Source organism: Priestia sp. P5, from assembly GCF_029522155.1.
GTDB classification, from domain to species: Bacteria; Bacillota; Bacilli; order Bacillales; family Bacillaceae_H; genus Priestia; species Priestia megaterium_E.
Genome location: NZ_JAKWFJ010000001.1, coordinates 2,801,333 through 2,916,675, shown reverse-complemented (window position 1 = coordinate 2,916,675; position 115,343 = coordinate 2,801,333). Strand labels below are relative to the sequence as shown.

Annotated in this window: 100 protein-coding genes and 1 pseudogene (2 of these 101 running past the window's edge); 81 read left to right on the top strand and 20 right to left on the bottom strand. The window is 37.3% G+C overall.

From position 1 onward, the window contains the following. The 9 genes from MMB69_RS15490 to MMB69_RS15450 form a co-directional block, all read left to right on the top strand. Positions 1 to 319, top strand: the 3' end of a protein-coding gene (locus MMB69_RS15490) for a hypothetical protein (RefSeq protein WP_269870945.1). 704 nt of this gene lie to the left of the window's left edge; only the last 319 of its 1,023 coding nucleotides appear in the window; the start codon falls outside the window, past its left edge; its stop codon occupies positions 317 to 319. A gap of 96 nt (positions 320 to 415) precedes the next feature. Next, positions 416 to 898, top strand: a complete 483-nt coding sequence (gene ybaK, locus MMB69_RS15485; protein WP_269871068.1) for a Cys-tRNA(Pro) deacylase — start codon at positions 416 to 418, stop codon at positions 896 to 898. A gap of 162 nt (positions 899 to 1,060) precedes the next feature. Further along, entirely contained in the window at positions 1,061 to 1,345 is a 285-nt protein-coding gene (locus MMB69_RS15480; RefSeq protein ID WP_221782593.1) for a DUF5316 family protein, read from the top strand. 88 nt (positions 1,346 to 1,433) lie between these two features. Then, positions 1,434 to 1,844: a GNAT family N-acetyltransferase gene (locus tag MMB69_RS15475; RefSeq protein ID WP_277447959.1), complete on the top strand. Its 411-nt coding sequence runs from the start codon at positions 1,434 to 1,436 to the stop codon at positions 1,842 to 1,844. Between the two features lie 379 nt (positions 1,845 to 2,223). Beyond that, a complete protein-coding gene (locus MMB69_RS15470) occupies positions 2,224 to 4,287 on the top strand; it encodes a transporter substrate-binding domain-containing protein (protein WP_269870943.1) in 2,064 nt (687 codons plus the stop codon). Beyond that, positions 4,259 to 5,671 carry a sigma-54-dependent transcriptional regulator gene (locus MMB69_RS15465; protein WP_277447958.1) on the top strand — a complete coding sequence of 471 codons (1,413 nt, stop codon included), beginning with the start codon at positions 4,259 to 4,261 and terminating at the stop codon, positions 5,669 to 5,671. Before MMB69_RS15470 ends, MMB69_RS15465 begins: the two co-directional genes overlap by 29 nt. A gap of 139 nt (positions 5,672 to 5,810) precedes the next feature. Then, positions 5,811 to 6,830, top strand: a complete 1,020-nt coding sequence (locus MMB69_RS15460) for a TAXI family TRAP transporter solute-binding subunit (RefSeq protein WP_221782601.1) — start codon at positions 5,811 to 5,813, stop codon at positions 6,828 to 6,830. A gap of 64 nt (positions 6,831 to 6,894) precedes the next feature. Beyond that, positions 6,895 to 8,241, top strand: a complete 1,347-nt coding sequence (locus MMB69_RS15455) for an MFS transporter (RefSeq protein ID WP_269870941.1) — start codon at positions 6,895 to 6,897, stop codon at positions 8,239 to 8,241. 473 nt (positions 8,242 to 8,714) lie between these two features. After that, positions 8,715 to 9,683, top strand: a complete 969-nt coding sequence (locus MMB69_RS15450; RefSeq protein ID WP_269870940.1) for an extracellular catalytic domain type 1 short-chain-length polyhydroxyalkanoate depolymerase — start codon at positions 8,715 to 8,717, stop codon at positions 9,681 to 9,683. Positions 9,684 to 9,819: 136 nt separating this feature from the next. On the opposite strand, the gene MMB69_RS15445 is transcribed toward MMB69_RS15450, so the two are convergent. After that, on the bottom strand, positions 9,820 to 9,975 hold the full coding sequence (locus MMB69_RS15445) for an aspartyl-phosphate phosphatase Spo0E family protein (protein ID WP_016763750.1): 156 nt from the start codon (positions 9,973 to 9,975) through the stop codon (positions 9,820 to 9,822). A gap of 326 nt (positions 9,976 to 10,301) precedes the next feature. Between MMB69_RS15445 and MMB69_RS15440 the strand changes: the two genes are divergently transcribed. Further along, on the top strand, positions 10,302 to 10,748 hold the full coding sequence (locus MMB69_RS15440) for a hypothetical protein (protein ID WP_014460569.1): 447 nt from the start codon (positions 10,302 to 10,304) through the stop codon (positions 10,746 to 10,748). A gap of 71 nt (positions 10,749 to 10,819) precedes the next feature. Here the strand turns inward: MMB69_RS15440 and MMB69_RS15435 are convergent, their stop codons facing one another. Further along, positions 10,820 to 10,960, bottom strand: a complete 141-nt coding sequence (locus tag MMB69_RS15435; protein ID WP_162871464.1) for a hypothetical protein — start codon at positions 10,958 to 10,960, stop codon at positions 10,820 to 10,822. 515 nt (positions 10,961 to 11,475) lie between these two features. Here MMB69_RS15435 and MMB69_RS15430 point away from each other — a divergent pair. Continuing rightward, complete coding sequence (locus MMB69_RS15430; protein ID WP_277447956.1) at positions 11,476 to 12,927, top strand: NADP-dependent glyceraldehyde-3-phosphate dehydrogenase; 1,452 nt, start codon at positions 11,476 to 11,478, stop codon at positions 12,925 to 12,927. 106 nt (positions 12,928 to 13,033) lie between these two features. Here MMB69_RS15430 and MMB69_RS15425 read toward each other — a convergent pair whose 3' ends face one another. After that, a complete protein-coding gene (locus MMB69_RS15425; RefSeq protein ID WP_269870938.1) occupies positions 13,034 to 13,330 on the bottom strand; it encodes a hypothetical protein in 297 nt (98 codons plus the stop codon). Between the two features lie 491 nt (positions 13,331 to 13,821). Here MMB69_RS15425 and MMB69_RS15420 point away from each other — a divergent pair, with 491 nt between their 5' ends. Both MMB69_RS15420 and fsa read left to right on the top strand, forming a co-directional pair. Then, a complete protein-coding gene (locus tag MMB69_RS15420) occupies positions 13,822 to 14,331 on the top strand; it encodes a hypothetical protein (protein WP_269870937.1) in 510 nt (169 codons plus the stop codon). A 60-nt stretch (positions 14,332 to 14,391) separates the two neighbouring features. Continuing rightward, positions 14,392 to 15,060, top strand: a complete 669-nt coding sequence (fsa, locus tag MMB69_RS15415) for a fructose-6-phosphate aldolase (RefSeq protein WP_013082751.1) — start codon at positions 14,392 to 14,394, stop codon at positions 15,058 to 15,060. Between the two features lie 62 nt (positions 15,061 to 15,122). Here fsa and MMB69_RS15410 read toward each other — a convergent pair whose 3' ends face one another. Next, positions 15,123 to 16,016, bottom strand: a complete 894-nt coding sequence (locus tag MMB69_RS15410; protein WP_269870936.1) for a sigma-70 RNA polymerase sigma factor region 4 domain-containing protein — start codon at positions 16,014 to 16,016, stop codon at positions 15,123 to 15,125. Positions 16,017 to 16,319: 303 nt separating this feature from the next. Here MMB69_RS15410 and MMB69_RS15405 point away from each other — a divergent pair, with 303 nt between their 5' ends. Together MMB69_RS15405 and MMB69_RS15400 are read left to right on the top strand one after the other, a co-directional pair. Further along, a complete protein-coding gene (locus tag MMB69_RS15405; RefSeq protein WP_269870935.1) occupies positions 16,320 to 16,844 on the top strand; it encodes a DinB family protein in 525 nt (174 codons plus the stop codon). Between the two features lie 189 nt (positions 16,845 to 17,033). After that, positions 17,034 to 18,089, top strand: a complete 1,056-nt coding sequence (locus tag MMB69_RS15400; RefSeq protein WP_269870934.1) for an aldose epimerase family protein — start codon at positions 17,034 to 17,036, stop codon at positions 18,087 to 18,089. Positions 18,090 to 18,152: 63 nt separating this feature from the next. Here the strand turns inward: MMB69_RS15400 and MMB69_RS15395 are convergent, their stop codons facing one another. Both MMB69_RS15395 and MMB69_RS15390 read right to left on the bottom strand, forming a co-directional pair. Continuing rightward, entirely contained in the window at positions 18,153 to 18,278 is a 126-nt protein-coding gene (locus tag MMB69_RS15395; RefSeq protein WP_013056562.1) for a hypothetical protein, read from the bottom strand. A 65-nt stretch (positions 18,279 to 18,343) separates the two neighbouring features. Beyond that, complete coding sequence (locus tag MMB69_RS15390) at positions 18,344 to 18,766, bottom strand: CBS domain-containing protein (RefSeq protein WP_098249947.1); 423 nt, start codon at positions 18,764 to 18,766, stop codon at positions 18,344 to 18,346. A 213-nt stretch (positions 18,767 to 18,979) separates the two neighbouring features. On the opposite strand from MMB69_RS15390, the gene MMB69_RS15385 reads away from it, so the two are divergent. Beyond that, the gene (locus tag MMB69_RS15385) at positions 18,980 to 19,447 is read left to right on the top strand and encodes a hypothetical protein (protein WP_277447953.1); all 468 of its coding nucleotides are present in this window, start codon (positions 18,980 to 18,982) and stop codon (positions 19,445 to 19,447) included. Between the two features lie 178 nt (positions 19,448 to 19,625). On the opposite strand, the gene MMB69_RS15380 is transcribed toward MMB69_RS15385, so the two are convergent. Together MMB69_RS15380 and MMB69_RS15375 are read right to left on the bottom strand one after the other, a co-directional pair. Then, a complete protein-coding gene (locus MMB69_RS15380) occupies positions 19,626 to 20,858 on the bottom strand; it encodes a cytochrome P450 (protein WP_269870932.1) in 1,233 nt (410 codons plus the stop codon). Positions 20,859 to 20,979: 121 nt separating this feature from the next. Continuing rightward, positions 20,980 to 22,233, bottom strand: a complete 1,254-nt coding sequence (locus MMB69_RS15375; protein WP_115653642.1) for a cytochrome P450 family protein — start codon at positions 22,231 to 22,233, stop codon at positions 20,980 to 20,982. 216 nt (positions 22,234 to 22,449) lie between these two features. On the opposite strand from MMB69_RS15375, the gene MMB69_RS15370 reads away from it, so the two are divergent. Continuing rightward, positions 22,450 to 23,346, top strand: a complete 897-nt coding sequence (locus MMB69_RS15370; RefSeq protein ID WP_221782619.1) for a TetR/AcrR family transcriptional regulator — start codon at positions 22,450 to 22,452, stop codon at positions 23,344 to 23,346. 267 nt (positions 23,347 to 23,613) lie between these two features. Here MMB69_RS15370 and xylR read toward each other — a convergent pair whose 3' ends face one another. Next, entirely contained in the window at positions 23,614 to 24,771 is a 1,158-nt protein-coding gene (gene xylR / locus MMB69_RS15365; RefSeq protein WP_264409239.1) for a transcriptional repressor XylR, read from the bottom strand. Between the two features lie 235 nt (positions 24,772 to 25,006). Here xylR and xylA point away from each other — a divergent pair, with 235 nt between their 5' ends. The 9 genes from xylA to MMB69_RS15320 all read left to right on the top strand — a co-directional run bounded on the left by xylA (position 25,007) and on the right by MMB69_RS15320 (position 36,056). Further along, complete coding sequence (gene xylA, locus MMB69_RS15360; protein ID WP_221782623.1) at positions 25,007 to 26,344, top strand: xylose isomerase; 1,338 nt, start codon at positions 25,007 to 25,009, stop codon at positions 26,342 to 26,344. Positions 26,345 to 26,401: 57 nt separating this feature from the next. Continuing rightward, the gene (xylB, locus tag MMB69_RS15355; protein ID WP_221782625.1) at positions 26,402 to 27,904 is read left to right on the top strand and encodes a xylulokinase; all 1,503 of its coding nucleotides are present in this window, start codon (positions 26,402 to 26,404) and stop codon (positions 27,902 to 27,904) included. A gap of 301 nt (positions 27,905 to 28,205) precedes the next feature. Next, positions 28,206 to 29,627: a D-xylose transporter XylE gene (xylE, locus tag MMB69_RS15350; protein WP_221782627.1), complete on the top strand. Its 1,422-nt coding sequence runs from the start codon at positions 28,206 to 28,208 to the stop codon at positions 29,625 to 29,627. Positions 29,628 to 30,355: 728 nt separating this feature from the next. Beyond that, positions 30,356 to 31,312, top strand: a complete 957-nt coding sequence (locus MMB69_RS15345) for a ubiquinol oxidase subunit II (protein ID WP_277447951.1) — start codon at positions 30,356 to 30,358, stop codon at positions 31,310 to 31,312. Between the two features lies 1 nt (position 31,313). Continuing rightward, the gene (qoxB, locus tag MMB69_RS15340; RefSeq protein WP_277447949.1) at positions 31,314 to 33,281 is read left to right on the top strand and encodes a cytochrome aa3 quinol oxidase subunit I; all 1,968 of its coding nucleotides are present in this window, start codon (positions 31,314 to 31,316) and stop codon (positions 33,279 to 33,281) included. Position 33,282: 1 nt separating this feature from the next. Then, positions 33,283 to 33,882 (top strand): cytochrome o ubiquinol oxidase subunit III, encoded by a 600-nt coding sequence (gene cyoC, locus MMB69_RS15335; RefSeq protein ID WP_221812894.1) that lies wholly within the window; start codon positions 33,283 to 33,285, stop codon positions 33,880 to 33,882. Then, positions 33,883 to 34,179, top strand: a complete 297-nt coding sequence (gene cyoD / locus MMB69_RS15330) for a cytochrome o ubiquinol oxidase subunit IV (RefSeq protein WP_269871613.1) — start codon at positions 33,883 to 33,885, stop codon at positions 34,177 to 34,179. A 148-nt stretch (positions 34,180 to 34,327) separates the two neighbouring features. Beyond that, on the top strand, positions 34,328 to 34,822 hold the full coding sequence (locus tag MMB69_RS15325) for a universal stress protein (protein ID WP_221783413.1): 495 nt from the start codon (positions 34,328 to 34,330) through the stop codon (positions 34,820 to 34,822). A 349-nt stretch (positions 34,823 to 35,171) separates the two neighbouring features. Further along, on the top strand, positions 35,172 to 36,056 hold the full coding sequence (locus MMB69_RS15320; protein WP_277447948.1) for an SDR family oxidoreductase: 885 nt from the start codon (positions 35,172 to 35,174) through the stop codon (positions 36,054 to 36,056). A gap of 56 nt (positions 36,057 to 36,112) precedes the next feature. Here the strand turns inward: MMB69_RS15320 and MMB69_RS15315 are convergent, their stop codons facing one another. Beyond that, positions 36,113 to 37,015, bottom strand: coding sequence for a COX15/CtaA family protein (locus tag MMB69_RS15315; RefSeq protein WP_221812888.1), 903 nt, complete (start codon positions 37,013 to 37,015; stop codon positions 36,113 to 36,115). Positions 37,016 to 37,405: 390 nt separating this feature from the next. On the opposite strand from MMB69_RS15315, the gene MMB69_RS15310 reads away from it, so the two are divergent. The 3 genes from MMB69_RS15310 (at position 37,406) to MMB69_RS15300 (ending at position 40,837) form a co-directional block, all read left to right on the top strand. Continuing rightward, positions 37,406 to 38,842: an NAD(P)-binding domain-containing protein gene (locus tag MMB69_RS15310; protein WP_221812886.1), complete on the top strand. Its 1,437-nt coding sequence runs from the start codon at positions 37,406 to 37,408 to the stop codon at positions 38,840 to 38,842. A gap of 36 nt (positions 38,843 to 38,878) precedes the next feature. Next, the gene (locus MMB69_RS15305; RefSeq protein ID WP_013056580.1) at positions 38,879 to 39,205 is read left to right on the top strand and encodes a Na-translocating system protein MpsC family protein; all 327 of its coding nucleotides are present in this window, start codon (positions 38,879 to 38,881) and stop codon (positions 39,203 to 39,205) included. Between the two features lie 255 nt (positions 39,206 to 39,460). After that, positions 39,461 to 40,837, top strand: a complete 1,377-nt coding sequence (locus MMB69_RS15300; protein ID WP_221812884.1) for an NCS2 family permease — start codon at positions 39,461 to 39,463, stop codon at positions 40,835 to 40,837. Between the two features lie 79 nt (positions 40,838 to 40,916). Here MMB69_RS15300 and MMB69_RS15295 read toward each other — a convergent pair whose 3' ends face one another. Continuing rightward, positions 40,917 to 42,251: an ArsB/NhaD family transporter gene (locus tag MMB69_RS15295; protein WP_221812883.1), complete on the bottom strand. Its 1,335-nt coding sequence runs from the start codon at positions 42,249 to 42,251 to the stop codon at positions 40,917 to 40,919. Positions 42,252 to 42,708: 457 nt separating this feature from the next. Between MMB69_RS15295 and MMB69_RS15290 the strand changes: the two genes are divergently transcribed. The 12 genes and pseudogenes from MMB69_RS15290 to MMB69_RS15235 all read left to right on the top strand — a co-directional run bounded on the left by MMB69_RS15290 (position 42,709) and on the right by MMB69_RS15235 (position 57,283). Beyond that, positions 42,709 to 43,701, top strand: a complete 993-nt coding sequence (locus MMB69_RS15290; RefSeq protein WP_136789441.1) for a thiamine pyrophosphate-dependent dehydrogenase E1 component subunit alpha — start codon at positions 42,709 to 42,711, stop codon at positions 43,699 to 43,701. A gap of 18 nt (positions 43,702 to 43,719) precedes the next feature. Continuing rightward, on the top strand, positions 43,720 to 44,754 hold the full coding sequence (locus MMB69_RS15285; protein WP_013082775.1) for an alpha-ketoacid dehydrogenase subunit beta: 1,035 nt from the start codon (positions 43,720 to 43,722) through the stop codon (positions 44,752 to 44,754). Between the two features lie 24 nt (positions 44,755 to 44,778). Continuing rightward, a complete protein-coding gene (locus MMB69_RS15280) occupies positions 44,779 to 46,008 on the top strand; it encodes a dihydrolipoamide acetyltransferase family protein (protein ID WP_221812881.1) in 1,230 nt (409 codons plus the stop codon). A gap of 15 nt (positions 46,009 to 46,023) precedes the next feature. Then, positions 46,024 to 47,403, top strand: a complete 1,380-nt coding sequence (gene lpdA, locus MMB69_RS15275) for a dihydrolipoyl dehydrogenase (protein WP_221812879.1) — start codon at positions 46,024 to 46,026, stop codon at positions 47,401 to 47,403. A 264-nt stretch (positions 47,404 to 47,667) separates the two neighbouring features. Continuing rightward, the gene (locus tag MMB69_RS15270) at positions 47,668 to 49,545 is read left to right on the top strand and encodes a sigma-54-dependent Fis family transcriptional regulator (protein ID WP_277447945.1); all 1,878 of its coding nucleotides are present in this window, start codon (positions 47,668 to 47,670) and stop codon (positions 49,543 to 49,545) included. Positions 49,546 to 49,622: 77 nt separating this feature from the next. Further along, positions 49,623 to 49,859 (top strand): annotated as a pseudogene (locus MMB69_RS15265) (butanediol dehydrogenase); the annotation flags it as partial. A 287-nt stretch (positions 49,860 to 50,146) separates the two neighbouring features. Next, positions 50,147 to 51,361 carry a cystathionine gamma-synthase family protein gene (locus MMB69_RS15260; protein ID WP_277447944.1) on the top strand — a complete coding sequence of 405 codons (1,215 nt, stop codon included), beginning with the start codon at positions 50,147 to 50,149 and terminating at the stop codon, positions 51,359 to 51,361. Between the two features lie 232 nt (positions 51,362 to 51,593). Beyond that, on the top strand, positions 51,594 to 52,166 hold the full coding sequence (locus tag MMB69_RS15255; protein WP_277447943.1) for an HTH-type transcriptional regulator Hpr: 573 nt from the start codon (positions 51,594 to 51,596) through the stop codon (positions 52,164 to 52,166). 184 nt (positions 52,167 to 52,350) lie between these two features. Then, positions 52,351 to 53,457 carry a GerAB/ArcD/ProY family transporter gene (locus MMB69_RS15250; protein WP_221782649.1) on the top strand — a complete coding sequence of 369 codons (1,107 nt, stop codon included), beginning with the start codon at positions 52,351 to 52,353 and terminating at the stop codon, positions 53,455 to 53,457. Next, a complete protein-coding gene (locus MMB69_RS15245) occupies positions 53,444 to 54,967 on the top strand; it encodes a spore germination protein (protein WP_277447942.1) in 1,524 nt (507 codons plus the stop codon). Before MMB69_RS15250 ends, MMB69_RS15245 begins: the two co-directional genes overlap by 14 nt. Further along, positions 54,967 to 56,127: a Ger(x)C family spore germination protein gene (locus tag MMB69_RS15240; protein WP_277447941.1), complete on the top strand. Its 1,161-nt coding sequence runs from the start codon at positions 54,967 to 54,969 to the stop codon at positions 56,125 to 56,127. The genes MMB69_RS15245 and MMB69_RS15240 overlap by 1 nt, the downstream gene beginning before the upstream one ends. A 121-nt stretch (positions 56,128 to 56,248) precedes the next feature. Then, positions 56,249 to 57,283: a DUF3231 family protein gene (locus MMB69_RS15235; protein ID WP_221782653.1), complete on the top strand. Its 1,035-nt coding sequence runs from the start codon at positions 56,249 to 56,251 to the stop codon at positions 57,281 to 57,283. A gap of 59 nt (positions 57,284 to 57,342) precedes the next feature. Here MMB69_RS15235 and garD read toward each other — a convergent pair whose 3' ends face one another. After that, a complete protein-coding gene (gene garD / locus MMB69_RS15230) occupies positions 57,343 to 58,878 on the bottom strand; it encodes a galactarate dehydratase (RefSeq protein ID WP_277447940.1) in 1,536 nt (511 codons plus the stop codon). A 214-nt stretch (positions 58,879 to 59,092) separates the two neighbouring features. Between garD and MMB69_RS15225 the strand changes: the two genes are divergently transcribed. The 6 genes from MMB69_RS15225 to MMB69_RS15200 all read left to right on the top strand — a co-directional run bounded on the left by MMB69_RS15225 (position 59,093) and on the right by MMB69_RS15200 (position 67,433). Beyond that, on the top strand, positions 59,093 to 61,012 hold the full coding sequence (locus MMB69_RS15225; protein ID WP_277447939.1) for a sigma-54-dependent Fis family transcriptional regulator: 1,920 nt from the start codon (positions 59,093 to 59,095) through the stop codon (positions 61,010 to 61,012). A 156-nt stretch (positions 61,013 to 61,168) separates the two neighbouring features. Continuing rightward, positions 61,169 to 62,101 (top strand): 5-dehydro-4-deoxyglucarate dehydratase, encoded by a 933-nt coding sequence (gene kdgD, locus MMB69_RS15220; RefSeq protein ID WP_221782659.1) that lies wholly within the window; start codon positions 61,169 to 61,171, stop codon positions 62,099 to 62,101. A gap of 39 nt (positions 62,102 to 62,140) precedes the next feature. Further along, a complete protein-coding gene (gucD, locus tag MMB69_RS15215; protein ID WP_221782661.1) occupies positions 62,141 to 63,607 on the top strand; it encodes an alpha-ketoglutaric semialdehyde dehydrogenase GucD in 1,467 nt (488 codons plus the stop codon). Between the two features lie 119 nt (positions 63,608 to 63,726). After that, complete coding sequence (locus MMB69_RS15210) at positions 63,727 to 65,100, top strand: MFS transporter (RefSeq protein WP_221783416.1); 1,374 nt, start codon at positions 63,727 to 63,729, stop codon at positions 65,098 to 65,100. A gap of 36 nt (positions 65,101 to 65,136) precedes the next feature. Then, on the top strand, positions 65,137 to 66,510 hold the full coding sequence (gudD, locus tag MMB69_RS15205; RefSeq protein WP_221782663.1) for a glucarate dehydratase: 1,374 nt from the start codon (positions 65,137 to 65,139) through the stop codon (positions 66,508 to 66,510). Between the two features lie 218 nt (positions 66,511 to 66,728). After that, a complete protein-coding gene (locus tag MMB69_RS15200) occupies positions 66,729 to 67,433 on the top strand; it encodes a FadR/GntR family transcriptional regulator (protein WP_221782665.1) in 705 nt (234 codons plus the stop codon). A gap of 600 nt (positions 67,434 to 68,033) precedes the next feature. Here the strand turns inward: MMB69_RS15200 and MMB69_RS15195 are convergent. Then, positions 68,034 to 69,173 (bottom strand): hypothetical protein, encoded by a 1,140-nt coding sequence (locus MMB69_RS15195; protein WP_060747457.1) that lies wholly within the window; start codon positions 69,171 to 69,173, stop codon positions 68,034 to 68,036. A gap of 898 nt (positions 69,174 to 70,071) precedes the next feature. Further along, entirely contained in the window at positions 70,072 to 71,502 is a 1,431-nt protein-coding gene (locus MMB69_RS15190) for a hypothetical protein (protein WP_014460532.1), read from the bottom strand. A 376-nt stretch (positions 71,503 to 71,878) separates the two neighbouring features. Here MMB69_RS15190 and MMB69_RS15185 point away from each other — a divergent pair, with 376 nt between their 5' ends. Beyond that, on the top strand, positions 71,879 to 72,229 hold the full coding sequence (locus tag MMB69_RS15185; protein ID WP_013056601.1) for a VOC family protein: 351 nt from the start codon (positions 71,879 to 71,881) through the stop codon (positions 72,227 to 72,229). Positions 72,230 to 72,290: 61 nt separating this feature from the next. On the opposite strand, the gene MMB69_RS15180 is transcribed toward MMB69_RS15185, so the two are convergent. Both MMB69_RS15180 and MMB69_RS15175 read right to left on the bottom strand, forming a co-directional pair. Then, positions 72,291 to 73,382 carry an AI-2E family transporter gene (locus MMB69_RS15180; RefSeq protein ID WP_025751972.1) on the bottom strand — a complete coding sequence of 364 codons (1,092 nt, stop codon included), beginning with the start codon at positions 73,380 to 73,382 and terminating at the stop codon, positions 72,291 to 72,293. Between the two features lie 109 nt (positions 73,383 to 73,491). After that, positions 73,492 to 73,686 carry a twin-arginine translocase TatA/TatE family subunit gene (locus tag MMB69_RS15175; protein ID WP_221782667.1) on the bottom strand — a complete coding sequence of 65 codons (195 nt, stop codon included), beginning with the start codon at positions 73,684 to 73,686 and terminating at the stop codon, positions 73,492 to 73,494. 512 nt (positions 73,687 to 74,198) lie between these two features. Here MMB69_RS15175 and uxaC point away from each other — a divergent pair. The 18 genes from uxaC (at position 74,199) to MMB69_RS15085 (ending at position 95,635) form a co-directional block, all read left to right on the top strand. After that, positions 74,199 to 75,620: a glucuronate isomerase gene (gene uxaC, locus MMB69_RS15170; RefSeq protein WP_221782669.1), complete on the top strand. Its 1,422-nt coding sequence runs from the start codon at positions 74,199 to 74,201 to the stop codon at positions 75,618 to 75,620. A 47-nt stretch (positions 75,621 to 75,667) separates the two neighbouring features. Continuing rightward, entirely contained in the window at positions 75,668 to 77,050 is a 1,383-nt protein-coding gene (locus tag MMB69_RS15165; protein ID WP_028413697.1) for a glycoside-pentoside-hexuronide (GPH):cation symporter, read from the top strand. 102 nt (positions 77,051 to 77,152) lie between these two features. Further along, complete coding sequence (locus MMB69_RS15160; RefSeq protein WP_221782674.1) at positions 77,153 to 78,166, top strand: LacI family DNA-binding transcriptional regulator; 1,014 nt, start codon at positions 77,153 to 77,155, stop codon at positions 78,164 to 78,166. 116 nt (positions 78,167 to 78,282) lie between these two features. Next, on the top strand, positions 78,283 to 79,746 hold the full coding sequence (locus MMB69_RS15155) for a tagaturonate reductase (RefSeq protein WP_221782676.1): 1,464 nt from the start codon (positions 78,283 to 78,285) through the stop codon (positions 79,744 to 79,746). Positions 79,747 to 79,758: 12 nt separating this feature from the next. After that, positions 79,759 to 81,249: a UxaA family hydrolase gene (locus tag MMB69_RS15150; protein ID WP_221782677.1), complete on the top strand. Its 1,491-nt coding sequence runs from the start codon at positions 79,759 to 79,761 to the stop codon at positions 81,247 to 81,249. A 42-nt stretch (positions 81,250 to 81,291) separates the two neighbouring features. Further along, positions 81,292 to 82,689, top strand: coding sequence for a glycoside hydrolase family 28 protein (locus MMB69_RS15145; protein ID WP_264409092.1), 1,398 nt, complete (start codon positions 81,292 to 81,294; stop codon positions 82,687 to 82,689). A 608-nt stretch (positions 82,690 to 83,297) separates the two neighbouring features. Further along, the gene (locus MMB69_RS15140) at positions 83,298 to 85,247 is read left to right on the top strand and encodes a beta-galactosidase (protein WP_221782679.1); all 1,950 of its coding nucleotides are present in this window, start codon (positions 83,298 to 83,300) and stop codon (positions 85,245 to 85,247) included. Between the two features lie 95 nt (positions 85,248 to 85,342). Continuing rightward, positions 85,343 to 86,707 (top strand): glycoside-pentoside-hexuronide (GPH):cation symporter, encoded by a 1,365-nt coding sequence (locus MMB69_RS15135; protein ID WP_221782681.1) that lies wholly within the window; start codon positions 85,343 to 85,345, stop codon positions 86,705 to 86,707. Positions 86,708 to 86,824: 117 nt separating this feature from the next. Further along, entirely contained in the window at positions 86,825 to 87,070 is a 246-nt protein-coding gene (locus tag MMB69_RS15130) for a DUF2164 domain-containing protein (RefSeq protein WP_013082790.1), read from the top strand. A 242-nt stretch (positions 87,071 to 87,312) separates the two neighbouring features. Continuing rightward, positions 87,313 to 88,809 (top strand): CoA transferase, encoded by a 1,497-nt coding sequence (locus tag MMB69_RS15125; RefSeq protein ID WP_221782683.1) that lies wholly within the window; start codon positions 87,313 to 87,315, stop codon positions 88,807 to 88,809. A gap of 143 nt (positions 88,810 to 88,952) precedes the next feature. After that, positions 88,953 to 89,105, top strand: coding sequence for a hypothetical protein (locus MMB69_RS15120; RefSeq protein WP_221782685.1), 153 nt, complete (start codon positions 88,953 to 88,955; stop codon positions 89,103 to 89,105). 79 nt (positions 89,106 to 89,184) lie between these two features. After that, on the top strand, positions 89,185 to 89,382 hold the full coding sequence (locus MMB69_RS15115) for an IDEAL domain-containing protein (protein WP_013056608.1): 198 nt from the start codon (positions 89,185 to 89,187) through the stop codon (positions 89,380 to 89,382). Positions 89,383 to 89,608: 226 nt separating this feature from the next. Continuing rightward, complete coding sequence (locus MMB69_RS15110; RefSeq protein WP_050690064.1) at positions 89,609 to 90,028, top strand: universal stress protein; 420 nt, start codon at positions 89,609 to 89,611, stop codon at positions 90,026 to 90,028. Between the two features lie 378 nt (positions 90,029 to 90,406). Further along, positions 90,407 to 91,783, top strand: a complete 1,377-nt coding sequence (locus MMB69_RS15105; protein WP_221782687.1) for a sensor histidine kinase — start codon at positions 90,407 to 90,409, stop codon at positions 91,781 to 91,783. A gap of 1 nt (position 91,784) precedes the next feature. After that, entirely contained in the window at positions 91,785 to 92,465 is a 681-nt protein-coding gene (locus tag MMB69_RS15100; protein WP_221782689.1) for a response regulator transcription factor, read from the top strand. A gap of 113 nt (positions 92,466 to 92,578) precedes the next feature. Beyond that, positions 92,579 to 92,911, top strand: coding sequence for a metal-sensitive transcriptional regulator (locus MMB69_RS15095; RefSeq protein ID WP_013056612.1), 333 nt, complete (start codon positions 92,579 to 92,581; stop codon positions 92,909 to 92,911). Positions 92,912 to 92,925: 14 nt separating this feature from the next. Beyond that, positions 92,926 to 93,132, top strand: a complete 207-nt coding sequence (gene copZ / locus MMB69_RS15090; RefSeq protein ID WP_221782691.1) for a copper chaperone CopZ — start codon at positions 92,926 to 92,928, stop codon at positions 93,130 to 93,132. Between the two features lie 85 nt (positions 93,133 to 93,217). Next, positions 93,218 to 95,635 carry a heavy metal translocating P-type ATPase gene (locus MMB69_RS15085; RefSeq protein ID WP_221782693.1) on the top strand — a complete coding sequence of 806 codons (2,418 nt, stop codon included), beginning with the start codon at positions 93,218 to 93,220 and terminating at the stop codon, positions 95,633 to 95,635. A gap of 138 nt (positions 95,636 to 95,773) precedes the next feature. Here MMB69_RS15085 and MMB69_RS15080 read toward each other — a convergent pair whose 3' ends face one another. Then, positions 95,774 to 96,202, bottom strand: a complete 429-nt coding sequence (locus tag MMB69_RS15080) for a hypothetical protein (RefSeq protein WP_221782695.1) — start codon at positions 96,200 to 96,202, stop codon at positions 95,774 to 95,776. Between the two features lie 228 nt (positions 96,203 to 96,430). Between MMB69_RS15080 and MMB69_RS15075 the strand changes: the two genes are divergently transcribed. The 4 genes from MMB69_RS15075 (at position 96,431) to MMB69_RS15060 (ending at position 99,328) form a co-directional block, all read left to right on the top strand. Further along, entirely contained in the window at positions 96,431 to 96,988 is a 558-nt protein-coding gene (locus MMB69_RS15075; protein ID WP_221782697.1) for a YdhK family protein, read from the top strand. A 194-nt stretch (positions 96,989 to 97,182) separates the two neighbouring features. Beyond that, positions 97,183 to 98,490 (top strand): MFS transporter, encoded by a 1,308-nt coding sequence (locus MMB69_RS15070; RefSeq protein ID WP_221782698.1) that lies wholly within the window; start codon positions 97,183 to 97,185, stop codon positions 98,488 to 98,490. A gap of 263 nt (positions 98,491 to 98,753) precedes the next feature. Next, entirely contained in the window at positions 98,754 to 98,933 is a 180-nt protein-coding gene (locus MMB69_RS15065) for a hypothetical protein (protein WP_014460510.1), read from the top strand. Positions 98,934 to 99,007: 74 nt separating this feature from the next. Further along, positions 99,008 to 99,328, top strand: coding sequence for a 2Fe-2S iron-sulfur cluster-binding protein (locus MMB69_RS15060; protein ID WP_221779773.1), 321 nt, complete (start codon positions 99,008 to 99,010; stop codon positions 99,326 to 99,328). Between the two features lie 226 nt (positions 99,329 to 99,554). Here MMB69_RS15060 and MMB69_RS15055 read toward each other — a convergent pair whose 3' ends face one another. Next, on the bottom strand, positions 99,555 to 100,121 hold the full coding sequence (locus MMB69_RS15055) for a peptidoglycan-binding domain-containing protein (RefSeq protein WP_221782700.1): 567 nt from the start codon (positions 100,119 to 100,121) through the stop codon (positions 99,555 to 99,557). A gap of 548 nt (positions 100,122 to 100,669) precedes the next feature. Here MMB69_RS15055 and MMB69_RS15050 point away from each other — a divergent pair. The 8 genes from MMB69_RS15050 to MMB69_RS15015 all read left to right on the top strand — a co-directional run bounded on the left by MMB69_RS15050 (position 100,670) and on the right by MMB69_RS15015 (position 109,728). Next, complete coding sequence (locus tag MMB69_RS15050; protein WP_221783418.1) at positions 100,670 to 101,662, top strand: YibE/F family protein; 993 nt, start codon at positions 100,670 to 100,672, stop codon at positions 101,660 to 101,662. Then, entirely contained in the window at positions 101,659 to 102,423 is a 765-nt protein-coding gene (locus MMB69_RS15045; RefSeq protein ID WP_221782702.1) for a YibE/F family protein, read from the top strand. Before MMB69_RS15050 ends, MMB69_RS15045 begins: the two co-directional genes overlap by 4 nt. Positions 102,424 to 103,097: 674 nt before the next feature. After that, positions 103,098 to 103,448, top strand: a complete 351-nt coding sequence (locus MMB69_RS15040) for an ArsR/SmtB family transcription factor (protein ID WP_013056623.1) — start codon at positions 103,098 to 103,100, stop codon at positions 103,446 to 103,448. A 15-nt stretch (positions 103,449 to 103,463) separates the two neighbouring features. Further along, positions 103,464 to 104,762, top strand: a complete 1,299-nt coding sequence (locus MMB69_RS15035; protein ID WP_115653665.1) for an arsenic transporter — start codon at positions 103,464 to 103,466, stop codon at positions 104,760 to 104,762. Between the two features lie 265 nt (positions 104,763 to 105,027). Beyond that, on the top strand, positions 105,028 to 107,181 hold the full coding sequence (locus tag MMB69_RS15030; RefSeq protein WP_221782704.1) for a DNA topoisomerase III: 2,154 nt from the start codon (positions 105,028 to 105,030) through the stop codon (positions 107,179 to 107,181). Between the two features lie 308 nt (positions 107,182 to 107,489). Next, the gene (locus MMB69_RS15025; RefSeq protein ID WP_221782706.1) at positions 107,490 to 107,957 is read left to right on the top strand and encodes a DUF6985 domain-containing protein; all 468 of its coding nucleotides are present in this window, start codon (positions 107,490 to 107,492) and stop codon (positions 107,955 to 107,957) included. 30 nt (positions 107,958 to 107,987) lie between these two features. Next, positions 107,988 to 109,139, top strand: a complete 1,152-nt coding sequence (locus MMB69_RS15020; RefSeq protein WP_221782708.1) for a suppressor of fused domain protein — start codon at positions 107,988 to 107,990, stop codon at positions 109,137 to 109,139. A gap of 190 nt (positions 109,140 to 109,329) precedes the next feature. Beyond that, complete coding sequence (locus MMB69_RS15015; RefSeq protein ID WP_221782710.1) at positions 109,330 to 109,728, top strand: PaaI family thioesterase; 399 nt, start codon at positions 109,330 to 109,332, stop codon at positions 109,726 to 109,728. A gap of 4 nt (positions 109,729 to 109,732) precedes the next feature. Here the strand turns inward: MMB69_RS15015 and MMB69_RS15010 are convergent, their stop codons facing one another. After that, entirely contained in the window at positions 109,733 to 110,362 is a 630-nt protein-coding gene (locus MMB69_RS15010) for an NUDIX hydrolase (RefSeq protein ID WP_221782712.1), read from the bottom strand. A 137-nt stretch (positions 110,363 to 110,499) separates the two neighbouring features. Between MMB69_RS15010 and MMB69_RS15005 the strand changes: the two genes are divergently transcribed. Then, positions 110,500 to 111,183 (top strand): DUF421 domain-containing protein, encoded by a 684-nt coding sequence (locus MMB69_RS15005; protein WP_277447925.1) that lies wholly within the window; start codon positions 110,500 to 110,502, stop codon positions 111,181 to 111,183. A 239-nt stretch (positions 111,184 to 111,422) separates the two neighbouring features. Here the strand turns inward: MMB69_RS15005 and MMB69_RS15000 are convergent, their stop codons facing one another. Then, the gene (locus MMB69_RS15000; protein ID WP_221812858.1) at positions 111,423 to 112,940 is read right to left on the bottom strand and encodes an alpha/beta hydrolase; all 1,518 of its coding nucleotides are present in this window, start codon (positions 112,938 to 112,940) and stop codon (positions 111,423 to 111,425) included. Between the two features lie 255 nt (positions 112,941 to 113,195). Here MMB69_RS15000 and MMB69_RS14995 point away from each other — a divergent pair, with 255 nt between their 5' ends. Further along, complete coding sequence (locus MMB69_RS14995) at positions 113,196 to 114,107, top strand: AEC family transporter (RefSeq protein ID WP_025752008.1); 912 nt, start codon at positions 113,196 to 113,198, stop codon at positions 114,105 to 114,107. A 125-nt stretch (positions 114,108 to 114,232) separates the two neighbouring features. Then, a protein-coding gene (zwf, locus tag MMB69_RS14990) for a glucose-6-phosphate dehydrogenase (protein ID WP_264409093.1) crosses the window boundary here: on the top strand, positions 114,233 to 115,343 show its 5' portion. The gene runs 389 nt beyond the window's last position; only the first 1,111 of its 1,500 coding nucleotides appear in the window; its start codon is at positions 114,233 to 114,235; the stop codon falls past the right edge of the window.

Here is a 115,343-nt window from a genome sequence, read left to right as displayed (position 1 = left end):
TGCCCAAGAAGAGAAACAAGACCAAGAAAAGAGCGAAGAATCAAGCACAGAAGAAATTCCATCAGGAAAATCACAAAATCTGTTGACACACGAAGAGGCAGAACAGCGTGTAAAAGAATTTCTGAGTTTATCAATGGATAATATGCATTATGTATATGATGGGGATACTCCAGAAGGGAATTATTCAATACGTGTCTATCAATATCAAGAAGCAACAGCGGATTCCACGGAACACGAAGCTTTTTATGGTTTTTATACAGTAAATCCGCAAACTGGAGAAGTAGCTGATGCATATGCCGATTTAAAAGAAAGCAACTAAAATATTTTTATAAACAAAATAACCCTTACTAACCTACCTATCCTAATATATGGTGATATGAAAACAAAACGTGTTATGATGGTATCGGTGATAATTATGGGTAAAAAAGCAGATAAAACGAATGTCATGCGAATTTTAGATCAGAAAAAAATTGAGTACAACTATTATTCTTATGACACTAAAAAGCTGAGTGGGGTACAGGTAGCTACTTCGCTCGGAGAGGATCTTGCTAAAGTCTTCAAGACACTTGTGACCGTAGGAAAATCAAAAGAACATTATGTCTTCATGGTACCGGTTGAAAAGGAGCTTGATTTAAAGAAAGCGGCAAAAGCAGCTGGTGAAAAGTCTTTGGAAATGATTCCTCAAAAAGAACTGTTGCCTCTTACAGGATATGTTCACGGCGGGTGTTCTCCTATCGGAATGAAAAAGCAGTTCACAACCTTCATTGACTCTACCGCAGAAGACTGTGAAACGATTTACTTTTCAGGCGGGCGTGTAGGTCATCAGATACAGTTACCACTAAGTGACTTATCAAAAGTAATTCGTATACGTCCGGCAGACATCACAAAAGATAGTTGAAATGTAGTTCCCTTGAGCGAAACGCACTTAGACATAAGCGTTTCGCTTTTTTAGCTGCTTTAATTACTGTTGGAATAACAAAAATAAAAGTAAAAATATAGAAAAATGATATTATATAGATAATATGTGGGGTTTTATAAAAAAACTAGGAGGAAGACAGAAATGATTAAATCAATTATTGGTGGGTTCATTTTATCTTTTATTCTTTTAGTAGCATGTACAATAGCTAACGTAAATTCAGAAACAGTACTTTTCACCGCTTTCATTATATTAGTGGGGCTAGCTCTTATCATATCTGGAGCAGCTGTAAGCGGTGATCGAATGAGAGCTAACCTTTCCACAGAATCAAAAATAGACAAGAAGTGGAGAATTACAAACTCTATAAACCTTATGCTAGCTGCCGCTCCAGTGCTTGGCGTATTTCTTCTCATTCATTACTTCGTATAGTTTATTCTTTGGTATGTAAGAGCAAGCCGCAAGGTCCTAAAAAAATAAACTAGTTCTTCATAAGATAATAGTGAAAAGAGGTGCTAGGGTGAAAGAAATTACTTCAACTGCAGTGAATCCAACAATAAAAAAGCTGTTATCTTATGCAACTTTAGAAGAGAAGGTTAATGAGGAGTATAAAAAATACACGTGTTTGCCAAGTCGGAAATTATATAGTATTGAAGTAAATGGAGAAACAGTTAGCTGTATAGGAGTTGAATTTCTTAACGCCAAGGAAGCTGTTATAAAGCATATAGCTGTTTTACCAAAAGAGAGAGGGAAAGGAATAGGAAGCAGCATGATTAGCTTTCTTTGTAAGAACTATGATATACATTCTATTTTTGCTGAGACAGATAAAGAGGCAGTAGACTTTTATTCTAATTTTGGCTTCCAAATAACAAGTTTAGGCGAAAAATATCTCGGAGTGGAACACTTTTTGTGTGAATTTAAAGTTCAATGAGATAAATTTTGGATTGCAAGAAAAAGAGAGCTGCAAGATGACCAATAACGAAAGCAAATAAAAGGCACTCAAAATATGATATAATACATTTAGCAGCTCATTATATTTATAGAGCTAAAATTACATTACATACAACTTAACATCAAAGAAGCTAAAGGCCGAGAGTAAAAGAATATTAATTACCGAACAAATATGTTTTGTTTGCGATAACAAAAAGCCTCTAGAAAGAGGCTTTTCTTTATAAAAAAGATTGACAGAATATTTCAATATCATTTTATTTTAGTTCTTGAAATTCCAATACCTTAAGAAATACATAATAATAAAAGACATTTTTCATCTACTTAACTAAAGGTTTTTTAAAAGGAGACAGCTATATCTTATGTATGTTACACTCCGCCCGTTTTGTTTTATTTTATCTATTATCTTATTTCTAGCTTATCTTCCGGTTTCTGTAAAAGCAGAAACTGTACCCAATAAAAAAGCAAATTACGCAGCCGAAAAAAAGACATACCGCATTGCTGGAGAAAAACATCTTGCGCCTTTTTCTTACGTGAACGATGAAGGAGTATTTACTGGTTTTAGTATTGATATGCTCAATCAAATAGTGAAAGAAGAGAATGTGAAATTTACATATATTCCAATGGATCTTTATCAAGCAACAAAAGCACTGCAAGAAGGTAAAATTGATGCCATTATGGGCTTGGAGTATTCGGCTAATCAAAATCAAGTGTTTAAGTTTTCCGATCCATATTTTACGATGGCAGATGCCGTAGTCATTCCAAACTCATTAAAATCCTCGGTTACATCTTTAACCGATTTACGAGGCAAAACAGTTGCCATGCGGGAAGATAAAATCTCCTTTGAACTGCTGATGAATGTAAGAAACATAGAGTTTCAAGTGGCTTTAAATCCAGAGGATGCGCTCAATCTCCTGTTTTTAAATCGGGCTGATGCTTTTTTTTCAAACAAGTGGACCGCGGAATTTTATCTTGAGAAATCAAAGAAAAAAGGACAGTACACTATACTCGATAATGTAGGAATACCTTCAGAGTTTGCGGTTGCAACCCGACCTGAAAACACAAAATTTTTATCGATCATTAACCGTTCAATTTCACGTATGCAGGCGGATGGAACATATCAAGAACTATATAGAAAATGGTTTGTTTCTTCTTCAGAAGAACGCCTAAAAGAATTGCGCAATTGGATTATTTTTCTTCTTATTATAGTTGTCTTAACACTAGGTAGTTTATTTACCATATATCTTTGGAACAAGCGATTAAAAAAAGAAGTAAAAAAACGTACATCGGCGCTTGCTGATGCGAATCAAAAGCTGCAGATTCAGCAAAAAGCAATTTCACAGGCGCATGCATTTCAGACACAAGTTATTAACCATATGTATTATGGAATTCTTACATTTGATCAATCGCTAAATCTTACAACTATCAATCAACGGGCAAAGGAAATTCTTCTTATAAAGGATGAAACATTTCAATCTAGTCATATTCATAAACATCCGCTTATTCAGCAAATTTTTAAAATGTATAAACCGATAAAGCAATCGCAAATGGCATTGCCATTTACAAAAGAAATTCAGCACAAACAAAATGGAGAAGTCTATTTTGTATTGTATCGAGTAATTCCGCTTTATGAAGATACAACTAAAATGAACGGTTATTTACTGACACTAGCCGATCGTTCTGAAGAAAGACTGCTTGAGAAGAAGTTAGCAACTCAAGAGAAAATGCGTGCGTTAGGTCAGCTGGTCGCAGGGGTAGCACACGAAATTCGTAATCCGCTTACATCCGTAAAAACGTTTATTGATTTGCTGCCAAATAAATATGAAAATCCAGAGTTTCGAAAAGAATTGTCCAAGCACGTTCCAGAAGCACTAAGAAGAATGAATCGTATTGTTGAAAGTTTAGTAGACTATGCTCGGCCCAAATACCCGCAGAAAATAGCTTTTGACGTAGAAACGTTTATAAACTCTGTAGCGGTTATTATTAGCCCTACGTTAAAAAAGAAAGCGGTTCACTTATCTCTTGATATTGAACCGGGTATGCGTCTTTACAGTGATCCCGATCAAATTAAACAAATTATGCTAAACCTGATGTTAAATGCGCTGGACGCGATGGAAAGCAGTCCTCGTAAGGAGCTCTCTATCAGGGCTGTAACAGAAAATGGATTGGGTTTTATTGATGTTAGTGATACAGGAAAAGGCATAGATGAAAAAGACGTCCCACATATTATGGAACCTTTCTATACAACAAAAAAGCAGGGAGTGGGTCTTGGTTTATCACTATGCTATCAGTGGATAGAAGAGAATAATGGAGAAATTACGATGCAAACAAAAAAAGGAAATGGTACAACATTTACGATTGTCTTGCCTGTTACGAAAGAAAAAGGAGGCCATTCATATGAAACCGACTGTTCTCATTCTCGATGACGAACCTGCTATTGGTTCATCTCTTCGTTTTGCTCTAGAAACAAACTACGAAGTGACCAATCTTACAGAAGTACCGGAAGCTTATCAATTTTTACGCAGTCAGCCTGTGCACGTTGTTTTGCTGGATTGGCGACTCGGCGAATATAATGGGCTTGAAGTGCTAAGTAAAATTAAAGACATTCAGCCTCAAACATCCATTATTATGATGACGGCTTACGGGACGATTGAATCGTCTATAGAAGCTATTAAAAGAGGAGCTTACCATTACATTACAAAGCCTCTTGATATTGAAGAGCTTCATATATTAATTGAAAAAACGCTTGAACACCAGGAGCTTCATGATAAAGTTCGTGAATTAAGCGAAACGATTGAGAAAATAAAAGGCTACGATCAAATGATTGGTGAAAGTGCAGCTATGAAACAAGTTTTTTCGATTATTAATAGAGTAAAAGACATTGATTCGAACGTACTTATATTTGGTGAAAGCGGCACTGGAAAAGAGCTAGTAGCGCGAGGGATCCACCGGCAGGGAAAGCGAACAAACGGACCGTTTATTTCCGTTAATTGTGCGGCTATTCCAGAGGCTTTGCTTGAAAGTGAACTTTTTGGTTTTGTGAAAGGCGCTTTTACAGGAGCTACTCGCAATCAAAGCGGGAAAGTAGCCGCAGCTGATGGGGGAACTCTTTTTCTCGATGAAATTGGTGAAATGCCTCCGTCGTTGCAAGCAAAAATGCTTCGATTTTTACAAGAAAAAGAAATAACGCCTCTTGGCTCATCTGAAACAAGAAAAGTAGATGTTCGTATTGTGAGTGCCACTAATAAAGAATTGAATCGTATGGTAAAAGAAAACGGCTTTCGCGAAGACTTATATTTTCGCTTAAATGTCATCCCTATCACATTACCGCCATTACGTGAACGAAAGGAAGATATAGCGCTTCTTATTCCATACTTTTTGCAAAAATACTCAGAAGAAATGGAGAAACCGCTTTGTGTACTTTCTTCAGATGCGTATAAAAAGCTTTTAACGTATGATTACCCCGGAAATATAAGACAGCTAGGAAACATCCTTGAATATGCCGTTGCGATGGCCAAAGGTGGAACCATTACGGAAAAAGATTTACCTATAACCGTTCAACACGAACAAGAGACTTCTTTGTCACGCTATGAGAATGAGAATTTCACCGAAGAAACAACATTAATTAATATTCCAATTAACTACACGATGAAAGAAGCCGAGCAGCTAATTATCGAATCAGTCCTTGAAGAGTGTGGAGGCAACCGCAGAAAAACAGCTCAGGCACTCGGTATCAGTGAACGAAGTATCCGTAACAAACTTCATCTTTACCGCACAATTCAACAAAAGGAGGCAAAAAATGCCGAGTAGGAACATATTTCCGTTTCTACCCGGCATTTTTTGCCGTGTTCTTGTCAGTTCCTCTGCCATTTAAGCGTTTTTTTGTTGGCACGAAAATTGCAACATACTTATTGTAAGCGCCCACATTAAAGGAAATAGAGGTGAATAAATGAAAAGATATATAGGGGTGGCGCTCGTTTTCTGTTTAATATTTATCATAGCCGTCTTAAATAGAGATTTACTAACTATTCATAAGGAAAAAGAAAACAGCACTGACTCTAACGCAAAGGCTAGTGAAGGGTTTGACGATAAACCGCTTACTATTGTAACAGGAGGACCAACAGGTGTTTACTTTCAGTTAGGCAATGCTCTAGCCAGAGTTTATGGAGAAAAGCTAGGAATCCAAGCCAGCGTAGAGACAACGGATGCTTCTGTAGAAAATATTAGTAAAATTGCGCAAAAAAAAGCCGAGCTCGGCTTTTCGATGGCAGATATGCTGGCAAGTTCTGGGGGAAAAGAAAAAGCCGTAATTAATAAGAAAGATTTATCCAATGTAAGAGCAATAGCTTCTTTATATCCAAACTATATGCAAATTGTAGCTCTGAAGTCGGCTAGAATTCATACGCTTCAAGATTTAAAAGGGAAAAACGTGGTAGTAGGAGCGCTTGGCAGTGGTACAGAGGTATTGGCTATGAGGATTCTAAACAGCATGGACATCAGCACTCAGGATTTTCATGCACGGTTTCTACCTTTTTCTGAAGGGATTGAAGGAATTAAAAATGGAACCGCAGATGCAGCTTTTCTTTCTTCTGGATATCCTAACTCAGGAATTACAGAGTTAGCCTCAACGAACGAAATTGAACTGATTTCAGTTCCTGAAGAAGTGACAGCAAAATTAAAAAAATCATACTCGCCACTAGGGAGTGGGATGATTCCGGCTGATACATATAAGGATGTCAACACAGAAACAAAAACAGTCATGGTTAAAAACCTTTTGATTACTAATAAAGATATGCCGCAAAAAAAAGTATATGAACTGACAAAAGCTTTGTTTGAAAACATAGAAGAGCTTGAGCAAACAAATAGCTCTGCTGAAAAAATAACGTTAGCAAAAGCGGTAGAACAACTTCCTTTACCACTGCACCCCGGTGCAAAAAAGTATTATGAAGAAAAAGGAATTATAAAGTAAGCTACATCTTTATCTATAAAGTCATACAGAAGAAAATACTACTTAAAGAAAAGAGGGATCACTCATGGCTCATACCAGTGAAGCTGCAAACAACAGGCGTGTTACAAGTAATATTTTTAAAGGATCTGTTGGGAATTTAATTGAATGGTACGATTGGTACGTTTACTCTGCTTTTGCCGTCTATTTTTCATCGCAATTCTTCCCGGAAGGTGATTCAACAAGTCAGCTGCTTAACACAGCGGCAATCTTTGCTGTCGGTTTCTTAATGCGTCCAATCGGTAGTTTATTAATGGGACGCTACGCGGATCGATATGGTCGTCGGGCTGCGCTTACCTTATCTATTACCATTATGGCGAGCGGTTCTTTTATTATCGCTTGTACTCCTAACTATGGCACCATAGGATTATTATCTCCTATTATTCTAGTACTAGCGCGTTTGCTGCAAGGAATCTCCTTAGGAGGAGAATACGGAACGTCTGCAACTTACCTTTCTGAAATGGCAAGCAGCGGGCGAAGAGGATTTTATTCAAGCTTTCAGTATGTGACGCTTGTTGCTGGTCAGCTGGTGGCATTAGGTGTTCAAATTATTCTGCAAAACGTTCTTAGTGAAGCAGATATGATTTCATGGGGCTGGCGTATTCCTTTTGTTATTGGAGCAATCGGCGCGCTAAGCGTTTTATGGCTGCGCCGTACAATGGATGAGTCAGAACAGTTTTCTAAAATGGACTCTGAAAGCCGTGAAAATGCAGGGACAATTAAAGCACTGATGAAGCATCCTAAAGCGGTGTTGACCGTTATTGGCTTAACATTAGGAGGAACAGTTGCGTTTTATACGTATACAACGTATCTGCAAAAATTTATGGTAAACAGTGTAGGACTAGATAAAGGGGTAGTAAGCTGGATTAACTTCTGTGCGCTGCTTGTATTTGTTGTCATTCAGCCAATAGCAGGTATGCTATCAGATAAAATTGGACGCAGACCTCTGTTAATGAGCTTTGGTATTTTGGGAACATTGCTGACTGTACCGCTGTTTCTTTTTATGAAACAAGCACATAACCCAGTCATGGCCTTTTTATTAATGACAGTTGGACTTATCATTGTAACAGGTTATACATCGATTAACGCAATTGTAAAAGCTGAGCTTTTTCCAACAGAGATTCGAGCTCTTGGTGTAGGATTACCGTACGGACTTACAGTCGCCGTATTTGGAGGGACAGCAGAATTTATCGCCCTATGGCTAAAAAGTATTGGCCATGAATCAATTTTCTTTTTCTATGTAGCAGGGTGTATTGCCATCAGCTTTCTTGTTTATTGGCGTATGGGAGAGTCCTCTAAAGATTCATACATAGAATCTGAGCTCAAGAAAGAGGACAAAGGAGACAATGTACCGCCAAATAATATCAGTTTTTAATTTTGGTTAAATAAATAATCGTTTGATAACATAAAAAAGGACGGGCTTTTATAGCCAGTCCTTTTCTAGTATTCCGCGCGTATACATGTATTAAACGTACTAAGTGACTGTTCTTGCTATAGAATTCTTTTTTCTATAGTTTTGCATTATGAATTTGTACACTATTTAGTGATAATAAGTCCTCGTATAATCTCATTCCAGTAATGTTTAAAACTAGGCTTTGCTTTCGTCATTTTGAACACTCCTTTTTAAAATTTTTTGATTGGCTAGTCGTTATACTAAGTTTAATAAAATTAACTAAAGTTGTTATCCAACGCAGAGCGTAACTTACTATATGAATTTGTACGACTAAAGAATGAAGAAAAAAATAATTAGAGGCATTATAAAAAGATCACCTACATAATAAAAGGATTATGTTGTGATATAACGAAATAGAGAATATATACATCAGAAATAGAGAGAGGGTAAACTTCGTGAATACTTTATATTCCTTTTTTACGAACCCAGTTTTAATTGCTTCTACGTTTTTAATAGAATTACAGAGCGTGTTCTTTCAACCTATTTGGAAAGAGTATAATTATGATGATTATTTTACCTACAAGGTGTATGTTCCAAGTACATATACTGGGTTAAGTAAAGTACCATTAGTCGTTATGCTTCATGGATGTCAACAAGATGCAGATGATTTTGCGGCGGGTACAGAGATGAATAAACTAGCGGAAGAAAAAGGTTTTATTGTTCTCTATCCTCAAATGAATTACTTTGCTAATTCCAACGGGTGCTGGAATTGGTTTTATGAGTATAACCAGTTTCGCGGTAATGGAGAGCCGGACATAATAAAAGATATGATGGATCACATAACCGCTAAATATGCGATTGATTCTACTAATATATACCTTGCTGGTATGTCAGCTGGAGGCTTTATGGCAAATGTGATGGCTATTGCTTATCCTGATATATTCAAAGCGGTAGGCATTCATTCAGCAGGCAGTAATGCGTATGCTGTAGACCTCATCACAGCTGGAGAAGTTATGCTATATGGATCTCTAAATCCTGAACTTGACGGTGATGAAGCTTATAAGAAAATGGGACCTTATGCACGGCCTGTTCCCATCATTACGTTTCATGGTCAATCAGATACCACAGTTAATCCAATTAATGCGTCTACATTAATGCAGCAGTGGATCTATACATACAAATATTTTGATATCGATCTGCATGAAAATGCTGTTTCTTATACTCCAAAGGACAACGAAAATCACTATAGCTACATAATGTCTGACTACGTCGATGCAGAAAATAAAATCTGGATGAAAAAAATTATGGTAGAGGGGATGGGGCATGCATGGTCTGGAGGAAATGATAATGGCTCGGATACTGATTCAAAAGGTCCTAATGCCTCACAAATGATGTGGGATTTTTTTGAAGCACAGAATGATTAGATAGAGTATGAACGAGCGATCAAGATGTACTACTAAATAACATCAGCTTTCATTTTTTTGGGAACAAATAGTTATCTACCAACAGCAAAAAAGGATCTTATTAAAAGATCCTTTTTCTGTTATCAACGAACATTTTTCAACAAGTAGCTTCAAACCGATTTAACAATACATCTAGATCCTGACTGATTTTAATCGTATTACTACTTGTAAACCCTTCTTCTAGGGCAATCATCATCATCATTTTTCGTATAAATTCTATCTTTATCAGCAGTAGTCTACATTTGAAACACATTAAGTTTCCTCCACTTGCCACGTCATTTTAAAGGCTTAAATTATTGAATTTTTTATGTAAAAACGCTTCAAATCTAAAAATATAACCTAAAAAATATAGTAACAAATAGATAGTGTCGAAGTCTGTCGTATTTTGAATTCAGATATTTTTACTTAAAAAGAATTAACTCTTAACCGTTTTGCTGGAATCCGTGCACTGTCTTGATCATGATTGTTCCACCGGTTGTAAATAACTCTAGGAGTAATAGAGCTCATCCTATTTTTAGGATATAGGCATAATACCACTACATTTAGGCATGTTAACATAAGAAAGGAGAATTTACTAATATGCCCAATGTCATTAGAATTCTTCAATTGCTTCTTCCATGGATTTCCCTTGTTTTTATGCCAAAAAAATCAATTAGGACCTATTTTCCCGCTTCTCTTTTTGCCTCATCGTTAGTAATTGGAATGTGTTCATTAGCTATTCCTTACAAGTGGTGGAGTGTAAAAGGAGGGTGGAAAGGGAAAATTTTAAACGATAGCAGTTTTATTTTTGGTCCCTTTTTGGTCGGGACACTGTGGATCTTTCATTTTACGTTTGGCCGCTTCAAACGATTTTTTCTGGTTAATTTACTTATGGATTCACTATTTGCTTTTCCGCTAAGTTACTTGTATCAAAAGTTGGACTTATTTAAGTTAGTCAACTTTAAACCAAAACATATCTTTTTTTCATTTATTGGTTTCTGTTTAACTATTTATGGCTATCAGGCACTGACAAATAAAGATAAATGATAGGTGAGGGCCGTTTCTAATCGCTATAGACTTTGTAAAAAGTGCAACAAAAAAGCGTCTGTTAAGACGCTTTATATATAATACATATACTGCTCTTCTTTATTGACATTTGTTGTTTCATGGATTATTTCTTCCGGGATATTGGACGTCCGGTTAGTAAAAAGCATAAACAACGCAATAATTGATGCCACAAAACCTAAAGTAACAATCACAATAAATCCCTCCCTTTAGAATATATATTCTACTTTCATCTTCATTTTCCTATATTTATTTTATACCCTTATTTTATTTTCTCAACACATAGAACAAAAAGAGTAGTACATCTCTTAAATATCTTCCTAGAAATAAATATAATCAAGAGAGCTTAAAACTCCCATTTCCCCTAAAAAAATAGGAATCCATAAAATTTTTTCGTATGGGGGGATATAAATTATTAAAATTATTAATCATTGAGATAACTTATTTGTATTGTACGAATGAAAGAAATTTATATATATTAAAAATACAAAATATTCATTAAATTATATGATGCTTTGGTTTTGAGTCGAAAAGAGAAAAGCTGTTGCTTTAAAGGCAGCAAGTTTAAGAAAGTTACAAGCGATATAAAAAGGTATAGAAATGGATACATCTAGAATTCTTTTTTGCTCAGATATTCACAGAGTTTTCATTCGTTAAAAAGACTGAAAATTCAGATAATAAATTTCACTTTTATCAAGGGGGACTTTTTATGACAACAACGGTATTAAATGTATCAACTTATTCTTTTTATCTTAACGGTGAGTGGAAAGAAAGCAAATCAGGGCAGACAATTGATATTGTTTCTCCATATCGTCATGATGTGATTGGAAAAGTGCAGGCTATCACAAAAGATGAAGTCGATGAAGCAGTATATGCCGCACAGAAAGCTCAGAAGGGGTGGGCGGAAACTTCTCTGCAAGACCGTGCCAAATATTTATATAAGTGGGCAGATGAGCTGGTAAAAATGCAGAGTGAAATTGCCGAAATTATTATGAAAGAAGTTGGAAAAAGCTTAAAAGATGCAAGGAATGAAGTCGTGCGCACAGCAGATTTCATTCGTTATACAGTTGAAGAATCCCTTCATATGAACGGAGAAAGTATGAAAGGAGATAGTTTTCCTGGAGGCTCTAAGTCTAAAGTGGCCATTGTTGAACGTGTACCTTTAGGAGTTGTCCTCGCGATTCCTCCATTTAATTATCCGGTAAATCTGTCAGCTGCTAAACTGGCGCCTGCGCTTATTTCAGGAAATGCAGTTATCTTCAAACCCGCAACGCAAGGAGCGATCAGCGGTATTAAGATGATTGAAGCTCTTGATCAAGCAGGTATTCCACAAGGACTTGTAAACGTCGTAACGGGCCGCGGATCTGTAATTGGTGATTACTTGGTTGAACATAAAGGCATTAACATGATTTCGTTTACCGGAGGAACAAATACGGGTACTCAATTAGCTAAAAAGGCAGGTATGATTCCTCTTGTACTAGAACTTGGAGGAAAAGACCCGGGTATTGTATGTGAAGATGCAGATTTACAGGAAGCAGCAAAACATATTATAAGCGGAGCATTTTCTTATTCCGGCCAGCGCTGTACAGCCATTAAACGTGTACTTGTGCATGAAAAAGTGGCAAACAAGCTCGTAAATATTTTGAAAGAAGAAGTACATAAACTATCAGTTGGTTCTCCTGAAGATGGATGTACAATCGTTCCATTAATTGATAGTAAGGCAGCGGACTTTATTCAAATTTTAATTGCAGATGCACTAGGAAAAGGTGCAGCAGTTGTGACTGGAAATAAGCGTGAAGGAAACCTTATCTATCCTACGCTTTTAGATGAGGTGAATGATACTATGCGCGTGGCATGGGAAGAACCATTTGGTCCTGTGTTACCAATTATCCGCGTCGCTTCGGATCAAGAAGCCGTTGATATAGCAAACGAATCAGAATTTGGCTTACAAGCAAGCGTTTTTACAAAAGATATTAATAAAGCTTTCTCAATTGCAAATAAAATTGAAGTCGGCTCCGTTCAAATCAACGGCCGTACAGAACGCGGCCCTGATCATTTTCCTTTTATCGGCGTAAAAGGATCCGGTATGGGCGCTCAAGGTATTCGTAAAAGTATTGAATCCATGACTCGTGAAAAAGTAACGGTATTAAATCTTCAATGATTGAATTCCAAGAGCTCTCCAAATCGAGCCAGTAGAATGTAGAGAATTTCATGGGAAAAAGCCTGTGCTCCAAAAAGCACAGGCTTTTAAACGTCTTATTTACCTATCACTCGATTCCGTCTTTATAGTTCTTATGCCAGTTTTTATCACCTTTATGCTCAATATCTTCAACAGTTTTTTCAAGCTCTGACATAATGAGTGTTTTCACTTGATAAATGGTATCAAAAAAAGCTTTCTCTTCATCCGGATTCGGCTTTATTTTGGCTGCTGCCGAAATATCAACATATCTGCGATGTTCAGTTGTTAATTTATCAAGCGCATCAAAAATATGAGAGGTCAGAACAGCAACTTCCTTATGATTATTAGGCAGTTTTTCTTTTAATGTTTCAATTCTTTTATCCATGTTAAAGTCCCCCTATAACGTGTTGTATTTATGTAACTTTCCCACTAATAAAAATGAAAAACCTTAAATAGCAAAAATTCATGGGAATTAGCACGTGAAACAAAAGTATACTACAGGATATCATGTTAAAGTGAAAAAACGGTGAAACGAATGAGTATATTTTTCCAGAGAGGGTATGTAATAAAAGTCGTTTTTTTGGAAAAGGTAATTACCTTAAGAAGCACTGAAGCACGCAATCAACATAAAAGTTCATCTATTTTTAATGAATAATGACCTTTTTTGACTATTTTTTTAAGTTTTTATGACTTTTTTTGAATGAATTTGATTGTTTTTGATGATTTTTCGAATAATCTGATATATAATGAAAGCGTAAACAGTAAAACATGTCGGTTGGTTAAGAAAAACGTCCACAAAACTGGATTCGTTATTACATAAAATCAGACCTCTGTTTTTTATAAAAATAAATAGAATTTGAGAAAAGGAGAATGATGATGGACATATTGGATGCAAAAGTAGTGAATACAAAGTACGGTTTAGAAACATATCTGGATGTATCAGAAAGCGTAGAAATAAAAGAAATTCATATGCCGAGTTCAGAGAACCAATCTCATAAAATTAAATTTGGAATCAAGTATTTTCTTTTAAGAGAAGGAAAGTATTACGATAGTCAAAAAGGTTATTTTTGGATTTGTATGAATCACGATTTTAGCAGCCTTATGCTGAGTGAAACGGAAACAGAGAGTTTGTTTGCAGTTAAAAGTGAAGAAGAAAGAGAAGCAACAAAAACGCTGTTAGCAGAATGGTTTATCCAAACGAATGCGTACAAAGAAGTCATCAACGAATGTATCCATCAGATTAAAACGGAGAATATTCGTACAGAAGAAGACATTGAAGACCGAGTGGACGCTATACAATTTTTAGAAAAACTAAAGGTATTAACTGCAAAAGAGATTGAAAACGCTTCTATAGAAAACCTATATGTGCTGCAGCAAATTGGCTAGGCTATAGTTCGCGTACGCTGAAATGCAGATTGATGTACAACAATAAGGAGGAATAGTGAGATGAAATTTTTTATTGATACAGCAAACCTTGAGGATATTAAGAAAGCATACAAAGTAGGTGTTCTAGCTGGTGTGACAACCAATCCATCTTTAGTAGCAAAAGAAGGCGTAAGATTTGAAGACCGCATCGAAGAAATCCTTCAAATGGTACCGGAAGTTGAATCCGTTTCCGCTGAGGTAACACCTGACGCACTTTCTGCTGAAGACATGATTGCTCAAGCTGAAGAACTGATTAAAATTAACGACGGAGATAAAAATATTACGATTAAGCTGCCTATGACATTGGCTGGCTTGGAAGCGACGCGCTACCTTGCAAAAAAAGGCGTAAAAACAAATGTAACCCTGATCTTTACAGTAAACCAAGCGCTTTTAGCAGCTCGTGCTGGAGCAACATATGTTTCTCCATTTTTAGGACGTCTTGATGATATTTCAGAAGACGGAGTACAGCTGGTATCTAAAATTGCTGAGTTATTCCGCGTTCAAAACATCGACTCTCAAATTATTGCGGCATCTGTAAGACATCCGGATCATGTAACGCGTGTAGCACTTGCAGGAGCTCATATTGCCACAATTCCATACGCTGTTATTGAGCAATTAGCAAAACATCCGTTAACTGACCAAGGAATGGAAAAATTTGCAGCAGATTGGGAAAAAGCAGTTAAAGCTTAACAAAAGGCCATATCAATAAAAAAGCTTGGAATAAGCATAGCTTATTCCAAGCTTTTTATCGTTTAACTCGCTAGTTTCTTTTTACGCAAACGCTCTAAGCGTCGCTGCACGCTATTTCTTGAACGCCCGAGCAGCTGCCCAATTTCTCGCTGATTGCGCTTTTCCTGATAAAACATACGCCACAATCTCGCATCTTCTTCTGCTGTCCACTTTTTATGCTCGTATTTAGGTCGCTTTACATAGTCTAGTTTTCTTTGTTCATTCACCCACGCTGGTTCTGGAATAAGCGTATTTTTAGGTATCTTAAAAAAGTTAAGGCACGATTTACTTTGTTCAGCCCACTTCCAAAAAGATTGAATGTCAATTCCCATAAATTTTCTGGTCTTGGCGATGATCATTTTATACGGTAGATTCTCTTTATGAATCCACTTGTAAATTGTATGAACATCTACTTCAAGGCAGGCTGCTAGTTCACACGCTGTAATGTGTCCTACGTGCGCTTTGGCTCCATACACTTCTAAACGGTTCAACCTCGATTCTAGCGCTTGCACACTTCGCTGTAATTTAGCTGATATATGTGAAAGTGGTTTTACTCCGTAATACTTTAGCAAATATTCGTCTTCTTGTACCGTCCATCTTCGCATCGATGTTTTTCGAGTTAACCCCAAGACTTTTATGCGCGTAGCAATAGAAGAAGGACTTCTGCCTAAGGAATGTGCCATTTCACGGTTATTCATGATATCAATGTTCTCCTGCAAAAACGCATCTTGTTCAAGCGTCCATTTTTTACGTAAAGCTGTATCCGAAGCACGAAGATTTAATCGAGTAAGTCGTTTATTAACCGATTCCTTGCTTCTATGTAAATGCTTACCCATCTCTTGAAGCGTCATAGCACCATAATGTTGGATAAGAAATCTATCTTCTTCTTTTGTCCATCGCTTTTGATTTTTACTCACTGTTGTCTCACTCCAATTCACACGAAAAGCTCAAGATGAAAAAGTTGCTAGCAAATCTATTTTACGAATGAGCAGTGCCTATTCAGACTGATACTCACTGCGTTTTAGCCTATATATATTTTATCATATTTCTAGAGAAAAACCAAACATGTGTTCTTATTTTGTTTTAAGTCATCATAAAAGGAATTAGAAAAATAGTTGGCTCCTTTAATAGAAGCGAATTATGGTAAAATTGACTATAATCTCTAAAGAATTTACATAACTGACAGCTCAGCATCATTACGTTGAGAAAGGGGAATTGATATGAATTTTAATTTAAAAGAAGCGTTTGAAATACTTGAGCATACGCCACAAACGCTTGAAAAACTTTTGTCTGGTCTATCTCCAGGGTGGCTGCAATGCAATGAAGGAGAAGGAACCTGGAATACCCCCGAAGTCATAGAACATTTAATAGAAGCAGAAAAAAACAATTGGATACCAAGGCTAGAATTTATCCTTCAAAAAGGAAAAGAGGGAGCTTTTCCTCCGTTTGACCGCTATGCCCATTTAAACAAGGAATCTGCTAGTTCTATTGAAGAGAAGATTCTTGAATTCAAAAAGATAAGAATACAAAATTTACATCAACTAAAGCTGCTAGTTAAGCACGAAAAACATCTGGAAGTGAGAGGAGAACACCCGGAGTTTGGGGAAGTGAAAGTCAGAGAGCTGCTCTCGACTTGGGTTGCTCATGATTTAACCCATATTGCGCAAATTGTTCGAGTAATGGCAGAACGATATAGAGAAGATGTAGGACCTTGGGAAGAATACTTAGGAATACTAAAGAAATAGCAATGACACACAGTGGCCAGCCTTTATCATTCAAGCTTGAATTAAGAAATGTACACGATTACAATAAAATGAGAATAATGAAGATTCAGGAAGGATTGCAGAGGGAACTATATGAACATATCCGATGTTTATAACATGTAGGGTCCGTTAAGCAATTTACGAATAAAAAGAGGATTGGACTGATTAAAAGTGAAAGTGAACTCAGAGAAATTTGGCGAACTAAACAATCAAGCTGTACATGCTTATACCTTATTAAATGATGAAGGGCTTAAAATCACCTGCCTTGACTATGGATGTGTGATATCAAATATTGAAATGCCGGATTCTGAAGGGAAGATTGAAAGTGTTGTATTGGGATTTGATTCAATAGAAGAATACCAAAAGTATTCTCCTTATTTCGGAGCTGTGGTCGGACGCGTAGCAGGGCGTATAGGTGGAGCATCGTTTGAGCTTAATAATGAAACCTATCGTCTAGAGAAAAATGAAGGAAACAACCATTTGCATGGCGGATCAGAAGGATTTAGTCACAAAATATGGAATGCCAAAACAATTGATGCAAGTGATCACGTAGGTGTTGAATTTACATATGTAAGTAAAGACGGAGAAGAAGGGTATCCCGGCAACCTTGAAGTGAAAGTTACGTATACATTAACGAATAAAAATGAGTTCCATATTTCTTATGAAGGAACAACAGATCAAGACACTCTTATCAATCTAACAAATCATACGTATTTCAATTTAAGCGGAAATCTAAAAGAAACGGTCTTGGATCATGTTTTGAAGATGAAAAGTAACGAATTCTTAGAGTTGAATGATGATCTTTTACCTACTGGAGAAACGCTAAATGTCACAGGTACCCCATTTGATTTTAAAGAAGGACATAGTCTCAAGGAAGGTGTGGAATCCACACATCCGCAAAACATATTAGTGGGTAAAGGGTACGATCATCCATTTCTTTTAGAAGCAGAAGCTGAAAATCAGATGTCATTATTTGATCCTGCAAGCGGCCGCAAAATAGAAGTCAAAACGGATCAGCCTTCAGTTGTTCTCTATACGGGAAATCATCTAGACGAAGAATTCGAAATTAGAGGAGTTCACTCAGAGAAATACCTCGGTGTTTGCCTAGAAACACAAGGTTTACCGGACGCTATTCATCATCAGCATTTTCCTTCTTGTGTATTAAAGCCAGGTGAGAAGTATGAAGCATATACTCACTATACATTTATAACTGATCGCAGCCTGTAACAAAACGGGATGACAAAAAGGATTACAAACGAGCCTCTGCCGATTGTAATCCTTTTTTTATTGTTACTTTTTCTTTTGGCTTTTTGCACGATTAGCGTCAAGCTCAGCCGCATATTCTTCTTGAGACTTTCCTTGCTTTTGACTCTCAGACTGAATCTTTTTAAATTTGTTATCGTTTAAATTTGGCATATTAGCACCTCCTTGCAGACAGGATTATTTTGTACAAGCATTAAGGATTTATATGCTAAAAAGTTTTAATGAACTTGATTAGAAATTTCGCTTAATGCTGCACCGGCTTCATCAACATATACGTTCACTGTCGCAAGGTCGCCGATTGCACAGATTCCAACCATATTATTATTCTCCACTACAATAATACGGCGAATTTGATGATCTGCCATCATACGCGCACATTCATGAATATCCGTATCCGGAGAACAAGTAATTACATCTTTAGTCATACAATCATGGCAATGCACAGTGCTGCAATCTTTTCCATCCGCCACGCAGTTTAATACGATATCACGGTCTGTGATCATTCCCATTACTCGATTTTCTTGACACACCGGCACAGAACCACAATTAATATCACGCATTAATTTTGCAGCTGCTGTTACTGGGTCGTGCGGTGCACAAGCTTTCACATCTTTAGTCATAACTTCACGTACTGTAGTCATTTTTATTTCCTCCTTTTAAACATTCACCTCCGTATTTTCTCCATGCACATGCAGAATATGAGAATCAATAATTTCCTGAAAGTAAAAAATCTTGTAATAAAAGGCGAATAAAAGAACTAACGCAGTGTAATAAACACATAAAAAAGAGCCTATTACACAAACTAAAGAGGATATGATCTAGCTTACATTTTCGTAACGGCAGGAGTTGGGTACATGATGAAAGGAAAGTTAACGCTTTTGGCAGTACTTTTATTGCCTTGGCTGTCTATAGTAAAAGTTGATAAGTTTGTCTTTAAAAGATACCTACCTGTTTTAACGTTTAGTTCATTGGTTATTGCTTTTATCAGTGAGCTATCTAAAAGCTTTACTTGGTGGAAAGTGAGGAAACCTCTTTTTCCTAAACTTGCAAGTGATATATCTTTTATCTTTGGACCATTTTTTGTAGCTAATTTTTGGGTATTCAAGCTGACCTATGGGAATTTCAAAAAATATTTTTTAATTAACGTCCTATTTGACTATCTATTTGCTTATCCTTTGACGAGTCTGGCAGAAAAACTAAAGGTATACAAAATGGTCAACATGACGCGTTTTCAACTTTTTGTCATCTCGATTGGCACTGCTCTTATTAATTATTTCTATCACTATTTTATAGAAGATGTATTAAGGCAGAGAAGGCAATAGCTGATATTTCGTTAACCAGCTCATCGTCACTTAAATTTCGGCACTGTCTGCTTTAAATCATATTAAAGGCCTCCTAAACTTGGTACATAAATAATTAAACGAGATAATAAAGGAAAAGAGAAACATGAGAGAAGATAGACTTCTTTCATGTTTCTCTACTTTGTCATGCACATAGATTTTATCTGTACACCGTCATGGGCAAGTATGTTAAAGATTGACCTGTAGCTGAAGCTGTTAAATACGGTTCTAATTCAAAATCTTCAAATGGTTCGATATGAGAAAAGGCCTCTAAAAATGCTTCTAAGATAATTGTCATCTCAAGTCGGGCAAGAGGGGCGCCCAAACAAAAATGAGGGCCGTTCCCAAACGTTAAGTGTTTTTTATTAGTTTGGCGGTGAATGTCTACAGAAAAAGGGTTTTCAAACATATTCTCATCCATATTACATGCGCTCATCCACGCAATAACAACATCTCCTTTTTTTAGCTTAACGCCTAATAAATCGTTATCTTGTTTAACCGTCCGATCTCGCCTGGAGATGTGAAACCGATATCGAAGCATTTCTTCTACTGCTTTTGGAGCCAATTCTCTATTGTTTCTCAGCTCACTGTATAACGACTTGTCGTCATATAAAAAAGAATAAAACATATTTGCAATGGCGTGACTTGTGGTTTCAACTCCTGCACCTAAAAGCAGCATGGTAGCGTGTACAATTTCTTCATCTGTGAATGTTTCACCATCAACTTCGGCTTGAATTAAGTCTGAGATAATATCATCAGAAAGGTTGGAGCGCTTTTCAATGACAATCGGGTAGAGGTATTGAAAATATTCAGCTCCTGCACGTTGCTTTTCTTGTTCGATCTCTTCTAATCTTTCTTGGTCATAAGGCTGAAACAGAATATCTACCCATTTTTTGAACTGATATCGGTCTTTTACCGGTACGCCGAATAGATCTGCTATAACTAAACTAGGAAAAGGAGAAGATAAATCGTCAACAATATTAATAGTGGAATTCTTTTGTATCGCTTCTACAAGGTCTGCTGCAATTTGCTTGATTCGCGGTTCCCAGTTCTTTAAACTGCGAGGAGTAAAGGCTACAGCAAGCAAAGATCGTGCTTTCCGGTGGTCAGGAGGATCTAAGTTTGTAAGATTGGTAATTGGAGATGTGCTTTTTTTCTTACTATTATCTCCAACAAAAATAGTGGTTCTTTGTCCATCGCTTGAAAAAAATTCGTAGTTGCTCAAGACTTGTTTAACATGGTCGTATTGGAATACATTCCATGTGTTTGTTTCTTCATGAAAATAAACAGGGTGGTTGTTCAGCATTTCTTTATACCATTGGATAGGGAAAAACTCTTCTGCACGTGATTGGAATTTTGGAATTTCTGTAACGGGAATGACTTCTTTGTTCATATGATCTTATTCCTCCTTTAGAATAGGTAGGTATAGGTTCAAAATCTACCAGCTACATAGCTAAGCAGCTGTCACTTGCTAGATCAATAATTATTTTATCGAATTGTACTTTTTAGATATTTTAAAAGATAACGGGTAAGGAAGTTACTCCTTGTGAGCTTAGTGTAAAATGTAAGTTTACTTCTTCCCGAGGAATGGAAAGGCGCAGATTAGGCATACGTCTTAGTAAGGTAGAAAAAGCAATATCTGCTTCTATACGAGCCAGCGGAGCTCCTAAGCACATATGAATACCATGACCAAAGGCCAAGTGCCTCTTGATAGTACGCGTAATATCAAGTTCCTCTGAATCTATAAACTGCTGCTCATCACGATTCGCTGACTTTAAGACAGGAATTACCATGTCGCCTTTTTTAATCTGCTGACCGCCCAATTCAAGATCTTTGGTAGCATAACGAGGTCCTGAAATAGTGGCTGGCCCGTTAAAACGAAGCAATTCTTCAACAGCTGAAGTTACTAAAGCAGGATCGGCTTTAATTTTTTCCAGCTGTTCAGGATGATCAAATAACATTAAAGATCCGGTCGCAATTAAATTTGAGGTAGTCTCATGACCCGCAAAAATTAATAACGTAATCATTGCAAGCAATTCCCCTTCACTCAAGCGATCTCCTTCTTCTTCAATCGCGACTAACTGACTTGTTAAGTCGTCGGCAGGATGCTTACGCTTAGCATCTACTAGCTGCATGGTATACGTTCCAAAAGCTTTTATTTGTTTATCCACCCCAGGATCTCTTCTCCCTAGGCTCAGTCCTTTTGCAATAGCAGCAGACCAACCGTGAATTTTTTCTTTATCTTCTTTCGGAACACCGAGCATGTCAGAAATAACGTTGATGGGTAACGGATAGGCGTAGTCTTTAACAAGATCCATTTTTCCTTTGTCCTGTACTTCATCGAGTAACTCATCGGCTATTTCTTGTACACGCGGACGTAAGCTTTCCATATATCTTGGAGTAAATGCTTTTGATACAAGCTTGCGTAGGCGCCGGTGATCTGGATCATCAACAGAAAGCATCGATTGTCCGCCAAAAAATGTAGGGGGATCAGACTCATCAGCTTTATGTTTTCGTGTATCATGAGGTGTGTTAATAGAACTTTGGTCTACCGTAAAATGATGATGACCTTTTAGAACTTGCATAGCCTCTTCCATACGAGTCACAACCCACGCCTGCGTTTTTATTTCTTCCATCGGAGAAGGGATAGGAATAACAGCTCCCATCTTCCGCATTTTCGAAAATAACACAAATGGATTTTCGCGGCTCTTACCACTAAATAAGTCTAAAACTTCCTTATCTTCTACGGTTTTATCTAGGTTTTTCACAAAAACATTCCTTTCTACATATAGTTGTAGCCGGATATAGCTTTTTTTACGAGTAATTAACCTATACTATTAGTACATTTTTATACACTTAGTATAAAAATGTACTAATAGTATATAATTGTTTTTACTTGTTTATCAAGGAAAAAGGATAAAATTTACGTAGGAAAAGAGAGATAGGTTATACTAAATAAAAAGTTAAACAGAGGAGCAACAGCAATGAATCAAAAACAGCTCGATATTTTAGGGCATACGCACCAGCTTTTTATGGAAAAAGGATACGTAGACACTTCGGTACAAGATATATTAGAAAGAAGCGGTATTTCAAAAGGAACATTTTATAAATATTTTTCATCTAAAAGCGAACTGTTTCTCTCATTACTTTCGTCTTTGCAAGAATCACTTATTCTACAAAGAGAAAAAGTAGCCATTAAATATAAAGGAGATAATCAGAAGCTATTTGAAGAGCAGATAATTTTTATGCTGAGCTTTGCAGAGCAAAACAAAATTCCTGAAATGATTGAAAGTACACTCGTTTTAAATGAGGTCAAAACATTTCAATATATAGAGGAGTTAAAAGCAGCAACATTCAACTGGATATATGAACGCTTTCAGGAGATTTTCCCCTCTAAGACTTCTCCTTATTTATTTGATGGAGCTGTGCTGCTAGAAGGAATGCTTAACAATATATTTAAAATGAATAAAGCACTAAACTATCCATTGCCTATTGAACAAATTGTCCGTTATTGTATGAAGCGTATAGAGGAAATCGTAATCGAAGTAGCAGAACAAAAAGAACAGTTATTTGATCCTTCCGTTTACTCTGCGGTATTTAATGAGAAAACAGAAAGTCATTTTTCGACTGAGCTTACGCGCGTAACCGCAAAGTTAAAACGGGTGATTGAAAACAAACTAATAAATGAAGAGGAACAAAAGAAGGGTCTGGAATTTGTGACGTTTATATCTGATGAATTACTGCAAAATGATACGGAGCCTCGCACATTTATTATTCAGAGCTCTCTTTTATCGCTAGAGAAAATCAACACTCTTGCACAGAGCAAAGAGCTAGAGGAATATAAGGAAGTCATAACTACCTTGACAACACATGCTTCATAATTTAAAAAGTAGGTAAACTAACCCAAAAGTCAAGGCTCTCCGTATTTCAGAAAAGAGCAGGTTACCAATAACATATAAACAGCCAGTTGCCGTTATGATAGGTGACTGGCTGTTTGAGATGAAAGAGGTGAGGGTGGGGACAGAAATAATACTCTTATCAAAATAAGGTAATTCTTTCCCCTTGATAGAAAATCTAGTAATCGAAAATAGCTGCTTTATTCTTAAAGTCAAACACGATATAGTTTACTAACCTTTACGTTGACTCAATTAACTTATAGGACTAACACTTAAGAAAGAATCAATAACAATGGAAACAGCTCCTAAAGCAGGTGCATTTTTTCCTAACGAAGAAGGCAATAGTTCACATTTATTGTCTAAATAAGAATGGACTCTAGAAGAAACTTCGTTTTTAATCGTATTTAAAACAATGGGATGAGATTCAATTATATGATTTCTCAAGATAACAGCCTCTACATCAAATGTATTAAGAATATTAGTTAATCCAATTCCGATATAAAAGCCAAAGTTTTGAAGTGCATTTAACATTTCTACATCATTTTTATTTGCGCGTTCCACAATCTCTTTTCGAGAAATATTCTTTTCTTCTTTAGAGAGCGAAGCCAGTAACGCTTTTTCAGAAGCATATAATTCCCAACAGCCTCGATTTCCACAGCTACATTTGGGCCCATTAAAATCTATCGTCATATGACCCATTTCCCCAGAAAAACCCTGAACACCTTTATACAATTCGTTGTTAATAACAAGTCCGGTTCCAATTCCGACATTAATACTGATGTAAACGATGTTTTCATAGTTTTTTGTCATACCAAATACTTTTTCACCGTATGCTCCTGCATTAGCTTCATTTTCAACAAAAACCGGAACATTAAACTCACTCTCAATTAAAAACTGCAAATCTTTGATATTCCAATTTAAGTTAGGCATAAAAATAATTTGCTGATGACGATCTACAAGACCTGGAACACAAATTCCTATTCCCACTAGACCATAAGGGGACTCTGGCATATGGGTTACAAAACCATCAATAAGTGCAAATAAAATCTCTTTTACTTCACTAGCAGAAGAACTAGACAAGTCAGAAGTCTTCTCAAGAATAATATTTCCTTCTAAGTCGGTTAGAATTCCGTTAAGATAGTCGACTCCTATATCGATACCGATCGAGTAGCCTGCATTCTTATTAAAAACAAGCATTACAGGTCTTCTGCCGCCTCTAGATTGCCCTGCCCCAATTTCAAAAATAAAATCTTTTTCAAGCAGTGTATTTACTTGAGAGGAGACAGTAGACTTGTTTAATCCTGTAATCTCAGAGAGAGTTGCCCTAGAGATAGGGGAGTTCTTTAAAATTTCATCTAATATTAATTTTTGATTCATTTTTTTTACTAAAGCTTGATCTGCAATTTGAATAATAACCACTCCTTTGTTTATCTATCGAACTAAGTTGGTGTTTTTTTGAAGCTTGAATTAGATATTCAAAAGTATCATATCTAATATTATAACTAAATTTTCTAAAAAAAACATTGAAATAAATATTTATTTTGTATATGATGAAATAAAGTTAGTTTATTGGATAAACAAACTAACTGAATTAAGATAGTTAATGGATAAACTTGTTTACTTAAATCAAAGGGGGAAATGACAAATGGTCCAAACTAGTACTAATAAAATTAATTATTTTGAAAGCGTAAACAAAGTTTTATACGAAGGTAAAGATTCTAAAAATCCTTTAGCTTTTAAATACTATAATCCTGAAGAAGTAGTAGGCGGTAAAACGATGAAAGATCAGCTGCGTTTTTCTGTTGCTTACTGGCACACGTTTACAGCAGATGGTACGGATCCTTTTGGTGCAGCTACTATGCAAAGATCTTGGGATAGATATGATGGAATGGATTTAGCAAAAGCTAGAGTTGAGGCAGCTTTTCAACTTTTTGAAACATTAAATGTTCCATTCTTCGCATTTCATGATCGGGACATTGCTCCTGAGGGCAGTACGTTGCAAGAAACAAATAAAAATCTTGATGTTATCGTCACTATGATTAAAGAATACATGCAAACAAGTAACGTAAAGTTATTATGGAACACAGCGAATATGTTTACAAATCCCCGGTTCGTTCATGGTGCAGCTACTTCTTGTAATGCAGATGTATTTGCTTATGCGGCGGCTCAAGTAAAAAAGGGGCTTGAAACAGCAAAAGAACTAGGTGCGGAAAATTATGTATTCTGGGGCGGCCGTGAGGGATATGAAACATTGCTTAACACAAATTTACAGTTAGAGTTAGATAACTTAGCTAGATTTATGTATATGGCTGTAGATTACGCAACCGAAATTGGATATACGGGACAGTTTTTAATTGAACCTAAACCTAAAGAGCCTACGACACATCAGTATGATACCGATGCAGCAACAACTATTTCATTTTTAAGACAATACGGATTAGATAAATACTTCAAACTTAATCTGGAAGCTAACCATGCAACGTTAGCTGGGCATACATTTGAACACGAATTACGAGTAGCTAGAGTACAAGGCTTATTAGGATCAGTGGATGCAAACCAAGGTGACCCTCTTTTAGGCTGGGATACAGATGAATTCCCAACGGATTTATATTCTACAACGCTAGCAATGTATGAAATCCTGCAAAATGGAGGGCTGGGCAGCGGAGGATTAAACTTTGATGCCAAAGTACGCAGAGGTTCTTTTGAACAAGACGATTTACTTTATGCTCATGTAGCAGGAATGGATGCGTTTGCTCGAGGATTGAAAGTAGCACATAAATTAGTAGAAGATCGTGTTTTCGAAAATGTTATCAACGAGCGCTACAGCAGTTTTAAAGAGGGAATTGGGCTTGAGATTGTGGAAGGAAAAGCTAACTTCCATACACTGGAGCAGTACGCACTTAAAAATCCGAAGATTGTGAATAAATCAGGAAGACAAGAACGATTAAAGGCCATTTTAAATCAATATATTTTGGAAGTTTAAAGGACAAACGAGAGTAGAAACAATTCTACTCTCGTTTATAAACGCGGAGGTATCAAGATGAAATATGTAATTGGAATTGATCTAGGAACAAGTGCCGTAAAAACGGTTTTAGTTGATACAAAAGGCGAGATTTGCGCTGTGGTTTCTAAAAATTATCCCCTCCTTCATGAAAAAACAGGGTATAGCGAACAGAATCCAGAAGAATGGGTTCAGCAGACGGCTAGTGCTTTAAATGAATTAATTGCTAACGCTAATATAAAACCCGAAGATATAGAAGGAATTAGTTATTCTGGACAGATGCACGGCCTTGTGCTGCTGGATAAAAACCATAACCTATTACGTAACGCCATTTTGTGGAATGACACAAGAACAACAGAACAATGTCATCATCTCTATAAAGTGATTGGAGAAAAACGTCTTTTAGAAATAACAAAAAACCAGGCTTTAGAAGGATTTACTCTTCCTAAGTTATTGTGGGTAAAAGAGTATGAACCGGAGATATTTGAAAAAACAGCTGTATTTATGCTTCCCAAAGACTATTTGCGTTTTAAGATGACTGGCTTTATTCATAGTGAATATTCAGATGCTGCCGGTACATTATTATTAAACATCAGCAAGAAAAAATGGGATGGTGAGCTTTGTCAATTAGTAGGAGTTAATATTAACCTTTGTCCGCCACTAGTCGAATCTAGTGAATGCATAGGCAATATTAGTGAATCGTTCTCTCAAAAAACGGGATTAGCTGCTTCAACAAAAGTATTTGCAGGTGGAGCTGATAATGCTTGCGGAGCAATTGGCGCCGGCATTTTATCGCCAGGGGAAACACTATGTAGCATTGGGACATCGGGTGTTGTTCTTTCTTATGAGGAACGAAGCGATAGAGACTTTAATGGAAAAGTCCATTATTTTAATCATGGAAAAGAAAATGCCTTTTATACGATGGGCGTTACGCTATCTGCGGGTCACAGTTTAAGCTGGTTTAAGGAAAATTTTGCAGAAAACGACACGTTTGAAGAATTGTTGGCTGATCTAAAAAATGTACCAATCGGCTCAAACGGCCTTTTATTTACCCCTTACTTAGTTGGGGAACGTACACCGCATGCAGATGCTACGATTCGCGGAAGTTTTATAGGAATGGACGCCTCTCATAAAAAGAGAGACTTTACGCGAGCAGTTATTGAAGGTATTACGTTTTCATTAAGTGAATCAATTGAAATCTTTCGAGAAAGCGGAAAGGAAATTACGTCTATTGTATCAATTGGCGGAGGAGCAAAAAATGACCATTGGCTTCAAATCCAAGCAGACGTTTTTAATGCAAAAATCGTAAAGTTGTCTACTGAACAAGGCCCAGCGTTAGGAGCAGCCATGCTAGCAGCTTATGGCTGTGGCTGGTATAACTCATTGGAAGAGTGTGCAAACGTATTTATTACCTCTTCGAAAACATATTATCCTAACGCGGAACATGTACAAGTCTATAAACAGCTTTATGAATTATATAAAGAAGTCTACCTTCAAACAAACGACTTAAGTAAAAAGCTAGGCGAATTTAAAAGGAAATAATAGGTTGCAAAATATGCAACCTTACTTTAAAAAGGAGCTTCATATGAAAGTAGCTTGTATCAATTGATTATGGTTGTATATCGATATACCTGACACAAAAGGAAGTATAGAAAATGCTGTAGTAAGATTTGATTCACTAGAAAAATACGTACATTGGAGGGGAGGATAAGAGCAGTTAGTCGAATAGACGACGAAAATTTCTTTTGTGTTCCAAGGATTTGAAAACGCATTCAAATAAGTGCGAACTCAGTTAGAAATAGAACTTCTACTGTTACTCTTAACTAACTGCTTTTAACAACGCATGAAACAAAATCGAAACTCATTATATATTTTTTCTATTACCTTAGTTGCCGCTATCGGAGGGTTACTGTTTGGATATGATACAGCTGTAATATCTGGAGCTGAAGAATCATTAAAGGTGTATCTTATTGACAGCTTAGGGTTAGGATCTTTAGCACACGGTGTTACTGTATCAAGTGCTTTAATAGGGTGTATTATTGGAGGATTGGTATCTGGTTATTTTGCGACGAAACTAGGACGCAAACAATCACTTATACTAGCAGCTATTCTTTTTATAGTCTCAGCGTTAGGCGCTTCTTATCCTGAGTTTTTATTTTTCACAAAAGGGGAACCGACACTCTCATTGTTACTAGCTTTTAACTTCTACCGCATTATAGGTGGGATTGGTGTTGGCTTAGCATCAGCCATTTGTCCCATCTATATAGGAGAAATTGCACCGGCAGATATTCGCGGCAGGTTGGTATCGTTCAATCAATTTATGATTATTTTTGGAATGTTAGTCGTTTACTTCGTGAATTGGGGTATTGCAAATGGGGAAACCTTAGAATGGATTAATGATGTAGGTTGGAGATACATGTTTGCTTCAGGAGCTATTCCAGCTTTACTCTTTGCAGCACTCTTGTTTTTAGTTCCTGAAACGCCTCGCTACTTAGCTATACAGAATCAAGATCAAAAAGCTTTAGCCATACTAACTAAAATTAATGGACCTTCAGAAGCGAAATCAATTTTAGAAGATATTAAACAAACAATTTCTACCAATGTTTCGTCTGAAAAATTATTGGCATATGGAAAATTAGTTATCGTTGTAGGTATACTGCTTTCTGTATTCCAACAGTTTGTAGGAATCAATGTAGCTCTATATTATGCTCCGCGTATTTTTGAAAGCATGGGAGCAGCTAAAGGTTCTTCTATGCTGCAAACCATTATTATGGGATTAGTAAACGTTATTTTTACAGTAATTGCAATTTTGACGGTTGATCGTTTGGGAAGAAAACCTTTATTAATAACAGGGTCTATCGGAATGGCCATTGGAATGTTCGGTGTAGCAAGCATGGCTTTTTCAAACATCATTGGTATAGGGACGCTTGTATTTATCATTATTTATACAGCTTCCTTCATGATGTCATGGGGACCAATTTGTTGGGTGCTCATTTCAGAGATTTTTCCTAATAAAATTAGAGGTCGTGCTGTGGCTATTGCCGTAGCTGCTCAGTGGGCGGCTAACTATTTTATTTCCTCTACATATCCCGTGATGATGGAATATAGCGGAGGATTAACATATGGTTTTTACGGTTTAATGAGTGTACTTTCTGCTTTATTTGTCTGGAAATTTGTTCCTGAAACAAAAGGTAGAACTCTTGAACAAATGGAAAATATGTGGAGAAAAAAACAAGGGGCTTCAAAGAGTAAGAAAGCCATATAACTATTGAGCTTTTACTTAGAGAAAAGATGAATATAAAACTTTCAGAAACACCTAAAATATCTTTAGGTGTTTTTAATATGTAATCTTTATGAAGAAAGTAGATAGCTTTTTTAAAAGATATTGCTATAGTGATAAGTCTCTTTGAAAATAGAAATATAGTTTTCTTTATGAGGAGTGTTTCATCTTAAATATAAATAACGGTGCAATGAATTTACAAAAAATCTGGGGGCATCCGCTATATACTGAATATTCTAAATAATTAAAGTATGATCATGCTTCATGGGTTCCCGCGTACCAAAATCAGAAAATGATTGATTGGATGTTTCAGCAGGTCAAATAGGCAAATCAGTAAATGTTAAAACTCAATACTTCATCTAGTACTTATAAAAAACTCTTTCAGTTAATAAAAACGGGAAGAGTTTTTTTCTTTTATTAGGCTAGTCACAAGGCAATGCTGACCTTCCTCTTACACACCACATTTACCCAAATATGTGACGAAATTATGGTAAAGGTATTCAAAATAGATAAAAACCGCTTCAAGTGTGATAAATATCACACCTTTTAATGATACAACATGATAATTTTTTAGGAGTAAGCAATATGTCATGACAAATTTCAATATGTTAGGAGGTTATTAGCTCTTTGAACCGTTGAGATGCATCTCTAATATGAACGTTTATATATCATTATTATGTACAGAGATTTAGAGGAAGGGAGCCTGAACTTAGGTGAGAAAGCAAAAACCAACGCATATTAGCAAGTTAATCATTCTCTCCGTATTCATCACAATTTTTTTAGCAGGCTGTGATAGTCGTTATTTGATTTTAAATCCGCAGGGGGCGGTGGCTCAAAAAGAATACCAGTTAATTATTTTTTCCATAATTTTATGCACAATTGTTGTTATTCCTGTTTTAGGTCTGCTTGTGTATATCGTTTTACGCTACCGTGATAAGCCTGGAAACAAGGCTCCGTATCGGCCAGACTGGGACGATAGCAAGCGTCTTGAATTTATTTGGTGGGGGATCCCTATTATTATTATCGGTATTTTGGGTTTCGCTACGGCCAAGACGACGTATGACTTAGTAGATCCGCCGCAAAAAGATGTAAAGCCACTAACAATTGAAGTAACATCTCTTGATTGGAAATGGTTATTTCAATATCCGGATCAAGATATTGCGACAGTCAACTATGTAGAAATTCCAAAAGGTGTGCCTGTTCAATTCGTGCTAACGTCAGATGCACCGATGAATTCTTTCTGGGTACCCCAGCTGGGAGGACAATTATATACCATGCCGGGAATGGCAATGGGGCTTTGGTTACAAGCTGATCACAAGGGAGAATATTTTGGTTCAGGCGCTAATTTTACGGGTGAAGGGTTTGCTCATATGAACTTTAAAGTTAAATCTACATCGACAAAAGAATTTAATCAGTGGGTAAAGCAAGTGAAAGAAACATCACCTGCTTTAACAAAAGCTGATTATAACAATCTCGCAAAACAAGGTCTTTCCTTGGAAAAATCGTATTCTACCATTCCTAAAGGCTTATTCCAAGAAATTGTCATTAAAAACGGTGGTCAATATTATAGTCAGCATCACCATATGAAAAACAAAGACATGAAGACTATGAATGTGGCTTCTGAAGAACAAGTACATGCACAGCATGAGCACCAGGAAGGAGGAAACTAAGTTGTTAGACAAATTAAAAGATTTTTCATCTCATTTTTTTGTGACTGGAGAACCGATGATTTATGGAGCAGATGTCGCCATTTTGTTAACACTAGCCGGTATTATTTTTGTTCTTACGTATCTTAAAAAATGGAAGTGGCTATGGCGTGAGTGGCTCACAACGGTGGATCATAAAAAAATTGGTATTATGTATATGCTTTCTTCATTGTTAATGCTGTTTCGAGGCGGAGTAGATGCATTATTAATGCGTATGCAACTAGCATTCCCTCAGTGGCATTTTCTAGATTCTAATCATTACAACGAAATTTTTACTACGCACGGAACCATTATGATTCTATTTATGGCAATGCCGCTTATGTTTGCGTTCTTTAACATTGTTGTACCGCTTCAAATTGGAGCAAGAGATGTCGCCTATCCTTTTTTAAACGCGGTAAGCTTTTGGCTATTTTTCTTTGGCGCCATGCTTTTTAATTTGTCGTTTGTAATCGGCGGCTCGCCAGATGCAGGATGGTTGAGTTATCCGCCGCTTTCTGGCATGCAGTTCAGTCCTGGACCAGGTCAAGATTTTTATATTTGGGGTATTCAAATATCAGGTATTGGCAGCTTGGCTTCTGGAATTAATTTTATTATGACTATTTTAAAAATGCGTGCGCCGGGCATGAAACTTATGCATATGCCGTTATTCACGTGGTCTGTTCTAGCAAGCTGTATTATTATCATTTTCGCGTTTCCTGTATTAACCGTAACGCTTGCTTTATTGTTTATTGACCGCTTCTTTGACGGACATTTATTTACTATGACCGGCGGAGGAAATCCGATGATGTACATTAACTTAATTTGGATGTGGGGACATCCTGAAGTGTATATCGTTGTACTTCCTGCATTCGGCATTTTTTCTGAAATCGTTGCAACGTTTTCTCAAAAGAAGATATTTGGCTATAAGTCTATGGTTTTTTCAATGATGATTATTAGCGTTCTATCGTATTTCACATGGGTGCATCATTTCTTTACGATGGGTGCAGGCGCTAATGTGAATGTGTTTTTTGCTATTACGACGATGGCTATCGGAATTCCAACGGGTGTTAAAGTGTTCAACTGGTTATTTACGATGTTCCGCGGCCGTATTCAAATAACGCAGCCAATGCTATGGACAATTGCTTTTATCCCGTGCTTTGTTGTGGGAGGAGCAACCGGTGTTATGCTTTCAGCAGCTCCCGCAGACTATCAGTATCATAATAGCTACTTTTTAGTTGCACACTTTCACCAAGTGTTAATCGGAGGCGTTGTATTCGGCTTTTTTGCAGGTTTGTACTATTGGTGGCCAAAAATGTTTGGCTTTAAGTTAAATGACCGTCTTGGCAAATGGGCGTTTTGGACGTGGAATATTGGTTTTTATGTATGCTTCATGCCTCAGTATGCATTAGGGTTTATGGGAATGACACGCCGTATTTATACGTACGACTTTGACATGGGCTGGGGACCGCTGAACGTTATCTCTACAGTCGGAGCTTTCTTTATGGGCATAGGGTTTATCTTTCAAGCATGGCAGATTCTTCATGGCATTAAGTACGGAGAACGAGATGTAACAGGGGATCCTTGGAATGGACGTACATTAGAATGGTCCATCCCTTCACCGCCGCCGCACTACAATTTTGCAGTGATTCCAACAGTAACGGGGCAAGATACATGGTGGACAATAAAAGAAGAAAGAAAAAAGAAAAAAGCGAAGGAAACACCTGCTTTTTCTCCGATTCATATGCCTAAGAATTCAGGTATTCCATTTATCATGTCGCTTTTCTGGTTCATTGCTGGCTTTGGCTTAACGTTCCACTGGGTGTGGATGGCGATATTCGGTTTGACAGGAGTCGGAGCTTGTTTACTAGCTCGTTCTTTTCAAAACAACTCGGACTATTATATTCCAGTGGATAAAATTCGACATACAGAAGATTCAGTAGGGAGGGTTGGCTGACATGGCTTATGCGACAGCGCACCACGAAGAACATCATGATGAACATGATGAAGAAATCAAAGTTATGGGTTTTTGGCTTTTCCTCGTAACGGACTGCATCTTATTTGGAGCACTATTTGCTACGTATGCCGTTCTTATTAATCATACTGCAGGAGGTCTTACAGGAAAGGAATTATTTGAAGTTCCAGGATTTGTTTCTGAAACGTTTATCTTATTAACGAGCAGCTTTACGAGCGGATTAGCTGTGTTGAGCATGCACAAGGGAAAAATAAAGCCTTTAATTGGCTGGCTAATCGTAACTCTGCTTTTAGGTATGTGCTTTGTTGGCCTTGAAATTCATGAATTTCAAACAATGGTTCATGAAGGAGCAACCATTTCCACCAGCGCATTTTTTACAGCTTTCTATACGCTAGTTAGTACGCACGGGCTGCACGTTTCGGTCGGAATCATTTGGATGATTTCAATTACAATCCAGTTAAAACGATACGGAATTACCTCTGTAACAAAACGAAAATTAACGATTATCAGCTTATACTGGCATTTTCTTGATGCCGTCTGGATCTTCCTTTACACGGTTGTGTATTTAATGGGGGTGATGTAGATGGAGAACCATGGGTCGTTAAAAGCTTATACAATCGGATTTATTTTCTCGATTATTTTAACCGTTATTCCTCTGCTGCTGGTATTAAACCACGTACTTGCTAAAAATATATTATCAGCTAGCATTCTAGGAATGGCCGTGCTTCAATTTTTCATTCAACTGTTTTTCTTCATGCATATTAAAGACGGAGAAAAGCCTCGTTATAATGTGATGGCTTTAATACTTGGAATCGTCTTTGTTATTACGATTGTAGCAGGATCGATTTGGATAATGACTTTTAACTCGCAAGTTCAATAAAAATGGAGCCGTGCACTACACACGGCTCTATTTTTTATTAATTTCTATATATTGTGATAAAAATCACATACTTTCGTTTTCGCAAGAAGTAAAATAAAAGTGTAGCAAGGAAAGTTCTTTATAAATGAAAGACAAAGGAGAGATTATGATGAATATGGCTTATCGTAACATCCTCGTAGCAGTAGACGGTTCTGTAGAAGCGGAGTGGGCGTTCAAAAAAGCAGTTAACAGTGCGAAAAAAAATAACGCTCATTTGATAGTTTGTCACGTTATCGATATACAGGCGTTAAGTCCATCACCTTATGCATTCTATACGGATACACGCTTTCAAGATGCAGAGAAATTTGCTGAAGAACTTTTGACCAACTATCGTAACCTAGCCATCAAAGCTGGAGTAACAAGAGTCGAGACACTAATTGAACACGGCTCTCCTAAAACAAAAATATCTAAAAAAATCGCACCAGACAAGCACGTTGATTTAATTGTATGCGGCGCAACCGGGTTAAACGCCGTAGAGCGCATTTTAATCGGAAGTGTATCTCAACATATTTTACGCTATGCCAAATGTGATGTATTAATCGTTCGCACTCCTAAAGAAGCCGAAGAAGAATCAAAACCTTTACAAGCGGAACTAACAGAGTAGCGGGCACAGACGAGAAAGAAAGCTTATTGTTCACAGCAAAATACAAAGCTCTCACCATTTATTTAAAGAGGGGGGATAAATGTATTTTAGTTGAAAGGCGATCCGAACGAGGAATCGAGATTCTTAATAGAGAATTCGACTCGTTCGGATTTTTTTATTGTGATGGTGAACGTAGGTTTCATGTATGCAGCTGTTTCTAGCTGTTGATTGAAGGGGAAGGGGAATGAAAGAAAAGTGAGGATAATAGAGCACATCAAACATGTTTATTAAAGAAGCAGACGGGAAGAACAAGTATATAGAAAACTTTTCCTTAGTTGGTTAAGGATTCATTCATAAAGGAGTGACGAATATGTCAAAACTAAATAATCCATTAACTCAATATTTCCATGAAGACTATCCAAAACAGTATCAAGAACCGCCCGGTATACAAAAAGAAATGAACGTCATCCCAGACTGCGGGGAGAACAGTTACATAGGTGCAGGTAAATTAAAAGGCAGAAAAGCTCTTGTGACGGGTGGAGATTCAGGTATTGGCCGGGCAGCAGCGATCGCTTACGCAAGAGAAGGTGCAGACGTTGCGCTTAATTACTTGCCACAAGAGCAAGCAGATGCAGAAGAAGTACAAAAACTTATTGAAGCAGAAGGAAGAAAAGCTGTGCTCATACCTGGTGATGTAGGCGAAGAATCTTTTTGCAAAGAGCTAGTAGAAAAAGCTTATAAAGAATTAGATGGTTTAGATGTTCTAGCGCTCGTAGCTGGCAAACAGCAGGCAGTAGAAGATCTTGCTGATTTAGAAACGGACCAACTGCGCAAAACCTTTGAAGTAAATGTATTCTCTTTATATTGGACCGTAAAAGCAGCGCTTCCTTATTTACCGGCAGGTGCTTCTATTATTACCACAAGTTCTGTACAAGGCTATAGCCCAAGTCCTAATTTATTAGATTATGCAGTTACAAAGTTTGCCATTAACGGATTCACTCGCGGACTAGCCAAGCAACTAGCTCCAAAAGGTATTCGCGTCAACTCCGTTGCTCCAGGACCTATCTGGACGCCGCTGCAAATTTCTGGAGGGCAGCCAAGCGACGCTATTCCAAGCTTTGGACAAGATACACCTTTGCAGCGCGCTGGTCAGCCGGTAGAGTTAGCAAATGTATACGTATTTTTAGCTTCAACGGATGCAAGCTACGTAACAGCTCAAGTTTACGGGATTACAGGCGGAATAGAACTAGCTTAACTCCAAAAAACACGTGCAGTTATGAACTGCACGTGTTTTTTGGAGTTATTTCTGTTTTAATGTCTTTTTCCTTTTAAAGTCTGTACACAAATGTAGCTAAGCGTAGCGAATAACGCTGTAATAAACGCCGAGTGAGACAGTGTAGCAAAGACATTTAAACGAGACATGACAACAAATATACCGCTAAATATTTGAGCAACGGTTAAAGCAACTGCAATGATGGACGCATAGTAAATATCACGACGGGTTTCTTTATACTGTTTGATGGCAGATACCATAATCCAAATGATAAGAACAAACAACACAAGAGCAGCAAATCGGTGGGCAAAGTGAATGCCTGTTGTTCCTGATAGCTTTGGAATAAGCGTATTACCATAACAAGCAGGAAAGCTTGTACATGCTAAGCTTGCACCTTTGTGACGTACATATGCACCTAAATAAATATCGCAATAGGTAAATATAAGCGTAAACCATGCGAGCCATCTAAATTTGCCTGTAACCGCTCCTTTAATAAAATGGTCCGAACGGTCTTTTTGAATAACAAAGATGGAAAGCAAAAATACACCGGTAAACGCAATAAGCGAAAGACCGAAATGCAGCGCTAGCGCTTCAGCTGACTGAGGCCAGATAACTGCAGAAGCCCCGAGTAATGACTCGATAACGATAAATGCAATACTCATAATCGCTAAAATTTTCACTTCACGGTTTCTGCGATAACGAATCCAAGCCCAAATAGAAAATGCTAAAACGAGAAGACCTGCAAATGCGGTAATCAAACGATGCGTATATTCAATCATTGTTGCTACCGCGTATTCGGGTATTAACTGCCCGTTGCACAGTGGCCACTCATTTCCACATCCTAATCCAGATCCTGTGGTTGTGACCAGACTGCCGGCAATCATTAAAATAAACATAACAATCGTTGTAAATATAGCTGTTATTTTAAATAAATTTCTCATACGTTGACTCCCTTTGCTGAGTTACTAATTATGACTATAGATTTGATGAATACGATAGTCAAGTAGTAGAGCGTAATTAACAAATAACTGTCACAAACTCGCATATGTTTCTCTTAAAATTGATGTCAGAAAAGCTTTCTTAATTAAATTTTGGACTGGCTTTTTCATGTTAAAAGATGTAAATATCGTTCCATACATAAGATGTAAAAAAATATATTAGTGATTTTACACAATTCGCAAAAAAAACTTTAGAGAGAATGGAGATACAATCATATTCCAAAAGTGATAATATAAATATAAATCAAATGATGTTATAAAACCTATCATTTTATGTTAGATATAAAATAAACTTTTTATCACGGAGAAACTTTATTGAAAGGAGAGATAACGATGAGCTTAGAAGCTTTAAATAAAAGAGTAGAAACCGATCTTTCTTACCTTTCCTTCAGGAAACTAACAGAAGTACAGCCAATTATCCCTAAGAGTGGACACGTATACGATGTAATCATTATTGGAGGAGGTCAAAGCGGGTTAGGAACGGCTTTTGGCTTGCTGCGAGAACGCGTGTCAAATATTCTTGTTATTGATGAAAACCGTTCGGGTTTGGAAGGTCCGTGGGAAACGTATGCACGAATGATTACGCTGAGAACACCAAAAAACTTAACATCTATCGATTTAGGTATGCCTTCGCTTACGTTTCAAGCGTGGTGGGAAGCACAATTTGGCTCAGAGGGCTGGGAAGCTCTTGACAAAATTCCAAGAGGAGACTGGATGAATTATTTACGCTGGTACCGGAGCATTCTTAACCTTCCTGTGGCAAATGAAATAAAATTAACGTTAATTGAGCCGGGAGAAACAGGTATTCATCGCTTGCATATTGAAGGGAATGGAGCTTCGTGTCCTACACTGATGGCACGTAAAGTTATACTAGCTACAGGAATTCAAGGAGGAGGAGAGTGGCACGTCCCGCCTATGATTTCTGAAAAGTTGCCGCCTCACCTTTATTCTCACACTTCCCAAACCATTGATTTTACTACGTTGAAGAACAAAAAAGTAGCTGTTTTAGGAGGAGGAGCTTCCGCGTTTGATAACGCCAACTATGCGCTTTCTGAAGGGGTTGCTGAAGCTCATGTATTTGTTCGCCGAAAAGAACTTCCGCGTATTAACCCAATCAGACAAATGGAAGCTTCAGGAATGATTGAACGTTTCCACGCTTTGTCAGATGCTGAAAAATATGAAGTGATGGCTCATTTTTTCGAATACAACCAGCCACCTACGAATGATACATTTGGACGCGCTTCCTCATGGCCGGGTTTTCATTTACACGTACATGCACCGTGGCTGGATGTCGAAGAAAAACAGAACAAAGCATTTGTAACAACTCCTCAGGGAATCTTTACATTTGACTATTTAATTATTAGCACAGGGCTTCTAACAGATCCCGCTCTTCGTCCAGAATTACGCCTTGTTGAAAAACACATCGCCCGCTGGAGCGATCATTACAAAGCACCACATGAAATCGCCAATCCAGTATTGGATGCCCACCCTTATCTTAGTAATGGCTTTGCTTTTTCAAATCGCGATGGGGAAGGTCAAAAAATGGTATATGGCCTTTTTGCTTTTAATTATTCCGCTTTAATTAGCTGTGGAATTTCTGCTTCCGCTCTTTCAGGTCTAAAATATGCGATACCGAAGCTCGTATCAGAAGTCGCTAATCAGCTTTTTATTGATAACCGCCATGAGAATTTAACCAATTTCTTCGACTATAATGAGCCTGAATTTATCGGCAGCTGGTCAAAGGACGATAATCAAGTAAAAACAAGATAGCAAAACACATTTTTAACAATGAAAAAGGTGAAGCATATGGAGCCGATCTCTAAAAAGAAGATAGCTACTTTGTATACTCAAATTAGCCAAGAGATTTTTAATGTAGGCGTGAATACTCAAAAAATAGATATTATTGATAATAAAATTCTTATTCTAGCTCAATCAAAAAGAATGCCGGCACTAGAAGCCCTCAGTGAAGAATATAGAGAATTAGTGATGTCTCTTGATGCCGCTTTGTCGACTAAATATAAAAAAATGCTAAAGCAAAAAGTGGAGCTTTTATTTGATATCCAGGTCACTTCTTTATTTAGAGATTATGATCCTGTTACCGAAAATTCTTGTACAGTTATTTGCTTTAAATAACTTCTCTATATAAATTGCAAAACGTGCGATGAAATCGTGTGTTTCGCAAAACACGTAAAAGACGGATGCTTATCTTCTGTTTACAGAAGCAAAGAGCCGTGAAGATAGAAGGGTTTCCTTCTGTTTTCACGGCTCTTCTTATAGATATTTTCATAAAAAAGAGAGGTGAAATGGCTAAAAACGCACTGTTTTATAGAGGAGCTGTAAAAGCGAGTTAAAAGAGAATGAATCGAAAATTAAAGGAGTGAAAAGCAAGTGGCGATGAATGAAAAAGTTGAAGCTCCGCATATGGAACTAACAAAAAAATCAGCACCTAATCCTTCATGGTTAGATAAGCTGTTTCATTTAACCGAACGCAAAACAGATGTAAAAACAGAAATTCTTGCTGGAATTACTACTTTTGTGACGATGAGCTATATTATCTTTGTTAATCCGACGATTTTAGCAGATGCAGGCATTCCAAAAGAAGCGGCCATTGCGGCGACGATTTTTGCCACTGTCTTTGCCACTCTTTTGTTTGCACTGTGGGCGAACATGCCTATTGCAGTAGCACCAGGAATGGGGCTAAACGCTTTTTTTACGTACACAGTGGTATTGGGTGAAGGGTTAACGTGGCAAACAGGTTTAGGAGCTGTATTTATTTCAGGGGTTGTATTTTTTATTTTAACAATAACAGGCTTACGCAAGAAAATTATTGAAGGGATACCCGCTATTTTAAAAAGTGCTATTTCTGTTGGAATCGGTCTATTTATTGCTTTTATCGGTTTTAAGCAAGCAGGAATTATTGTCAGCAACAAAGAAAATTTAGTAGCCCTTGGTCAGCTTACAAAACCGGGCCCGTTACTCGCTTTATTAGGTTTTATCGCGGTAACTGTATTAACTGCTCGAAAAATTAAAGGAGCTGCCCTGATTAGCATTTTGCTAGTATCAATTGCCGGGATGGTGCTGGGCATAGTAGAAGCACCTAAAAGCATCAGCAGCGTAGTCTCGTTTTCAATGCCGAGCATGTCGGAAACTTTTTTACAAATGGATATTAAATCTGCTCTTCATTACGGTCTTTTCTCTATTATTTTTTCATTTACACTTGTGGAGCTATTTGATAATTTAGGATCGATGATTGGATTATCTAAAAAAGCTGGATTAATGGATGAAAAAGGAGAAATTAAAGGGTTAGATAAAGCGCTTATGGCAGATTCCCTTGCGACTGTAGCCAGTGCTGCTATGGGATCTACCGCAATGAACGCGTATGTAGAAAATGCTGCGGGAATTGCAGAAGGAGGCAAAACGGGCCTTAAAGCACTGGTCGTTGCCATATTGTTTTTAGTGAGTCTTTTATTTACGCCATTAATTAGCATTATTCCTTCTTTTGCTACAGCCCCTATTTTAATTATGGTTGGAGCTCTCATGTTAACGGAAATAAAAAACATTCCTTTAGATGAGATAACAGATGCTGTACCTGCTTTTTGTACCATTATTTTGATGCCGTTAACGTTTAGTATTGGCGAAGGCTTAGCGCTAGGGTTTTTATCTTATACATTCGTTAAATTGTTAGCAGGCAAGGCGAAGGAAATTCACTGGATTATGTACATCATTAGCGCCGCTTTTATTATCAACTTCATCTGGGCTGCCTGAGCGCATATATCTAGAGCAAAAAAGACTTCTCAGCTGAGAAGTCTTTTTTACTGTTCGTGTAGATTTTAATTTCTCTCCCTTACAGAAATAAAAGATAGCGAAGGAAGATATATAACGTTGAAATCAAAAGAGATACGAGTGTGATTGGAGCTCCAATTTTTAAGAAATCCATAAATGAAAATTTATGTCCTTTTTTTACAGCCATGCCAGCTACAATGACGTTGGCAGATGCTCCAATTAACGTACCGTTTCCTCCCAGACATGCTCCTAGAGCTAATGACCACCATAGTACACTGATTTGAGCAGAATCAGGGCTCATTCCCATTCCGTGAGCCATATCTTGAATAAGCGGAATCATTGTAGCAACAAAAGGAATGTTGTCAATAACAGCTGATGCAATTCCGCTAATCCACAAAATCAGATAAGCTGACAGTGCAATATTGCCGTCTGTAACGTTCAACGCGCCGGCAGCCAGCTTTTTAATAATGCCTACATCGATTAATCCTCCGACAAGAATAAATAAACCAGCAAAGAAAATAATCGTTGTCCATTCAACAGAATCAAACGCACTTTCTACTTCATCATGGGTTCTTAATCCAATTACCAATAATACAGCTGCACCCGTAATGGCTACCATAGCCGCATCGATATGTAAAACGGAGTGCAGGGTAAAACCTAGAATCGTTAATACTAATACCGTTAACGATTTTTTCATTAAAGCGGAATCTTGAATATAATCTTTTTCATTTAAACTCATTAGCTCTTGTTTTTTACTATCTTCTACTTTTAATTTTTTACGATAAATAAGAACAAGAATTCCTAGTGTAACAACACCGATAATTAGTACTGCAGGAGCTAAATTTAATAAAAAAGCGTTAAAATCAAGATGAGGATTCGCTGCCCCAATCATAATATTAGGCGGGTCGCCTATTAAAGTTGCCGTTCCTCCAATATTTGAAAACAGCACTTCTGATATAAGAAATGGAAAAGGATTAATATTCAAAATAGTAGTGATGGAAAATGTAACGGGAACAATTAATAACACGGTTGTTACGTTGTCTAAAAATGCTGATCCCACGCCTGTTAATATTGATAAAATAACTAGAATTCGAACAGGATCACCTTTAGCGATTTTAGCAGACTTGATGGCTGCGTATTGAAACACGCCTGTTTTGTTTGTAATGCCGACTAAAATCATCATACCCATAAGAAGGACAATCGTTTCCCACTGAATGTGTTCCATAATGGCCTTATTAAAGTCAACAATACCTAACAAAATCATCAATATAGCACCTAAAAGAGCTGCCGAAGCGCGATTGATCTTTTCGGTCATAATCAAAAAATATGTAATGATAAATATAATAATGGCTGCGTATACATAAAAACTTGTAATGTGTTGAATTGCATTGTGCATAACAGTAACCTGGCGATATGTCATCTAGTGACGAGAACTTTGGATGTTGTCCAGGTTTTCACCTCATCTTTCATCGTTTAATTTACATCCAACTTTACGGTGAAACTTCTATAAAATCCGTTTTACTTTAATCAACCTCCTTTAAGAGCTTTGGTGTTCTTCAAAATGAAGACGATTCCTTCAGCATTATATCATATTTACATAAAAGCTTTCTTGCTAATTATTCAATGTAATTTTTAACCCACACGCTTATTATGCACCTTAAATTCAGTTTACATAATTGATTCCTCTAAGATTGGACAAAGTTAGACAAAGTTGGAACAGTGTCCAATTTTGTCTAATTTCAAAAGGCGAAATAAAACAATAGATTGCTAGTATAAAGCGATTTTACTATTGGCACGGTACTTGCAATAGTAGTTAAGTGAAGTTTGATAATCAAATGAGGAGGCTTACCATAATGAAAACTGCTCAAAACAAAACAGAAAAGCTTACGAAAGAAAAAGCCAGCTGGATGTATCAGAAAATGGTAGAAATTCGAAAGTTTGAAGATGAAGTACATCAAATTTTCGCAAAAGGTGTACTGCCTGGTTTTGTTCATCTGTATGCAGGTGAAGAAGCGGTAGCGGTTGGAATGTGCGCTCATCTTAACGACAGTGACAGTATTACGAGCACTCATCGCGGACACGGTCATTGTATTGCTAAAGGCGGCGATTTAGATGGAATGATGGCTGAACTTTTTGGAAAGGTAACCGGGTTAGGCAAAGGAAAAGGCGGATCCATGCATATCGCGGATTTAGATAAAGGAATTTTAGGAGCAAATGGAATTGTAGGAGGAGGCTTTCCGCTTGCATGCGGTTCTGCTTTAACTGCTAAGTATAAAAAGACAAAAGATGTAAGCGTTTGCTTTTTTGGGGACGGAGCGGGCAATGAAGGGACGTTTCATGAAGGAATTAACTTAGCAGCGATTTGGAAACTGCCGGTTGTTTTTGTTGCTGAAAATAATGGCTACGGAGAGGCAACTCCATTTTCTTATGCTTCGAGCTGCAGCGCGATTGCGGACCGTGCCGCATCTTATAACATTCCAGGTGTACGAGTGGATGGAAAAGACGTGATGGCAGTTTATGAAGCAGCTGCAGAAGCTATTCAACGAGCCCGCAGAGGAGAAGGGCCAACGTTAATTGAATGTGTAACGTATCGAAATTACGGACATTTTGAAGGCGACGCACAAACGTATAAATCAGGAAATGAAAAGAAAGAACATCTCCAGGAAAAAGATGCGATCGCTCTTTTTGAAAATTACTTGCTTTCAGAACAAGTAGTAACAGAAAAAGAGCTTAGAGATATTGATGGTGATGTAGAAAAAGCAGTAAAACGCGCAGTTGAGCTAGCAGAAACAAGCGATTATCCTGATGCTTCGGAACTATTAACGGATGTTTATGTATCTTATTAATTAAAGGGGGAAAAGGAAATGACTAGAAAATTAAGCATGTCTGAAGCTATTAATGAAGCTATGAAACTAGCGATGCGAAAAGATGAGAATGTGATTCTTTTGGGAGAAGATGTAGCTGGCGGAGCGGAAATTGACCACCTGCAAGATGATGAGGCTTGGGGCGGGGTCCTTGGAGTGACAAAGGGGCTTGTACAAGAATTTGGACGTGAACGAATTCTTGATACGCCTATTTCAGAAGCAGCTTATATAGGAGCTGCAATGGGAGCGGCAGCTACAGGGTTAAGACCGGTTGCAGAATTAATGTTTAATGACTTTATTGGCTGCTGTTTAGATCAAGTGCTGAATCAAGGCGCAAAATTTAGATACATGTTTGGAGGAAAAGCTGAAGTGCCCGTCACGATTCGGACAACCCACGGAGCTGGATTTAGGGCTGCAGCTCAGCATTCTCAGAGCTTGTACGCCTTGTTTACTAGCATTCCTGGCATTAAAGTAGTCGTACCTTCTAACCCTTACGATGCAAAAGGGTTATTGTTAGCAGCTATTGAAGACAATGATCCGGTTATCTTTTTTGAAGACAAAACATTGTACAACATGAAAGGAGAGGTTCCTGAAGGCTACTATACAATTCCGTTAGGGAAAGCGGATGTAAAACGCGAAGGAACAGATTTAACCATTGTAGCCATTGGAAAACAAGTAAATACTGCGCTTACAGCAGCAGATCAATTATCTCACAAAGGAATTGATGTAGAAGTAGTCGATCCGCGAAGTCTATCACCTTTTGATGAAGAGACCATTCTTTCTTCTGTAGAAAAAACGAATCGATTAATTGTCATTGACGAAGCCAATCCAAGATGCAGCATCGCAACAGATATTGCTGCGCTAGTTGCTGATAAAGGATTTGACATGCTTGATGCACCTATTAAACGAATTACAGCACCACATACACCTGTGCCATTTTCTCCTCCATTAGAAGATATTTATCTGCCAACACCGCAAAAAGTAATTGAAGTTGTATCGGAGTTACTAGGAGATAAATCGCTTCTAAGCGTGTAATTTTAAAAAAGGAGGAGGAAGCAAATGGCTGCAGAGGTTGTAATGCCCAAACTAGGTATGGCAATGAAAGAAGGTACCGTTTCGACGTGGAACAAAAAAATTGGAGACTCCGTTTCAAAAGGAGATATGATTGCAAGCATTAATTCTGAAAAAATCGAAATGGATATTGAAGCGCCGCAGGACGGTGTGATTCTTGATATTCTTGTACAAGAAGATGTAGGAGTACCTCCTGGAACGATTATCTGTTATGTTGGAAAGCCAAACGAGCAGCTCACTGAGCAGAACCGTTCAGCAAATGAGCTGCAAGCGCCTAAAAACGAGGTAGCGGCTGCTATCTCTTTGGAAGAGCCGCCAGCAAACGCAGCTCCATCAAAAAAGAATAAAGAAACTGTGCGCATTTCGCCAATTGCACGGAAAATAGCAGAATCTGAAAACCTTAATGTTGAAACGATTAAAGGCACAGGACCAAAAGGAAGAATCACCAAAGCAGATGTAGAAAAAGTGCTGGCGGAAAGAGCTTCAGAAGCGAGTCCCCAAACGGTAGAAAGAGATAACACCGCTATAAACAAAGAAACTCTTCCCGTAGCGGGCATGAGGAAAGTCATTGCAAATCGAATGCATAACAGTTTATTAAACAGTGCCCAATTAACGATTAATATGAAAGCTGACGTGACGGATTTACTGTCTCTTCAACGAGAAATTAAAGATGTGACCCAGCAACGCCATAAGGTGAAAATCTCTCTAACTGATTTTATTGCTCGCGCTGTTGTTCTTTCACTTCAAGAACACAAACAAATGAACAGTGCCTATATTGATAACGAAATTCAACTCTATAACCATGTTCATCTTGGAATGGCCGTAGCCTTAGAAAATGGGTTAGTTGTTCCAGTTATGCAGCATGCTGAAAAGATGTCGTTAGTTGAATTAGCTGCAGAGATTAAAACACGAGCAGCGGATGCTCGGCAAGGTCAGCTGAGCACTGATAGGATGCAAGGTTCTACATTCACTATTACTAATCTCGGTGCTTACGGAGTAGAGTATTTTACACCTGTATTAAACCCGCCTGAAACAGGAATTCTTGGTGTTGGAGCTACTGAAGATGTACCGATGTATAAAGGAGACGAATTACAAAAAAGAAACTTGCTGCCTTTAAGCCTGACGTTTGATCATCGCGTACTGGACGGAGCACCTGCAGCTAATTTCCTTGGAACTATTAAACAATACTTAGAACAGCCTATTTTACTACTCTTATAGAAAGGGGTGCATTCCGTGAAACCTTTAGTTGTCATTGGCGGCGGTCCTGCAGGATATGTGGCGGCAATTACTGCCGCCCGGCAAGGAAAACAAGTTACGTTAATCGAACAAAAAGATTTAGGTGGAACATGTTTAAATGAGGGCTGTATGCCAACAAAGTCATTATTAGCAAGCGCGGAAGCCTATGAGAAAATTAAGCAAGCTGAGCAATTCGGCATCACTCTTCCTTTAGAACAAGTGAAAATTAACTGGGATGGCGTTCAGCATCATAAAACAGCCATTGTTAAAAACTTGGTCAGTGGAATTGGCTATTTGATGAAAAAGAACAGTATTAAAGTCATGAAAGGAGAAGCTTCCTTTTTGACAAATCATCGTCTATCCGTGCGAAACGAAAATCGCGTAGAAGAGGTAGAGGCTGAACAGTTTATTATTGCTGCGGGTTCAGAACCTGCTAGCCTCCCATTTGCTCCTTTTGATGGAAAGTGGATCATTCACAGTAAACAAGCAATGTCGCTGCCTGCTATCCCTTCATCTCTTTTAATAGTAGGAGGGGGTGTAATTGGATGTGAATTTGCAAGCATTTACAGTCAAATGGGAACAAAAGTAACGATTGTGGAAGCGGCAGATCAGCTGCTTCCTGGTGAAGATGCCGATATCGCATTTACGTTACAGGAAGAGTTAGAGAAAAAAGGCGTAGGGATTTATACATCCGCTTCGCTAACAGAAATGAAGCCAGAACATAAAACGGCTCTATTTAAACATAAAGAAGAGCTGCATGAACTGCAAGCTGAGTATGCATTAATTTCAATTGGAAGAAAACCTAGAGTGCTAGGTTTAGGTTTAGAACAGGTTGGCGTACATTTTTCAAAACAAGGAATTGATGTTAATGAGCATATGCAAACGAATATACCTAACATCTATGCTTGTGGAGATGTAGTTGGCGGAATTCAGCTTGCTCATGTCGCCTTTCATGAAGGCACAGTTGCTGCTTTACACGCATGCGGAAAAGATAAGAGCGTAAATTACCGAGCTGTACCACGCTGCATTTATACTCACCCTGAAATTGCAAGTGTCGGTATGACAGAAAAGCAGGCTCGAAGCGAATACGGCGATATTCGCGTCGGAGAATTCTCGTTTACGGCAAACGGCAAAGCGATGATTGCCAATGAGTCCGTTGGAAAAGTGAAAGTAATCGTAGAACCGCAGTTTAATGAAATTATTGGGCTTTCCATTGTAGGTTCACATGCTACAGAATTAATTGGACAAGGAACCATTATGATGCACGGAGAGTTGACCACAGATATAATGGAAGACTTTATCGCTGCCCACCCTACATTATCTGAAGCCATTCACGAAGCTCTTTTGCAGTCGGCGGGTCAGGCCGTTCACTCTTAACTATACAAATGTCCTAAATGATTAAGCTCTTTAGGAATGAAAAGTAAAAATGAAGGGTTTAAAAAGATAAACTAGAGGATGAAGGAATCATGCAAGAGAGATAGGAGTTTTCCTGCATCCTCGTCTAGTCTTTCTATAATTTTTACATAACGTAAGTTTAAGAATCTATCTTTGGTAATGATAACGCTTTCTTTGTGATTTATAATAATAGTAACAAGCCTTGATTTACTATATTCAATTAAGTTTATAGGGGAGAGGTAAGAAATGGAATCCACACTTTCTTTAAACACATGGAAACGTTTTGTAAACGAAGGTGCACTTGAATCTTCAAGGTTAAACGACATCATTGTGAAATCGTGGCACCGCTGTAAAAGCGCAGATGTTAATCCTTACCTAGATAAAGGCAGATCGATTTTAAAAAACGAAGCTTTTCATTCTCGAAAACAAATGAACTCTTTATTTCTTGAGACGGCTTTGCCGCACTTAGAAAGAATCAGGCAATCAGCAGCGGACTTAGGAATGGTTGCTTTATTAATTGACCCAGAAGGCTATATTTTATCTATTACAGGAAATAGACTTACACTGAATGAAGCAAAGAAAATTAATTTTGTGGAAGGTGCCTGTTGGACAGAAAAAGAAGTAGGCACAAATGCAATAGGTACGGCTCTGCAAACGGAAGAGCCCATTATGATAACGGGTACAGAACATTATTCAATTGCTTCGCATCAATGGAGCTGTTCAGCAGCGCCTGTTCGAAATGACGACGGAAATTTAATTGGGATTATTAATATTTCTTGTCCTGTAAACAGAGCTCACCCTTATACACTTGGAATGGTTACGTCCATTGCGTATACAATTGAACGGGAGTTAAGCATTCGAATGCACAAAGATGAAATTGAGTTGGTTCACGCTTCTATGAATTTTGTTGATAGCAAACAGCTCTTGCTGCTTTGCAATTACAAAGAAGTGATTGTGGGAGCAAGCAAAACCGTGCGAGAATGTATACCAAAATGGTCAGGCCTGCAGTTGAATACGATTGTACAACAGGGATTTCGTATAGTGATGGAAGTGCCTGTAATTTCAAAGAGACACGGTCATTCTATTGGGAAGATTATTTATTTATCAGAAGAAACGCACCATAACCAAACAACTGCACAGATCCCTGCTCAATCATTTTCTTTTAAAGGAGAAGCGGGCATAAGCCCTTCCTTTCAGCAAACGCTAGAAGAAATAAAGCATGCGGCTCCTACGGATACAACGGTCTATATTTTAGGGGAAACAGGTACCGGAAAAGAAGTAATTGCTCAAACAATTCATGAAAACAGCTCGCGTAAAAACGGACCTTTTATTGCTCTTAATTGTGGTGCCATTCCGAAGGAACTTATGGAAAGTGAATTATTTGGCTATGCAGAAGGAGCATTTACAGGAGCACGGCGTCAAGGATATCAAGGAAAGTTTGAGCAGGCTAATCATGGTACGATTTTTCTTGATGAGATAGGTGAGCTTCCTCATTCTATGCAAGTTTCTTTACTAAGAGTATTGCAAGAACGCAAGATAACACCTGTTGGAAGCAATCAGGAAATTTCAGTAGACATCCGGATTATTACCGCTACTCATCGAGATCTTCGTCAACTTGTCGGTGAAGGGACGTTTCGAGAAGATTTATATTACCGGCTTCACGTGTATCCCGTGCATGTTCCGCCTTTGCGAGAAAGGAAAGAAGATATTCCATATCTGATGCGCTACTTTTGTCAAAAGAATGCTTGGAATATTAATTTCCCCAAAGAATTAGTGGATAAATTAATAGATTACCAGTGGCCCGGCAATATTCGAGAATTATTTAATGTACTTGAACGCTTGAAAATCTCACTAAACACGGAAGTAGAAAAAGAGAAAGTATTGAATTATTTAAGTTCTTTAAATCTTGGCGGTCAGAAGAGCATCTCCCACTTTGATACTTCACAAAAAATAGAAGAAAATGATTTTACGTCCTTACCCGCACTCACATTTCGTGAAAAAGTTCAAAAAGACTTAATGATGGATGCTTTACGTAAAACGCAGGGAAATGTGTCACTTGCCGCTAAACTGTTAGATATACCAAGAAGTACATTTTATAACAGATTAAAAAAATTCAATTTATAAGCTGAGAGTTCATAGGGATTTTAAATTTTCAAATAAGAATAGGAGCTGAGTAGAATGAAAGCATTAAGATGGCACGATTTGAAAAAGAAGCGTCCATTCATCCCCAAACAATCGTTTTACAAGAGCGTACAGTAACAGGTATTATTGGCTACCGCGATGTATTTCCAGCGGTTATCAGTTTAATGGCAAAAGGCTATTTTTCTGCTGATAAACTGGTGACAAAACGTATTAAACTAGAACAGGTGATTGAAGAAGGTTTTGAGACATTATTAAAAGAAAAAGAACAGGTGAAAATTTTGGTGAAAGCCGAATAAAAAAAGAGGCTGGGACAAAAGTATTTTAGACGAAGTAAAAAATGAACCATTGATCAAGATTTTTGATTAGTGGTTTGTTTTGTTTGTTATGGTAAGCGTAGGTTCGGTTTGTTTTAAGTTCTTCTAGCAGTTGATTGGATTCATTTCGTTATATCTCAACCTCTTTAAATTTAATGAGGAATGTACGTATATTTTATTATCAGATTATTCTGTACTATATACAGTATATTGTATACAATATATAATCTAATCATTATCTAATTAATAAAATCAGAGGTGATGGGTGAATGACAGACAAACAGTTTAGAAATGTACAAGACGGAACAAAAGCGGTATGGGCAGGAGAAAAAGAATCGCTTGCTTATAATGCCACTCAAGTTCCTGTCGTCTTCAGCGTAGCGTACAATTATGATGATGTAGATGAATGGCAAGAAGTTGCGTTAGGAAACAAACCAGGCTATACGTATAATCGCATGAGTAATCCTACGGTTAAAGCTTTTGAAGAAAAAGTAAGGATACTTGAAGTAGCAGAAGAAGCGGTCGCATTTTCCTCCGGCATGGCGGCTATCAGCAGCACATTATACACTTTTTTAAAACCGGGAGACCGAGTCGTATCGGTAAAAGATACATATGGAGGAACAAATAAAATCTTCACTGAGTTCCTTCCTAACATCGGAGTTGATGTAACCTTATGTAATACGGGAAATCATGAAGAAATTGAAGCAGAAGTAAATAAAGGGTGCAAAGTGCTATATCTAGAGTCACCTACAAATCCTACGATGAAAATTATTGATATTGAAAGAATAGCGAAAGCAGGAAAAGCAGTAGGGGCAGTCGTCATTATTGATAATACGTTTGCGACACCCATTAATCAAAACCCTCTTCAATTAGGGGTAGATCTTGTCATTCACAGCGCAACAAAATTTTTAAGCGGACATGCGGATGCCTTAGGAGGGGTAGTATGCGGCTCTAAAGAATTAATGCAGCATGTGTATCACTACCGTGAGATCAATGGCGCGACCATGGATCCCATGTCAGCGTATCTTATTTTAAGAGGAATGAAAACGTTAAAATTACGCATACGTCAACAAGAACGAAGCGCTTTGGAAATTGCTAAATTTCTTCAAAAGAAAGAAGCTGTTGAAGCCGTCTATTATCCAGGATTGGAAACACACCCTCATCATCATATTGCCAAAAAACAAATGAAAGGCTTTGGCGGAATGTTAAGCTTTGTGTTAAAAGGAGAAATGGAAGCCATTAAAATTTTATTGCCAAGGTTAACGTATGCAAATAAAGCCGGTAATCTAGGAGCGGTTGAAACGATTTACGGCCCGGCAAGAACGACTAGTCACGTAGAATGTACGCTTGAAGAACGTAAAGCTCTTGGAATATCCGAAGGACTAGTTCGTATATCTGTAGGAATTGAAGATACGGAAGATCTAATTGCAGACTTAGAACAAGCATTTGCTCACTTAGAATCCGCATCATCTATTAGTCATTAAAAAGACACGTATTACTTTTTTTAATAAAAATAAGGTAAGCAACTCTTTTTAGTTGGTAGACATTTCTTCAGAATTGCAGAGATATTGTGGAATAAAGCTGATAAATTAAACTGCACGTGTATTTTTTCGTCTGATTTTGTAGGTATGCTGATAAATTAGATGAAATAAAAAAATTTTTACACGCTTTAGAAATAAACTAACTTACAACAGCCTACAAATAAGGAATGAGAGTATGTCGAAACAAAAAAGTGAATACACAATAAAAGATGCATCATTGTTTGGATTCAAATTAATGCAGGTAAGTAAAGCCATCTGGAGAGCTGCGGAAGATGACTGGGAGCAATGGGTGAAACCTTATGGTCTAAACGTAAATGAGCATCATATTTTATGTTTGGCTAGTAACACGGGAGAAATTTCTATGTCAGAGTTAGCTAATTTAGGAGCTATGCATATCTCTACAGCATTTAATTTTTCGAAAAAATTAGAAAACCAAGGATATCTGCATTTGTTCAAAAGAGAAAATGATAAAAGAAACACCTATATCAAATTGACTGAAAATGGCGAACAATTATTGCTTGATACGCTCAAAGGGTATGAACCACATAACAGTAAAATATGTAAAGGCGCACTTCCTTTAAAAACGTTATACGGCAAATTTCCCGCTTTTCCAGAGCTAGTAACCGTTGTTCGCCATGTTTGCGGCGGCGAGCTTGTGACCGTTGCTGATCAACCTTTTGTGAATATAGAAGAAGCGGAAATAGAAGAAAATGAAGATAAGAAAGAAGTCCAGCTAACTAGTAATTGAACACAGTGAATAATGTGCAGAGAATAGGGCTTTGTGAAAATAAGTGAATAACAGGCTGAGCTGTTTTATACGTGAGAAATATGACGTATAAAACAGCTCTTTTTATTTTTCGAGTGAGGATTTTCCATTATATTATGAGAAATTTAGGATAAGCTACCAGTAGTAAATTTGCCGGAGAGAAGGAGTGGTTACCATAAATAAGTCAGACTCAATTTCTGTTTTTCAATTGATCCTTCTTTCAATGACGTTTATTGGCTTAAAAACTCATGTGATGCTTATATCTCCATTAATTAAAACGGCAGGACGAGATGCTTGGATCACCGTGCTTCTTACTTGTCTTTTAACGCTCATATGGGTTCCTTTACTCGTATATGTAAATAAAAAAACAAAAGGCGAACATCTTTTTCAATGGATGAAAAAACATATGAATAAGCCATTTACCAATGTCGTTATTTTTCTTACAATCGCTTATTTGACCATTATGGAGATCGTCACTTTACGAGAGACGATTACGTGGATTAATATTATTTTCCTTCAGCGAACACCTTTAATTATCCTTGTTTTGATATTTGGTTTTACCTGTTGCTTACTTGCTGCTACGAGTATTAGAACGATTAGCATTGTAAACGTATTTCTTTTATTTTTTATTGTGCTATTAGGTTTTTTTGTTTCTTTTACAAACTTTCAATTTAAAGATTATTCTTTATTGCAGCCTGTTTTAGAAAATGGCTATTTTCCTGTTATCAAAAGTATTGTATTTCAAGGATCAGGGATGGTAGAGCTGCTGCTGCTGCTTTTTTTGCAGCACAAAGTACCGCAGCCTATACGCTATAAGCATTTAGCGGTGGCTGCAATTCTCTTAACAGGCCTTACGATTGGGCCTCTCATTGGAGCAATTACTGAATTTGGCCCTGTAGAAGCCTCTAAGCAACGTTTCCCTCCCTATGAAGAATGGGGAATTGCATCACTTGGAAAGTTTATAGAGCATATCGACTTTCTATCTATTTATCAGTGGTTGTCGGGTACCTTTATCCGCATTTCGACCTTTCTTTTTATTATGAAAGAATTAGTTGCGTTTCAAAAAGGCCAAAAAAGGTTTCTTTTACTCATTTTAGTGGTTATCACTGTATGTACACTAGCTCCTATAACGGACTTTGCTTTTTCAAATCTTTTATTTTTTACAATCATACCGGCTACTTTCTGGTTATTTGTTGCTTTCTCTCTTTTCTTAGCAGGCATAGTCTTTCTATTTTCTCATAAAACAAGGAGGGATAAGAGTGGAATTTTTTAAGAAGAAAAAAGGCTACAGCTCTAAAAAACAAGAGACGGAAAGTCTTTTAAAAGAAAGTTCTTCTCGTTCTCAGGTCATCAATGAGTGTACATTAAGAGATTTATTTGGAAAATGCAGCGATATTAACTTCGAGACCGTTTATTTTTATAACAAACGAGTGCTTATGATTTATTGTACCGGTCTAGTTAGTACGGAAATGCTATATGAAATGATTCCTAAAAGATTAGAGGAATGCTGCGCTAAGTTAGAGGGTGAAGTAGAAGGAGACAAGATCATAAAATTATTAAACCTTCCCTCAGTTTCTATCGTTCAAAATGAAGAGCAGGCAGTTTCGGAAATTTTTTCTGGGAAATTATTCATTGATTTTGGATCACCACAATCTGTTCTGTCTATCGATATTTCGGACCGTCCTCAAAGAAGCCCAGAAGAAACGAAAAATGAAGTAACCATATTGGGTCCTAGAGATAATTTTATTGAAGACTTACCTGTCAATATTGCTTTAATTCGCAAGCGTCTTAAATCGGTTTCCTTGTTAACAAACTCTTTAGAGATTGGAAAACGAACAAAGACAAAAGTAAGCATTTTATACATGGAAGATGTAGCTGACAAGAAGATACTTGACGAAATTATGGAGAAGTTAGGGGATATCGATATCGACGGTATTTTCAGCGGAACACAGTTAGAAGAGCTCATTAATAAAAATCCGTATAGCTTTTTTCCACGCCACGCTTATACAGGGAGACCTGATTTTGCGGTTCAATCTCTGTTAAATGGCCGGTTCATTATATTAATTGATGGAACTTCATATGCGTATGTTACACCCATTAACCTTTTTTACTTATTAAAAGGATCTGAGGATAAAGAAAATACATATTTATACAGCTCTTTTGAGCGTATTCTTCGAATCTTCGGGCTTTCCATCGCTGCTTTTTTGCCGGGTTTTTGGGTGGCAATGACGGCTTTTCATCAAAATCAGCTTCCGCTCAGTCTATTAGCTACGATTGTTGAAGCAAGAAGAGGTGTCCCGTTTCCTACCTCTCTTGAGGCAATATTAATGCTTCTTTTATTTGAATTGTTTCGAGAGGCAGGGTTTAGACTGCCGACTTCCGTCGGGCAGACACTCAGTGTAATCGGAGGGCTTATTATCGGTGATGCAGCCATTAGAGCCGGTTTAACAAGTCCTGCCATGCTTGTTGTCATTGCAGGCTCTACGATTGCTACGTTTACGCTAGCGAATCAGTCTCTTATAGGAACAATTTCACTAATCCGCTTTTTTTGTATTATCTGTGTCAGCATCTTGGGTTTTTTTGGATTTTTCATTTCCATCTTTTTAGTCATGATCTATATTACAAACATTCGAACGTTTGGTGTGCCCTATTTCGAATTAGCAACCCGGTTAGACGCGAAAAATATTTTAAAATCTCTCTTCCGCCTTCCCGAAAGTAAAAAAGCAACAAGAGCCAGTATGCTTAACCCAAGCGATTCCACTCGCGAAGAAGGAGAAAGTTAGTGAAAAGGAACATAAGGAATTTACTTATACTTGTTACGAGCTCTTTTTTATTGTTTCTTTCGGGGTGCTGGGATACGAATGAACCGGAACAAATGGTATATGCACAAGGAATGGGGGTAGATTTTAAAAATAATCGTTACGTTCTCTACCTGCAGACAATTAATTTAAGTTTATTAGCAAAATCAGAGGCAAGCGGTGCTGGCGCTGGCCAAATCAAAGTAGAAGTTGGCTATGCAACAGGTAAAACTATTGATGAAGCCATTTTTAGATATTATCAAATTTCTCAGCGCAGAATCTTTTTTGGGCACTTAGCTTTCCTTGTTCTAACGGACGATGCGTTAAAGCATGGCGCTGTCAAATCTGCGGTGGATTTTTTAGATCGTTATCGGGAAACGAGATACAACATCTGGATGTATGCTACGAAAAGTCCTTTGAAAAAAACGTTGTTAGCTACGCCTATGTTCGAAGTATCTAACGCTCTTTCTCGCTTGAGCGATCCTAAAGTGATTTTTAAACAAAACTCGTTTATTCCACCCGTTGATTTAAGAGAGCTCATTATCCACCTTAATGAACCAAGTCACGAAGTAAACATTCCTCTAGTTCAGACTAAGGAACATTTAACAACGGATCAAAAAAGAGAAACAGCTATTCAAGTAAACGGAGCAGTGGCTATTACATCATCTGAATTAAAAGGCGTTTTTTCTGAGAATAAAATCAAAGGGCTTAGATGGATAACGGATGAATTCGTACGAGCTGGTTTACGGGTAAGGCTGCCTGATCATTCCGATATTGATCTTGTGGTAGATAAGAAAAAAGTAAAAATTGAACCTGTTATAAAAGGTAGTAATTTAACATTTAATATAAAAGTTCGTGCAAAAGCAACGATTTTAGTTATGCCGCAGCACGAAAAACTATCGACTATAAAAAAAGAAGCTGAACAGAAAATTAAGAAACAAATTATTGAAACGTACGCGCAAGGCTTAAGTATAAACAGCGATGTTTACAGGCTTTCTCATGTTCTTTACAAAAAAGAACTGCGTAAATGGAAAGCTGTTCAAAGCAACGGGGCCATTCCTTTAACAAAAGACTCAATAAATGTGAAGGTCAACGTACAGGTTAAGCACGGAAACAAACAGCGAATAGGTCCGACTTTAGATTAAAATGCTTAAAACCCGCACATCTCACCTGAGAATATTAACTCATTAAACAACGGGCAAAAGTTGAGGAATAGATAAGATAGAAAAGACCAACCTAAGAACAAATCGAATTAGGAGATTATAGATGGAAACAATCAAACCAATTAAAATAGGTTCAAAAAAAACAAGCGTGAAAGAGAAATTAACAGCCCCCGAAATGGGCAAACTTTGGGCAACCTATATGGGCAACAGCATGTCTTCGTATATTTTAAGCTATTTTCTTGAACACGTTGAAGATCCGGATATAAAAAAACTATTACAGCATGCAAAAGATTTAACGGAAGAATTTCAAACTAACGTAAAAGAAATTTTCACAAAAGAGAATGTGCCGATTCCGCATGGATTTACGCAAGAAGACGTGAACTTAGGCGCTCCAAAGCTGTTTGAAGATGAATTTTACGTGCATTATTTAAAATATGCTGCTAAAGCAGGATTAAGCATTTACAGTATCGCACTGCCCCTAATGTATAGAGAAGATGTAAAGACATTTTTAACGTATTGTATGAAAGCAACAATGGAACTGATGGAGCAAATAAAAGCAATCTTAATGGATAAAGGATTTATTATTAAGCCGCCAATTATTCCCGCACCAGAAAAAGTGAACATCGCTAATACTCATTATTTAAGCGGGTTTATAGGAGATGTTCGACCTTTGCACGCATTAGAAATTGCTCATCTGTATGATAACATCGAGAATAATGTGACAAGCAAAGCCTTAATTTTGGCATTTAGTCAAGTTGTCAAAAGTGAAAAAATCCGTGCATTATTTGTAAAAGGCGAAGATCTGACAAATAAAGCGGTAGAACGCTATATTGAAAAGCTTCATCTAGATAATTTACCAGCGCCATCCTTTCTTGATCATTTAATTACTACTTCGACTTTTTCACCATTTTCGGATAAATTGATGCTGTTTCACAAAATGGATATGTTCTCAATGAAAATGAGGGCTTTTGGAAATTCAGTAGCCGTCAATGGAAGACATGATTTGGCGCTGTTATATGGAAAATCAATGACAAATATCTCGAGGTTTGTAAAAGATGCAGCGGATATTATGATGGAAAATGGTTGGATGGAAACACCGCCGGAAGCGGTAGACAGAGGTCATTTAAACTCCAATTAGTTACTCAACGCGTCATAAAACAACGAGAACCAGTTTAGAAACAGGTTCTCGTTATCTTGTTAAGTTAAAGGAGCAGGGTTAAACAGACATAAATGATTATGCAACCCCCAATAATCACTCCATGTTTTCTTATGACCGCTTGCAATTTCTATAATTAAGTGAAAGAGCTCCCAACCAACCTCTTCAATGGTTGCTTCCCCTTGTGCTATTCTTCCCGCATCTAAATCTATTAAATCATGCCATTGCTCAGTTAATGAACTTCTAGTAGATACTTTAAGAACAGGTGCCATTGCCAGGCCATATGGAGTTCCCCTCCCTGTTGTGAAAATATGCATGTTCATTCCAGAAGCTAACTGTAATGTTCCACATACAAAATCACTCGCTGGAGTTGCTGCATAGATTAAGCCTTTTTTAGTTGGTTTTTCTCCAGGCGATAAGACTTCGACAATTGGAGTTGTTCCCGCTTTAGCTATGGAGCCAAGTGCTTTTTCTACTACGTTGACAAGTCCGCCTTTTTTATTTCCAGGTGAAGGATTTGCACTTCTATCTGCTTCGCCTCTTTTTAAATATTGATCATACCACTTCATTTCTTTAATCAGAGATTGACCAACTTCTTTATTAATTGTTCGTGGCGTTAACAAATGAATAGCATCTCGAACTTCAGTAACTTCAGAAAATAAAACAGTAGCGCCTGCTCTTACTAGTAAATCTGCCGCGTATCCAACTGCTGGATTGGCAGTAACACCGGAAAAGGCATCGCTTCCTCCACATTGTAAACCTACCGTTAAATCAGACACAGGGCAGGTTACACGCGTCCGGCTATTTAGTTTAATTAATTTTTCTTCTGCCATCTCTATAATCGTAGCAATCATTTGCTTAAAACCCGCCTGGTCCTGCAAACGTGTTATATTTCCTGAAATCTCTTGTGGACTCAAACGTTCAGGAAGCAGCTTTTCACACCCTAAGCCAACTACTAGAACTTCACCGCCGAAATTTGGATGAATAGAAAGATTCTGTAATGTACGAATCGGAATGATGGCGTCCGGTGCATTAATGGCAACTCCGCAGCCATAATTATGAGTTAAAGCTACTACATCATCTACATTGGGATAAGAAGGAAGAAGTTCTGTTTTGATTTTTTTAACCGCATAATCAAGTACTCCTACTACACATTGAACACTTGTCGTAATCCCAAGTATATTTTTTGTTCCAACACTTCCATTTGTATTTTTATAGCCTTCAAATGTGTATCCTTCTAAAGGAGATAAAGGGGCGGAAACTTTAGTTGCCAAAGGCAGCTTTTCTAAAATAGGGGGATCAGGTAGGGTAACACATGATTCTTTTACCCAAGTTCCTTGAGAAATCGGTGAGGAAGCAGCTCCGATAACTTCTCCATAGCGAATAATTTTGTCACCTTTCTCAAAATTTTTTAATGAAACTTTATGTCCTTGAGGGATATATTCTTTTAGCTCTAACCCAGATGGAAACACAGTTCCTTTCGATAATCCTTTTGAATTTACAATCGTAGCAACATTATCGTTCTCATTTACTTTGATATAAAGGGGTTTTTCTGTTTGGTTGATTTGCAAAGACATGATTCATCTCTCCTTAATGGTTTTTAGTTTCTTTCTAAACATGTTCATCTTTATTTATTGCAATAAACATGCCAATAATTTTAGCGCGTAAAAAAAGCTTTTATATCAAATAGAAGTGATGGAATATACAACAACTGTTGTACGTAAAGCAACAATTGTTGTGTCAATAGGTTATAATAAATAGAATATTCTAACTAGTAGGGAGGAAAACGATATGGCAAAAATTGCTTTTATTGCTCCAGATAAACAACTATTTTTACAAGGAAAAAAAGTAATTCAAGAGCTAGGATTGCAAGGAGAGGTTGAAATCTACCTTGCAAGGTTAAGTCGCGCCGTAAAACTCGCCAATAAATTAGAATCCACTTGTGATGTTATCGTTTGCAGAGGAGGGACTGCAAGGTTAATTACTGATTCTGTAAGCAGAATTCCTCTAGTTGAAATTCCAATTACAGGACAAGATTTAGCTCAAGTTTTTTATAAAAGCAAGCAGGTAACAAACTTAAAAAATCCTAAAGTGGCCATGCTCGCGTTTCAAAATATGAAAAATGATGTGGAAATTTTAGCAGATATTTTGGGTATCAACCTTTCTATTTATCCTCTTAATTCAGTTGAAGATATTCCAACTTGTATTGAGCAACTTTCCTCAGCAGAAACAGATATTGTTATTGGGGGAATGAAAACAACTACTTTATCACTTAGAAAAGGCTTTAAGGCAATTTCTATTGAATCTGGAAATTCTGCTGTTCGAACAGCGCTTTTAGAAGCTAAAAAAATTTCTTTAGGAAGAAAAATTGAAAAAGAGCGTTCCCAAACAGTTAAAGCCCTTATTGATTATTCTATACAAGGAATTATTAGTATTAATCGAAATAAAAAAGTAGAAGTATTTAATCATGCTGCTGAGCACTTGCTAGAATTAAAAAGGCAAGAAGTGCTAGGGAAGCAGATCGATGCTGTTATGCCCTTTTTACCTATTAAAAATTATTTTGGAGGAGAAGAGCATTTAGGTATAATCAAAAAAATCAAAAACAAAAGTTTAATATTTAACATTGCTCCAATTAAAGTGGAGAAAGACATTATCGGAGCAATGATAACTTTTCAGGATATTACAAATATTCAAGAAATGGAAGCTAAAATTAGAGGGGAAGTACTGTCAAGAAAGTTTGAAACACGCTACACATTTTCTGATATTTTAGGGCATTCTAAGGAAATTTGTGAAGCAAAACGGATTGGGCAGACAGTGTCTTCTGTAGATGCAACCGTTTTGATTTTTGGTGAGTCCGGCACCGGGAAAGAATTATTTGCTCAGAGTATTCATGCAGAAAGTTTGCGAAAAAACGGTCCTTTTGTTGCTGTTAATTGTGCAGCCATTCCGCCTAATTTATTGGAAAGTGAGTTATTTGGATATGTAGAAGGAGCCTTTACTGGAGCAACAAGGAAAGGAAAGCAAGGTTTGTTTGAAATGGCGCACCGAGGAACGATTTTTCTGGATGAAATCTCGGAGATGGATACATATGGACAATCCCGCTTACTTAGAGTTTTACAAGAAAAACAGGTTATGCGCTTAGGTGATAATAAATATATTCCTGTAGATGTAAGAGTTATTGCAGCAACGAACAAAAATTTATTAAAAGTCGTAGAAAAAGGCAAATTTCGAGAGGATTTACTTTACAGGCTTAAGGTCTTAACTATAAATATTCCACCGCTCCGTAAAAGAAAAAGTGATATTCGTTACCTGGCTCAGCATTTTTTAGTCTATTATACGAATCTCTATCAAAAGAAAAATATAGAGATTACAGAAAAAGCTTATTCACAATTAACTACCTATGAATGGAAAGGAAATGTAAGAGAACTGATGCATTTTATTGAAAGGTTAGTAGTGATCAGTAAAAATAATGTAGTTTCGGATCAAGATATGAAAGAGCAGCTGAACGAAAATGCTTTTGAAACAAATTACATCAGTGAAGAAGCAGAAACCACCAATCATCTTCAATCTGAAAAAGAGCAAATTTTACTTACTTTAACAGAAACTCATTCTAATATATCTCAAGCAGCTAAATTGTTAGGAATTGATCGAAGTACACTTTACCGTAAGTTGAGAAACTATGAAATTGAAATAAAAAAGGCGTATAAATAGAAACAAAAAACATCTCCTTCTTAGAGGTGTTTTTTGTTTCTATTTTAAAATTCTTTATTTAATAATTTAAGCTTATTTATTTTATTGACAAACAATTTAATTTGTCTTACAATAAAAATGTAAAAATTATCTGAAAATTTATAGGAGGATATGCATGTGAATATGAATAGAAAAGCACCTACAGGAATTTTAGGTTTCCCCGTTGCTCCCCTTAATAACCAAGGAAAATTGGATGAAAAAGCTTTAGAGGCGAATATTCAATTTTTATTAGACGAAGGGTTAGAGGCTATCTTCATCGCTTGCGGTTCAGGGGAATTTCAATCCTTAAGTACAAAAGAATATACAGCAATGTTAGAAGTAGCTATATCTGTCGTCAACGGAAAAGTTCCCGTTTATACAGGTGTGGGCAGTAATCTTTCTACAGCTTTAGAATGGGCTCGTATTTCAGAGGAAAAACAGGCAGATGGATATTTAATTTTACCTCCATACTTAATTGAAGGTGAACAAGAGGGCCTTTACAACTATCTAAAAGCAATCATTGAGCATACAAATTTAAACGCAATTGTTTATCAAAGAGATAATGCTATTTTAAAGTTGCCAACTTTAGAAAAGCTTACAGAATTAAACCAACTAGTAGGATTAAAAGACGGATATGGAAATATGGAATTAAATATAGAATTAACTCAGTCTTTAGGAAAACGACTAGGCTGGCTAAACGGAATGCCAATGGCTGAAGTAACGATGCCAGCATACGCTCCAATTGGATTTGATTCTTATTCGTCAGCAATATCTAACTATATCCCGCACATATCAAGAATGTTTTACAATGCTTTATTAAGTCATGATCAAGAGTTACTCAGTGAACTCTACCAAAATATAATTCTTCCAATTAACGATATTCGCAAGCAAAAAAAAGGATATGCCGTTTCATTGATTAAAGCAGGCATGGAAATTATAGGCTTACCCGTTACAGATACAGTAAGGCCTCCTATTGTTTCAGTAGATAGAGAACATTACGTACAGCTCGAAAAGATTTTAACACAAGCATTTGATCAATATCCTAAATCCTCTAAACAAGTTTTATCTTAATTAATAAAATGTAAACGCTTTATAAAAAGGAGAGTTCATATGACAATTAGTGTTCAAAACAAACAATACTTAAATTTTATTAATGGAAAAGGCGTGCCATCATCGTCTCAAGAGATGATGGAAAGTCTAAACCCAGCCAATAAGAAAGAGGCTGTAGGATATGTACAAAAATCAACTCTTGAAGATTTAAATCTAGCGGTAAAAGCAGCTAAACAAGCTCAAGAAAAATGGAAGCGCTTGTCAGGCGCAGCTCGCGGACAGTACCTTCACAAAGCTGCGGATATTATGGAAAATAGACTAGATGAAATTGCAGAATGTGCTACACGTGAAATGGGAAAAACCTTGGCTGAAACAAAAGGAGAAACAGCTCGAGGAATAGCTATTCTTCGATACTATGCGGGAGAAGGTATGAGAAAAATGGGAGATGTAATTCCTTCTACCGATGCTGAAGCATTGATGTTTACATCTCGAGTACCGTTAGGCGTTGTTGGAGTTATCACTCCATGGAACTTTCCTATTGCTATTCCTATATGGAAAATAGCTCCGGCACTTGTTTACGGAAACACTATCATAATTAAGCCAGCTACTGAAACAGCTATTACGTGCGCTAAGATTATCGAATGTTTTGAAGAAGCAGAAATTCCAGCGGGTGTAATAAATATGATTACGGGCTCTGGATCAATCATTGGTCAAGCTATTGCTGAACATCCAGAAATTAATGCTATTACATTTACAGGATCTGATCGAGTAGGTAAACAAATTGGTCAACAGGCTTTCGTTCGAGGAGCTAAATATCAGTTAGAAATGGGGGGGAAGAACCCGGTAATTGTAGCGGCGGATGCAGATTTAGATTTAGCAGTAGAAGGTACGATCAGCGGTGCATTCCGTTCCACAGGTCAAAAATGTACTGCGACTAGTCGGGTAATTGTTCAGCATGAGGTATATGAAAAATTCAAACAAAAACTATTAGCAAAAACGAAGGAAATTACCGTTGGAGAAGGGTTAAAAGAAGACACGTGGATGGGACCATGTGCAAGCGAAAATCAGTTACAGACCGTATTGTCATATATTGAAAAAGGAAAAAGTGAAGGTGCAACTCTTTTATACGGAGGACGTCAGTTGACTGACGGGGAATATGAAAATGGATTTTACGTAGAACCTACTATTTTTGAAAACGTAGAATCGCATATGACGATATCACAAGAAGAAATTTTTGGGCCCGTAATAGCATTGATGAAAGTAGAATCCATCGAGGAAGCATTAGCACTAGCTAACGATGTTCAATATGGGCTAAGTGCTTCTATTTTCACTACAAATATTTCTCATATGCTTTCTTTTATTAATGAAATGGATGCTGGGCTTATTCGAATTAACTCGGAAAGTGCAGGCGTTGAACTTCAGGCACCTTTTGGAGGCATGAAACAATCAAGTTCTCACTCTAGAGAACAAGGGGAAGCTGCTAAAGAATTTTTCACAGCTATTAAAACTATTTTTATAAAAAGTTAAATACCTTTATTGTATTATGAACCTTTTATTCTCTTAGAAAGGAGGAAAACTCCTCCTTTTTAAGAGAGATAAACATAGGAAAAGAACAAAACAATAAGAGGGGGATGGAATAAGTGATTATGCAAGCTAAACCAAAATTGGAAGCGGGAAGCAGCAAGAAAAGCCATGTACGCTGGTTTGTCGTATTTATGCTTTTTGTTTTGACAACGATTAATTATGCAGATAGAGCGACGCTGTCCATTGTAGGAGACTCTGTTCAAAAAGAATTAGGCTTAAATTCAGTTTCAATGGGGTATGTTTTTTCAGCATTTGGATGGGCCTATGTAATTGGTCAGCTTCCTGGAGGTTGGTTCTTAGACAAATTCGGATCAAAGACAATCATTGCATGCAGTGTATTTTTTTGGTCTATTTTTACCTTTTTTCAAGGATTTATCGGCTTTTTTAGTGGCGGTGCTGCTATAATTATCTTATTTACGCTTCGTTTTATGGTTGGGTTAGCTGAAGCCCCTTCTTTTCCAGGAAATAGCCGTATTGTAGCGGCCTGGTTTCCAAAATCTGAACGTGGGACAGCCTCTGCGATTTTTAATTCGGCTCAGTATTTTGCACTAGTATTATTTTCGCCTATTATGGCATGGCTCACTCACAGGTTCGGCTGGCATTTTGTATTTATTATTATGGGTGTCTTAGGGGTAATCTTAGCTGCTGTTTGGATGAAAGTGATCTACAGTCCAAGCAAACATCCTCGCATTACAAAAGAAGAGATAAATTATATCCAGCAGGGCGGCGGGCTCATTGATATGGATGATAAAAAAGTAGAAACAAAGAAAAATACCGGCCCGGGATGGAATCAAATTAAACAACTTCTTAAAAGCAGAATGTTGTTAGGTGTTTACATTGGACAATATTGTATTACGACTCTCACTTATTTCTTTTTAACATGGTTTCCTGTTTATTTAGTTCAAGCACGCGGAATGTCAATTTTGGAAGCTGGATTTATTGCTTCTCTACCTGCCGTATGCGGATTTTTAGGAGGAGTGTTAGGGGGAATTGTATCTGATTTCTTTTTAAAAAGAGGTCGTTCATTAACTTTTGCACGTAAAACACCTATCGTTATTGGTATGTTGCTTTCTTGTAGCATGGTTGCTTGCAATTATGTAGATGCTGAATGGATTGTCGTAGTAATTATGTCACTTGCTTTTTTTGGAAAAGGCTTTGGAGCATTAGGGTGGGCTGTTGTTGCTGACACTTCCCCTAAAGAAATAGCCGGTTTAAGCGGCGGACTTTTTAACACATTTGGAAACATTGCGTCTATTACAACGCCTATTATTATTGGATATATTGTCAATGCAACAGGCTCTTTTAATGGAGCATTGGTTTTTGTGGGCGCTAACGCTCTTATAGCTATTCTCTGTTATCTTCTTTTAGTAGGAGAAATTAAACGAGTAGAACTAAAGAATATCTCCTCAAAGGATGAAAGCACGCTCGATATGTAAGCGGATTCAAAAAAACTTAGATCAGGAGTGAAAAGCATGAATAATTATGTTCTTACAAATAGTGAAATCCAAAGCGAAAAAAAATCGTCTACGCCTCAAATTATAGATATGCAGGTTATACCAGTGGCTGGGTATGATAGTATGCTGCTTAATCTCAGCGGAGCCCATAGTCCCTTTTTCACTCGAAATATTGTTATTTTAAAAGACAGTACTGGAAGCACAGGGGTAGGAGAGGTACCTGGAGGTGAAAACATTCGTCAAACGCTTGAAGATGCGAAGACATTTATAGTAGGTCAATCAATCGGAAATTATAATAACATCTTAAATATAGTACGTAAAAAATTTGGAGATCGAGATATGGCAGGGAGAGGGCTTCAAACATTCGATTTACGGACGACCATTCATGCTGTTACTGCACTGGAAGCAGCTTTATTAGATTTAGTAGGAAAATTTCTTAATGTACCAGTTGCAGCATTGTTAGGGGAAGGCCAGCAAAGGGAACATGTGGAAATGCTAGGTTATTTATTCTATATTGGAGATCGCAACAAAACTGACTTGGACTATCTAAGTGGTGAAAATGAAAAAGTGGAGTGGTTTCGACTTCGTCATGAAGAAGCTCTGACTCCTGAAGCAATCGTAAAACTTGCACAGGCAGCTCATCAGCAGTATGGATTTAATGATTTTAAACTAAAAGGCGGTGTTCTTCAAGGTGAGCAAGAAGTAGAAGCGGTAGCAGCATTAGCTGAAAAATTCCCTGAAGCTCGAATTACCTTAGACCCCAACGGAGCTTGGTCTTTGGAAGAAGCTATTCAACTATGTAAAAATAAACATCATGTATTGGCCTATGCAGAAGACCCTTGCGGGAGCGAAAATGGATATTCAGCAAGAGAAACAATGGCGGAATTTCGCAGAGCAACTGGACTGCCCACTGCTACGAATATGATTGCTACAGACTGGCGTCAAATGGGGCACGCTATTCAGTTAAACGCTGTAGATATTCCTCTAGCAGATCCCCATTTTTGGACGATGCAAGGGTCGGTTCGTGTGGCTCAAATGTGTCATGATTGGGGTCTTACATGGGGATCACATTCAAATAATCATTTTGACATTTCACTGGCCATGTTCACTCATGTGGCTGCTGCCGCTCCTGGAAAAATAACGGCTATTGATACGCATTGGATTTGGCAAGATGGTCAGCGATTGACAAAAGATCCTTTTAAAATTGAGGGAGGAAGAGTAGCAGTACCTAAAAAGCCAGGACTTGGCATAGAGTTGGATTTAGAACGAATCGAGCAAGCACATCAGCTATATAAGAAAATGCAATTAGGAGCACGTGATGATTCAAAAGCTATGCAGTATTTAATTAAAAATTGGAGCTTTGATAATAAACGTCCTTGTCTGGTACGTTAAAAATTTTTTAAAAAAATAATTACAGGGTGCTTTTAGCTCGAACAATTCTACGTCTTTGTTCGAGCTTCTGTTTTTATAATAACGAGCAGTTTAATACATAATCTTATGTAGATAAGAAATAAGAATAGTTAAGAAGTAGTGTTGGTGATACATAAAGAAATTCTATATGATATAATTAGTCTTACAAATAAACAATATTCAGAAAAGGGTGGATGAAGATGAGTGGTTCGACTAAAAAAGTGTCATTTGAATCCGTTAATCGTAATACGCTGGCAAAACAAGTAGTCGACCGTATTATTCAGTTATTGGTCAGCGGGCAATTAAAGCCAGGAGATAAGCTGCCAACTGAAATGGAGTTATTAGACGTATTGAATGTAAGTCGCCCTGTATTGAGAGAAGCCTTGAGTGCATTAGAAGTACTTGGTGTAATTACAAGAAAAACCCGTGGAGGTACGTATTTTAATAACAAAATAGGAGCACATCCTTTTTCTGTTATGTTAGCGTTATCAATGGATAATTTACCTGCAGTAGTGGAAGCGCGCATGGCACTAGAACTGGGTCTAGTAACCATGGCCGCGGAAAAAATAAACGATGATCAATTAAGACAGTTAAAAGAAACGATCGAAGACATAAAAAAGAGTGCAGATAACAATTACGGTGCAGCGGATAAGGAGTTCCATCGAATTATTGCTGTTAGCGCTGATAATCCAGTGGTAGAAGGTATGATTAATTCCTTGCTCTTCACTCACGAAAAAACAGATAGGGAAATTACCTTTAGAGAACCAGAACTTACTGTAGAACATCATACTGCTATTTATAATGCGTTAGCTAATCATGACCCCGATGATGCATTCAAGAAAATGTATCATCATCTTAAATATGTGCGTGATAAAGTTCTTAAACAATATAATCCTAATAAGTAAAAGAAACACACAAAGCAGATGTAAAGAATTTGTTTTGTGTGTTTTTTTTATGAAAGTATACATGTGCATAAAGTAAGAAAGGGCATTTCTATTTTATAGAAGTGCTTTTTTAGTCTGTTATATATTATGTCTACCAAACTGGTACTCATTGTAGCTTAGTATTTATGTGTATAAAAAACGCTATTTATTTGCTGCTCATTATTTTATAGAAATTACTAGACATTTATAAGACATTAAAAAGAACTTAAAGAAATTATAAACATTGCTAAAACTTATATGGGTAAAAGCCTTCTGCTGACTGAGGTTAAAGGGAATAAAGCAATCAAAAAAAACTGCAGATTACTACAAGAATTTTCACGAAAAAATATAGGATTTTTTTATAACAGCTATATTTTCTACGCAGTCGATTGGAAAATAACGTTTATGTATTGTATTTTTTGTTCATTTAGTTGATTTTTTTCATGAAAACGAAAATCATTATCATTTAAAGGGATTTATTATAGCTGAGAGATATTTATGTTTTAGTAAGTTAAAGAGAAAGAAAGAATGGAAGGAAAATAGAGTAGAAATGAGTAAAAAAAGGCATAACAAAAAAGAGTATTATAGAGCGTTAATTTTTGCCTGATAATACCCGTTGGCAATTTTGCGGATATACGTAAAGAAGTTTGACTCCATTTCATGCACAAGAGGGCGAAATGCATCCATACTTTCTTCTATGTAAGTTTGTTGTAGGTAACGCTGAACGGACGTTAATGATTTTTCGATTATATCTAAACCAAACTCATGTACAATGGAATGAATATCTTCCTTTTTAATTGAATAATGACCAAAAGATTTAAAGAAATTCTTAAACTGAGCAAATGCATGCTCTCCACGGATTTTTTCGATTTCTTTTTGTTTTTTACTATCATGAGCACCAGTTAAATTAAAGCTTAAAATAAAACCATCCTTGATCTTTTCAATAATTGATTTTCTTGGCTGCTTTTCTTCTAATAATGTTTTGACACAATCATCTTTTTCTAGTATATCGATACGGAAAATTGTACTCAATTTGCTAGCCATTTCTTTAATAGCAGCTTTATAGCCAATGTATTTTGGAAGAATGTGTTTTACCTCAGTGTAAGATAAAAGTGCTTCTGAATCTTTCTTTACGTTTACATCAGATTCGTATACATACAACGCACGTAAAGCCAGACGCAGCATGTTGATATTTTTAATAGCCAGCAATTGATAAATCACTTCCATCGAAACAGAAGTATAACCACCTTTTGAAGTATATGTATTGTGATCTTCATCAAGCATTTCAGGATTATATGATATGTTTTGAACATCAGCAGCTTCTTTTATATGTAAGTCTAAAAAATCCTCTAAATAGTTGTTTAAAGAAACTTGAATATAGTCTCCCCATAAACGATCCCAGCGAATGATGTCATAGTCTTCTAAAAGCTTATTGTTATTTTGAACGGTCCGAACGGAACATTGGATTGTATTAGCCAGTTCTTGCTCAGAAATAATTGAAATATGACCTTGGCTGTTACATTTGGCTACGTAAGCTAAAATTTGCTTCATCAGAGAACCTGTCCACTTTATATCTACAAAGTTTTTCGCAAGACCAAATGAATGTTTTTCATAGTAATAGCTATTGTCTCGTTTAGTGTTTCTATTTAAGCCGCTCATGACAATCAGCAGCTTGTTTGCTATAAGGGTGTGCCGTTTTAGTGACAGCTTTTGTACACTCATGTAGTTACCTCCTTCCCAAAACTATATATGTCGTCTTTTACAGTATAGACACAGTCATATAGGCTGTAAAATGACATATTTGCACGGGAAAATGGTGCATTTTTTTAGAAGACTAGTGATACCAAGGGATGAAACATCTATTTACAGGGTGACATATTTGCACGGAGATGTGGAGCAAAAATAGCGTTATATTTCATAAACGTTGATAAAACGGCATTCTTAAGCTAAATGTCGTATTATGACGGATAAAATGCACAAAATGCGACAAATTCAAAAAAAATTTGATGTAAAAATGACATATTTGCACGGAGAATAGGAGCAAAAATAATAAAAGTAAAGATTCAGGTAAGAAAGTGACACATTTGCACGGAAAATAGGGACAAAAAAAAGAAAAATGCCCTTTTTGAGACACAAAAAGTTCACATTTTCAGAGGGGATAAACAAACATTTGCAGCGAAAATAGTGTTTTTTTGAGGAAATGGCATGTTTGCACGGAAATCTGGAGCAAAAAACACTTTTGCACGGAGATGTGGAGCAAAAATTGGAGAAAATGAAGAGGAAAAGTCGCTGTCACAAGAAAATTTATGTAAAAGTGGCATATTTGCACGGAAGATTGGAGCCAAACTTATAGTAAATGCCGTATAGAAAGAAAAACAACACATTTGCACGGAAATCTGGAGCAAAAAATAATTATAATGCTTTTTCCAGACACAAAAAGTTCACAAAATGACGAGGAAGGTGAAGTTTAACTGCCATATTAGCAGGGGAAATAATATGTTTACATGGAGAATTGGAGCAAAAAAACACTTTTGCACGGAAATGTGGAGCAAAAAGTGCATTAACTAATAGTAGATAGATAAAAAGAATGCCCTTATAAAAATTATAAGGGCATTCTTTTTTAGCCTATAGAACTTGTTACGTTTTGATAAATAGAAAGGGGAGCATATTCGTAATCACCGGCTAATAAGTCTTTTACTTCACTTTCTCCCACAGGAATAAAGGTAATCTGAAACACTTGGCCTACTCTTTTATAAGATTGAACAGCTAGTTTTTGTTCGACTAGCTCATCTAAGGCTGTTTCAATTTCGACAAGGTTTTCTTTTTTTCGTCTTTTTCGAAAGCGGACTCTTGTCGAAAAATATAAATAATCTCTTGTGACATTGTATGAAGATTTTGTTTCATAGCAAATGAGACGCTCTTTTTGCATAACGAATAGCAAATGATAAGCGGCGTCTAAACTTAATTTTTCTACTTTATTTTTATAAATACGCACCGTTTGGCGTTGAATATAGTCTCTATATATCACTTCGTTGACGTGAATTTCAGCAATTCGCGTTCCGTTCGGCATCGTAGTAATATCCACAAAGTCAAAAATACCGTAGGCAATTTTCTTATTATGCTGTACTTTTGTCATGCTGTAGTGCTTCATTTTTGTAATTCTTTCTTCTATCATTTGATAGTTGCGCTTACTGTCTGTTTTATAAAGTGCTTTCACAAGGTCACCAATTTTTACGTTAATGATTTTCTGTGTAGCGAACAACTCGTCGCGCTGGCTCATGATTTCTAAAAACACTTTATAATCAAACCGATCTAAATCACTAATCTTGTTTCCATTTTCTTCAGCGTATTCTTTTTCTATTAACAATTCGTAATCTGTCCCGTCTTCAGAGTTATAAGTACTTAAGAAATATTCTTTTCCTTCTTTCTCTAATAGGGGTTGCTCGACGAGAAGCTTTGCTCTTGAGTTAGAGAAAAAAGGGTTCTCTACAGTTGAAAAAGGGCTTTCAATAATACTATGATTTCCGTTTTGGAAGCTTGGGTCCAGTATAGTCAGCCCAATAATAATAGATATATCCGTATGGATTGCTTTTTCTCGCTGAGTCTTGGTTTTTTGATGAATATAAGGATAATCCGTTAAGAAGAAGCTATCTTCTTGACTCCATTCACGTAGAATTCCAATTCGTTTATCAATGACTTCTTCCGGAGATGATACGTTTTCAAACTGTTTGCAAAAGAGTTCTTTTCCGTTCGTTTTATAATAAGCTGTTAGCGCTTTGTATTCTCCAATCAGCTCTTTATTCTTCTTAGGCTTTTTTTGCTCATAATCGCGTATAGCAGCATCTAACCATCTGCGTTTCGTACGATTGAGAAAGTCTTTTTTTAAAATCCTCAACGCTTCGTTTACATCTTTATTTTCAAAGTGCTGCTGATAAAGAGGGAGGATGGTGCTTTCTAAATCACTTTTTATGCTTTCATTATAAACAGATAAGAGGCGTAATTTAGATACTCTATCAATGACTTCGCGTATGAGTAAAGATGAATAATCCATACACATCTAACCTCCTTAACCTTAAGTTAGTCAATTTAATTCTTAGTTGAATAGTGGCTTTAAATCTATTGTAAGGCACGAAAGTTCGATGCTACAAACAAAAGGCGGCTACTATCTATAGTCTATTTTTCATTATACACGTGCAAAGCAGGAGAAGGGGGAGATTTTCTCATTTTCTTTTTTAGTAATCCACATTTTGTCATGAAGCATCTACATTTGCCGTGTAGCTTATGTATGGAGAATAACCGTGTCCGCAAGACTGCTAATTCTGCTACCGAGTTTAATGGACTGATAGAAAGCATCTCAAAATAAAAGGTTATCAGCGATTAAAAGAGAATACTTTGTAAAACTACTAAACCCATACCGGAGGTCATAAATGAACCCTATATTAAATGAAGTAGGCACGGTTTTTATTCCTGTAAAGGACATAAAAAAAGCACGAGACTGGTATTGTGACATACTAGGTTTGATAGCAGATGGAGACATTTTATATGATCATTTATATGTGATACCTATGAATGGAACAGGAATTGTATTAGATAGCAAAACTTATTCAAAAAATACGCTTTTTAAAACGCCAGCTTTTCATTTGAATACAAACGATATTAAAGAAGCTTATGAATATATGAAACAAAAAAAAGTAGAGCTAACGACAGGAATTCAACACAATCATTGGTTTACATTTAAAGATCCGGATGGAAATCACCTGATGGTGTGTCAGTGCTGAACCTATGGAACAATAAAAGGACCTTCAAGAGAAGGTCCTTTTATTGTATTGCCTTTGCATTTTACAACTTGATAGATTTATTTCTGAATTGAATCATTCTTACAATATTTATCACAATGGTTTTTGTTACAGCATAAGCCGGAATCGCTAAGATCATTCCGAGTATTCCTGCAATGTTACCCGCAACAAGCAATAAAATAATAATTGTTAAAGGATGTGTGTTTAATTTCTTTCCAATTACTAGCGGAGAAATAATGTTCCCGTCGAGCTGTTGAACGATTACGACGACAATAATTACTAATATCGCTTTTGTAGGAGAGTATAATAAACCTACGATTAAAGCGGGTGCTACGCCAATAAAAGGGCCGACGTACGGGATAATATTAGTAAGGGCTCCTATTAGTGCGAGTATTAATGCATAAGGCAACCCGATGATGAGGTAACCAATGAATGTACTAATACCGACAAACAAACAAACGAGCATTTGGCCTTGAATATAAGTAGCTAGCGTATTTGTTGTTTCTTTCATTGTACGTAACGTTTCTTTTCGGTAAGAAGCAGGAACCATACGCAGCGTATTTTTACGAAGTTTATGGCTGTCTTTAAGCATATAAAAAAGAATGAAAGGAACGGTTACAACCGTAAGTGTAATATTTGTTACGACGCTTAAAACAGATGAAATACTGTTTGTGAGATTCGTAGGTAAAGTAGACGCGTAGTTTAAAAGTGACTCTTCAATATGATCGAGCGACACATATTTTTGTTCAACGAGCCAGTTAAACCATCTTGAATTAGATAAATCATTTATGTACTCTCTCGTTTCTACAATGTAAGACGGAATATTCTTAGCCAAATCAGTTAATTGTTTAGATAAAGTAGGTCCCACACCGCCTACAATAGAAGCAATTACGCCGATAAACACAACGTATAATAGTAAAATGGCCAGTGTTTTTGGCACTTTTTTTCTTGTGAGAAATGACACAATTGGTTCGAATAAAAAGAAAAGAAAACCAGCTACAAGAATAGGGAAAAACAAAGTGGAGATAAACACACCGATTGGCAGAAAAACAAACGAAATATGTTTACAAATGTAGATCAGTAAAGCAATCATTAATAGTTCCAATGTCCAAAAATGCAGTTTCGATTTAAACAAAAAGTTACCCTCTTTCTTTACTATTTTTTACTATCATACATCAAAAAAGAAACCCACTGCACGTTAAAAGTGGGCTTTTTAGTCTGTATAACTTTCATTTACATAAAAATTAGGATTTTTTCTCTTTATCTTCAGTAGTATCCTCTGAAGTTTTTTTGTCGTCATCCTGTATAATTCCTTCTGCTGCATTTTTAAATTCTCGCAGGGAATGTCCAAATGCTCGTCCTATGTCCGGCAATTTACTTGGTCCAAATACAATTAAGGCAGTAATCCCGATCACGACCATGCTTGTGGCTCCTGGCATGATATCCTCTCCTTTAAAAGCAATGAATATATGAAAATTAAAAAGAGATAGTAAATAAAGTGCATGTTTATACTATTCACTTTTCTCTTTGAAATTCCTTTATTTTAAATGATACGAAAATAAGGTGAAGCGGCTATGTATGGTTTAAATGCTAGTAGTGATATTTTGCATATGAAATTTATTATAGCATTAAAGACAGCCGTTCGCCTTATTCCCCTTGTATAAGCTCTATGTGAAAAAACTTGCTTTAATTCTTATGGAAACATGTCATAAATCCTGGTTTTTTAAAATGAAGAATCAATATATGAAATAAAGAGAGAAAAAAATTGAAAAATATAAAGATAAATTGTTGTAAAATTTAGAAATAAGTAATAGAATTAAATAAAATGTTAACGTTAACATTTTTGTTATTGAAGATTATATCTTATTAATATAGTTATCTATAAATAAGAGTATTCATCAATTTATTTGATTTTGTTAACGTTAACAAAAAAGTGAAGGAGTGAATGAGAATGAAAAAGTTTATGGATGACCATTTTTTATTAACAAATGAAACAGCAGCACACTTGTATAATACTTACGCAAAAGATATGCCGATTATTGATTATCATTGCCACTTAAACCCGCAGGAAGTTTATGAGAATAAACAGTTTAAAACGTTAACTAACGTTTGGCTAGATGGAGATCACTATAAATGGAGACTGATGAGAGCGAACGGAATTGAAGAGGAAAAGATAACAGGATCAGCGAGTGACTATGAAAAATTTCTCGCGTGGGCTAAAACAGTTCCAATGACGATTGGGAATCCGCTATATCATTGGACGCATCTAGAGTTAAAGCGTTTTTTTAATATTGATGAGATATTAAATGAACAGACGGCACCGTTTATTTGGGAAAAAGCAAACGAGAAATTACGCAGCGGTAAGTTTGGTGCAAGAGATCTTATTACACGTTCTAACGTAAAAGTTATCTGTACAACGGATGACCCAACAGATTCATTAGAGTATCATATGAAACTAAGAGATGTCCAAGGTTTTGAGACCCAAGTACTTCCAAGTTTTCGTCCGGATAAAGGGCTTGAAATCAACCAAGAAGGGTTTAAGAGCTGGATTGCAAAGTTGCAAGATTGTTTAAACCGCTCCATTCACACCTATGATGATTTGTTAAAAGCTCTTGAAAGTCGAGCTCGTTTTTTCCATTCCATGGGAGGGCGTTTATCTGATCACGCACTAAATAAAATGGTATATACGAAGACTTCGAAAGAAGAAGTTTCGGAGATTTTCTTAAAAGCCTTAAAAGGTGAAGGCGTAAGTACTGAGGAAGAAAGTAAATACAAGTCATATACGTTAATCTTTTTAGGGAAGCTGTATAATGAGCTAGGTTGGGCAATGCAATTTCACCTTCATGCTCTTAGAAACAATAACACCAAAATGTTTCGTCAGTTAGGTCCAGATACAGGGTATGACTCGATGTATGATGGACAAGTGGCAGAGCCTCTCGTACAGCTTCTTGATCAAATGGACGTACAAAATAGTTTGCCAAAGACGATTTTATATTCGTTAAATCCAAAAGATAATTATGTATTAGCAAGTATAATTGGCAGCTTTCAAGGAGACGGTATTCCTGGCAAGCTGCAGCTTGGCACGGCTTGGTGGTTTAATGATCAACGAGAAGGTATGTTAGAACAAATGAAAGCGTTATCAAATGTTGGGTTGTTTAGTCGGTTTATCGGTATGTTAACAGATTCCCGAAGTTTTCTTTCGTATACAAGGCATGAATATTTCAGAAGACTAGTATGCAGCTTAATCGGTACGTGGGTAGAAGAAGGGGAAGTACCTAATGACCAGCAGCTGCTTGAGCAAATTGTGAAAGGAATATGTTATGAAAATGCTAAAGACTACTTTAGCTTCCCAGCCTATACGTTGCAAAAATAAAGGCGCAAAATAGTTTAAAGAATTGCAAGGGGAGAAGGGGGATTACCATGAGTGTTGTGGCAACAGAAAGAAAGGTTGAAATAAAAGTAGAAAAGAAAAATCTTAGTGTAAAAGAAAAAATATCTTATGGTATGGGTGATTTTGGTAACGGTTTCATGTTTGATTTAGGGCAGCTTTATTTGTTGAAGTTCTTTACAGATGTGGCAGGCATCCCTGCCGCGGCTGCGGGAGGGATTTTTCTAGTAAGTAAGTTATTTGCAGCAGTTTGTGATCCCATTGTTGGTTCGTCCATTGATTACCGAAAAAACATCGGAGCTAAAGGAAAATTCCGGCCGTATTTACTATTCGGAAGTATGGTGTTAGCCATTTTAACCGTACTCACGTTTATTTCGCCAAATCTTTCACCGGCGGGTAAATTAATTTATGCGTACGCTTCTTATATGATTTGGGGAATTGGCTATTCATTTGTCAATATTCCATACGGATCGCTAGGCGCATCCATGACTCAAAATACTTCTGATCGCACGTCTCTTGCTGCTTTTCGTCAAACAGGATCGCTAGGTGCACTGTTTGTAACCAGCATTGCTGTTGTACCGCTCATTCTGTTATTTCCAAATGAAAAAATCGGTTATCCCGTTGTTATGGGAATTATGTCGGTCATTGGCATCATCGCTTTTTATGTATGCTATCGCAATTGCAAAGAACGCATTGTCGTAAAAGAGAGTCCAAAAGAAAAACTATCAGTCAAGTCTATTTTTAAAACGTTTGTAAGTAACAAACCTCTTTTAATTTTAGTGTTTATGACGGTATTTACCATTTCAGCTTACAATATTAAATCAGCTATGCTTATTTACTTTGCACAGTATAATTTAGGAAATGTTAAATTGATGGCTTACATGAACTTTATTATTATTGGTTCATCCTTTCTAGGAGTCATTATGCTGCCAAAGCTTGTTAGCCGATTTGGAAAAAAGCAAGCTGCAATGATTGGCTTAGGAATCAGTATTGCAGCGGACACAGTAAATTTCTTTATGCCTTCTAACGTCGTAATTTTTACGATTTTAGCAAGTATTGCTTTTATAGGTATCAGCATTCCTAACGGGATTACATGGGCATTTGTATCAGATATTATTGATTATGGTGAATGGAAAACAGGCGAAAGAAAAGAAGGCACAACGTATTCATTGTTCAACTTTTCTCGAAAGCTTGCTCAGTCGCTATCCGGCTTCTTATCAGGTATTGGTTTAGGGTTAGTTGGGTATATCCCAAACGTGGCACAAAAGGCAGGTACATTAGTGGGAATTAAAAGTTTGCTGTTACTATATCCTGCTATTGCTTTGTCCATTGCTGCAGTGATTATTGGTTTTATGTATAAGCTAACGGATAAGAAACACGCGGAGATTGTCCAAGATATTCATGCTAGGTCTTAGTCAAAACTGTCATAACATTCACCATTTGCTTATTATTCCTACTAACTTGTGATATCCTTATAATAAAAATCGATACTGATTCATTAAAGGAAGGTAAATGAAATGGGTGTTACAATTAAGGATATTGCAAAACTAGCAAACGTATCACATACAACGGTTTCACGTGCATTAAACAATAGTCCGCTTATTAAAGAAAAAACAAAAAAGAAAATTTTAGAGATTGCAAATACGCTTAACTATATTCCTGATTATCATGCGAAAAATTTAGTGCTTCAAAAATCTCATACAATTGGATTGTTTTTTACGAGCATGGCAAACGGTACGTCACCAAGTTTTTTAGTAGATAGTATTAGAGGGGTAAGTAAAGTAATTGATGTTCAGTATAATTTATTTGTAAGAGGCATTGACGATTATGATGATTATACGTACATCAACAATAAACGCTTTGATGCGATTATTTTAATGAGTCAAAGCGACCGTGATAACACTTTTATATATAACGTAGTAGAAAAAGGCATCCCGTTGATTGTGCTCAACCGTCAAGTTGACGATTCATCGATTATTAATATTTTGTCAAATGACAAAGAAGGAGCCTACAAAGCCGGCGAATATTTGATTGAATTAGGTCACAGGCATATTGCAATCATAGAAGGAATAGAAGGTTTTAAATCAACTCAACAGCGTAAGGAAGGATTTCTTAACTCGTTAATTGATCACAATGTTTCCATTCGCCAAGAGTATATGATTCAAGGAAATTACGATATGCAAAGCGGATATGAAGGAATGAAAGCACTGTTAAGGTTAAAGCAGCCGCCTACTGCTGTTTTTTGTTCAAATGATGATATGGCAATCGGTGCTATGAATGCCGCATTCGAGTCTGGGCTAAACGTACCGAGTGATATCTCAATTATTGGATTTGATGATATTGAATTAGCCAAATACACCACTCCTTCACTAACAACCGTTAAAAGACCAATCGAGAAAATCAGCATGACCGGAGCAGAAGCAGTTTTATCATTAATGAACAAAGATGACAAAAATATGGTGCAAAATAAAGTTTTAATTAATACCGAATTAATGGTTCGCCAGTCTGTAAAGTCACGCTCATCCATGTAGCCGGTTATACTAAATAACCGGCCCAAAAATGTTAACGTTAACATTTTTTGAATTAAAATAATATAAAAAGCTATAAAAATAATAATGTTAATGTGTGCAAAGAAGGAGATGCTAACATGAAGTTAAACCGTCAGATGCAAGCTAACACACGTATATACCCAGAAAAAGTACTGCAGTTCGGAGAAGGCGTATTTCTAAGGGGGTTTGCTGATTGGCAAATTCATCAAATGAACAAACGCACTGCATTTAAAGGCAGTATAGTAGCTGTCAATCCGAGAATCACAGGAAATGCAGGTAAATTGAATAAGCAAGACGGTTTGTTTACGGTTTCTCTTCAAGGAATTCAAGACGGCAAAGCAGTCAAAGAACATGAAGTAATTGAATCTATTAGCCGCGGTCTAAATCCATATGAAGATTATGAGGCGTATATGCAATTAGCGGAGAAAGAAGAGCTAAGATTTCTTATTTCTAATACAACAGAGGCAGGCATCGCATTTTTAGAAGAGGACCGCTTGGAACATGCACCGCAAAAGAGTTTTCCTGGTAAAGTCACGGCATTTCTATATAAGCGGTTTAAAGCTTTTCAAGGAGATACAACAAAGGGACTTATTATCCTTCCTTGTGAATTAGTGGAGCGAAACGGGGACTTGTTAAAGAAAATGGTATTGCGCTATGCCGACAAATGGAATTTAGAGAAAAAGTTTACCGAATGGATACACGAAGCAAATGCTTTTTGCTGCACGCTTGTTGACCGAATTGTGCCAGGTTATCCAAACGATGAAAATCTGCTCAATGAACTGAGTTATGAAGATGAGTTTTTTGTGATCGCAGAGCCATTTTACTTATGGGTTATTGAGGGACCTGAGTGGGTAAAAGAAGAGTTTCCCGCGGAAGAAGCTGGTTTACATGTGAAATTTGTGAACGACATTACACCATATGCGCTGCAGAAAGTCAGAATTTTAAACGGGATTCATACTGCTATGATGCCTGTTGCGTATTTAGCGGAACTAAATACGGTCAGAGAAGCAGTCGAAGATGATGTAATCGGAACATTTATTCGAAAGTGTCTGTATGAAGAAATTATTCCTAGTTTACCAGTTTCGGAAGAAGAGTCTTTGCCATTTGCTAAATCTGCATTAGAACGCTTTCAAAATCCGTTTATCCACCACGCATTATTGAGCATCTCTTTGAACAGCATGACAAAGTTTAAAACGCGAAACATCCCAACTCTTAAAGAGTACGTTGAAAAGCAAGGAGCGCTGCCGGCTTTGCTTACATTTTCTCTCAGTGCCCTCATTTCTTTTTATAAAGGGAAAAGAGAAGGAGAAAAAATTGAACTATCAGATGACCCTGCAGTTCTAGAAATGTATGAATCTCTTTGGAATACGTTTGACGGTACTGAAAAAAGCATTTCTTGCATTGTAAAAGAAGTGCTGGGATATAAAGAGCATTGGGGAGAGAATTTAAATACGATTCCTAGCTTAACAGAAGCCGTAACAAATGGAGTCTTAGCCATTGAAACTCTAGGAATGAAACAGGCAATAAAAGAAATTCTCTATGTAACCGCAACTAAACAGTAAGAGGTGAAGCATATGAAAGAAGTAATTCGTATTCATGAGGAAGATAATGTAGCAGTAGCTTTACGAGATTTTTTAGCACAAGAGAACCTTATGGTTGATGGAAAAGAATTTTCTCTAAAAGAAGAAGTGAAACTGGGCCATAAAATAGCTCTTACGCCAATTTCAGCGGGCGGCAACATTATAAAATATGGTTTTCCAATCGGGCATGCGACGCACTCTATTTCACCTGGTGAATGGGTGCATACGCATAACACAAAAACAAATTTAAATAATGTTAACGAATATGAATTTCATCAAAAGTTAGCAGTTCCTAAACAAAAAAAACAAGCGCTAACGTTTAAAGGATATCGCCGCAAAAATGGAGACATTGGAATTAGAAATGAGCTTTGGATTATTCCAACTGTAGGGTGCGTAAATGGTATAGCCGAACAAATGATTAAACAGTTTCAAAAAGAAATAGGGGATATCTCGCCTTTTGAACATGTAACCGTTTTAAAACACAATTACGGATGTTCTCAGCTCGGTGATGATCACCTTAATACAAGAACCATGCTTACGAGAATGGTACAGCATCCAAATGCTGGAGGCGTATTAGTATTAGGGCTTGGATGTGAGAATAATAGCTTAACAGAATTTAAACAAGCGCTAGGTACAATTGATGAAAGCAGAGTGAAGTTTTTACAATCTCAAGACGTCGAGGATGAAATTGAGGCAGGAGTCAATTTGTTAAAAGAAATTTATGCTGTTGCTAAAGATGATAAAAGAGAAGACGTTGATATTTCCAGGCTGAAAGTAGGTCTTAAATGCGGTGGGTCAGATGGATTATCTGGTATTACAGCAAATCCGCTGCTCGGTAAATTCTCTGACTGGCTCATTGCTCAAGGAGGCACAACAGTTTTAACAGAAGTACCTGAAATGTTTGGTGCAGAAACCCTGCTAATGGAAAGAGCTGTTGATGAACAAACATTTGATAAAATTGTTCATCTGGTTAATGACTTTAAAACGTATTTTCTCAATCATAAACAGCCGGTGTATGAAAATCCTTCTCCCGGCAATAAAGCAGGCGGCATTACAACGTTAGAAGATAAATCACTTGGCTGTACTCAAAAAGCAGGCACGGCTCCAGTCGTAGACGTGTTAAATTACGGAGATCGCTTACAAACTAACGGTTTAAATTTACTAAGTGCTCCTGGAAATGATTTAGTTGCCTCAACTGCTTTAGGGGCTTCAGGGTGTCATATTGTACTGTTTACAACGGGACGAGGAACGCCGTTTGGAACGTTTGTGCCCACTATAAAAATTTCTACAAACACCGCTCTTTATAACAAGAAGCCGCACTGGATTGATTTTAATGGAGGGGTACTGATTGAAGGTGACACAGAAGAAGCTACGTTAGAAAGCTTTATTGAGTACATGATCAGCGTTTCTAGCGGAGAGCTTGTAAATAATGAAAAAAATGATTTTAGAGAAATAGCCATTTTTAAAACAGGCGTTACTTTATAAATAAGTCGGTTACTAGATTGTTAAACGAAAGGGGAAAAGCTAGTGAAAAAATATGTGCTTTCTTTGTTTGTGATGACTCTTATGCTTATTTTACCGTTTTCTGCCCAAGGAGAAGCTCTTTCAGCAAGTGAAAAAATAACAGCAGTTAAAGAACAAATTCAGCCTCCTTCATTTCCGAACCGTACGTTTAATATTAAGCGGTACGGAGCAGCAGGAGGTGGAAAGTCTGATTCAACGGCTGCTTTTAAAAAAGCAATCGAAGCGGCTAACAAAGCAGGAGGAGGGCGCGTTGTTGTTCCACCAGGAACTTATGTTACGGGTGCAATTTATTTAAAAAGCAACGTGAACCTTCACATTATGAAAAAAGCTACAATCAAGTTTAGTCAAAATCCTGATAAATATTTACCTGCTGTTTTAACAAGATGGGAAGGCGTAGAGCTATATAATTATTCACCGCTTATCTATGCTTATAATGAAAAAAATATTGCGATTACAGGAGAAGGTACGCTAGATGGACAGGGTGATAATGAACATTGGTGGCCGTGGAAAGGGAAAAAGGAATTTGGATGGAAAGAAGGCGAGCCGAATCAACAGCAAGATCGGGATTTGCTGTTTAAAATGGCAGAAGAGAAAGTTCCTGTTAAAGAGCGCGTATTTGGTAAAGGGCACTATTTGAGACCTAGTTTTATTCAGCCTTACCACAGCAAAAATATCATGATAAAAGGCGTAACCATTTTAAATTCGCCAATGTGGCAAATCAATCCCGTCTTAAGCGAGAACATTTTAATTGATGATGTAAAAATTATAGGTCACGGTCCTAATAATGATGGAGTAGACCCTGAATCGAGTAAAAATGTGCTTATTAAAGATTCTTATTTTGACAATGGAGATGATTGTATTGCGATTAAGTCGGGGCGTAATGCAGATGGAAGAAGAATCAACGTACCAAGTGAAAATATTATTATTGAAGGAAACGAAATGAAAGATGGCCACGGGGGCGTTGTGATAGGCAGTGAAATATCAGGAAGCGTTCGGAACGTATTTGCTCAGCACAATGTTATGGACAGTCCCAATCTAGACCGGGCGCTGCGCATTAAAACAAATTCAGTCCGCGGCGGAACGATTGAAGATATCAACTTTAGCAACAATACGGTCAAAAGCGTTGGCAGTGAAGTGATTCAAATAGACATGTACTATGAAGAAGGAGACACAGGGAATTTTACGCCCGTCGTTCGTAATATCAACATAGAAAATATGCAAAGCAACGGAGGCAAATACGGCTTATGGATTCGAGCCTATGAACGTTCTCCCGTCACAAACCTAACGATTCGTCATTCTAATTTCCAGCATGTTGCAACACCATTATTAATGGAAAATGTAAAGGATCCTGTGTTTGAAGAGCTTTGTATAAATGGAAGCTGCATGAACACAAACCGGTAAAAGGTATGTTTATAATCAGCTGCAAGTAAAAGGCGGAACAAACGTATCTTAGCCCAAAAAGTATCCGCACAATTAATCGAGATTATTGATTAATTGTGCGGTCTTTTTTTGTTGTGATGATGAACGTAGGTTTAGTGTGTTAACAATGGTAAAAACCTGCTCTGTAATTTTTACTATTTTATAAATAAGTCAAATGACTCTTACTAATTGTTAGATAACATGTATGAAAGAAATTACTTTTGACGATTGTTTTCTAAGCAATTTATTACCTAAATGTGGATGTGGGGAGTGTGAGGGAAGATATATAAAAGAATTATAAAAACATTTGTCTTTGTAAGCGTTTTATTCTTTCTTTTAATAAGGAGCAAAAAAAGGATGTTTTTCTCTAAATTTTTACCATTGAATATTTTGAATAAAGTTCATAAAATAAACTTGTAAGCGTTTTAAAAGATTAGGAAGTATGTATCTTGAAAGTTGAACAGAGATTTATTTATGAAGAAAATAAATGTGATTTTTTTGCTTTTGATCACCGTTTCCGAGTAGACCTTAATAAGTAGCAGCAAATCGTTCATTTAATGAAATAAAGAAATAGATAGGAGTAGAGAAAAATGTACATCGGTGTCGATTATTACCCTGAACATTGGCCAGAGAATATGATAGAAGAAGATATCCAAGGCATTAAAGAGCTAGGATCAAACATGGTGAGAATAGGAGAGTTCGCTTGGCATCTTATGGAGCCTAAAGAAGGTGAATATGATTTTTCTTTTTTTGATAGCGTTATCAATAAGCTCAAAAAACAGAATATTGACGTTATGTTTGGTACGCCTACTGCCACTTTTCCGGCTTGGCTTGCGAAGAAGCATCCTTCTATTTTATCCAAAGATGAAAGCGGGGCGGTCAGAGCCTTTGGAGGAAGACGTCAATATTGTTTTAATTCGCCTCTTTACCGGAAGTATAGTGCTCAGATTACAGAACAACTTGTAAAGCATTACTGCTCAGAAGAAGCAATCGTAGCATGGCAAGTTGACAATGAATTTGGCCATGAAGGCAGTGACATGTGTTACTGCGAACAATGTCATAAAGAGTTTCAGCAGTTTTTAGAAAGAAAATACAAAGACATCAATGAGTTAAATGAGAAGTATGGCACTATTTTCTGGGGACAAACATATAACGAGTTTACTGAAGTGCCTATGCCTGTAAAAACAATTACGACACACAGTCCTTCGTTAAAGCTTGATTGGGCGCGCTTTCGCTCTTTTTCGTTAAACAGATATGCTCATGAACAAACAGCAATTGTGAAGAGATATAAAGGTGATCACCAGCTGTTGACAACGAACGTCTCAGGAGGCTTTTTTGATAAATGGTTTGACCATGAAGAGAATCTAGAAGTCATGGACTTTGTATCCTATGACAATTATCCGGTATGGGGCGGTCAAACAGAGCCGATTACCCCTGCTCATATTGCACTGGGACATGATTTTAATAGAGGTCTGCTACATAAAAACTTCTGGATTGTAGAGGAATTAATGGGTGCTCAAGGTCATGATGTCATCGGTTATCTACCGAGGCCTAATCAGGCAAAAATGTGGTCTTATCAAGCGTTTGCTCATGGATGCACGGACATGCTGTATTTCCGTTGGCGCGGAATGACAAGAGGAGCTGAGCAATACTGCTATGGAGTTGTAGGTCACGATAATCATTATGGAAGACGCTACAAAGAAGTTCAGTCGTTATTTAGTGAAATCGTTCATTACGAACATGTACTTGAGTCTGATATTAAATCCGATGTTGCCGTTTTATATGACTATGAAAATATATGGTCATGGCGCTTTCAGCAGCAAAGTGAAGGATTTGACTTTACGCAGGAGCTTCTTAGAGGATATACACCGTTTTATAAGTTGAATACACCTATTGATGTTATTCCTGCTTCGAGAGATTTTTCAAGCTATAAAGTACTGGTTGTTCCGGCTTTGCAAATCATTGATGAAGAACTAGGTAAAAGATTTACTGAATTTACTGAAAACGGCGGCGTGATTATTTTTACTTTTAGAACCGGCATTAAAGACAAACAAAATAACATTCATTTTAAACAGACGCTCCCGGGATATGTAAAAGAAATAACAGGAATTGAAATTCATGAAGTGGAAGCACTGTCTTCTACTCAAAAAGCAGCTATTAAAGGAAAAGGACCGTATGAAGGAGAAGAATCAAGTGCGTCCGTGTGGAGAGATATTATCACGCCTGTAACAGCTGAAGTGCTGTATGAGTATGATGATCCATTTTATAATCAAGCAGCTGTAACAAAAAATCAATTTGGTCACGGAACGGTTTATTATGTAGGCTGTGGAATTGAGGAGCAAACGTTTGAAAAAATTGCGCTTGATATTGTGAAACAGCAGCATATTGAGCATAGAGAAAGTGAAGAGGGAATTGAAGTATATCCTCGCAAGCTTGGAGAGAAAAGTTATTACTTTCTTATGAACCATACGTCAGAAGTAAAAGTATTTAAAGATATTGTTCTGCAGCCTTATGAAAGTCGTATTGTAGAAAACATGTAGTAGCAACAGGAGACTAGAATCTCATAAAGCAATGAGATTCTAGTCACTCATAATATGATATGAAAGCGTTTTATAGGAGAAGGGAGTTAGGTTATATGAGCATGGGGGTACAGTCAAAAGTTTCTCTAAAGACCGTGTTATCATACGGAATGGGGAGTTTTGGAAACAATATTATTTATGCATTAACAAGTACATATTTAATGATTTTTTATACGGATAGTGTAGGATTAAATGCCGCAGCCGTAGGAACTTTATTTCTTATTGCTAGAATATGGGATGGAATTGCAGACATTATTATCGGAATGATTGTTGATAATACAGAAACGAGATTTGGTAAGTTTAGGCCATATCTTTTAATAGGCGGATTTTTTGCAGCCGTGGCTACAGTCGCGTGTTTTATTAGTCCTGATCTTTCTCATACAGGAAAATTAATTTATGCTTATATCACTTATATCGCGTGGGGAACAAGCTTTGCTATCATGGATATCCCTTATTGGTCGCTTTCAGCAACGATTACACAAGATGTAAAAGAACGAAATAAAGTAGTAGCTTTTCCTAGAACAATTGCAGCAGTAGGGTCTTTATTTGCTAGTTTATTAACTCTTCCACTAGCTCATTATTTTGGAAACTGGTTTATGCTTAGTCTTATTTATGCGTGTATCTTAATGATTACAATGATCATCACATTTTCAGGAGTAAAAGAAAACTATACCGTAAAAAGACAGGAAAAGCAGACGCCAAAAGCAGTTTGGAACTTATTTATTCAAAATAAACCGCTGCGCTACCTGATTTTCTCGATGCTTTTAGTTGAAACGATTTTAACAATTCGAACTACTTTTTCTATTTACTATTTTAAATACAATCTAAATGCAGAGAACATCGCGTCTCTTTATTTAACCTTATTTTTTACCGCACAAATTGTAGGGGCGATCGCGTCTCCTTTTATTTCAAATAAATTTGGAAAGAAACGTGCAGCAATAGGGGGGATTGCGCTAAATGCTGTAGCCACTCTTACAATGTTTGCAACGGGTTTCCACGTTATGCCAGTGATGATTTTAAGCTTTTTAGCTTCTTTCGGCGGTGGAGTTAGCAACATTGCTCAAACATCTATGCTCGCTGACTGTGTAGAATACGGCGAGTGGAAAACGGGGAACCGAGCGGAAGGAATGGTGTTTTCTACGAATATTTTCAAAACAAAGGTTGCTTCAGCAGTGGGTGGAGCAGTAGGCGGGTACATCCTTTCAGCAGTAGGGTACGTGCCAAATCAAATTCAGTCACACAGCACGCTCATTTGGATTGCTTTAATCTTTACGATTATTCCGGGTATTCTCTGCTTGTTATCACTTGTCCCACTCGTAAAATATGAGTTGACGGAAAAGAGATATTTAGAAATTTTACAAGATATGAAAAAGCGCTCAGGCCGCATAAAAGAAAAACCGGCGATGAAAGTGTCTAGCTAATTCAAATCAGCATAGGCATTGTACACAAAAACAACAAGAAAAAAAGACTGCATTTTCTCAGCTCCTCTTGCTATGATGTCAGGTAGACAGATATCAATGTAAAGAGGAGTTTTGTTTATGTTTATTAATTTTTCAAAAGAAGACAAAGATAAAATGCTGAATGAAATTCAAACGTTTTTTTATAACGAACGAGATGAAGAAATAAGTGAATTTGCAGCGGAAAATGTATTAGAGTTTATTAAAGAACATATCGGTCCTCACTTTTATAACCAAGCAATTAAAGATGCGGAAGATATTATGAACCAAGTCATGCTTTCTGCAGAAGAAAATTTACATGCATTAAAAAAACCGATTGAAAAGTAGTTCAAAAAAGAAAATATGAAATAGGAAAAAAGCGTTTTATGTACAAAAACATAAAGCGCTTTTGTTTGTCTGTGAAACAAATTATTTGTTCGTATAAGAGATATATGATACATTCGTTTTAAGATAATATTAACGTTAACGTAAAGGTTACATTAAAGTGTTTTGATTTAACTCGATGAGGGCATAACTTCAGCAAGCAGGGACATAATGAGGTAATTATATTAGGAAAGAAGGGACTATACGTGAGCAACATTACGAAAGATCAGCTAACAAAATCTATTGTGAAAGCAAATGAAAATCGTTTAACGGATAATCGTGATTTTGATATCTATCAAGAGCTGGAAAATGTGCTTCAAGGAGTCGGCTTATCAGCAAAAGACAGCGGAGGAAGCATTACATTTTACGGAGAAGATCCGATTGTTCCTAGTACGCTGCGCCTCGCTTCAGCAGCAGCTATTGCACTAGTTGCTAAGTCAGTAGCTGTCTCAAAAATTTGGAGAATACGCGGAGGAAAAGGTCAAGATATTCATATGGATTTACGAAAAGCTATCCGAAGATTATCACCTTTTTACGATAAAAAATGGGAAAAGCTTAATGGGTATGCCCCGAGTAAAGCAAATGATCCATATAACCCATTAGGCTTTCGCTTTTATCAAACAAAAGATGATAAATGGGTGATGCCGCTGAATCCATATCCACGCTCTAAGCATGAAACGCTAAAGTTGTTAAATTGTATAGAAGACCCTGATGCAGTGGCAAAAGCAATTCGCGGATGGAATGCAGAAGAATTAGAAAAAGCTGCAGCGGAGCGAGGAGTTATCATGCCTGTTGTGCGGACAATTGAAGAGTTTATGAATGAGTCCGTGTATGAAGAAGTATCGCAGCTTCCTTTAATTGAAATTGAAAAGATTGGAGAAAGTGAGCCGATTCCTTTTTCAAAGAATCCTAAAACGCCGCTAGATGGTATTCGAGCATTAGGGCTTGGTCATGTTATTGCGGGAGCAGGATTTGGTAGAGCTCTTGCCTTACACGGTGCGGACGTCTTAAATATTTGGAAGCCAACGGATTGGGAGCATGATCCGATTTACGCTACGTCTAATGTCGGTATGCGCTCTTCAACGCTGGATATCGGTGAAAAAGAAGGAAAAGAAAAAATGGTTGAACTTCTAAAAGAAGCCGATATCTTTTTTGCGAACCGTCGATACGGATTTCTAGAGAGATACGGTCTAACAGCTGAAGAGTGTGCAGAGCTAAAACCAGGAATCATCCACTGCGCCGTTAACCTGCACGGAACGCAAGGAGACTGGGCAAGAAGAAATGGATTTGATCAGACAGCGGGAAGTGTAACAGGAGTCATGGCGTTAGAAGGATCGCCAGAAAATCCTAAGCTGCCTCCTATTGTAGTGGTAAATGATTATGCGGTTTCTTGGCTGCTTGAAGTCGGTGCTTTAATGGCACTAGAAAGAAGAGCAAAAGAAGGAGGCAGCTACCGCGTGCGTGTATCATTAGACCGCGTATCTTTATGGATTTTATCAATGGGCATCTATGACAAAACATACGCTCATCAAACAGCTGGTTCGTCAGAGAAGCATGAGTACATTGCACCGGATCTCTTTACCGCCCAAACACCTTTAGGATTGTACCAAGGGCTTACAGAACAAATCGAAATGTCGGAAACTCCAGGGGAATATAAAACGGTTCTCGTTCCTCGAGGTTCTTCACGCGCAGAGTGGTTGTGATAACAAGAGGCTGGGACAAAAGTATTTTAGTTGAAAGAAAATCCGAACGATGAATCGAGATTCTTGATAAAGAATCCAACTCGTTCGGATTTTTTCATGGTGATGGTGAACGTGGATTTTGTGTATTCTGTTGCTTCTAGCTGTTGATTGGAGGCCAAGGCGAAGACTCCTGCGAGAAAAGCGGAATAGTTGAGCCCCCTCAGGAGTGTAAGCGACGAGGAGGCTCACCGGCCGCCCGCGGAAAGCGAAGCCTTGCACTGAAATCAATTCATCCAATTCGCTCGCCTTTGGATTAAAATGAAAAATAAGAAAAAATATTTGAATAATTATATGATTTCTTATATAATAGCGAAAAGGATGAGGAGTTGACTTGTAATGGAAAACTATACGTCCCGCAAAATGACACAAGAAGAAGTAAAAGTATCAGACGCGACAGCAGCTCAACTAGTGCTAAACAAATCTCTTCGTGACTTTAAAAAAGCACAGCTTTTACTGCAAATTGATCAGTCTTTAGAAAAAAGAGATAAAGAAACTTTTTTACGTTTAACTGAAGAGTTAAAAGAAGTTTGTTAAATAACCTACTAACATAAACAATCAGCCTTTGCTTCTAGTGAGCAAAGGCTTTTTATATGGAAAAAAACGGATAAATGTTTTGTTTTTTCTGAAAGCGGTAAAAGTATAGTATGGATGATAAAGCAAAAATCAAGAAGTCTCTTACTTTATTATTTTTTGCTTTATCATCTACAGCATCTAGATGGTAACGCATCATGAAAGAACAAAAAGAGAGAGGGTTCTTTATATGTATAACAAAATCTTAGTCGCCTTTGACGGTTCGGCACCTTCTATTCGTGCTCTTCAACATGCAAGTAAACTAGCTAAAAGCGTAAATGCTAATAAGCTGACCATTGTACATATTAAGGAACGAATTCACTTGCAGCAGCCTGTTTTTAGCGTTGACTTAGACGCACTGATAGAAGAAGAAAACCGCGATATTTTATCTGAAGCTCACAATTATTTAACTCAATCAGGTATTCCATATGAGGCATACGGTTTAGAAGGCACCGCTTCAAAGAAAATTATCGAATACGCACATGACAATCAACAAGACGTCATTGTAATAGGAAGTCGAGGAAAGGGCTTTGTGAAAGAGACATTTTTAGGAAGTGTAAGTCACGAAGTTGCTCAATCCGCAGAATGTCCTGTTATCATTGTTAAATAAAAAGAGGCTGGGACAAAAGTATTTTAGTTGAAGGAAAATCCGAACGATGAATCGAGATTCTTGATGGAGAATCCAACTCGTTCGGATTTTTTGTTGATTTTATTGATATGGTGAACGCAGGTTTCCTGTATATAGGTGCTTCTAGCTGTGGAATGGAGGGATTTCGTTATGTGTCCATCTTTTTTTGCTTTTGGATTATGTAGTGCTGCGTGCTTAGTGAGTTCGAAATTTACGTTATGATAAACGTATTTTATACGCTAAGCTGTCAGATACCTGTGGTAAACTGTCAGAGAATAATGGTTATTTAATCATGTATGCTTTATTCTGCACAGTTTCTTCAATTATTACTTTTATAATGAAAGCAAAGGATGTGAATAAATGAATAGAATTTCTATTAAGCTTGGACTCTTATTTTTAATGTTCATTTTACTAATTGAAGCGGCTCTCTTTTTTTACTTATATAGCGGCCTTGCCAACACACGAATTTCAGAGGAATTAGAAAGTTTGCGTTTAAGAGGAAACAGTCACCGGGAAGTACTAGAAAAGCATCATGATGCGGCTACGCTTAACCATGTTGCACTGATGGAATCTGAAGCAGAAACTGATGTTGTCATAACAGATAAAACAGGAAAAATTATCAGTTCGTCTAGGCCTTTAATTCAAGGTGCAAGAAAAGCAGTAGAGAAATGGAAAGGAAAGTCTCTTACATACAAAGGTGAAATTATGCAAGGCGACTGGAAAAGCAAACCTTATATCGCCACAGCATCACCTATTAAAAAAGGCCATCAGCAGTTTGGAACAGTTTATATGTTCAAAAACACAAATGATATTCACGAAATGATTGCGAGACTACAGCATCATTTTTACGTAGCGGGAGCTGTTTCCATTTTATTTTCGATTGTGACTATTTTTGCTCTGTCTAAATTTATAACTGCTCCTTTAATCAAGATGAAAAAAGCAACAGAGAAGCTGAGTCAAGGAGATTTGTCTGTAAAGCTTGGTGCTCATTCAAGAGATGAACTTGGACAATTAGGAATGTCCATTCAGTCGCTAGCGAATGAGCTGCAGCGGTTACGAAAAGAGAGAAATGAATTTTTAAGCAGCATTTCACATGAACTTCAAACTCCTTTGATGTATTTAAAGGGCTATGCGGACGTAGCGAGAAGGCCTTCTAATACACCGCAAGAACGTGATAAATATCTTGCCATTGTGGAAGAAGAAGCGGAAAGAATTTCACAGTTAGTCAAAGGTTTGTTTCAGCTGGCGCAGCTGGATCAGCACACATTTTTTATTCAAAAACAAAAAGTAGAACTGGCTACGTATTTGCACACCATAGGCGCGCATTTTAATTTAGCTTTAAAAGAAAAAGAGATGGAGCTGGACATAAGCTGCCCTCAAGGCCTTTACATTTCACTAGATCCTGAAAGATTTCAGCAAGTGATTATCAATTTACTTGATAACGCAATGAAATATTCAAAAGAAGGGACTAAAATTGATTTAATGGTAAAAAAATCAGCTGAATCATTGACAATAACTCTTAAAGATCAAGGAATAGGCATTCCAGAAAAAGATCTGCCTTACGTATTTGACAAGCTGTATCGAGTGGAAAAATCCCGCTCGAGAAAAAGTGGAGGTTACGGATTAGGCTTATCAATTGTAAAGGAGATTGTAGAAGCTCATGGAGGAGAAATAACCATCACAAGCGAGACGGGAAAAGGAACGACTGTAGAGATTGCATTAAGAGAGGATGGATAGGATGGCAACTATTTTATTAGTAGATGATGAAGCAAGGATGCTGGATTTACTAGAACTTTATCTGATGCCAAACGGATTTACATGTGTAAAATTTGAAAAAGGCACAGAAGCGCTGCGCTATCTTTATGAAGGTAACAAAGCAGATTTGATGTTATTAGATATTATGATGCCAAGCGAAGATGGGTGGGAGATTTGTCAAAAAGTAAGAAAAATGTCTGATCTACCGGTCATCATGCTCACAGCCCGCAGCCAAACGTTAGATGTAGTAAAAGGATTAAATATAGGGGCAGACGACTATATTACTAAACCGTTTAGCGAAGAAGAATTGGTTGCACGCATCAGCGCGGTTCTTAGACGTTCCTTAAAAGAAAAGAATGAAATCACCTATAAAGGGTTAGTATGGAGCAAGGAAGACCACGTATTACAATATAAAAATCAGCACATTCAAGTGACCCCTAAAGAGTTTGAATTAGTGGGATTACTTCTTCAGCATTTAAATCGTGTGTTCAGCCGGGACGACTTGCTTGTGTTAGTGTGGGGATATGAGGCTGAGATTGGAGATCGTACTATTGACTCCCATGTGCGAAATGTTCGAGATAAGCTTAGAAAAGCGGGTTTTCCTGTAGACGAATACTTGCAAACCGTATGGGGAATAGGCTATAAGTGGGTTGATGTTAGTTGAAAATGATATGAGCATAGCTATCGAAATTGGTGAAAAGATAAAGTAAGCGACCTTTTCCCTTTACATAGGGTAGGGGGGTATAGTATGATGAAGTCATGAAGGGAGGATGTTAGATGGTCGAAGCGAATCACATGAACAGTGAAGAAAAATGTTGTACGATAAATAGTGAAAGAAAAAGTCACCATTCTCCAGAAGTGAAAAAAAATCTAACAAGCCGATTAAATCGAATTGAAGGACAAATTCGAGGAATTAAAGGATTAATTGAAAAAGATACGTATTGTGACGACGTGATTACTCAAATCGCAGCTGCGCAGTCTGCTTTAAATAGTGTAAGTAAAATTTTGCTTGAAGGTCACTTGAAGCATTGCATTGTAGAACGTGTGCAAGATGGTGATGAAGAAGTAGTAGATGAATTATTAACAACCATTAAACGATTAATGAAATAAAGGAGATGCTAAAAATGGAAAACGTAACATTATCAGTACAAGGAATGTCTTGCGGTCATTGCGTCAAAGCTGTTGAAGGCGGCGTAGGCGAACTTAATGGCGTTAAAAGCGTAGAAGTAAGTTTAGAAGATGCAAAAGTAACAGTTGCATTTGATCCACGTCAAGTAACGGTCGAAGATATTAAAGAGGCTATTGATGACCAAGGTTATGACGTAGCATAAACAGCATCGCGTGCGAATACCTTCGCACGCTTGATTTAGGAAAAATATATACCCCTTATAGGTATATAACAGGAGGCGAAACGTGATGGGTGATAAACAAAAAGAAGCCACCTTGCAAATTACAGGTATGACATGTGCAGCGTGCTCTAACCGAATTGAAAAAGGATTAAAAAAAATAGAAGGTGTAAAAGAAGCAAACGTGAATTTGGCTTTGGAAAGATCTACTATCATATTTGATCCGTCTAAAACAAGTCCACAGGCCTTTGAAGAAAAAATCGAAAAGCTTGGGTATGGAGTTGTAAGTGAAAAAGCCGAATTTGCTATTACGGGCATGACGTGCGCCGCTTGTTCGACTCGGATTGAAAAAGGGTTAAACAAATTAGAAGGCGTGACAAAGGCAAGCGTTAACCTTGCTTTAGAAACGGCTTCTGTTGAATACAGCCCTTCTCAAATAGCTCCGCAAGATATAACGCAGCGAGTTGAAAAGCTTGGATACGGAGCAAAGCTAAAGTCAGAAGAAAAGGAAGAAGAGCAAAGCTACAGAGAAAAAGAACTCAGTAAACAAAAAGGGAAGTTTTGGTTTTCATTGATTTTAAGCGTACCGCTATTATGGGCAATGGTTAGCCATTTTACGTTTACGTCGTTTATTCCTTTACCTCATATGCTGATGAATCCATGGGTTCAGCTTGCTTTAGCTACGCCTGTTCAATTCGTGGTAGGGAAGCAATTTTATGTAGGCGCATTTAAAGCTCTGCGTAATAAAAGTGCCAACATGGATGTTTTAGTAGCACTAGGTACAAGTGCAGCTTATTTCTACAGTTTATACTCTTCTCTTAAATCGCTTGGGTCATCTGCTCATACAGATCAGCTTTATTATGAAACGAGCGCTATATTAATTACGCTGATTCTTTTAGGGAAATTGTTTGAAGCAAATGCCAAAGGCCGTTCTTCAGAAGCAATTAAAAAGATGATGGGCTTGCAGGCTAAAACGGCTGTTGTCATAAGAGACGGAGCGGAAGTTGAAATTCCGGTGGAAGAAGTCCAAAAAGGGGAAGTTATTTTTATTAAACCTGGTGAAAAAGTGCCTGTAGACGGAGAGATTATTGAAGGGCAATCGGCCTTAGATGAGTCCATGCTCACAGGTGAAAGTGTACCGGTAGATAAAAACATTGGAGATAAAGTAATTGGGGCCACACTTAATAAAAACGGTTTTCTAAAAATAAAAGCTACAAACGTTGGCAGGGAGACGGCGCTTGCGCAAATTATTAAAGTAGTAGAAGAAGCGCAGGGTTCTAAAGCGCCTATTCAGCGATTAGCTGATTATATCTCAGGTATATTCGTGCCAATTGTAGTCGGAATTGCACTTCTTACTTTCTTTGTTTGGTATATTTGGATTGCGCCTGGCGAATTTGCGCCGGCTTTAGAAAAGCTTATTGCCGTATTAGTGATTGCATGTCCATGCGCGTTAGGCTTAGCTACTCCAACTTCCATTATGGCGGGGTCGGGCCGCGCAGCAGAATTTGGTATTTTGTTTAAAGGCGGCGAGCATTTAGAAGCAACGCATAAAATCGATACGGTTCTTTTAGATAAAACGGGAACTGTTACAAATGGAACTCCCGAGTTAACCGATGTGCGTATTGCACAAGGCTACGAAAAAAATGAGCTATTGCAGTTAGTTGCATCGGCTGAGCGTTTGTCGGAGCATCCTCTCGCTCAAGCACTCGTAGCAGGTATAAAAAATAAAGGTATAGAGATTCAAGATCCGTTATCTTTTGAAACTATTCCAGGGTATGGGGTGAAAGCAACTGTACAAGAGCAAGAGCTGTTAGTGGGAACAAGAAAGCTTATGAACCAACATAAAGTAAATATTGATACAGCCTTAGAAGAAATGACAAATTTAGAACGAGAAGGAAAAACGGCTATGCTCGTTGCTCTTGACGGAAAATATGCCGGCATGCTTGCTGTTGCAGATACCATTAAAGCGACTTCTAAAGAAGCAGTTTCCAGGTTAAAAGAAATGGGCTTAGAAGTGATGATGATTACAGGTGATAATCGTCAAACAGCTCAGGCTATTGCGATGCAAGCGGGTATTGAGCACGTTATAGCAGAAGTGTTGCCAGAAGGAAAAGCAGAAGAAGTGAAAAAGCTTCAGCAGCAAGGTAAAAAAGTCGCCATGGTAGGAGACGGTATTAATGATGCTCCTGCACTTGCGTTAGCTGATATTGGAATGGCCATCGGAACAGGAACGGATGTAGCGATGGAAGCCGCTGATATTACGCTGATGCGAGGAGACTTGATGAGCATTGCAGATGCGATCGAAATGAGTAGAAAAACAATTTCTAATATTAAGCAAAACTTATTCTGGGCAATGGGCTACAACACGCTTGGTATTCCAATTGCAGCAGTTGGGCTGTTAGCCCCTTGGGTCGCTGGAGCCGCGATGGCCTTTAGTTCTGTATCGGTTGTATTAAATGCACTGCGATTGCAGAGAGTGAGGCTATAAGATATGAAAAAGTGGATCGTCTCAGCTATTTTGTATGTGCTCGCAGTCATAGCAGTATATGCTATGTGGGCAATATAAACTAAAAAATATTAGAGTCATCGAGTCATTCTCGGTGAAAGTAATCTAAAAACAAAGCTGCTAAAGAATATTCTTTAGCAGCTTTGTTAGGTGCAAGGAATTTTTTTGGCTTAATTCATACCCTTTAAGATGAAGGTCCTCGGGATACTTTTGCTGAGCAATTAACACATCGCGTCCATCATCCATAATCCAAATGAAATAATGACGGCTAGAACCATCTCCATAGGTAATGGTCATTTTGCAATCGATGCTCCCAGCAGATTCTTCATCTAAGAGAAGTTTCATATGCTGCGCTTTTTTTATACTGTTAGTGAATGCATTCATATCTTGTTCATCAATAAATGTTTTGAGCGTTTTCATTTTAATGGACGTTACTTCTATTTTTTGTACGCTAGGTGAGAGAGTGGAGTGTGCGGAAGCAAAAGGGGCTCCCATCACCAAGCTAAACGCAAGTAACAGTGAGGACAGAGCAAAGCGTATTTTTAGCATGTTTCTTTCCTCCTTTTATTTTTATACTTTTTCCTTGTGGTAAGTGATTCATACGAAGGCCTTTTTTAGGTACAGGAATTATTCGTGCCTAATTACCTTCATCTTCACAAAATCTGCACAAATTCTGGCTACAATAAAGAAAAGAAGAAGAGTAGGCAAAGATAAGTTGTTTTTAAGGATTAAATGATTTTTATTTTAAAATTTATTATGTGGAAAAGAGGGACTGTTATGAAAAAACAGCTATTTATTCTTGGTGCATCTGTCATTATTGGACTAAGCGGATGCGGAAACGATTCTAGTCATGAAAAGCCTTCAGCTGACAAAAACGAATCCATGCACGATCACTCAGAGATGAATCACTCTAGTTCAGGAGAGGTTCCAAAAGGATTAAAAAAAGCTGAGAATCCAACATATAAAGTTGGAGATAAAGCCGTTATAAAAGCAGATCATATGAAAGGCATGAACGGGGCTGAAGCAACAATTGTTGGTGCTTACGCCACTACGGCCTATACCGTTTCGTATACGCCAAAGACTGGCGGAAAAAAAGTAAAAAATCATAAGTGGGTTATTCAAGAAGAAATAAAAGATGCGGGTAACGAACAGTTAAAGCCAGGTAGCGAAGTGACGCTTGAAGCAGATCATATGAAAGGTATGAAAGGGGCAAAAGCAACGATTGATTCAGCCGAAAAAACAACGGTATATATGGTAGACTACACGCCGACTACAGGCGGAGAGAAAGTGAAAAATCATAAGTGGGTAACCGAAAGTGAACTTTCAACCAAATAGACTGTTAGCGAGAAAAGCCTAAGAATAGATGTATTCTTAGGCTTTTTTTGTTTGCTTCTTGTTTTATGTTTTATAATGATGAATTTCTGACATGATGTATGAAGAAAACTCATGTTTCTTTCAAAAGAAGTTGCGGTATTAAGTAGAATGCTACGGTAATAAAACGAACAAACTACTGATGAAAGGAGCTAGCTATGAGTGAACATACAGTAAAGCGAACAGGACGCACACGATGGTTCATTTCATCTTTGTTAAGCAGTATGATTATTTTAAACTATTTTGATCGTGTAGCGGTGTCAGTGGCCGCTCCTGCAATACAAGATGCATTTCACTTAACGGGAACAGAGCTCGGAATTGTCTTTTCTATTTATACGTATTCTTATACGATCATGCAAATACCTGCCGGAAGCTTACTTGATCGGTTCGGAGTAGCATGGGTGACAAGAGTCGGTATGGTGATTTGGAGTTTATTAACGATGTCGATGGCTTTTTTGCAAGGAAAACTTCTTCTCTATATTGTCCGGTTTTTAATAGGAATAATGAGTGCTTCTGCATTTCCGGCAGCATCAAAAGCTACGTCGCTATGGTTTCCTCCAAATGAAAGAAGCTTACCAAATTCTTTGTTTGATTCAGCGGCCAAATTTTCAAATGTACTTGGCGCGCCTCTTGTAGCATTTCTCATCACCAAATTTGATTGGCGCACAGCATTTTTATCCATTGGAATGATAAACGTGCTGTTTACGCTGCTGTTTTGGTTTTATTACGAAAAGCCAGAAAAGCATAGACGCATATCAGATGATGAGTTGAAGTATATTCAAGAAAATAATCTAAATGCAAACGATGAGCAAACATCAAAATTTTTACATACCTTAAAAGTATTATTTACGAATCGGAAAGTTTGGGGGCTAATGATTGGGTTTACAGGCTATGGATATACGTTTAATTTACTGTTAACGTGGCTGCCAACTTTTTTAAAAGAAAAATACGGTATGGATATCATGTCATCGGGCCTGCTTACGGCAGTACCTTGGCTAATTGCTACATTTGCTGGCATTTTAGTTGGCGGCTGGCTTGTTGATTACCTTATAAAAAAAGGGTATAACAGTCAAAACGTATATCGTACGATCATTGTAGTAGGGTTATGCTTAGGGTTTGTGTTTTTAGGCTCTATTTTCACCGATAATGTCGTCGTAGCGATGATTTGTATTTCGATTGGACTGGCAGGTATATCTGCAACGGCACCAATCGGCTGGTCTATTTCCGCTGAAATTGCGCCTGCAGGCTCTATTTCTCTTCTCAGTTCTATTGTTAATTTAGCTAATAATTTGTTTGGTGGAATTATAGCTACAGCTTTAACGGGATATCTTTTGGATAAAACTGGTTCTTTTAATCTAAGTTTTATTGTAGCGGGAATTGTATTGTTGCTAGGGTTAATTTTTTATATTTACGTGCTGGGAGATATTAAACAAATTAAAATTCCAAAAAACCAACATATAAAGTAAAAAGCTCGAGACAAAAGTAGTGCAGGTAAAGTCAGGCACGAACTATTTATCATGAATGGATGAGTAGTTCGTGTCTTTTATGATCATGGTGAATTTGTTTGTCTGAAATTTAAGATAGGTGCGTATTTTAAAATAGAATTGTTAGTATAGCATGTTCTTAAAAAGGTTAAGATGGTTTTTATGAAGAAATTCTGTGTCTATTTTTGTTATGTCAGCAAAAGTAGATATGAACCGCACTATAAAAAATAGAAAGGCAGAGGAACATGGATCACAAAGAAAGTGAAAACAACACTGAGTTAAATCAAAGCCGCTCATTAAAGGAGCCTCAACGCGTAGAATTATCTAAGTATCAAATTTTAAAAGCACTGATACCTGTTATTATACTTGGGATTGTCGTTTTAGTTGCCGTATTACAAAATGATGGTCTTCTTAATTGGATCTAGGCATGCAATAAAAAGAAACTGCATATAGTGTAATTTAAATCGCTTGTACACAGTAGAGGGAAAGAGGGAGATACATGCCAAGAGTAACCGTTTTAGGATACGGAAGTTTTGAAGTGGAAAAAGGAAAAAAGCTTGTCTTGGCACTTGAAGACAATGGTATAAATATTCTTCATCGGTGCGGCGGAAAAGCCAAATGCACAACTTGCAGGGTAGAAGTGCTCGAAGGTGAATATTGTGATTTAACAAACGCAGAGAAAAATGCATACTCAGAAAGTTCAATTGAAGATCATTTGCGCTTATCTTGCCAAATTCGTGTAAATGAAGATGTCACCGTTCGACCAATACTAACGGTAGAGAGCTCGGGACGTGAAGCAGGACCTCGACCCGCAGAGTAGTCATGTAATTGCAAAAAGCAGCGCGTGGAATGTTCACATGCTGCTTTTTGTATTTTTACCTAAAAAAATAACAAGAACAGCTGTGGGGAGTAAACTAGCGGTTCTTGTTCAAGTAAAGTACCTACGGAATGATTCTTTTAAATTTTAGCATTCTTTAAGGCGGGCAGTAAATCACTCAAAAGAGTGATTATAAAGGCTTTTTTCGAACCGTTATCTGTAAATAGATTTAATTGGATTCTTCAATCACATCTCCACTTTTGTAAATATGATACCAGCCTATGGTACCTGATCCCCCTTGATCCATCCAGTCTTTATTTTTTGCTACGAATCTATAGTAAGCTTTATCGTTGATATCTTTCCGTAAGCGGTCGTCTGTACTGAAGACAATGTTGTCACCGAGTTCTTTTTTACCGAATGTAATAGCCGTGCTGACAGGAAATTGCTTTCTTTCTACCTTGTTCTCATCTAAAGCCGCCCATGTTAAGGGGCCAACAATACCATCTGGAGATAAGCGGTGATCGCTTTGAAATTCTTTTACTACATTTTGCGTTTGCGTACCGAAAATTCCATCAACTGATGTGTTATACTTCACATCTTTTAAGCTTTGCTGTAAGTCTCTTACGTAGCTAGAGTGAGAACCTTTACGAAGCGTAGGTCTCGTTTCTGCTTTAGCTTCAATTTTTTTTGAGTAGGTATCTTTAGCAGCTGCTTCAGTAGTTGGAGTGCTGAATGCTACGCATGTTGTTGCAAGTGTAAGAGTAGAAAGCATGACAAGTGTTTTTTTCGTTAACATGAAATAACCTCCTTGTTTTTAGCAACTATTTGTCGCTTTTCATGAGCTTTATAACTAATTAGTAGCTATAAAGTCAACTTATTATAGCGCAGGCAGTTTTCTATTTGTTTTTATATTCCTATGATTATATAAAATAGTTACAAAAAACTAGTGAAGTAGATAAATCGCTCTATGTTTTCACTATAATTTCATTTTTATCTGGTACAGTACGGAAGGGAAAACGGTAGGTTTGAGGGTCTTTTATACCTACAGTAGTCTTGCCGTATAGCACTCACAATAAACGAATGAAGAGACTGCAAAGGGAATTTAGATCTCTTTGCAGTCTCTTCATGTTGAAAAGCTCTGCGTTCAATTGATAACCAGAAAGGAAAGTATTTATGTCTACTTTGTATTCTCAGCACATAAGGAACCTTTTTTCGAAAGTAAAGTCCAATAAATCATCACGGAAACAAATCTTTCTCTATATACTAGGAATTTGCTGTTTGTGTATAGCGCTAATGGTAACAAACCACAATTATTCTCTTTATAAAAAACCAATAGCTGAGGTAGTGAAGACGAATGTTGTAGAAAAAAACAAATCTGCTGATTTAAATCATAATAAAGATACCGTATATTCTCAGGAAATTGTTGCTAAAATAATGAACGGAAAATATAAAGGAAGGCTTATCCATTTAGAGAATACGTACTCATACTCAGGTGCTTATGATCAAAAGTACACTGTTGGAACAGATCTTTTTGTGTCCTTAGAAAAGAATTCCCAGCATGCTTTAAGCGGCACGATTGAAGGAGTGAAGCGGGACACGCAGGTTACCGCTGTCGCGGGCTTATTTATACTGATTTTGCTGGCGATTGGAAAAAAACAAGGTTTTTATTCAATCATTAGCTTATTTATTAATATTGGACTTTTAATCGGGGCTCTCAATGTATATTTAGCACTAGGGAATGTGAGCTTGCTAGCTGTATGTATTGTTGCGGTCGTTCTTTTTACAGTTATTTCTTTATTATTAGTAAGCGGTAATCAAGAAAAAACGCATGTAGCAATTATTTCAACTTTAATAGGTACGTTTGTTGCTCTATTAATTGCGTACATCGTCATGCAGCTAACAGATTCGAACGGTCTTCATTATGAAGGAATGGAGTTTGTGACGATTCCTCCTCAAAAAATATTTATGAGTGAGGTACTAATAGGATCATTAGGAGCTGTGATGGATGTAGCGATTACGATTACTTCTTCTGTTTATGAACTATATGAAAAGAATAAAGAGATAGCGCACAAAGACTTACTGAAATCGGGCAAGGAAATTGGCGGAGACATCATGGGAGCCATGACGAATATTTTATTTTTTTCATATATAAGTGGAACAATTCCAATGGTTCTTCTTTATTTAAAAAACGGTTCTCCTTTAGGATACACGTTTTCAATGAATTTCTCGTTAGAGTTAATCCGTGCTCTTACTGGCAGCATTGGCATTGTGCTAACGATTCCAATTACACTCTATCTTTCGATTCTTTTTATTTTTAGGAAGGGGAACAGAAAGTGAACGTTTTACTGTTGCTAGCTCTTATTTTATTTATTCTGATGAGTATTGTAGGCGGAAAAAAAGGAATTAGATCTTTCCTTGCTTTGTTCTTGAATTTTGGCGTTATTTTTCTAACCATTCTCTTTATGCTGTCTATAAAAAATACGATTATTGTTACGGTGATCGCTTGTACAATCATTAGCTGCATTAATTTATTTTATATTAATAAATTCAATCATAAAACGCTTGCTGCGTTTGTTTCAACGATTATTACCTTAGCCGTTTTAGTACTCTTTATTTTTGTCATTGAACATCATGCCATGATTCAAGGGTTTGGAGAAGAACAAGAAGAAGAAATTAACGCTTTTTCACTTTACGTTGGAATCGACTTTGCTAAAATAGCCATTTGTACAATTATTATGGGAGCCATAGGAGCGATCATTGATATTTCGCTATCTATTTCATCTTCTATGAATGAATTATTTATTCATGATCCGTCCGTAACTAAAAAAAATCTCTTTAATTCAGGACTGAAAATTGGAAGAGATATTTTAGGCACCACAACCAATACACTGTATTTTGCATTTGTAGGGGGATATTTGACTTTAATTATATGGTTTAAGAGATTGTCGTATTCGTTTGGAGATATTATCAATTCAAAAACCTTTTGTGCAGAAGTCATTTCTATCTTAAGCGGAGGTATTGGTGTAGCCATTATTATTCCAATTACTTCTTGGATTAGTGCCTCTATTTTTTTACAAAAAAGAGAAAAAGCGAAGTAAGTTCTGAAATAAGCGGATTAATTAAAAAGAGGCCGGGACATAACTAAATGAATCCAACCTAAAGATGAACAAATGAGATACATGAGCTGAACCGCTTATGACACCGCAGTTGATTTCCGTGCAAGGCTTCGCTTTCCGCGGGTGGGCGATGAGCGTCCTCGTCGCTTGCGCTCCTACGGGGTCTCATCTGTCCCGCTTTTCCCGCAGGAGTCTTGGCCTTGCCCTTCAATCAACTGCTAGAAGGAACGAACCAGATGAAGCAGTATTCACCATAACCAAAAAAACGAACCACTCATCGAACATGTTGATCAATGGTTCGTTTTTTACTTGGGCTAAAATACTTTGTCCCAGCCTCTTTTTGTGACAAAGTTTAAATGAAAAGACAGCTTAACGAGAATTAACGAGAATTCATGAATTTCAAAAAGATAAGACAGGAAAAAGGACAGTTGGGGGAGCTGCCAGGATGAATCTTATGATAAAAATTGTCAACTATATAAATTACATCTATTAAAAAACAGCCTAAGAATCAGACCTAGTTATTATTCTTCATAGTTCATCCATTGCATTTTGCTAGAAGAGTTGTAAATAATATATAAATCAATTATAGTAATGAAGCATTAATACATAAGCCCATTATTATACATCAGCTGAAAGGGAGTAGGAGGTGTTCATTAATGAGTACAAAATCTATAGATAGTATTGAAAAGGCAGCCCAAATCTTAAAATTGTTGGGGGATAAAACAAGGCTTTCGATGGTGAAATTAATAGAGAACAATGAATGCTGTGTGTGTGAGTTCGTGGATATCTATCAAGCTAGCCAACCTTCAATTAGTCAGCATTTACGAAAATTAAGAGATGCTGAGCTTGTGAAGGAAAGAAGAAAAGGGCAATGGGTTTTTTATTCTCTTAATAAAGAAAGCCAGTACTATGAGTTTGTTCTAGGTATACTTGAATCTGTACCAAGTCAGGACGAACGTTTAAAAGAGCTAGAAAAACAAGGACTGCGTATTAGTTGTTGTGAATAATTGGAGGTTTAAACAGTGGCATCGGTTGTACTAGCATCATTGATTTTTTTAGTAACACTAATTTTTGTCATTTGGCAGCCGAAGAATTTATCAATCGGCTGGTCGGCTTGCGGGGGAGCTATCCTTGCTTTACTGGCAGGCGTTGTTGATTTTCAAGACGTTCTTGAGGTAACCAGCATTGTGTGGAATGCGACTCTTACGTTTATTGCTATTATTATTATTTCTTTAATTTTAGATGAAATTGGTTTCTTTGAATGGGCAGCGCTTCATATGGCTAGAGCTGCAGGAGGGAATGGCGTGCGTATGTTTGTCTACGTATCTCTTCTTGGAGCCGTTGTAGCAGCGCTATTTGCTAATGACGGAGCAGCGTTGATTTTAACACCCATTGTTTTAGCCATGGTTCGGGCATTAAAGTTCGACGAAAAAATGGTTTTTCCGTTTATTATCGCAAGTGGATTTATTGCGGATACAACTTCGCTGCCGCTTGTTGTTAGTAACTTAGTGAATATCGTATCGGCCGACTTCTTTGGTATTAGCTTTTCTGAATTTGCATCCCGCATGATTGTTCCAGATTTGGTTTCTCTGTTTGCAAGTATTATGGTCTTGTATGTGTATTTCCGCAAAAGAATCCCTAAGAAATACAATGTAGCAGATTTGCAGAAGCCAGTGGATGCCATCAAAGATGAAAAGATGTTCCGGCTATCTGGAATTGTCTTAGTTTTGTTAGTACTAGGCTATTTAATTGGAGAATTCTTTAGCGTCCCTGTTTCGATCATCGCAGGTATTATCGCTATCCTATTTTTGATGATGGCAAAAAAAAGCCGAGCGGTTCATACAAAAAAAGTGCTAAAGGGAGCTCCATGGGCGATTGTCTTTTTCTCTATCGGCATGTATGTCGTTGTATACGGCTTGCGTAATGCTGGTTTAACAGAAATTCTGGCTGACGTGATCCAAGCAACAGCCAGCCATGGACTGTTTGCAGCAACAATTGGTATGGGATTCACTGCGGCTATTCTTTCATCGATTATGAACAATATGCCAACCGTTATGATTGATGCACTGGCAATCGATGCAACACACGCAGCCGGAACGATCAAGGAAGCGCTCATTTATGCAAATGTTATTGGATCAGATTTAGGCCCGAAGATTACTCCGATTGGCTCTTTAGCGACGCTTTTATGGCTTCATGTTCTGTCAACAAAAGGCGTGAAAATTTCCTGGGGAACGTATCTTAAAACGGGTATTATTTTAACGATTCCGACATTGTTTATTACGCTTGTTGGTTTGTATATTTGGTTGGTGATTATTTCATAACGCGTGTTAAAGGAGATTTGTTTTAGTCGATATGATAATCGCTGTTATCAGAAAATTTCAGATGTGTATCGAAGCTGTAGAAAATAATCTACAGCTTTTTTTTTGAAAAGGTATAACGGACACTGACACATTTTTAAAATGAGATACGTATTTCTCATCTAAGCTACTTTTTTCCCCATTCATACTCCAACAGCTCTTTCTATGATAAAATAATAAAACTGACTAAGTTTCACATGGAAATTTGAAATGTAAGGTGATTAAATACATGAAGTTAATTATTGCAGAAAAGCCGGATCAAGGATCGACGCTCGCTTCACAGTTTAAGCCGAAGCGTCACGACGGCTATTTAGAGATTCCACCGAATGAAGTGTTTACAGACGGAGCATATGTAACGTGGGCAGTGGGGCATTTATGTCAGCTTGTAAGTCCGGAAGATTATAAGCCGGAGTGGAAAAAGTGGTCAATTGACACGCTGCCGATGATTCCAGACCGTTTTCAATATGAAGTGACGCGCTCAAAAGCGAAGCAGTTTCAAGTGGTAAAAAAGCTGCTTAAAAAGCCGACGGTCACAGAAATTATACATGCGGGAGATGCGGGGCGGGAAGGAGAATTAATCGTCCGTAATATCATCCAGCTCTCAGGTGTGCATAAGCCGATGAAACGGTTGTGGATTTCTTCTTTAACACCAAAAGCCATTTATGATGGATTTCAACAGTTAAAAGACGAAAGCGACACGCGCAACCTTTATTATGAAGCATATACAAGAGCATGTGCGGATTGGGTCGTTGGGATGAATGCTTCACGTGTGTATAGCATCTTGTTAAAAAAGCATGGCATGTCAGATGTTTTTTCAGCAGGACGCGTGCAGACACCAACGCTTGCTTTGATTGTAAAGCGTGAAAAAGAAATTGATAATTTTAAATCAGAGCCTTTTTGGGAAGTGCTTGCTAAGTTTGATATTGAAGGAAAGAAATATGAAGGCAAATGGCATCAAGACGGAGAATCACGTCTTAAAGAAAAAGAAATGGCGTATAAAATTGCTCAGTTTTGCGAAGGAAAAGACGCGGAAGTTCATGAACTCGTAACGGAGCGAAAAGAGTTTCAGCCGCCTTTGTTATTTAACCTATCATCACTTCAAGCAACCGCGAATAAAGCGTTTAAGTTTTCTCCTAAAAAGACGCTTGATGTGCTGCAAGGGCTGTACCAGAAAGGAATTGTTTCTTATCCGAGATCAGACTCAAACTACGTAACAGAAGGTGAAGCAGAAACGTTTCCTGAGATTTTAGAAAAGCTGAGTGCTTTTTCTGAATACGAACATTTATTTCCGCTTCCTTACTCTTCAATTCTAGGAAATAAACGCTATGTAAATGCAAAAAAAGTAAGCGATCACTATGCGATTATTCCAACAGAACAAGTGAAGGACCCTAGCAAACTGTCAGGAGATGAACAGAAAATTTACGACTTAGTCGTAAGACGGCTAATTGCGGCACACTACGAAAAAGCGATTTTCGACTACACAACGATTACGACACTCGTGGAAAAGCGAGCAGCTTTTATTTCAAAAGGAAAGCAGCAAATTCAAGAAGGCTGGCGCAAAGTAATTTTTCAAAATGAGAAAGATGACGACGTTATTCTTCCTAATGTTCAAGAAGGCGAAGAAGGAAAAGTTATTAAAGTAGACGTAAAAGAAGGTAAAACACAGCCTCCAAAACGCTACACCGAAGGTCAGTTGATTACACTGATGAAGACAGCTGGTAAGCATTTAGATAATGATGAGCTGGAGAAAATTTTAGCAAAATCAGAAGGTTTAGGAACGGAAGCTACGCGTGCTGGAATCATTACAATGCTTAAAGACCGTAAATATATTGATGTGAAAAAAAACCAAGTATTTGCGACTGATAAAGGAAAGGTATTGATTGACGCGATTGGCGATAAAATTTTAGCTTCTCCAGAAATGACGGCTAAGTGGGAGCAGCGTTTAGCTGAAATTGGTGAAGGGACAGCATCAGCCGGTGCCTTCATGGAACAAACAAAAAAGCTGTCAGCTAAAATTATCGAAGATGCTGTCGAAGCAGAAAGTAAGTGGAACTTCAGCGGATACGACACTGAATCCATTCAGCGAAAAGGCAAGGGCAAAGGTAAAAGCTTTTCTTCCAAATCGTTTGGTTCGTGTAAGCTTTGCGATGGAAAAGTAGTGGATAAAGGCTCATTTTACGGATGCTCAAACTATGCAAAAACAAAATGCACGTTTACCGTATCGAAAAAGATTTTAGGTAAAACAGTCACTCAAGCTAATTTAAAAAAGCTGTTGAGCGAAGGACAGACAGATTTGATTGAAGGGTTTAAAAAAGGAGACAAGACCTTTAACGCCAAGTTAGAATGGAAAGAAAACAAAGTACAGTTTTTGTTTGAAAAATAGAGGCTAGGACAAAAGTCGGTCAATAAAAAAAGGTTCTATTCATCGAAGTCGGATGAGTAGAACCTTTTTTCGTATTTTAGGCTAGTTATGTTCTCATCTCTTTCTTATAACTGCGCAGAATTCCATTTAACTATCAAGTAAATCTTAAGCAATTTATTAGCGAGATCGAAGTTTGGTATGATAAAGACGCTAAATATTCTCAAAGAAAAAATGCAGTAACTAAGACAGCGGGTAAGTAGAGTTGCTGAAGCTTCACCTGCCTTTAGACAAATGAGGTTTACTAATAAACAAAAAGAGGAGATTTTAAAATGATGATAAACGATCCAATTTTTGGTGAACTTGAGTATGAATATGGTTGGATAAAGGATACGACTATTCGTTTTTTGGGAAAAGAAGTTCAGATAACTTTGATGATTGATGGGGAAGAAGAGGGCATGTTTGATGAAAATCAGTATACCGCATATCAATCATTCATAAAAAATTGGGATAACTTACAGCCAAGTCTCTTGCAATCAATAATAGACTATTATAATCAAAAGCAACATGAACTAGGCAATGATAGTGGATTAAATGAACATTACCCCTTAATTAAAACAGCGGATCAAGTACTAGACATGATAACTTTAGATGGGATTGTTGTTCCATATGCGGATATTTTTGAAGGGCGAGATATTACAATGACATTTAATTGTACATGGGATATGGAAAATGGCTTAGGGATTAGGCTATTAAATGAAAAAGTAGTGAAAGTAGGCTATCAGGATATTGCAATTTAAATAGAACTACTCGCTAGGAGGTAATGAGGAATGGATAGTAATTTAGTTGCAAAAGAAATTCGTTCGTCTATAAAAAAAGGCGATATTGAAAAGGTAGCCGAATTAATCGGATTTAATCCTGAACGATTAAATATGATGACTCCTTTCGGAACCTGGCTTCATGTTGCAGCTTCTAGAGGAGAGTTAGATATTGTTAAGAAACTAATCGAACTCGGTGCAAATGTTAATGTACTTGGAGGAGTGTATGGTGGTGGAGCGTTGAACGAAGCTGCTTCTGCAGGTCATATTGATATAGTCAGGTATCTATTATCTTGTGGAGCAGATATGGATGTAAGTGATCCAGAAAGAAATCCATTGTTTGGTGCAATTAGTAATGGTCATGCTACTATTGCAGAACTATTAATTGAAAGTGGTATAGATACGAATATTAAATATAGTGGTGAATCTATGAGAGAGGTAGACGCATTGACTTTTGCAAAGGAACAAGGCCAAAAAGAAATTGTTAAATTGTTAGAAAGTCAGGGAAGGCTCTCTACGGGTGTAACTACAACGAACCATACTGATCAGGACCGTCATGTTGAGATTTTAAATCATATTACGAAACACTTCGGTCCTATTGAAAATACTATAAGTGAAACTGTTCCAGGTAGTAGAGTATCAGTTACTATTCACATAATTCCTCCGTCAACGAATAAAGATTTCGTCACGCTTGTAACTACCGGTATGAGTGATGAACCTATGGATTATTCAGATGAAGAAAGAACATTTAAGTATGCAGAGTTGCTACTAAAATTACCTTCAAGTTGGATAGTCGAAAAAGATAATATGCAAGACCAAAATCATTCTTGGCCCTTTGGATGGTTAAGGAAAGTGGCTCATATTCCACACCTTTATGATGGATGGCTTGAGGAAGGAGTTATTCTTCCAAATGGAGAACCTCCTCAGCCATTTGCATCAAATACAAAGTTATCATGCGTAATGATCTGTCGTCCTCAAGAGTCCGGACTGGCTAACGTCCATACTAGAGATAAAGACATAAATATGTATACACTTGTTCCTATCTATGAAGAAGAAAGAAAGCTTGCATTGGAAAAAGGGTATGAGTATCTGCTTGAAAGAATGAATGAGAAAGGAATCACCGATGTTTTGGATATAAATCGGATAAATGTTGGTATGCAATAAGACTTGTTAATCCGGGTAGCTTTTTACAATCACCCGTATGGAAAGAAAACAAAGTACAGTTTTTATTTGAAAAGTAGAGAAATAAAAAGCGTTTGCTAAAGAGCAAGCGCTTTTTGCATGTGAAGAAACAGGATTTCTCTAGCTTTTCTAGAATTTCTTACATAGTTTATTTATGCAAAGGATGAGATTAATGAAACGAACTAGTAAAGGGATGATTCCGTTTTGGGATTATATTGGCATTGAAGAAACGCTGCTTGAAAAAGGATATGCGGAGTTAAAAATCACGATTCAACCCCAGCTTCTGCAAGGAAGAGGAACGGTTCATGGAGGCGTTATTGCAACGCTTATCGACGCGGCGGTTGGTTCAGCTGTGCGGTCTTCTCTTTCTGAGGAGGAAAGCGCCAGTACAGTTGAGTTAAAAGTAAACTACACAAGACCAGGAATAGGCGATTATTTAGTTGCAAAGTCTACACTGTCTCACCGCGGCAAAACGCTTGCAGTTGGAGAAGTGAAAATTGAAGACAGCAGCGGCAAGCTTGTTGCGCTTGGCAGTGCAACATATATGATTTTTTCAGCAGAAAAAGCTTAGGATTCTAAGCTTTTTTTGCTGAATGGAGCTGCTGACTAATGAATGCAATGATCGTTTCATAGTAAGCTTCGGGATGAGGAGCAAATTCACTTTTGTGTGCTATACGGTGAATAGGCTCTTTTTTATTTGTTATCCCTTCAACGATCAGTTCTGTTTGATTTCCAAGCCACAGTTCGCAAAAGTGAGAAAAAGGCGCTTTTACAAGTCCTGATACTTCTTCTTGCTGCAACGTAAACGCACTAAAAGAGTGAGAGCTGTAGTATAAAAATACGTGTGCGAATTCTTTGTCAATATAGTGCGGCTGAGCTACTTCGTATTTAAAGACATCTAAAGGAAGCAATTCATCAAATGAAATGTTGACGCCGAGCTCTTCTTGAATTTCTCTTACTCCATTTTGAACGGTTTCTGTATGAAGCAAATGTCCGGCAGCTGTGATGTCAAGCGCACCGGGATAATCTTGTTTTTGTTCGCTGCGAATTTGAAAATAAATATAGTCTGTATCATTTTCACGGCTGATAAACCAGCAGTGAAACGCTTGGTGCCAATAGCCTTTTTCATGAACTTCTTTGCGAGACGCTGTTCCTATGCGCTGCTGTTGGTCGTTAAATACGGTTAACACTTCATCATTCATCATAAAACCCCCATTTGTTTCCTCCTTCTACTCTAACCTGCCGTGAAAGGTATGTAAATAATGGAAGGTGAAAAGCTGCTTCGATACATATAAATATGCACAAAATAAAAGATACATCAATTTTAGTAAAGAAGGTGCTTATGGTGAATCATTGGATAGAAGTAGTACTTCGTTCAGTGCTGATTTTACTTGGTTTGTTTTTTATTACAAAGCTGTTGGGAAAAAAACAGTTATCCAAACTTTCTTTTTTTGAATATATCGTTGGTATTACAATTGGAGATATTGCGGGAACAATTTCAATGGATGTAGATTTACAGGCAAGTCACGGGGTAGTCGCGATTTTAGTGTGGGCATCGTTTCTTATTTTTGTATCAAACGTATCGTTAAAAAGCATAAGCTTTCGAAAAGCGGTGGAAGGGACGACAACGATCCTCATTAAAGAAGGAAAAATTCTTGAGGGAAATGTAAAAAAAGAAAAATATACAGTAGATGAGCTCATGGAGCAGCTTCGCAAAAAAGACATCTTTTATGTGGAAGACGTAGCTTTTGCTATGCTTGAAACCAACGGCGAATTAAGCGTGCTGTTAAAAAAAGAAAAGCAAAACGTTAGGAGAGAAGATTTATTAATAAAAGGAGAGGCGACACAATTACCTCAAACGATTATCATGGACGGAAATATAATGAAAGAAGCCGTTCATGAGCTAGGGTATAGCGTAGCATGGGTTAAAGAGCAACTCCAAAAGAAAGGTGCTGCAGTCGATAAGGTATTTTTAGGTCAAGCAGACTCAGCAGGTCATTTGTATCTTGAATATTATGAAGACTGAGTATGGGACAAAAGCATTTTCCCCTAAGTGAAAAACGAACCACTAATCAACATGTTTGATTAGTGGTTCGTTTTTTGTGATTGTGAATATAGTTTTATCTGTTTCGTTCCTTCTAGCAGTTGATTTCCGTGCAAAGCGAAGCCTTGCACGGAAATCAATTGCGGTGTAATAAGCAGTCCAGTTCATTTATGTCTCATTTATTCGTCTTTAGGTTGGATTCATTTAGTTATGTCTCAACCTCAGCGAGGATCTACTTCTTGCCCAGATTTTATGTCGATTACTTTAAGGTTATTTTGAGGTGCTTGAATATCTTTACTTGCAGGCGCTGATTTTTTATTTTCCACCCAGTCTACTAACAAATCAAAAGATTGATGGGCATATGGAAGCAGAGGCTGAAGCTCTTGATTTGGATCCGTTTGTTTATTCCATACTAAGCTGTCAACGTGATTTCCGTTTTTAACGGTATAAAGACGATGAAGATTTGCCTTGCCAGCTTTTTTAACGAGTTTTTCATAGCCTTCCGCGTGAATAGACGGAAAGATAAGTGAGTCAAGAGAGCCGGTCATACTAATAAGAGGTACATCGATATCACCCGTATTTTCTACTTTTGCTACATTTTCTTTTACGCTTTTTGGACGGGTTTGATAGCGATAATTTTCAAAGATGTAGTCCCATGAACGGTCGCGTAGGCCTGATGAAGTAAAGTTTAAATAGTTGTGCCAGTTTGTTCTTCCAGGAGCAGTTGGATCAAAGTGATCACGGTAAATGTTTAATGTGACCGCCCAGTACACTTGATCATGATAATTCCACAATTTTTCTGATCCTTTCGGAAGACCTGCTTTGTACATTTGTTTCATGGCTTTTTTCTGTTCTTTTCCCGTTCCGTACAGCGCTTCTTCTGCGTTGTTGACAACAGGTGTTAGTGAGCTAATTAAATTTGGCGCTTTTGAACTCCATAATACGCCTTCCCAATCGACGCCTCCATCAAATAAACGAGGCTCTTTTGTTTGCTTTGGATCATCGTGCTCAAGTGCGTATCTGACAACGTACCCACCGTTTGAAATGCCAATTGCATACGTTGGTACTTTATGATCGTTGCGAATCAAATCGCTTGCAGGGTTTTTTCGATTAGACGGACTGATTAGTTTGTCTGAGTAATGAGTAGTCAGATATTGCTGTGCTGCTTTTGTCATTTGACGATAGCGCATATTCCATTCTGCTACGCTGTCGTCATCGCTAGCAAGCGCATTTTTTACTTTAGCAAAAGGATCGTTAGGGTCACTTTCCCCTTGCGTTCCTTTATCAATCGCGGCAAACGCATAGCCTTTTTTAAGAACGTAATCGCTGAACAATAAATCGGTGGACGTTTCGTTGCGCGTAGCAGGAATGCCGGCTACCACAAGTTTTCCGTTCCAGTTATCAGGAACACGGATGACGAACTGAGCGTCTTCAAAAATTCCATTTACTTGCGTTCCTTTAACCGCAGCGGGCTGATTGATTCGATACCAGCCTGATTCACTTTCAGCTTTTCCCCAGTTATAAGGAGTAAGCCCGATGTTTCCATAGAGCGTAGCCAGCTGATATTGAGCCGGGTTTTTAGTCGTCAGCCAATTCCCGTTCGCTCCGTCAAAATAGGTTTCTGCTGACTGATCAGCATTTGGAATGGCATCTGTTTTGTTAGCAGCTTCAGCAAGAGATCCTGAAGCGGAAAAACAAAGAGCAGCAGAAAAAGTAAGCGCTATCATTTTTCGTTTCACGTTTCTTCCTCCTCATGAAAATACTCATACCTTTTAAGTAAATTCCATAAAAAAGAAAAATGTCCTGTTTTAAAATCAGTTTTGGGGAAGTTTTTTCGTTTGTTTTTAAGCTGTTTCTGTCTAACAAACAGGTAAACTGCATCCAATTCTCTAGTTTCTTTTTAAGCTGCTTATATTATAATGAAAAAAGGATTAAAAAAGACAGGGTAAAACAATCGATTAAATAAGTATAAAAGAGGTTAAGGGAGTAGGTCTATGAGTAGCTTTAACAGTCAGTTTTTGTATTCTGTTACAATCATTCTATTAGGATACATACTAAAACGAACAAACCTTCTTCAGCAAAAAGACGGGGAAGCTTTAGCAAGAATTATTTTTAATATTACAATGCCTTGCTTGATTATTGTTACATTCAGCAGCATTAAAATTGACGGATCGCTTATTTTACTATTAGTTATTGGAATTGTCTATGGCTTGCTGTTAGCTGCTGTCGGAATTTTTGTTTTTCGAAAAGATGAGCGAAAAGTGAAAGGCATGCTGACCATGATGATTCCAGGTTTTAATATTGGAATGTTTGCTTATCCATTAGTAGAAGGCATCTGGGGAAAAGAAGGGCTTAAATATTTTGGTATGTTTGATGTCGGAAATGCTTTTGTTATTTTTGTTTTATGCTATGTAATTGGCAGCTACTACTCTGGGGATGATATTGACATTGAATTTAAAAAGATTTTATATAAAGTATTAAAATCAATGCCGCTTCTTACCTATGTAATCATTTGTCTTCTGGCGATTATAGGCATTCATTTACCATCATATGTATTAGACGTTTCAGGCATTATCTCGAAAGCGAATATGCCGCTTTCTCTTTTGCTTTTAGGCGTATATTTAAATTTTTCATTCCAAAAAAGCTATTTGAAAAAAATTATCATGTTCTTAAGCATCCGCTACGTGATTGGACTTGGCGTAGGAATTGCGCTGTTTTTCTTGCTTCCATTTGAAGATATGTTCCGGTATACAATCTTAGTTTGCTTCATTCTACCAGTAGCGGGGTCCGTTTTACCTTACGCAGTAGAATTCAAATACGATCAAAAATTTGTCGGCACCGTGTCCAATATGACGATTCTGCTGAGCTTTTTGCTGCTGTGGGGAATGACAAACATTTTAATGTAAATAACAGAGGACGCTCGCATTTGTGAGCGTCCTTTTTGATGAAAAAAGGATATTCCCAAATAAACAGAGGTAAGCTAGGAGAAGAGAAAATCCATCATACATGCAATCTGACGGGAGGAAAAAACGTGGAGTCCTTAACTTTTGTTTTATTTGGCGCAACGGGTGATTTAGCAAAAAGAAAAATCTTTCCCGCTCTTTATAATTTATTTACAGACAAAAAGCTCCCTGATGCTATTTCTATTATTGGATCAGGGTACGAGCAGCTATCTCATGAGGATTTTAAAGAGCGTGTAAAGCAATCTATAAACGATTTTTCGAGACGGAAAATGGAAAGTAACGAGGAAGATTTTTTGTCGCTGTTTCATTATCAAGCAGTAGACGCAAGCAAAACGGAAGATTACAAACAGCTATTAAAGGTTGTGAATGAGCAAGAAACAACTCATGGAAGTAAAGGAAATCGTTTGTTTTATTTGTCCGTAGCACCAGAATACTTCGATGTAATTGCTCTGCATATAAAAAAAAGCGGCTTGGATCAAACTGGAGGCTGGAAGCGTCTAATGATTGAAAAGCCGTTTGGACATGATCTTGCTTCAGCAAGGGAGCTTAATGAAAAGCTAAGCAGTACGTTTAAAGAAGAAGAAATTTATCGAATTGATCATTATTTAGGTAAACCAATGGTGCAAAATTTAGAAGCGCTTGAATTTACGAACCCCGTACTGCAATCATTGTGGAATAACAAACACATTGCAAATGTCCAAATTACGGCAAGTGAAACAGTCGGTGTTGAAAATCGTGCAGGGTATTATGATCATACGGGGGCCATACGCGACATGATTCAAAATCATATGCTGCAGGTTCTCATGATGACAGCTATGCATCTTCCAAAACGAATTTGCTCAGAAAACATTTTAGAAGAAAAGCAAAAAGTAATGGAGTCACTGAGGAAAATTCAAGCGGAAGAAGTAGCTCGCGATGTTGTACGAGGGCAATACGGAAGCGGAGAAATCGATCACAAATCTGTTAGAGGATACAAAGAAGAGCCTGGCGTAGAAGCAGACTCTAAAAATGACACGTTTGTAGCCGCTCGCTTATGGATTGATAATCCATTTTGGAAAGGTGTTCCTTTTTATATTCGAACGGGCAAACGAATGAAAGAAAAATCAACTCGTATCGTCGTAGAATTTAAAGATTCTTTAAAAGGTCTGTATGAAACTCCTTATGACAAAGTAGCACCAA

Coding starts and splice junctions, on each gene's coding strand:
- MMB69_RS15295 (WP_221812883.1), bottom strand. CDS start 42,251: ATGCACAATGCAATTCAACACATTACAAGTTTTTATGTATACGCAGCC.
- MMB69_RS15020 (WP_221782708.1), top strand. CDS start 107,988: ATGGATAGTAATTTAGTTGCAAAAGAAATTCGTTCGTCTATAAAAAAA.
- MMB69_RS15140 (WP_221782679.1), top strand. CDS start 83,298: ATGTACATCGGTGTCGATTATTACCCTGAACATTGGCCAGAGAATATG.
- MMB69_RS15195 (WP_060747457.1), bottom strand. CDS start 69,173: ATGAGTGTACAAAAGCTGTCACTAAAACGGCACACCCTTATAGCAAAC.
- MMB69_RS15175 (WP_221782667.1), bottom strand. CDS start 73,686: ATGCCAGGAGCCACAAGCATGGTCGTGATCGGGATTACTGCCTTAATT.
- MMB69_RS15395 (WP_013056562.1), bottom strand. CDS start 18,278: ATGCCAAATTTAAACGATAACAAATTTAAAAAGATTCAGTCTGAGAGT.
- MMB69_RS15320 (WP_277447948.1), top strand. CDS start 35,172: ATGTCAAAACTAAATAATCCATTAACTCAATATTTCCATGAAGACTAT.
- MMB69_RS15075 (WP_221782697.1), top strand. CDS start 96,431: ATGAAAAAACAGCTATTTATTCTTGGTGCATCTGTCATTATTGGACTA.
- MMB69_RS15225 (WP_277447939.1), top strand. CDS start 59,093: ATGGCAAAAATTGCTTTTATTGCTCCAGATAAACAACTATTTTTACAA.
- MMB69_RS15260 (WP_277447944.1), top strand. CDS start 50,147: ATGACAGACAAACAGTTTAGAAATGTACAAGACGGAACAAAAGCGGTA.
- MMB69_RS15095 (WP_013056612.1), top strand. CDS start 92,579: ATGGTCGAAGCGAATCACATGAACAGTGAAGAAAAATGTTGTACGATA.
- MMB69_RS15385 (WP_277447953.1), top strand. CDS start 18,980: ATGATGAAAGGAAAGTTAACGCTTTTGGCAGTACTTTTATTGCCTTGG.
- MMB69_RS15150 (WP_221782677.1), top strand. CDS start 79,759: ATGAAAGAAGTAATTCGTATTCATGAGGAAGATAATGTAGCAGTAGCT.
- MMB69_RS15405 (WP_269870935.1), top strand. CDS start 16,320: ATGAATTTTAATTTAAAAGAAGCGTTTGAAATACTTGAGCATACGCCA.
- MMB69_RS15235 (WP_221782653.1), top strand. CDS start 56,249: ATGGAAACAATCAAACCAATTAAAATAGGTTCAAAAAAAACAAGCGTG.
- xylE (WP_221782627.1), top strand. CDS start 28,206: ATGAAACAAAATCGAAACTCATTATATATTTTTTCTATTACCTTAGTT.
- MMB69_RS15055 (WP_221782700.1), bottom strand. CDS start 100,121: ATGTTAACGAAAAAAACACTTGTCATGCTTTCTACTCTTACACTTGCA.
- MMB69_RS15380 (WP_269870932.1), bottom strand. CDS start 20,858: ATGAACAAAGAAGTCATTCCCGTTACAGAAATTCCAAAATTCCAATCA.
- MMB69_RS15470 (WP_269870943.1), top strand. CDS start 2,224: ATGTATGTTACACTCCGCCCGTTTTGTTTTATTTTATCTATTATCTTA.
- MMB69_RS15165 (WP_028413697.1), top strand. CDS start 75,668: ATGAGTGTTGTGGCAACAGAAAGAAAGGTTGAAATAAAAGTAGAAAAG.
- MMB69_RS15065 (WP_014460510.1), top strand. CDS start 98,754: ATGGATCACAAAGAAAGTGAAAACAACACTGAGTTAAATCAAAGCCGC.
- MMB69_RS15390 (WP_098249947.1), bottom strand. CDS start 18,766: ATGACTACAGTACGTGAAGTTATGACTAAAGATGTGAAAGCTTGTGCA.
- MMB69_RS15455 (WP_269870941.1), top strand. CDS start 6,895: ATGGCTCATACCAGTGAAGCTGCAAACAACAGGCGTGTTACAAGTAAT.
- MMB69_RS15310 (WP_221812886.1), top strand. CDS start 37,406: ATGAGCTTAGAAGCTTTAAATAAAAGAGTAGAAACCGATCTTTCTTAC.
- MMB69_RS15440 (WP_014460569.1), top strand. CDS start 10,302: ATGCCCAATGTCATTAGAATTCTTCAATTGCTTCTTCCATGGATTTCC.
- gudD (WP_221782663.1), top strand. CDS start 65,137: ATGAATAATTATGTTCTTACAAATAGTGAAATCCAAAGCGAAAAAAAA.
- cyoD (WP_269871613.1), top strand. CDS start 33,883: ATGGAGAACCATGGGTCGTTAAAAGCTTATACAATCGGATTTATTTTC.
- MMB69_RS14995 (WP_025752008.1), top strand. CDS start 113,196: ATGAGTAGCTTTAACAGTCAGTTTTTGTATTCTGTTACAATCATTCTA.
- MMB69_RS15210 (WP_221783416.1), top strand. CDS start 63,727: ATGCAAGCTAAACCAAAATTGGAAGCGGGAAGCAGCAAGAAAAGCCAT.
- xylB (WP_221782625.1), top strand. CDS start 26,402: ATGAAATATGTAATTGGAATTGATCTAGGAACAAGTGCCGTAAAAACG.
- MMB69_RS15010 (WP_221782712.1), bottom strand. CDS start 110,362: ATGATGAATGATGAAGTGTTAACCGTATTTAACGACCAACAGCAGCGC.
- MMB69_RS15255 (WP_277447943.1), top strand. CDS start 51,594: ATGTCGAAACAAAAAAGTGAATACACAATAAAAGATGCATCATTGTTT.
- MMB69_RS15465 (WP_277447958.1), top strand. CDS start 4,259: ATGAAACCGACTGTTCTCATTCTCGATGACGAACCTGCTATTGGTTCA.
- MMB69_RS15270 (WP_277447945.1), top strand. CDS start 47,668: ATGGAATCCACACTTTCTTTAAACACATGGAAACGTTTTGTAAACGAA.
- MMB69_RS15155 (WP_221782676.1), top strand. CDS start 78,283: ATGAAGTTAAACCGTCAGATGCAAGCTAACACACGTATATACCCAGAA.
- MMB69_RS15420 (WP_269870937.1), top strand. CDS start 13,822: ATGGACATATTGGATGCAAAAGTAGTGAATACAAAGTACGGTTTAGAA.
- MMB69_RS15460 (WP_221782601.1), top strand. CDS start 5,811: ATGAAAAGATATATAGGGGTGGCGCTCGTTTTCTGTTTAATATTTATC.
- gucD (WP_221782661.1), top strand. CDS start 62,141: ATGACAATTAGTGTTCAAAACAAACAATACTTAAATTTTATTAATGGA.
- uxaC (WP_221782669.1), top strand. CDS start 74,199: ATGAAAAAGTTTATGGATGACCATTTTTTATTAACAAATGAAACAGCA.
- MMB69_RS15200 (WP_221782665.1), top strand. CDS start 66,729: ATGAGTGGTTCGACTAAAAAAGTGTCATTTGAATCCGTTAATCGTAAT.
- MMB69_RS15005 (WP_277447925.1), top strand. CDS start 110,500: ATGGTGAATCATTGGATAGAAGTAGTACTTCGTTCAGTGCTGATTTTA.
- MMB69_RS15110 (WP_050690064.1), top strand. CDS start 89,609: ATGTATAACAAAATCTTAGTCGCCTTTGACGGTTCGGCACCTTCTATT.
- MMB69_RS15480 (WP_221782593.1), top strand. CDS start 1,061: ATGATTAAATCAATTATTGGTGGGTTCATTTTATCTTTTATTCTTTTA.
- MMB69_RS15430 (WP_277447956.1), top strand. CDS start 11,476: ATGACAACAACGGTATTAAATGTATCAACTTATTCTTTTTATCTTAAC.
- MMB69_RS15025 (WP_221782706.1), top strand. CDS start 107,490: ATGATGATAAACGATCCAATTTTTGGTGAACTTGAGTATGAATATGGT.
- MMB69_RS15445 (WP_016763750.1), bottom strand. CDS start 9,975: ATGTGTTTCAAATGTAGACTACTGCTGATAAAGATAGAATTTATACGA.
- MMB69_RS15315 (WP_221812888.1), bottom strand. CDS start 37,015: ATGAGAAATTTATTTAAAATAACAGCTATATTTACAACGATTGTTATG.
- MMB69_RS15325 (WP_221783413.1), top strand. CDS start 34,328: ATGAATATGGCTTATCGTAACATCCTCGTAGCAGTAGACGGTTCTGTA.
- cyoC (WP_221812894.1), top strand. CDS start 33,283: ATGGCTTATGCGACAGCGCACCACGAAGAACATCATGATGAACATGAT.
- MMB69_RS15185 (WP_013056601.1), top strand. CDS start 71,879: ATGAACCCTATATTAAATGAAGTAGGCACGGTTTTTATTCCTGTAAAG.
- MMB69_RS15060 (WP_221779773.1), top strand. CDS start 99,008: ATGCCAAGAGTAACCGTTTTAGGATACGGAAGTTTTGAAGTGGAAAAA.
- copZ (WP_221782691.1), top strand. CDS start 92,926: ATGGAAAACGTAACATTATCAGTACAAGGAATGTCTTGCGGTCATTGC.
- MMB69_RS15280 (WP_221812881.1), top strand. CDS start 44,779: ATGGCTGCAGAGGTTGTAATGCCCAAACTAGGTATGGCAATGAAAGAA.
- MMB69_RS15015 (WP_221782710.1), top strand. CDS start 109,330: ATGAAACGAACTAGTAAAGGGATGATTCCGTTTTGGGATTATATTGGC.
- MMB69_RS15305 (WP_013056580.1), top strand. CDS start 38,879: ATGGAGCCGATCTCTAAAAAGAAGATAGCTACTTTGTATACTCAAATT.
- MMB69_RS15135 (WP_221782681.1), top strand. CDS start 85,343: ATGAGCATGGGGGTACAGTCAAAAGTTTCTCTAAAGACCGTGTTATCA.
- MMB69_RS15085 (WP_221782693.1), top strand. CDS start 93,218: ATGGGTGATAAACAAAAAGAAGCCACCTTGCAAATTACAGGTATGACA.
- garD (WP_277447940.1), bottom strand. CDS start 58,878: ATGTCTTTGCAAATCAACCAAACAGAAAAACCCCTTTATATCAAAGTA.
- MMB69_RS15160 (WP_221782674.1), top strand. CDS start 77,153: ATGGGTGTTACAATTAAGGATATTGCAAAACTAGCAAACGTATCACAT.
- MMB69_RS15100 (WP_221782689.1), top strand. CDS start 91,785: ATGGCAACTATTTTATTAGTAGATGATGAAGCAAGGATGCTGGATTTA.
- MMB69_RS15290 (WP_136789441.1), top strand. CDS start 42,709: ATGAAAACTGCTCAAAACAAAACAGAAAAGCTTACGAAAGAAAAAGCC.
- MMB69_RS15130 (WP_013082790.1), top strand. CDS start 86,825: ATGTTTATTAATTTTTCAAAAGAAGACAAAGATAAAATGCTGAATGAA.
- fsa (WP_013082751.1), top strand. CDS start 14,392: ATGAAATTTTTTATTGATACAGCAAACCTTGAGGATATTAAGAAAGCA.
- MMB69_RS15190 (WP_014460532.1), bottom strand. CDS start 71,502: ATGGATTATTCATCTTTACTCATACGCGAAGTCATTGATAGAGTATCT.
- MMB69_RS15115 (WP_013056608.1), top strand. CDS start 89,185: ATGGAAAACTATACGTCCCGCAAAATGACACAAGAAGAAGTAAAAGTA.
- MMB69_RS15040 (WP_013056623.1), top strand. CDS start 103,098: ATGAGTACAAAATCTATAGATAGTATTGAAAAGGCAGCCCAAATCTTA.
- MMB69_RS15425 (WP_269870938.1), bottom strand. CDS start 13,330: ATGGATAAAAGAATTGAAACATTAAAAGAAAAACTGCCTAATAATCAT.
- MMB69_RS15080 (WP_221782695.1), bottom strand. CDS start 96,202: ATGCTAAAAATACGCTTTGCTCTGTCCTCACTGTTACTTGCGTTTAGC.
- xylA (WP_221782623.1), top strand. CDS start 25,007: ATGGTCCAAACTAGTACTAATAAAATTAATTATTTTGAAAGCGTAAAC.
- MMB69_RS15030 (WP_221782704.1), top strand. CDS start 105,028: ATGAAGTTAATTATTGCAGAAAAGCCGGATCAAGGATCGACGCTCGCT.
- MMB69_RS15370 (WP_221782619.1), top strand. CDS start 22,450: ATGAATCAAAAACAGCTCGATATTTTAGGGCATACGCACCAGCTTTTT.
- MMB69_RS15070 (WP_221782698.1), top strand. CDS start 97,183: ATGAGTGAACATACAGTAAAGCGAACAGGACGCACACGATGGTTCATT.
- MMB69_RS15105 (WP_221782687.1), top strand. CDS start 90,407: ATGAATAGAATTTCTATTAAGCTTGGACTCTTATTTTTAATGTTCATT.
- ybaK (WP_269871068.1), top strand. CDS start 416: ATGGGTAAAAAAGCAGATAAAACGAATGTCATGCGAATTTTAGATCAG.
- MMB69_RS15285 (WP_013082775.1), top strand. CDS start 43,720: ATGACTAGAAAATTAAGCATGTCTGAAGCTATTAATGAAGCTATGAAA.